Genomic DNA, 115,343 nt, shown 5'->3' with positions numbered 1-115,343 from the left:
TCTGATTTTAAAATTGCCTGGCGGGCAATATACTGAATCGTTGCTCCATGCATATTTGACACTTGGCCACTCATCAACTTCTGAGTCCTTTGGTTATAAAAAGGAATGGTACTAAACCATGAGCGTATATTATGACAGTCCATCGGGCAATAGGAAAGTATCAGCCTTGCCGTTGCGAAATACAATATTAATGAACTAAGCTGTTAATTATGAAATATCTTTACCTGTTCATTCTGCTATTGGTTTTCCCCAACACTGGCAGCGCCAAAACTGAGGTCCACTTAAAATATAGCCTAAGTGGTTCCGGCAGTTATTACCCTTATTTTACCCATACTCCCGACGCACCAGGGATCTTGCCAGAGTCTGTGAGCGCCATTTTAGAGCACGCCGAGTTTTCCGGTGAAAACCTTCTATTACCTGCGAAAAGGACCAACTATTACCTTGAAAATCAGCTTATAGACTTTGATCTCATAAGCCCGCAGTGGCTTAACCAAAAACAAAGACAAGACCCTCGATTTATCTACTCCGACCCCATTATGGTGATCAAAGAATTTATTGTCGGGCGCGCTATTGCCGAACCTTTAGGTTCTGTTCACGGCCTTCAAGTGGGTACTGTCAGAGGCTACTATTATCATGATGACGAACACTTTGAGCGTATCGATTTTGCTTCAGAAAAAGAGCTACTGCAGGCATTAAAAATGCGACGTGTGGATTGGATTATTATTGGTGATTTGCCAGCCCTGTATTGGTCTGAACAATTGGGTATTTCATTTCACTTTAACCAACTTCACTCTGAAGGTGCACTACACTTTCGGTTACTTGCCAAACACAAACCTCTACTACCGCAAATTAACTCCGCCATAAAAGCACTACGAGCTGATAACCATTTTAAGCAAATTGAACAACGTTATATAGAGCAGCTGCCCAGCCTTTCCAAAGGTTCCGACTAAACTCAAAAGCACTGCAATTTAATACTTAGCCAAGCTGGTACAGTAAAACTGCCACTCACTATGTTAAATGTTTACACTGTTATCGACGAGATTATCACGTGTTAAGACTAGACACTTACTTCACAGCCGCTAGGGATTAATAACCTTACAACTTGTAAGTATATTTTAACTGAAATCGGTTATAATGCCGTTTTTAATGTTTGAGAACAGATTATGACTATCGCAGCGGCGCTTGCTGAGCGCAGTAACGAACAATGTGAATTATGTGGCAGTAATGCTGGATTAGAAGTTTACGAAGTACCACCTGTCGCAGAAGCACATTCTGATAAATGTGTTTACCTTTGCGAGACTTGCAAACCGCAGGTGGAAGGACAGCAAGACCTTGAAGCAAATCATTGGCATTGCCTGAATGACAGTATGTGGTCTCAGGTCCCTGCTGTTCAAGTAGTTGCTTATCGAATGCTGAAAAAGCTAGCTCCTGACAACGGATGGGCGCAAGACGCTTTAGATATGCTTTATCTTGAAGACGATACACGCAACTGGGCAGATCAAGCACTGGCTGAAGATGATGACTTGGTCCATCTCGATAGTAACGGAGTAAAACTCTCAGCTGGCGACACTGTAACCTTGATTAAAGATTTGGATGTTAAAGGAAGCAGCCTCGTCGCCAAACGTGGCACAGCAGTTAGAAATATTCGTCTTTCACCTTCTAACCCAGAACATATTGAAGGCCGAGTGGAAGGTCAGAACATTGTGATATTGACCAAGTTTGTCAAAAAATAACTAGAGCGGTCACCCGCTCTACTTTACTCAGCTACCAATTGTACGCTTCTAAAAAAAGCGCCTTCGTCTTCACCTAGCAAAGTCGTCAGTTCAGGTAATACCTCATCCATAGTTGGTTTTAGTGTCCACGGTGGGTTAATCACTATCATGCCTGATGCTGTCATCCCTAGCTCATCACTGTCCGCACGAGTTGCCAACTCGAACAACTGAATATTACGCACACCTGAGTCGATTAATTTTGCTTCCATAGCGTCAATTCTCTCTCGATTGACCACCGGATACCAAATCATATATACCCCGCTTGCGAACTTCTTATACGCTTTAATCATGGTATCTGCCGCTTTTTCATAGTCCGTTTTTATTTCATACGGCGGATCCATTAATACACATGCTCGGCGTGATGCAGGTGGTATCTTACCAAGTAACCCTTTAAAACCGTCAGTTCCTGAAACTCGCAGTGAGCGTTTATGCGATGTATTTTCTTGTAGTAGCGCAAGATCTCTAGGGTGTAACTCAAAGAACCAGCCATTATCTTGCTTACGTAAGAACTGCTCAGCCACTTTGGGCGAACCTGGATAATGCGATAACTGCTGCGTTTGGTTTACCTGTTTGATTACATCACAGTAACGCTGAATCGCATCATTTTTCCCTTGGTAAGGCCATAGTTTAGCTATCCCTTGCTGATATTCCTGAGTTTTTTGCGAATCTGCACTGCTCAGTTCAAACAAACCCGCTCCAGAATGCGTATCAATATAGTCAAACGGCTTGTCTTTTTTCGTCATATAGCCCAAGACCTCCGAAAGAACCAAATGTTTAATTACATCTGCGGGGTTTCCAGCATGGAAGGAATGACGGTAACTAAGCATAAATTCGCCTTTAAAATAAAAAATTATCAATAACCCATTTTGTTCACGCACGCTAACAAATACATCGCGTTTGATTTTCACGCTTCGTTTAAATTTTCGCCTATTTTTGTAACTTGCTCTATCGCGTATTTTTTAGGCAGATTTGGCGTTTAGCATGAACCGCTTCTGAACAAAATTTCCAGTAACCGTAATTATGACTTAAAAACGTATAAATATCAGCTTAAAGTAGTGTAAACACTGGTATCTAGCGCCACTTTGTTTTACATTTGCATGACAAATCACAGTCCCAATGAGCGCATTTATGAATAACCAAGATCTCCAAACACTCGACCAGTTGATTGACCAACTTATCAGCCAGAATAACCAGCTAAAAGAGCAAGTTTTAGCTCTTAAAGAACAAAATCAGAAATTAATAGATGAAAATGAAACTTTACAATTAGAAGTGCTTGAAAGCGAAGAAAAACAGAAGGAATTCAGCAGCTCATTATCCGGCCTGCTAGATAAGTTACAAGCGCAGCAGGTTGGCTAACATTTATGTCTGAGCAGCATAATCAAGTAACGGTAACGTTGCTTGGCAAATCGCATCAATTTGCTTGTGCTCCCGAGCAGGAGCAAGCGCTAAGAGAAGCCGTTGCTCTACTAGAGCAACGTGTTGAAGAAATGCGAGCTCGCTCCTCTGTACGTAATGAGCATAACGCTTTATTATTGGCTGCACTACACTTATGTCATGACCTACAAGCGCTAGAGAAACAGCATAATGACTGCTCAAGCGAAGTATCTAGATTACTTAGTAAAGTCGCAACATCTTTACATAAGGCCTAACCTATGTGGGCCTTTATTAATACCTGCAAAGCCACAGCCTTGTATCTCATTTTTTCTATTTCGTTTGCTGCTCAAGCGAACTCCCTCAACCACTTTCATGCTGTTTCTGATAAAACGTGGTTTATCACAGCTGCTAATAAGGTAAAAACACTACAACCGAATCAAACACTGGTTACTGGTGAGAGATGTGCGATGCTTGTTGGCACTCATGCGGATTTAGTCGCAACCACGCAGTTAATTGCAGAAATCAAACAGCGCATTAACACTCCATTATGTTACCTAGTTTCGTTGCATCATGATGCCACACAAGACGTGTCTGTTGCGTTATTTCAGAGAGCATTTCCAAGGCTTAAGTGGATTGCACCAAGCAGTGACACAAGCTATCTTGAGGACATTCAACACGCTTTAACACGGCAGTTGGACCTGTTTGAGCAAAGCTTAACGCTCAGCACTGCACGTATCGAAAAACTAGATGAGACTCAAAAGCTTCACTGGCAAAAGAGATTAAACATCGCAAATGCTCGGCTACAAGACTGGCGTTCATTGCCTAAAGTCGAACTATCAACACTGACTTTGAGCAGTCAAATGCTTCAACTTGGTAATTTACAAATAAAGTTGCAACCTGTTAAAGGCTATTCAGGGCAAGATTTCTTAGTATTCGTTGGCAATGTTGGTTTGATCGGTGGCCACACGCTTGATCCTATCCCATTAATAACCACACAGGAAAATCAAGCGTGGAGAAATACCCTGGCTGCACAGTCTTCGTTTGCTGGTAAATGGATATACCCAGGTTATGGAAAGCCTTACCAACCCGAGCAATTACGAATACCAAAAACTTTTTTATGGGCGTTAACTCATGGCTCTGCTGAGCAAGCCATTGAAATAACAAATAAGCTTTATACGGACCCCACTCAGCAAAAAACTGCGCGCTGGCATGTAGAGCGATTATTCAAAAAAATGTCTTTGAATAAAAATTAAACAAAAGGTATAGTGTTGCCGATGAGCAGCATGACCTTAAAAATTTTACTACTTTGGGTACTTTTGGCCATATCAGGCTGTAACAGTACTGCACCAAAGCAGGCCGAGCAAACCGATATTTTATCCGCTTTGGCGCAACAGCCTAGCATTAAAGAAATACCGAAACTCACCAAACAAGCCAAAGCCGTTACAAACACACCCAAGCAAGTGGAAAAAACGGCTGAAAAGCCTATTACTGATCTCTGGCAGTACATAAAAAGTAAACTGACGTTTAATACTGAGCCGCATCCACGCCTGCAAAAGCGCATCGACTGGTATCTTCAACAACCCCATTACCTAGAAGTCGTCAACAAACGAGCTGCGCCTTACCTGTATCATATCGTTAGAAAAGTGGAACATGAAGGGCTCCCCATGGAGCTCGCTTTGCTGCCATTTGTTGAAAGTGATTTCCGCCTAACCGCTCGCTCGACAAAGGATGCGGTTGGAGTCTGGCAGCTGATGGATGATACAGCCTATTATTTCGGTGCCAAACGAGATCAGTGGTACGATGGTCGACAAGATGTACTTGCATCCACCGATGCTGCGCTGCGTTATTTAAGCTACTTGTACAAGCGTTTCAACGGTGATTGGTTACATGCTATCGCCGCTTATAACAGTGGTGAGGGCCGAGTTAAAAAAGCCATTAAACATAACCAACGACGCGGTAAGTCAACACACTTCTGGCACCTAAGTTTACCGAAAGAAACGGCTGATTACGTGCCTAAGCTACTTGCATTAAGTGCGTTAATAAAGTCCGAAAACGACACTAATTTCAAAATACCCAAATTGGCCCGACAACCAAAAACAGCGGTGTTGGATGTTGGCCAACAATTTGATTTTGCCGTACTAGCAAAAATGATTTCGGTTAATGAAAAAGATCTATATCAGTTAAATAAAGGTTTTTTGCTGCATCAAAGCTCGCCTAAGGGCCCACACAAGCTATTGCTGCCACTAAGCGAAAAAACATTATTAAGCAGTGACTTCTACCGTCGTTTCTTTAGTCAAAAATACACCGTGAAAGCCAACGATACTTTGTACGCAATCGCGCGAAAGTTCAATAGTAAAGTAACTACAATCAAACAACTTAACGATAAAACTTCTGATTTGATACGAGTCGGTGAAACCTTGTTAGTTACTCAGAATAAAGCGTCTTTGCAGTTACTAGATGAATATCAAATTAGTCCATATTTGGCTCGCCCGGAGCTCCCTGTAGAAGCAACTATCGAGAAGCGTCATACCATCCAACTCGGAGATTCACTGTGGACTATCAGTAAACAATATAACGTTAAAGTCAAAGATCTCCTCGACTGGAACAACCTAACGGCGCAGGCCATTTTAAAGCCCGGTAAACAATTGGTGATGCACTTAACGCCAGCGCCCGAACCAACTGAAACGTCTTCCACAACACATACGGCAGATAGTTACGACTTAAGAAACATAATCAATGCCGCAGGTGCTCAACAAGGCGGGCCATAATAGAGCAAGCTTGCTCAACTCTCTGTCCGCACGTAAACTAGCGCTGAAAAGTAAAAAGCTTAGTAGCTAGGGATTGCCCTCGTACTTAGCTTAAAGTTATCCTCGATTTTAAAAGGTTTACACCATGCAAATTGCAAAAGACACTGTCGTCGAATTCCACTACACCCTTAATGAAGGGGAGCAGCTAATTGAATCCAGCAAAGATGGCGACGCATTAGCTTATCTACACGGCAGTGAAGGTATGTTACCTGGGCTTGAAAGTGCGCTAGAAGGTAAATCTGCAGGTGACAACTTTAGTATCACACTAGAGCCAAAAGATGCTTACGGTGAATATCAAGAAGGCATGGTACAGCGCATTCCAATCAAACACTTACAGGGGCTAGGTAACAGCAAAGTCTGGAAGCCTGGTATGACAGCGATAGTAGAATCAAATCAAGGTCGCCATCAGGTTAAAGTTATCAAAGTTGGACGTTTTAATGCCGATTGTGACCTGAATCACCCATTTGCTGGAAAAACACTGACATTTGACGTTGAAGTTATCTCAGTGCGTGCCGCAACGAATGAAGAGCTAGCTCATGGTCACGTGCACGGTTCTGGCGGCTGCGGACATTAATAATGAATAAAGTTGCCATTGTTACCGGTGGCAGCTTTGGCATTGGTTTAGCTATTGTCGAAAAGCTGCTGTCGCTTCATTACCGTGTTTTCAACCTAGATATTGCTCACAGCAATGTGGGTGAATTTAAACATTGTGATGTCAGCCAGGTTCAAGAAGTAAAAAACGCCATAGCCACGATCGTAAACGATGTAGGTCGAGTTGATGCACTGATCTCTAATGCGGGAAAACACCTAAGTGCTGACATAGAGCATACTGATGAAGCGACGCTAGATCAGCTCTTTGCTCTCAACGTTAAAGGCGCTTATGCTGCGATTCAAGCGGTGCTTCCGAGTATGAAGGCACAGCGCTCTGGAAGTGTGGTATTAATGTCTTCGGACCAAGCTCTGATCGCAAAAAAGAATTCGTTTGCCTACAACCTGACCAAAAATGCGTTAGCTTCGATGGCAAAAACAACCGCTTTAGATTATGCAGAATATGGGATCCGAGCCAATGCCGTTTGCCCTGGCACCATTGAAACCCCATTGTTCCATAATGCAATCGATGCCTATTGCGCACGTAGTGGCGCAAATAAAGCGGACATCGTCGCTGAAGAAGCTGCCATGCAGCCGCTAGGACGGTTGGGAAAAGCGGAAGAAGTTGCCGCATTGGTTGCGTTTTTAGTCAGTGATGAAGCCGCATTTATCACTGGTAGTTTACAAAGCATTGATGGTGGTTACACCGCACAATAACTCAAGGAATGTATTCGTATGTTAGAGATAGTCGACCCTCACCTGCACTTTTTTGATTTAGACAAAGGCGACTATTTCTGGCTGAAGCACACTCCTCCAAACTGGCCTAACTTAAACGAAATCCGTGATAATCATGGCCTTGAAGATCTGCAGCAGAGTTCGCAATTTCGACTTACTTCGCTGGTCCACGTCGAAGCCGGGTTTGACAATCAAAACCCAGAACGGGAGATACACTGGCTCAATGAAACGCTGGCACAGTTTCCATTCAAAGCAGTAAGCTACTGCACCATAGACGCTGCCCCTGAGGTATTTCAAACTGCATTGGAAAAGCTACGTCACCCTAGACTTATTGCCGTCCGAGACATTACAGAAGGACACGATGCGCGCCGATTACTCAATGCCAAGGTATTAGAAAATCTACTCTATTTATCGTCTCTTGGCCTACACTTTGAGGCCCAACTGGAGTTCGTTCACGTAGATATCATCACACAGTTGGCGACTTGGCTGGCTCAGCACCCTACCCTAAACATTGTTTTTAACCATGCTGGTTTTATCTCAGAGCTTGAACGCAGTAAATGGCAATATAGTCTGCAACAGCTTAAAGACTTGGATAATGCCTTTATAAAGCTTTCTGGATTAGAAATGCTGAGTGCACGCTTATCTACCAGTGAAACAGTAGACACCTTACTGTCACACTTTGGTGAGAATCGAGTGATGTTAGCCAGTAACTATCCGGTGTGTTTAATGCAACAAAGTCACGAACAATGCTGGCAAGACTATCTGTGTGTAATTGGTAACAACCCGACTTGGTCAAATCTGAGCTGCGAGAATGCGAAACGTATTTACCAGTTTTAAGAGCGAAATTGGACTAAATCGTAAGCAGCCAGCTCGGGCACAATTTGTTGTAACTTCTGCTCTGTTTTATCCAAAGAGTTCAAACACTCACAGTATTCTTCTGCTTTTTCTTCTAATTGATGTGCTTTCTTCTTTAATGACTTATCAATCTCTTTTGAGATGATTTCCATTCTTTGTCCCATGTCGTTGATACGATCTTCAATATTGCCTTCTCGTGATTTAAACGCATCGCCAAGTGAAACCAAAATAGCACCGAGTGAGCCATGTACCGCCGAATGGATTTTTTGACTGATCTCTTTAGTAAAAAAATCATCTATTTTTGATAGTGACTGAGGAGCAATAAAGAAGAAGTCATCGCCGCGTTTAAACTTGTCCATTAAAGCGCGTTCTACATATTGCAATTGGGTTTTCAATACCTCTGGCTCTTTGTCTGACATACCTTCAACGATTTGTTCGATAGCACTGAGCCCAAGATTAACACCATCTGTGGCAAGATTGACTAGTTCAGGAACAGTATCCCTAAGGCCTTTGGAGTATTCGCGAATAACGGCTGTTCCTTGATCATCTAATTCAACCCAATGTCCTAAAATAAATAACTGCTCATCTTGGTTTATCTGTACGCGAGTTTGTCCTTTATCGACAATTCGAATTTCATTGTCTGTGATGATTAGGCCGTGTGCCAGTTCGACATCACATTTATTTTTCGCAAAAGCTGGGGCCACGCATAACATGACCAAAGGCAATAGCTTGTTCAATCGACTCACACAACCCCCATTTAAAATTAGCTTCTAGCCCAGTTAATCACAATGAAATAATACCGCAGCAACCGTTCTAACATCTATAGCACTTAGTTAACCGAAACTGCATGGCTGCTAGTATTCTTAGGAGGAAGAGATTAGCAAATTAGTAAGCGGGACCAAAACAGTTTCGATGGGTAAAGGAAACTTTGCTAGCACGACTTACTGTGCGTACCTTACAAATCGCAAAAACGCATCGGCACTTTTTTCAGTGAGGTTATTCTTACCGTCAGCGAATTGATAAACCCAAGCAAATTGTTGAGCACTTCTATCTGTCGAGGAGCTCCAATAGTTATTACTTTTAGTGTCGATAAAAACGGTTTCGTTAATAGCTGGGGTTACGCAATTATGGTTTACTATACTGGCAAGTTCTTTAATATTTGGCACTTGCCAATCGGAATGACCAGCGGTTTTATCATCAACTGCGGCCTGCAGAGCTTGTTGCCAGGTAATTTGCTGCGCCGCCCCCTCACAAGATTCACTGTCTTGATTATACGTCTGACCATAACTACAACGCTGCCACATTAAACCGCTTAAAGTATCAGTAATGGTGCCATCAATATGAGTAATAAATCTGTCTGACGTATCGGGCGCTGTCACATTCACACAAGTCTGAGCAACGCTGGTTAAACTAATGACACATAACAGACTGAATAATATCATTTTCATGTCAGCATACCTTAAGGAGTTCTAACCAAACGTACATACGCAGGAATCGACTTTTCCAACGCCACATCGTTACCATTTTGCATGTCAATAACATAGGCTCTAGGCAAACCAGCATCACTCCCATCGGCGCTTGATTGTAAGGTCCAATAGTATAAATGACCTAACCGGTTTACATCAGGTAAGTTAGGAAAATAGTTTTCATCCAAACTATTAACCGTGCCGTAGTTTAACAACCCCAAAAGCTCCATATAGGTTGGCAAACGCCAGTTATTTCCACCGCAGTAGCTTTCTTGTCCGACTGGTGGTGAATTAACATCCTCAATCAGTGCTTGAATACCACAACTCGATTGCGGACATGTTGTTCCACCAGCACTATTGTATCCTTCACCATCAACGTACCAGGTATAGCTATTTTGCGCGTTTCGCTCACTTGTATTAGGAAGTGTACCAGCCGTCGCTTCTTTCACTTCCCAAATAAGGCCCGTCACATTGTCACGAATACACGCAAAATCAGCAGCATCATTTGGTAATTCATCTGCGAACTGATTTAACTTGGTAAAATCAAACCCAGCTTGGCCTAAGCCCTCTTTAGCGATAAGACTCGCGACGCTATCACGACCTCGTTCTGCATCTTGGCGAGGATATTCATCGTTAGAGCACGATACCTCAGTGACATTGTTAAAACAGCGTTGAATACCAGTGTCATTTAACTTGCCTAGTTTTTTAGGAGCAATGTTCACATCAACCTCATCGCTGGCTGAACGGTTCTGGCTGTCAGTGACAGTTAACTTAAATTTAAGTTGCTCGTGAAGTTTTCGATCTGGCGCGATAAACGAAGTTGTGCAGTTTGAAGCATTCGCAAGCGCGACTTGAGTCCCAGCCGTCAACTGTTGCCAAAAGCACTGAAAAGTGCCAGACACCGTTGCGCTATTACTGGCGTTGAGCTCAACCGAGTCAAATTCTTGCGCTTGGATGTCAGTGCCTGCGTTGGCAATAACAACTGGGTCATTGGCACTTAACAACAAATTGAATTGTGTTGATGCACTTCCGCCCTCATCATCTGTCACGGTTAACTGCCAAGAGCTTACTTGGTTCGCGTCGAGCAGTGGATGGCTAAAACTCAATGTCGACTGAGTCAAAGAAGAGGCTGTTATCGAGCTTGGTCCCGAAAGCAACAACCAACGATAGCTAGCGATAAAACCATTTTCATCGGGATCTGAGGAACTAGCACCACTGAGCGTAATGGTATCTTGGTATTTAGGTGGTAGCGTACTTGGGGCTGTGACTGCTATCACGGGAACTGGAATTTGGTTGTTCGAGGTAATATCAACCGTTACATTGTCACTCACGACCGAACTTCCTGGCGCCACATAACTGACTTTAAGCACCATCTGCGAATTTGCTTTTACATCTGGAACGGTAAAAGTAATTTCCGCGCCAGTCATAGGAAACCCATCTGCGATTGGCCCCGATACATGCTGCCAAGTAAACTCGCCACCAGCAGGAGACCCCTGAGCAGTAAATGTGACTTCTGTTTTCTCGACCACTTGCCGGTCAGAACCGGCATTGACCGAGGCGCTTATCGCAGTATCCTCTTTACTGTCTCCGCCACCGCCTCCACAAGCGGTCAGCAGCACAGTCAGTGCTAGGGGCTCTATGATGCGTAAGCGCATACGATCACTCCTGTTTACAAGTAGCTATCTTGATGAATGCGAACAAACAGCTTAGTGCCAATCTTACTATAATCTACTTTGTATTCCCGACCATCCAACGCCTGTATAAAAAGCAGACGTTTCACTTCACCAAATACATCCACGCTAGAAATGTGAACCACTTCGAGATAACGTTCTTTTGCTTCTCGACGATTACGGGGTAATTCATCTTTGAAGGGAACAAGGCCCATAGACGTGACTTTAATTTTGGGGTGTGATTCCCCATTAATAATGACCAAGTCCAATTTCTTGTCTTTATGGATTATGGTGTTACGACCACTTTTAATATAAGCTCTTTCGAAGGTCATATTCGTGTATCCTGTTACTTCAAATATCATGTGGTTTACTTCTCAAGCATATCTCGAACCACTTTACTCGGGTCTAGTTTCCAACGATTCAACATTGTCGAAAATTGCCATATATCCCTATCTAATTCACTACTTGGCACGATTAGGTGATAACCAGTCAGTGTTTTAAAGTTATTCATCCTATTGGCAAACATGGCCAGCAAACCTGTGTACTTAATCCCACTTGGGGATTTAAACTGTGTATCTTCCACAAGCCATTCTGTTGGGCAATTGCCTGTTTTGCAATTCATTTTAACAGCTTGTAAAAAAATATGCCGCTGTTCTATCAGTAATTTACCAGCCAATCGCGGTGTCAGGCCAGATAAAAAATCATCAATATCATTAAGTTTAATACCAACTGCATTTAACTCAAGTGTTTCAATGCCTTGTTGTACTTTTGGAATACCACTCGAATGAAAATTATGATGAGTAACTGACCAACTGCCATATTTATGGATGTAACTGAAATTACGGGGCGACAAAGTTAAACTAAAATAAGGCTGTTGGCTTTTCAAGAAGCCTACTAGCAACAATACTAACATCGCACTGGCAATGATAATTTCCAAAATGCTAATAGGCGTTGGACGCAGTTTTACAAAAACCATGAGTACAATAAGGACTATCCCGCCAATTAGCATAAACTCTAGACCATGCTTTCTGGTCAAGGCTCTTAGTTTGACTTCATCCATGGGTGTACCAAATATAAAAAACGTACATGATGATCGCCCACACTGCGAGTTTTCGTATAGTTAAGCATTGTTTACAGGGCTGCTGTTTTTTCATGATGACTCTTCAAGGACGCCTAGATTCAACGGATTCTTTTTCGGCTAACACACAATTATACAGGATGTGTGAACAACCGATCAGCGGGTAATTCTGTACACTAGAGAACAAATGACAACGAAGGTCAAAGCGTATGAATCAGCAATCCGGAAAAGCACTATTCCCGTTTATCATTATAGTGTTGGTAGTCGTGTGTAGCTATCTCTATCTTCCTCATTCTCAAGGCCAAAGTGGGCCACGTCAAGCTGGCGCGAGTACAGTCTCTGCGCACACCGTTACCAGACAAGAAAGAGTCATTTCCGTTAATTCGATAGGAACCGCTCGCGCAAATCATGCAATCAATGTCAGAAGTGCCCAATCCGATTACATTAGCGAAATTTATTTCGAAGACGGTGATACTGTTAAGTTGGGTGCCCCTCTAGTGCAACTAAAAAACACTGAGGAAAAACTGGATATTCAAGCGCTTAAGGTCACATTAAAAGAAGAAAAAAGACAGCTACAACGACTCAAAGAACTCGCCAGAACACAGGCTACTGCTCGCTCGCAATTAGATGCGCAAGCAGCAAAAGTCGACACACTAACGGCGCAGTTAGAAGCAACGAAAACCAAGCTGCAAGAACTAACCATCTATGCGCCATTTTCAGGCGTTCTGGGTCAACGACAGGTTTCGGTCGGCAGCTTTGTTAATAGCAATTCAGTGATCACGACATTAGACGACATCAGCGTGATTAAGGTCGACTTTCAGATCCCTGAAAAATACTTAGCGACGATCCGTCTGGGCCTTGTTGTAAACGCACAAAGTGATGCTTACCCTGATCTGACTTTCTTTGGCAAAGTGACCCATATCGATCCTAGAATTGACGAAGCGACTCGCTCAGTTAAAGTGACCGCCAGTTTTGATAACCAACAAAACAAACTTCGTCCAGGGATGCTTTTACATGTCGCAATTGAACTTGAGAAACTACAAGCATTAATGGTGCCTGAAAAAAGCATTATTCCCAGACAAGACAAACATTTTGTCTTCCTTATTGACCCGCAAAGCACAGTTAAATTGCAGCAAATCACCGTAAAAGAACGCTTTGGCGAGTGGGTCGCAATCACAGATGGTTTGGCTCAAGGCGATCAAGTGGTCACAGAAGGGACTTTAAAAATCCGTTCAGGTTCAAAAGTTGCAATTAAGGGGTAACTGGTGAGAATTACCGATACTGCCGTTAAACGGCCTGTTTTTGCAGTTGTTATCAACTTACTCCTGTTGACTTTCGGCTTGGTGGCTTTTTCTATGCTACCGCTGCGTGAATACCCAGATATTGAAAGCCCAATCGTAAGTGTGAGCACTAACTACACTGGTGCCTCTGCAGAGGTTGTAGAAACCAAAATCACCCAAGTTTTGGAAAACCGAATTTCTGGTATCGAAGGCATTAAAAGCATTAATTCATCAAGTCGAAATGGTCGGTCAAATATCACCATTGAGTTTAATATCGAACGTGATATTGATGCTGCCGCCAATGATGTGCGAGAACGCGTTTCAAGAGCATTAGACAGCCTACCTGAACAAGTTCGCCCTCCTGAGGTTTCCAAATCAAATAGTGATGAAAGTCCCATCGCTTGGTTTGTACTAAACAGTGAAACCATGGATACACTGCAGCTTTCAGACTATGCACAACGTTACATTGTAGACCGCCTAGCCGTGGTCGATGGGGTATCGAACGTGCGAATTGGTGGCGAACGTCAATATGCGATGAAAATTTGGCTGGACCGACAAGCCATGGCAGCTCGCGGCATCACCAGCGGTGATATTGAACAAGTCTTGCGACGTGAAAACGTCGAACTCCCGGCTGGTGAAATTGAATCCATAGACCGAGATTTTTCAGTACGTATCGCCAGAAGCTACAAAACACAAGAAGATTTCAATAACTTAGTAATTAAACGCGGTAGTCAAGGCTACTTGGTTAGACTTGGCGAAGTCGCCGAAGTACGGTTAGAAGCTGCAGATACGGAAAGTACCTTTCGAGGTAACGGCAATAATATGATTGGCTTAGGCATTGTAAAACAGGCCAAGGCCAACACACTCGATGTTGTTGACAACGCGCGAGCTGAAATAAATAAAATCAAACGCAACTTACCACAAGGCACCACCATTGAAGACAGTTACGATTCTTCGGTATTTATTCGTGAGTCAATCACCGAAGTTTATCGTACACTTGCCATCGCCATGGCGCTGGTGGTGTTGGTCATTTTTGTATTTCTTGGCAATATTCGTGCAACCCTAATCCCTGCGGTTACCGTTCCAGTTGCCTTAATCGCGACCTTTATGTTTTTGTGGGCGATGGGCTATTCGATTAATCTTTTAACATTACTAGCGCTAGTGTTAGCAATAGGACTGGTTGTCGATGATGCTATCGTGATGCTCGAAAATATCTTCCGTCGCATTGAAATGGGCGAACCTAGACTATTGGCTGCCTATCGAGGAGCACGTGAAGTTGGCTTTGCCATCATCGCCACCACGTTAGTGCTTATTGCGGTGTTTGTACCTTTGGTGTTTATGGACGGCCGAATTGGCGCGTTGTTTACAGAATTTGCATTAGCCGTCAGTGCCGCGGTGCTGTTCTCTAGTGTCACGGCACTCACGTTGTCACCAGCGTTATGCTCTAAGCTGCTAAAGCCCAGTAATAAAGAAGGTAGATTCAGCCAATGGATGGAGCGTCAGTTCATTAAATTAGAAACTGCATATCGCAAAGTACTCGCCGATAATTTGCAGCGAAAATATAGTCTGATTGTGATGTTAGCACTGGCAGGCTTTACCAGTTTCAGTTTGTTTCAGCAAATTCCCTCGGAGCTAACGCCAAGAGAAGACCGCGGCACCTTTTTTGTCATGATGAATGGACCAGAAGGGGCTAGCTACGAAAATAATGCTGCTAACATGGCACAAATCGAACAAAAGCTGATGCCTTACGTGGATTCGGGCGAAATAAGCCGTGTATTAGCAAGAGTTCCAGGCTGGGGGGGGCAAGGTGGTGTTGCGATTGTTGGCATGCCAGATTGGGATGAACGCAAGCGCTCCACTTGGGAAGTCATGGCAGAAATCAGCGGTAAAATGCAAGATATCACTGATATCAGGGCGTTTGCCATCATGCGTCGTGGTATTGGCGGCGGCGGTAACTCTCGTCCTATAGAGTTTGTGTTACAAGGCAACGATTATGACGAGCTCGCTTCGTGGCGTGACCGTATCATTGAGCGTGCTCGAACTAACCCTGGGCTCGTGCGTATCGATCATGATTACAAAGAAACCTTCCCACAATTTCTGATCAGTATCGATAAAAATAAAGCTGCAGATTTGGGAGTCAACATTAGTGCCATTGGGCAAACTCTAGAAACTATGCTGGGTCAACGTCGCGTCACCACTTTCATAGATCGTGGTGAAGAATATGATGTGATCTTAAAAGGCCACAAAGCCGATTTCGCTTCACCTAAAAACATTGCTGACATTTACGTCAAATCCAGAACTGAAGAACTTGTTCCGTTAGATAGTTTGATCACGATAAAAGAAGAAGCTACAGCTTCTCGCCTTAATCGTTACAACCGAATGCGCGCAATTACCATCACCGCCAACCTCGCGGATAGTTATACGCTCGCTGAAGCACTGGCCTTTTTAAATCAAGTTGCCGATGAAGAGAATGAAATTGACGGTGCTGTCGATTATAAAGGTGAGTCCCAGCTGTACTATGAAGGCGCTTCAGCAATGACCTATGTGTTTATCTTGGCATTAACGGTGACTTTCCTTGTATTAGCTGCGCAATTTGAAAGCTTTGTGCATCCTTTGGTGATTATGTTAACTGTACCTTTGGGATTAGTCGGGGCCATGTATGGACTATATCTGACTGATAGTTCGTTAAATATCTACAGCCAAATTGGCATTGTTATGCTGATTGGTTTAAGTGCAAAAAATGGCATACTGATTGTGGAATTTGCCAATCAGCTGCGAGATAAGGGACTAGAATTTGAACAGGCTCTGTTAGACGCCTCTGTGCAGCGATTAAGGCCGATTATTATGACCTCATTGACGACGGTGATGAGTTCAATTCCTCTGGTCTTTGCCTCTGGTCCAGGGTCAGAAAGTCGTATGGTCATTGGTGTGGTGATCTTTGCGGGAGTTAGCATGGCAACAATACTGACATTGTTCGTTATCCCTTGTGCCTATCATTTACTGGCAAAGCGAACCAAATCGCCAGAAGTCACGGCGAAACAAATAGACAAACAAGCTGAACAGTTTCCAGTGCAGGAGAAATAAATGCAACAGTTAGCAACAGCAACCTTTGGTGGTGGATGTTTTTGGTGTATCGACGCGGCGTTTCGTCGTGTGCGAGGCATTGAATCTGTGAGTTCAGGATATACCGGTGGCCACACTGACAACCCCACTTACCAAACCATTTGCCAAGGTGACACGGGTCATGCTGAAGTGGTACAGCTGACCTTCAACCCAGAACGAATCAGTTTCGAACTGTTGCTGGAGATGTTTTTTACGCTACATGACCCAACTCAGTTAAATAAACAGGGCAATGATATTGGTACTCAGTATCGCAGTGTGGTGTTTTATCACGACCAATCACAACAACAGCAAACCATGTCTTTTATTGAAAGACTACAAGCCAGCTTGGACAATAAAATTGTTACCGAAGTGAGCCCAATATCAACATTTTATCCTGCTGAACAATACCATCAGGACTATTACGAGCAAAATCCTAACCAAGGCTATTGCAGCGTTTTAATTGCCCCTAAATTAGCAAAGTTTGCACAACGATTTGAGTCCATGCTAAAGGCTTAATCCACAGCGCGGGCATAGTCACTAAAAAGGCGAGACGTTTTAAATGTGTCTCGCCTTTTTTTGCCGGTTCAGATAAGCATTAAAACTGATAGTTCACACCAACATAAGCCTGTCTGCCTAATGGCTTATAGCCAAGTAATGAACCATCTTGTGCTTTACCAGCAATGGCATTGGTGTACTGTTTATCAGTCAGGTTTTCCACTCTTGCTGTTAGCTTCAAACCATCAAACAACTGATAATTAGCCGCCAAATTAAAAACAGTGTAAGACGGAAGCCTAGCCTGCGCCCAAGCCTCTTCTCGTTCTCCACGATATTGCACATGCAGTGTCACATCCAAGTTTTCCCACTGTTTATAAGCACGATAACTTAATGTGCGCTTTGCTCTACGTGAAAATTGAGTGCCGGTTTTTGCATCCTCTGCTTTGGTGTAACTGGCTTCCAAACTATGCTCGATATCAAAAGCATCCACGCCTACTGACAAATCTATGCCTTCAAAATTTGCTCTATCAACGTTGCCTGGAATATATTTTCTTCGCTCTGGTAAATACTGGTTGACGATTTTATCAGTGACGCGGTTGTCATACAGTGCAGTCTGTACGCGCCAATTCGACTCTGAGTAAGTCAATATCACTTCGTTATTAGTGGCTTCTTCAGGCTTAATCGCTGGGTTAGGTAGATAATACGGGTTATCCACAGTAAACGCATTGGTCAGTGACGGGGCTCTAAATGCCGTTCCATGATTCACTTTTACGCTAAGCTGTTCTGTTAATTGTTTACCAACGGCCAGCGTGTAGGTGTTAGCACGGCCATGAAAATCATAATCGTCACTTCTCAACACGACTTCAGCTAACCAGTTCTGATCATTGAAAAATGCGCCAAGCGACAACGATTGATTATCACGTTCTGTTTGACTAAAAGTCGCACTAGAGGCACTGACATCTTCATTAAGTAAAGTTAAGTTACCAGAGAACAATAAAGCATCGTTAAAATGAAATTGCGATAGATACTCAAACTGACTGCGTTTAGTCACATATGCATTGTTGTCGTTTGGACTTCCCTGCTGTTTGTTTTGCTCTTTACCTAAGCTATAGGATGCTTTTTGACTAAATTTATCCGTTCTTCTTTGCCATGTGAGGTTATGGGTATAGTTTTCAAAACGATACTCATCGCTACCCCAAGCATTGTCGTATTCACCTTCGCCTTCGCTATATTGAGAACGTAGATTAAACAACCCTGACTCAACATCTCCATACTTGATGTTAACTCCGGCGTTGGCATTGTAGTAACCGTCGGTATCATGATCTTTGCCAATGGGCTTAGCGGGATCCTTTTCAATGACGTCATAACCATCAGTATGCTCATAACCGACATTGGTCGAGATAGTCAGCGCGTTATGCTTAAGTGTAGCAACGCCTTCAACATTAGAATAATTGTGGCTACCTGTTGTTGCTGCCAATACGTTGTAGTTACCTTCACGACTGACAATATTAATTACCCCAGCAATGGCATCTGAACCATACATCGCCGCTTTAGCCCCACGGATAACTTCTATTCTTTCTATGCTATTAAGCGGAATATTGGTTAAGGACGCACTACCTGAATTAGCATCCGTGATTCTCACCCCATCCATCAAGACTAGGGTGTGTTTTGCATCATTACCTCTGAGATACAGGCTGACAGTCTGACCAAAACCACCATTTCTCACCACCTGAACGCCCGCCACGCTATCTAATAAAGATACAACGTCACGTACATTACTTTGTTCGATGGTTGTACGATTAATAACCGTAATTGCCGACAATGCATCATCTAATGGTTGCTCGAATTTATTGGCAGTAACCGTGATATGTTCAATGTTGTCAGATGCGAAAACAGAAAAAGACAGCGCAGCCGTAATTGCTACACTTAGCGCAGATTTATTTAACATGGTTTCCCCTACCTTGTGCCCACCGCACAAGTAATACAGTGTGTTACTTCAAGGCCGGTCTCCGGACTCAGCGTTCAATACCCAGTTGCAGTAAGTATTTACTCAGTTGGTATTCGCTCTACCGTTGCGGGGGCAGTGTTGGACTTGAACTGGCATGTCACTCGTGTCTTGTGACATGCTGAAATTACTCACACCCTGTGTTCGCACCAACTTCCCGATTATCTATTCACTTAGCGGCCAAACTAGGCCGTGAACAGCACCTTGAAAATCAGCGTGTATTGTCTGGAGTTTACTAAGCTTTGTCAATGGACGTCTAGAAATCCAAATGAAATAATTTATTGGGAACGTAAGGAAGATGCCAATTACATCACTGTATAATGCAATTGGCTTGCGGATTAATCTCGGAAGTTTTTGAACTGGAATGGCTGACCTAGCTCTGCACCACGGATCAATTGCATGGTTTCTTGTAGATCATCTCGCTTTTTACCCGTGACACGAACCGTATCACCCTGAATCGCAGCCTGAACTTTGATTTTTGAATCTTTGATGGTTTTTACTAGCTTCTTCGCCATCTCTTTGTCGATCCCTTGCTTTAATGCAACCTTACGAGAGACGTTTTTACCTGAACGCTCAATATCTTTTAATTCAAAACTAGCAACATCCAAACCACGTTTTGCCGCTTTACCAACAACGATGTCAAACAGTTGCATCACCTGTGCTTCCGCTTCAGCTTTTAATACAATTACTTCATCGTTTAATTCGATTGATGCGTCTACACCTCTAAAGTCAAAACGCGTCTCTAATTCACGCTTTGCATTATCTACAGTGTTTCTCGCTTCCGTCATTTCTATTTCAGATACTATGTCAAATGAAGGCATGCCCTTCTCCTTTATGCTTTCGTTTGGAAAGATTATATCAATGCCATCGAAATTTGTGAGAAAAAATTTACATTCACCCACAAGACAGGTTTCGGTGATATACTGGCGGCTCAGGTCATACAGATGTAGGAAAGGATATGACAAGGCGCATTTATAAGGCCCTATTACTTGTCTCATTAATACTATTTACTGTCTTATTCGCTCGTGAAATAAACCTTTCGGCGAGTAAGCTATTCCCGCATGTGGATAAAGTCGGACACTTTGCTGTATTCGCAATTTTGGCGTTTATCTCACATCATGCATTCAAAGCCCCTGTTTGGTTACATCTGATCTTGCTCTCGGGTTATGGCATTGCCATAGAATTGATGCAGCATACATTGCCCTACAGACAAGCTTCATTTGCAGATTTTATTGCCGATGTCGCTGGTGCATTAGGCTACTTTGTTAGCTTCTATTTTTATTCTTTGTGGCGCCAACGCAGCCATGGCTAACATTCACATTGTTGGTGATGGCGCCATCGGTCTATTATTGGCAAAGCACTTGCAGTCCAACCACCAAGTAACATTACTAACTCGCAAAGGACAGCCAAAGTCTTATCAATATGCGGGACTGGACGGCAACAAAACGATTACCACAAACATCACTACAATTGATAAGGTGCTTAAGAACAGCATCAACACCTGCATAATTCCCGTTAAGTCTTATCAAATCAAAGCCGCATTCAAAGCTATTCAGCCCAAGCTTGCTGTTAACGCGACGGTTATTTTTAGCCACAATGGGATGATCGATTGGTCACCAATGCTAGCGAGACTTTTACCAACTCAACAAGCTTGTTTTCTTAGTACCTCAATGGCTGGCTACAAAGAGTTCGACAAAGTTATCCATACTGGTCAAGGAGCTTCTTGGTTTGGTGCTCTTAGCGCTCCTGCAACGCCGTTTGCGGCCCAGTCATTCAGTGAATTATTTGGTGATTTAGAAAACGCGCAGTTTAGCACTGATATGCAACCTGTACTTTGGAAAAAACTGGCGATTAATATCGCAATTAATCCATTAACCGCCATAGAGCAATGCCAAAACGGCCAACTTCGCCAGCCCAAATATGCCAACATCGTACTCAACCTTCTTAATGAAGTTCACCATGTAGCTCTGCTTTCAGGTGTGCATTTGGCATTAGAGACACTGATAACTTTGGCCTATCAGGTAATGGCACAAACAGCGACAAATTACTCATCTATGGCGCAAGATATAAAATACCAAAAGCGTACCGAAATAGACGCAATGTGTGGGTTTGTGCAGTCAATGGGGGAGAAAGTGGGCGTGGATACTCCATACAACAGTGCAATGTTTGAAAAGGTGCTTCAGTTACAAAGAAGTAACTGAAGCCAAAACACTGAAATGACTTAACTGGTCAAGGGCGATACACTTTTACGTTCATAAAGCCATTCTCATGTAAGATCAGAGCTTGTAGCTGGCTCATCACCCCTTTAGCACAGTATAAATAGTATTCTCTGTCTTGAGGTAAATCACCAAACTTAGTAGCGAGTCGGAAAAACGGCAGGTGGATAACTTCCACAGTGTCCAAGTCGAGCGGGTTTAGATCTTCTTCTTCCGGTGAACGAATATCTAGCACCACGGCATTATCAGGTAGCTCACTGACAGACTCTGCTTCTTTTACTTCTTGCTTTGCTTCGACTTCAATATCACGAATGTCTTTTACTACCGCATTTTCAATCACTGTATTGAGTACATCAAAATCAAATTTGCCTTCTTCTGCAATGATGCGCTCTAATTTAGCTTTTACCGTCGGTTTTTGCGAAATAACACCACAATACTCCGGCATAGCCTCTGCCATTTCACAAGTACCGATTTGACGAGCAATGCGAATGATCTCTTCTTTGTCATTTTGAATTAACGGGCGCAAGATCAGCATTTCTGTTACACGATCAATGACATTCAAGTTCGCTAAGGTTTGGCTAGACACTTGCCCGATGCTTTCTCCAGTAACCAAAGCTTGAATACCAAAACGTTCCGCAACCGCAGCACCAGCTCGCATCATCATACGTTTAAGCACTACACCCATTTGACCACTTTCGATGTTTTCTAAGATCTCAGCAACCACCGGCTCAAAATCCACCGTAATAAAACGGACTTTGTGCGTCGAACTGTATTGTTTCCATAAGTAATGACTTACCTGCTTAACACCGATTTCGTGTGCTGCACCACCTAGGTTGAAAAACAAAAAGTGCGTACGTGCGCCTTTGCGCATCATTTGATAGGTCGCCACTCCTGAGTCAAAACCACCAGAAACCAAAGACAATACGTCTTCTTGAGTAGGCAGTGGGAAGCCACCAATGCCAAAATGCTGGTGACGTACGATATATGCTTTATCGTCTTTTACTTCAATTTTTACGGTCACATCGGGATTCTTAAGCTTAACGCTCGCCCCTTCAACATTTTGATTAAGGCCACCACCAACATAACGCTCAACATCGCTTGAAGTAAAATCATGTTTTCCTTGACGCTTTACACGTACACAAAATGTTTTTCCGCGTAACTGCTCAGATACCATCGCTATGGTTTGCTGGTAAATATCGTCAAGAGTGGTAAAGGCGGTTTCTTGTACCTCGATAAACTGCACGATACCCGGCACACGCTGTAAATTATCGATAAGTGCTAAACGCGTTTTTTCATCACTGTGCTGACTTACTACGCTCAAATTATCCCAGTTATTTTTAACCTTAACTTGCTCGTCAACTTTAACCAGCACCATCTTGATGTTTCTTTCCAGCACTTTAGTAAAGCGCTTACGCACTGATTTGCTTTTAATAGCAATTTCAGGATGCAGTTTGACGATAAATTTAAGCATACAAGTCACTCTTTTTCTGATCGATAGTCGGTTAGTACCCGTATTTCGTATCTGAGTAAGTCAGACTTGTTCGCTGTACGCACTAACCAAAGGCATTTTGGGCGCGCGATTATAACAGATTTCTATGTGATGATAAAATATTGGTCAAGGACTCAGCTGTCGTTGCTAAATCCCGAGATCAGAACTACGTGACCTCAACCGCAGATAAGCAAATTGCCCAATAATGCGATTTTGTCCACTCTCTTCATTGTTTTCACTTGTAATAACCAGCTATTAGCACGTAAAAACGCCCTGATATTGAACAAAACCTCATCATTGGAACTAGAAAAATCATGGGTTCTTAAGTAATTACACTTTAAAAACTCTAATCCGCCGCTGAGCTTACTCAGAATTTAAGCAATACTTGGTAGGGTTGAATCAGCCAAAGCTTGATAATGAGACTGCAGCTGGTCAACCTTAGGCAAGCTTAAATCAGTTGCATATGGCTTAAACAACATAAGCACTTTAACCACTCCGTTATAGATGTCTTGCTGCTCCAACATACCAGTCATTCTCCTAGCCTTGACGTAAGGCGTCCAAAAACTCACTGTCATTTTGAGCATATGTGATAGCTCTTTTGCATCGCCATCAGAAATAGCGATGACACCGGCATTTCTAAGGCCAATAACGACGGCGTAGACTTGCTCAAATAGCTGACTCTGAAAGTCGATATATTTACGTTTTAGCTCCTGATCTCGAGCCAGAATATCGGTCAGATTGTCGTAAAAAAAGTGGTAACGCCACATTAGCTCAAACAATGAGTCGAGATATTGGGTCAGTTGCTGTAGTGGTTCCTCTTCCTCACTAAGCGGTTTAAAATGGGTATTTAGATGCTCACTATAGAGCGCGAAAATTTGTCTAATAATGTCTTCTTTATTTTTGAAGTGATAATACAAATTACCTGGACTTATTCCGAGGCTAGAAGCGATATGGTTTGTCGTGATTGCTCGCTCTCCGTGCAAATTAAACAAAGCGATGCTGGTACGAATGATTTTTTCCTTGGTATTCATTTGCGGTTCTCTACCATCTTGTTGGAAGCTGAGATTACATCTACTTATTATAGCCATCTAGCCGACTATAATCTGTATTTGTGTAAAGTATCACCATTCTAAGTATTTCATAAGACCTCGTATTACAAAGCTGACCAGTGTATTTTCTCAATATCCTTGCTACCATATCGCAAACTCATACTGAGAAAGAACTTACATGAACGTTGTTGCACTTTATCCAGGCACTTTTGATCCATTAACCAATGGGCACGAAGACCTTATTAAGCGTGCCGCTAAAATGTTTGATACCGTATTACTTGCTATTGCACACAACCCAAGTAAAAAGCCGTGTTTCACCTTAGAAGAACGAGTAACACTGTCTGAAACGGTATTAAAACCACTAGCAAATGTGAAAGTGATAGGTTTTTCAGGACTGTTGGTAGACTTAGCGAAACAACACAAAGCTAATGTGTTGATCCGGGGGATTCGAGCAGTGTCTGATTTTGACTATGAATTTCAACTCGCCAATATGAATCGACGTCTGAATCCGGATTTGGAAAGCGTATTTCTAACCCCTTCAGAGAAAAACTCTTTTATCTCATCGACCTTAGTTAAGGAAGTCGCCTTGCATAATGGAGACGTGAGTCAATTTGTACACCCAATTGTCGCCAAAGCATTACAGGAAAAACTACACGGATGAAAAAAACGCTGTTAACGGTAAGCATACTGTTTGCTTGCCAAAGTTTTGCATCTCCTTGGATTGAGGCAAATCAGTCTGATTTAAAACACAGCATCGATATGCTGGTAGCACAGGGAGTCATCGCACGCCCCGTCAATCAATATCCACTGTTATGGAGCGGGATCATCAGTGATCTTAGCCAGATCGATGAAGCTAACTTATCTGAACAAGCCATATTTGCATTGGCTCATGTCAGACATGCACTATCGCAATCTAAGCGAGACAAGCATTCTAGTATCAAGGCACTATACAATGGTGCTGAAGAACTTCCGTCTGGATTTGGTGAACGTCAGGCGCAAGAGTCTGGGATAAACACCTACGGTGAAATCACAACCAGCCGTGTCAGTGCTAAAGTCGCCGTAAACTACGCTGATAAGGCTCAAGATGGCAAGCAAATCAATCACTATGGAAGTCATCTTGCGGTCTTATTTGGCAACTGGTCGTTAAGTGCGGAGCGTTTAAGCTACTGGTGGGGTCCAGGTAATGAAAGTGCATTAATGCTTTCCAATCATGCCGCACCTATGACCGCAGTACGATTAAGCCGGGCAAACAATAACTATTCAGGTCCAAGCTTTTTATCCTTTATTGGACCTTGGCAAGTCACGGCCATCGCAGCGAGACAAAGCGCATCGTTAAGTAATAAAACGGAACAAGATTTATGGGGATTTCGCGCCGCTATTTTCCCTGTCAGTGGCTTAGAAGTCGGTTTTAGCACCACGTATAGTGACTTTGTTTACCGTCAAGAAACCTCTGAACATGCAAGAGATAAACAACGCTTAACCAGTCTCGATCTGAAATACTCAAGCACCTTTTTTGATACCCTGCTAGGCGCAGCATACTTTGAAATTGCTGGTTTAAACGACAGTGGTGCTTTGCCACACGAGCCGCAACTTACAGTTGGTATTGAAAGCTACTGGGGAGATTTAACCAGTCGTGTAAAAGGGTTCGTTGAGTACACTGATACCAGCATCAATTGTGATCAAGATGATCTAAAAGTGCTGTGTTTAAGAGCCGGAAAATTAGATTCTCTAAGCTATACCCAACGTGATCGATGGCTAGGTGCAAACATTGGGCTAAATGCTGAGAGTATTACGCTCGGCGCTAACTACTATCAACAAGATGGTGTTGGCGGATATGCAAAACTAAAATACACAGATTTTAAAACGTTAGATATTCAACGCCATCAAATCGAGTTGGGTTACCAGCAAGGTCTGTTTAATACCTTAATCAAAGTGGGTGCCAAAGCTTGGCGTGATGAAACTCAAGCGAAAAGTAAAAACTACTCTGCTGTCACACTCAGCTGGGAAATGCAGTTTTAACACTTTTTCCCATCAATAAAAAATGCGCCACTCGGCGCATTTTTAAACTATTCATATTACGAGTTAAGCCACAAACTGGCATGGAATAACTTGGCTATTTACTTGATTAATGTGAAACTCCATCGCCACTTCATCACAGTTATCTTTGCGTAGGCATAGTTCACAGTCTTTCATCACTTTTTCCGGCAAGCTGTCTTTACTACAAGTCATGAATCCTTGCTTGGTGAAAAAGCCAGGTACTCTAGTTAGCACAATCACTCGGTTTAAGGCCAGCTTAGTTGCTTTGGTCAATAAATGTTCCACCAACAATTGCCCTTGACCTTTCACATTGCACTCTGGATTTACCCCAAGTGAGCGGATCTCTGCAAGACCTGTGTCGTAGATATAAAGAGATGCACAGCCTGTAACTTTGCCATCCACTTCTGTCACTGCAAACTCATTGATACTATGGATCATATCACTCTTTGCACGCGGCAAGTTTTCACCCACTTTAGCCCAATATTGAATTAAGCCATTGATCGCTTCAACATCATCTAAATTGGCATCACGAACCGTTATTTGCAGTTTTTTTTTCGCCGTTTTAATGGCATAAGAAACTTGTGGTAAAGAAGTGCCACCTAACGCTTGTCGCGCCGCGATACACGCATCCAATTCAAGTACTGGGTAAACGTCCTGATCAATTTCAGGGCAAACCTGCTTAAATGTTTCTAAGCTCAGCTGCTCGAGATTTTTCCCTTCGGCTATCGCCAGTTGCACTAATTCGCCAACAATATGGTGACCTTCTCTAAAGGGAATACCCTTGGCAACTAAATAGTCAGCGAGCTCTGTGGCATTTGCATGGCCGCCCTTGGCCGCAGCTTTGGTTTTTTCACTGTTGACCTTAATGCCCTTTACGCACGCTTCAGCCATGTGAATACACGCAAGCCAAGTCGGCATAGCATCAAACAAGCCTTCCTTATCCTCTTGCATGTCTTTATTGTAAGCCAGAGGTAATGCTTTTAAGGTCATCATCATCGCGCTAAACGCACCGAATACACGGCCAGTTTTACCACGGATAAGCTCTAGTGCATCAGGATTTTTCTTTTGTGGCATTAACGAAGAACCAGAAGTCACGCTGTCTGCTAGTTCAATAAAACCTGATTCACCTGAATTATAAAAAATCAAGTCTTCAGCAAAACGTGAAAGGTGCATCATGGAGATAGACGCGCAGCTGAGTAGCTCTACGACAAAGTCTCTATCAGAAACCGCATCTAAGCTATTTTTTGATGCTGAATCAAAGCCAAGGTCCGCAGCGAGTTTTTCTCTGTCTATCGGATACGCGGTGCCAGCAAGCGCGCCTGAACCTAACGGACAAACGTTCATACGTGTTAAAGCGTCTTGCAGTCGAGATTCATCACGTTCGATCATTTCAACATAGGCCATACACCAGTGACTGAATAGCACGGGCTGTGCACGCTGAAGATGGGTGTATCCAGGAATAATGGTTCCCAATTCACGCTCTGCCAGCGCAATTAACGCTTGTTTCAATGACAGCAAAGCTAACAACAGTTGTTGTGCTGTATTACGACTCCACAAACGGAAGTCAGTCGCAACTTGATCGTTACGGCTACGTCCTGTGTGTAGCTTTTTGCCTAAATCACCAACACGTTCAATTAGCTTTGTTTCGACGTAAGAATGAATATCTTCGTAGCCAGCAGTCGCTACGGACGCAGGGTTAGCCACGACTTCGGTTAACAGTGCTTCTAATGCTTCCACCAACAATTGATGCTCATGTTCGGTCAACACGTCAACCTGTTGCAACGCGCCAGCCCACGCAATCGAGCCGACAATATCTTGCTCCGCTAACTGATAGTCAAATGGTAATGAATCATTAAATTGTTTAAATGCTTCATCTGGTCCAGATGAAAAGCGGCCGCCCCATAATGCCATTGCTACTCTCCTACCCTTAAGATTGTTTTTGCTTGTTGAGCGCTGCTATGCGGCTCGATAACGAAAACAGACGAATAAACCCTTCTGCATGTGATTGGTCATATACATCATCTTCGCCAAATGTGGCGAAATCTTCACTGTATAAACTATTGATTGATTGTTTTTGTACCGCGCTTACATGACCTTTATAAAGCTTTAATACCACCTCGCCCGTTGCCACTTTCGATAATGATTCTGCGGCTGCCAAGATAGAGTCTTTTAGCGGTGTAAACCAACGTCCGTCATACACCAAATGAGCAAACTCTTCACTGAGCGCGGCCTTCCACTTACGGCATGATTTATCTAATACCAGTTCATCAATGGCTTGTAATGCCGCCATCATCACCGTGCCTCCTGGGGTTTCATAACACCCTCTGGACTTCATACCAACCAAACGGTTTTCAACGATATCAATACGGCCAACTCCATGCGGTGCGGCAATTTCGTTCAGTTTAACCAAACAGTGGTATGGACTGTAACGCTCGCCATTCACTGCTGTGATCACACCTTCTTCAATCAATACTGAAACAAACTCCGGCTTGTCCGGAGCTTGCTCTGGAGATGCCGTTAATGTCCATACCTGATCGCTTGGTTGATTCCAAGGGTTTTCAAGCTCACCACCTTCGTGAGAGATATGCCAGGCGTTAGCATCACGGCTATATATTTTAGTCGCTGAGGCTGAGCAAGGAATATTGCGCTCAGCAAGGTAATCAAGCAGTGATTCACGGCTTGATAATGACCATTCGCGCCATGGTGCGATCACTTTAAGATCCGGTGCCAATGCAGCAAAACAGGATTCAAAACGTACCTGATCATTACCTTTACCAGTACAGCCATGCGCTAGTGCATCGGCTCCGACTTTACGAGCAATCTCGACCTGCGCTTTTGCGATGATGGGGCGTGCCATTGAAGTACCTAATAGGTAAGTTCCTTCATAAATAGCACCAGTTTTTAGCGTTGGATAAATATACTCGCTGACCATTTCTTCTTTAAGGTCAACCACATAACATTCAGAAGCTCCGGAAGCAATGGCTTTTTCTTCCACGCCTTGTAGCTCCTCTTCACCCTGTCCTACATCCGCCACAAAGGCGACTACTTCACAGTCGTAGTTTTCTTTCAACCAAGGCACGATTGCCGATGTATCCAGTCCACCAGAATAAGCCAATACTACTTTTTTAATCTCGCTCATTTGTTATTAACCTCAAACATAATCTTTGTTTAACAGTGATACCAGCAATGCATTTTGTGCATGCATACGGTTTTCAGCCTGTTGAATAATTTTTGACTTTGCCCCATCCATGACTTCTGATGTGATCTCGAACTCGCGGTGCGCTGGCTGACAATGCAAAATGGTTTGCGCGCCTGTATTTTCGACAAGTTGTTGATTTATCTGGTAAGGCATAAAGGTGGCTTTCACCTGCTCAAGCGGCGTGGTATTCCCCATCGACACCCACGTATCAGCGTAGAGCACATTTGCACCCACTGCCGCTTCGACGCGATCACTGATAAGAACAGAAGCCCCATTTACCGCCGCAATTTGTTCAGCTTGCTTTACAATTTGTGCATCCGGTGAGTGGCCTTTGGGACACACAGCCACAAAATCCGCACCTAAGGTCGCCGCAAGCAGCATCAGTGAATGGGTTACGTTATTTCCTTCGCCTAAGTAAGCGATTTTTAATCCGGCGAGATCACCATACACTTCATAAAGTGTTAGAAAGTCAGCCAGCGCTTGGCAAGGGTGATATAAATCGCAAAGACTATTCACCACAGGAACATTAGAATACGTTGCCAATGTTTCTAGTGTTTGATGATGATTAACACGTGCAACAAGACCATCGGCCCAAGTCGCAATGTTTAATGCAAAGTCTTTTACCGATTCACGGCTGCCCATGGCTCCGTTTTGTTGATCCAAATAAACGGCATGACCACCTAATTTATTGATCCCGATATCGAACGAGACACGAGTTCTTAAACTGGGTTTTTCAAATAGCGTAACGATGGATTTGCCCGCTAAAGCCTGATTGTACTCTTGCGGTTGCTGCTTAATATTTTTCGCTAAATTTAATAATGAAAGAACACTGGCTTGATCAAGTTCCAAGCCGGTTAAAAAATGTTTTGTCATGATAGTTCCTAAGGCGTAATAAGGGTTCCAACGTGCTCGCCCGCAAGCAGAGCAATCAGGTTTTCTGGCTTTTGCCAACTTGAGATGTATACGCCTCGTCGTAAGTGCTGGGCAGCGTGAAGACTGGTCTTAACTTTGACCTCCATCCCGCCCAAAATCACCTTCTGTGCTATCAAAGTTGAGATTTGTTCGCCGTTAAGTTGGTTTAACGGTTGTTTGTTTGCATCTAATACTGCTTCTACGTCGGTCATAAAAATGAGTTCAGCGTTGAGTTTGCTGGCTATTGCTGCTGCCGCTTCATCCGCGTTAACGTTATATAAGTTGCCGTCGTTACCGATACCTACCGAACTTATTACTGGTAATTTATCGAACTCTAACAACTGCGAAAGCACACCGTGTTCAGCATCGTGGCAAGTGCCAACTTGCCCTAATGCTTTGAGTTTTTGTTGGGTATCAAAGCCTGCATCATATAAACACAGGCCTACCGGGGTTAACCCAGCAATGATTGCTTGCGCCATTAATTGCTTATTTGCACAACCCGCCAATGCACCGACAATGTATGGCATTTGCTCTTTTGGACTGATCCGCAACCCTTGGTGCTTCGCTGTTGCAAATCCAGCATCTGCCAACCAGGCATCGACCAATGCTCCACCACCGTGCACAATAACAAATTGCTGTTCGCTATTTTGTTGTTGGATTTCCTTCATAGCGGCAAATAGAGACTGTGCTGCCCCTTCTTGGTTTAACACCGCACCACCTAACTTAATGACCCAAGTTTGCTTGCTCATTTTGTTACTCCCAAACCTTCGTAATGGGCTAGGCCACTGGCCAGATTCATGCACTGTAAAGCTTGGCCAGCAGCGCCTTTTAACAAGTTATCAATAGCCGCCACCACTATTAACTGCTCACCTTGTTGTTGCCAACCGATGTCTACGAATGGCTGTCCAGCAACACTTTTAATAGATGGCATTACTGCGCCTTTTAATCTGATCAAAGGCTCATCTGCTAACACTTGATAAGCTTGTGCTACCTGCTGTGATGTAACCCCAGGCTTTAACTGCACGTAGATGGTTTCCAAAATACCGCGTTTGAAATTGCCAAGGTGTGGCGTAAACAACACTGGATGGCCTAGATATTTTTCTATTTCAGGAGCGTGTCTGTGGGTGAACAGACCATAAGGCGCTAGAGAAACTTCACAAAAATGCGTGCTAATATTCGCTTTGCGGCCAGCACCAGTGACACCGGATACCGCATTGATAATAACTTGTTGTTCACTCAGTAACTGCGCATGCTTAAGCGGCTTAAGGGCATTCAAAGCCGCAGTTGGGTAACAACCTGCCACCGCAACAAGCTGTGCTGATGCAATTGCTTGTGCATTCCACTCAGCCAGACCGTATTGTGCTTGCTCTAACCAATCTTGATGAGGATGGGAAAAACCATAGTAAGTTTCATAATCTTGGCTTGAAGAAAGCCTAAAACCACCAGAGAGATCAAATACTTTCTTATTCATGGCTAAAAACTTGGGAGCTAGCTCGACACTGACTTTATGATCGGTGCATAAACACACGTAATCACTTTGCCCTTCAATTAATGAAAAAGCTTGTTCATCAAGTGGTTTAAGCTCAATATCAAGTCGTCCTGAATGTTCAGGATAAAGCTCGCTGAGTAGTTTGTGCTTGTCTATGCTTTGCTCAGATACGAAACAATATTGCAAATTCAGTTGTGGGTGTTTAGCAATTAAACTGGCTAGCTCTGCGCCGCTATAACCGCTGGCGCCAACAATCGATACATTCAACATAACAATCTCAATTTAAAATAGGTTCTACATTAGGTTAGTTCAGGAGTTGAATTTGTATCGTCGCATTGCATCGCCTTTATATATTTATGCTAAAAAAGTGAATTGATATTCATGCTAAACATCTTTATATTTTTATGCAAGGACTTTAAACCAATATTTTAGGATTTTTTATGACAGTGCCTTCTTTTATGGAAATGTATCAGCAATTGATCGCTTCTCCTTCTATTAGTGCGTTAGAAAGCTCACTCAATTTGAGTAATAAAGGCGTGATTGAATTGCTAGCCAAATGGTGTGAGTCTCTAGGCTTTCAAGTAGAGGTAAGCGAACTTCAAAATAACCCAGGTAAGTACAACTTGATTGCCAAGCGTGGCGAAGGAGATGGTGGCCTCATGCTAGCCGGACACACGGATACCGTGCCGTTTGATGATAGCCGCTGGAACTACGATCCGTTCAAACTATCCCAACAAGATAACAAGCTGTTTGGCTTGGGTAGTATCGACATGAAAGGTTTTTTTGCTTTTGTGTTAAATGCCATTAGTGAATTAGAAACCAGTAAACAAACCGCGCCGATTATTATTCTGGCTACCGCTGATGAAGAAACGACCATGGCGGGAGCACAAGAAATCGCCAAGCACCCAACGCTTAGGCCTGCGCGCTGCATTATCGGTGAGCCTACCGACATGGTACCGGTTTTTACACACAAGGGGCACATGACTTCAGCCATCAGGATCACGGGAAGATCGGGCCATAGCTCCGATCCTGAGCGAGGTCTAAATGCCATCGAAATCATGCATGAAGTGATTGCAAAACTGTTACAGTTACGAGAAGAATTAAAGAATAAATATTCAGTTCCGCATTTTGCTATTCCTTACCCAACCTTAAACCTTGGACACATTCATGGCGGTGACAGTGCCAACCGTATTTGTGGTTGCTGCGAATTACATATTGATATGCGTCCCTTACCGGGACTAAGTGTTAACGTGCTGCAAGCGATGCTAAGCGATGCAGTCGCGCCCATTAATGCTCGCTTTCCTAACAGTGTCTCTGTTGTTGACATGCATGAACCAATACCGGCGTTTACCGGCTCCACCGATGCTGCGCTAGTTCAACTCGCTGAAAAGCTTTCTGGTGAGACCGCTATCTCCGTAAACTACTGTACTGAAGCACCGTTTATTCAACAACTTGGCTGTGAAACCATCGTCATGGGTCCCGGTTCAATAAACCAAGCACATCAACCCGATGAGTATTTAAGTATGGAAAAAATCACACCAAGTCAAACAGTGATAAAGCAACTTATTGCCCACAGTTGTTTTGAGGTGAATGAATAGAAAGTGAGCTGAAGTATTAAAGCCCCAAAATGGGGCTTTAAATTATATATGGCTGTTATCGAAATAAACTAGATTGGCGACCCCGGTGGCATTGCCAATGCTTCAAATCGCTCAGGCCACTTACCCGATTTCAAGAACTCTGCGACTTGCTTAGATAAGTCATGCGCAAACGCATGCTCAAAGCTCACATCACTAAATACCGAGCTCTGATTAAAGTCACGACTTAATCGAGTTAAATAGTATCTAAGCTGAGATTGCACTTCTGGCGCAACTTGTTTATCAGCACTCAATTTAGCCAGCTTCATTGCACTCAAATACTGCACACGCTGGGCAAGTTTTTGCGCCATACCTTGCCCATTTACCGGTTTAAACACCGACTGATATAAAGACTCAAGTAGCGCTTCAGTACCGTAATTGTCAGCGTTTCTGGCATGCTGCTGAGCTAGACGATTCAAGCGCTGGGGATGAAGCAGTAAATCTAGACTATGCATCGCTGATGCTTCTGGTAATGCCATTGCATCCAGTGTTAGACCTGTGCGCCCTGTTACACTCTCACGAGTTTTGTATTCACCATAAGCCTTAGGTGGAATAAGAGATAATACAGACTCAGGGATGGTCAGTGCCTGTGGTTTTAACGTCGACAGCAACGCTTTTGTCGCCGCTTGCTGTTTTTCTCTCGCGACTACCTTAGCACCTTTCAACGCATCGCTGGTTCTGACTTCATAGTCATAATCAACGCCGGCGATTAGCTTCACCGCCGCTTCAACTTGATAGCGATGGAACAGGTAAAGTGGTACTAGCTTTTCTTCTAACTGAGACAAAGCGACACCTTGCTTGATGCTGTTTACGCCAAAAGACTCAAGTGCTTGCTTACGTACTTTTAATACCCGCAGTAACTCTGCAGCTGGGTCCTCTCCATTGTCCCACAGGTGCGCCGTTGGGTGTGCTCCCCCTTTTGCTCTGGCATCTGCATCAGAAATAAACTCAAGTCCTTTGTTTTGGTTTTCAGCCAGTATGTTTGCAAGTCCAGCAGCTTCATCTTGCCCCGTGAAGTCACTGTAGCCATATTTTACGACCTGCGTATCCCACTCCCCCATATCTTTGGCATAACCTTTGGTGATATTCAGCTCACCATTTTCATCAAAGCCAACCAATGGATGCGGATAATCCATCACCGACGCGCGATCTTTTACTGACGCCGAGAAGTTATGCGCAATACCCAAAGTATGACCAATTTCATGGGCACTTAGCTGACGAATACGATCTAACGCCATCGCATGTAAGCGCTCAGTCAATTCATCACCTTTAACAAACGGTGAAGATAGCGCTTCTGCTATTAAGATATCTTGTCTGACACGCAGTGAACCGAGTGTCACATGTCCTTTTAATATTTCGCCCGTTCTTGGATCGACTACTGATGCTCCATAAGACCAGCCACGAGTAGCACGATGTACCCACTGGATCACGTTGTAACGAATATCCATCGGATCAGCGTTTTCTGGCAAAATCTTAACTTGAAAAGCGCCCTTGTAACCTGCGGCTTCAAAGGCCTGATCCCACCAGCGCGCGCCATCTAATAAGGCGGTTTTTACTGGCTCAGGAACCCCAGGATCTAGATAATAAACAATCGGCTCCACCGGCTCTGAAACCGCAGCAGTTGGATCTTTTTTCGCTAAACGATGGCGAGGAATATAGCGAACAAACATCGACTGACCCAGCGGCGCTGAATAGTCTTTGTGTTCAATACTCCAATAACCAGACTGTGGATGGAATACACGTGGCTGGTAATTATCGTCAGGTAGTTCAATGAGCGAATGATGTTGATGCACTGTAAGCGCATAGGGATCGGCGCTAACTTGACGCACATATTCGCCCGGTTGACTGCCTTGGAAAGTCAGTACGGCTTCCAGCTCCGTGTTTTTTACAAACGCTTTGGAACGTGGCATAAATACCGCACTGCGACTGCCGTCTAAGTTGAAGTTACCCTGCTTTGTCTGTGCTAAGGTTCTAGACACCCCATGCACATCGCTTAATAGGTAAGGTGTGTAGTCGATCAATACGCTATCTTGATCTTCGGCCACAACTTTAAAACCATGCAAAATGCTCGACGCAAACGCCTCTTTTACACTTTGTTTTTCCGCAGCATTTTCAGCACTGGCTCGGTAGTACGTATTGATCGCGCGTAACATCACTTTATCGCCAAAACGTTCAAACTGTACGAGATGCGTGCCACCAAGTTGACCTCGGTCTAAGCCGATGTCATTAGAGCCAACACCATATGGCAAGCTGTGTTGTAATAGGAAAGGAGCATCTAGCTTATCAACGTCTAGGTATAAATTACCGGTAGTCGGATCGCTAAAAAAGGAATAAAAGCCCGGATGATGATTAAAACTGCTAGTAAATTCATCAATAGACTTAATTGCTGCGTGCGCTTGAGTTATCATACACAGCAACAAAGATGAGGCAACGTGAGTGAAAAGAGTTATTTTTCGCATAAACTTGTCTTTGTTGTTTTAGGTTTGAAGACTAACTGTAGTTGTATCTCAAATCGTATACAATTTACAGTCTTTCAGACGAACTACAGCGCAGTTTGTAGCACTCTCTCACAGTTAATTAGCTACAACAGACAAACGTTATCAGGACTTAAAAATGCGTAGACTTCCACCGGTGTTAATTGAAGATGGTTGCTCAAGAGAGCTGGTATCTCTGATCAGAACTATACTCGCAGCGTGTAAAGAAATTTCTTTTCGTGTTGGACAAGGCGCGCTTTCAGGCGTATTGGGTTCGACACTCGATGAGAATATCCAAGGCGAGACTCAGAAAAAACTTGATGTGCTTTCAAACCAGCTGTTGAAAGACATTTTGTTGGAATCTGGCTATGTAAAAGCGATTGCATCTGAAGAAGAAGACTTTACCGTTGCTGGTAACCCTGATGCTAAGTTTATTGTCGCATTTGACCCGTTAGATGGCTCATCCAATACCGATATCAACTCACTAGTTGGTACTATTTTCTCGATTATGGAAGCGCCAGAAGGCTCAGATCCAGCCGATCACAGCATCTTTATGCAGCCAGGTCACCAACAAGTTGCTGCGGGGTACGTACTTTACGGCCCGTGTACTACGTTGGCATTGACGACGGGTAAAGGGACTCGCATCTTCACACTGGACAAAACTCACGGCAGCTTCTTATTAACAGAAAACTTTGCCCAGATCCCTGAAGAGACCAAAGAATTTGCCATCAACGCTTCTAACCAACGCCATTGGACACCACCAATGCAGCAATATATCGCCGATTTACTGGCTGGTGAAACAGGCCCAAGAGGTAGAAATTTCAACATGAGATGGATTGCGGCGATGGTTGGTGATGTACATCGCGTATTATGTCGTGGTGGCTTATTCACTTACCCTGAAGATACCAAAGATCCTGAAAAACCGTTTAAACTGCGCTTACTTTATGAAGCAAACCCGATGGCAATGTTAGTTGAGCAAGCTGGTGGTTTAGCCCATACAGGAAGCGAACGTATATTGCAGATCCAACCTAAAGAAATCCACCAACGTGTTTCGGTGATTTTAGGCTCTAAAAATGAAGTAGAGGCTTGCCTTTCTTATCATAAATAACAAAATCGATTAGGTTCGTTAATATATTCTCAGCTGAGGTTAATAATACCAATTCACTTAATGAAGTGATCTTTTTTAATAATTACTATAAAAGGTGCCAGTTGGCACCTTTTTTCATGTCTATTGTTCTATCGGTAAGGAGCTATCTGCCCCCCACTCACTCCAAGAACCATCATAAACCGTCAGGTTTTTATAACCTAATTCGTCAGCAACTAACGCCAAAATACAAGCTGTGACGCCAGAGCCACAGGAAAACTGCAGTTGCATCTTTTGGTTTGCGCCGACCTGTTCAAACAAGACGGCTAACTCATGCAGTGGTTTAAAACAGCCGGTGACCTCCAACAAAGTGGTATAAGGAAGAGATTTAGCCTTAGGCACATGGCCGCTTCTCATATCAGCTCGCGGTTCTTTTTCTACACCAGAAAAGCGTTTCGCCCCCCGGGCATCAAGTAATAGCGTTTGTAAGTCGTCGATACTACTCAACACCTGCTCTTTGCCGATAAAATAGCGTTCGTCATATTCTGCATCAAAATCACCAACACCGTGTGCAGTTTGATACTGTTGTACTACTTCTCCTTGACTGGCTTGCCAAGCAGGTAATCCACCATCAAGCACAAACACTTGTTGATGCCCCATAGATTTCAGCATCCACCATGCTCTGGCCGCGCTAAACATCCCCTTATCGTCATAAACAACCAGCGTATCGGTATTGTTAATTCCTAACTGTCGCATTTCTGCCTGAAACTGCATTGCCGAACACATGGTGTTGGGTAAACCAGAATGAGGATCGGCCAGCGCATGATTAATATCAAAACGCAACGCGTTTTTGATAATAGCTTCGGCCTTATATTCTCCCTGCTCGGATGGTTTTAAAATTCCAGCATCGAGCACCTTTACCTTATCAATATTTGCCTTTAACCAAGCTACGCTGACCACATTTTTCATTGCTAATCCTTATCTGATGGCTGCCGGACGACCTCAATAATTTCTGTAGTGGAAATGGAGGGAGTACGAGTTAAATACGCTACTTCACACAGTGATTTGTACTGGTCGAATTTACCTTCCCAATCATCCCCCATCACTAATATATCAGCATCAAAATCTTTGATGTATTGTTCTTTTAATTCTAGTGACTCTTCAATAAAAACTTCATCCACAAACTTTAGCGCGCTGATAATTCGCATTCTTTCTTGAATCGAATAAACCGGCATTCTGCCTTTTTTTGAAAAGTTTAAAATATCGGAGGAGATCCCCACAACCAAATAATCACCCAGCGCTTTTGCTCTCTCTAATATGTTGACATGGCCAACATGGAAGATATCAAAGGTGCCGAATGTAATGACTTTTTTCAAACGCTTTCTCTCATATAATTCACGATACGTTGACTCGCTTTTCCATCGAGAGCCCCCGTCAGTTTTTCTATGTGCTCAGCTCTCCTTTCTACTTCACTGGAAGATTCTGCTAGTGCTTGTGCTAACAATTCAGGCAATTGTTCCGCACTGTTTGCTCGGTAGCATAGATCATTAAAATACTTGATATCTTCATCCACTCTACGCTTAAAGCGGAAAGAGAATATGCCGCGATAACTCCACCGTAATTTATAAAAATCGCACCAGATAACGGGCTTATTAAGCGCCAAGAATTCAAAAATTGCGGAAGAGGCGTCAGATAACATGACATCTGAGATGGCTAAAAATGGAGTTAAGTTAAATTCAGCTTTGGTCGTAAGATACACATTATCAAAGTCAGCAAAGTGGGCTAACTTACGACGCTGTTTAGCATATTTGGCTTTTTCCATCGAAAACTGGTGCGGCTTGATGATGATATTGTATTGCGAAAGCCGTTGTGGCAGGTCATCTGGCAACATTTCAATTGAACTAGGATAAAAGGTCGGCGCATACAAGATGGTCTTTTTACTCGTATCTAAGCCCAATGAAGCAACCGATAAACCCACATCTTCACCATTTAACACCGGGTCGAGTTTGGCAAATCCTGAATCATAGAACTCACCATTAGGAAACATCTGCTGCAATTTATTTAAACGATGTTGTCCTTCAACAAATCGCACCGTTGTCGGTGTTCTAGACACATCATAATAACAACTTTTTGGTCCAATCCCATGCTGCATTAGCGCCAGTTTATGAGTTTTTAATAGCGATTCTGATTGAGGATATGCATTGCCAAAAACAATCCAATCATATTGACTCTTTGAGTAGTACTCATAGGCAGCTTGCGGATCATCAACCCAATGACAACTTAGCTGCTGCTCACTGACAACTTTACTCAATAATGCTTTAGTTTCTTTATTCTCGTAGCAAAGTAACGCAACCTCTATCCCCTGTTTGCGACACTGGGCTATCACAGGTAAATACTGCGGCAAATAATAAAGATGAAGTACATCAAAACACACATTCATATATTGAGCTCGGTTAATTAGATAACAGCAACCCCGCTAGGCCAATACTCCACATATCACCAAAGATACTAATGGCGAGTCGGTTTCTTCAGCCACAAAAAAATGACCAACTTTTGACATCAAGGTTAAATTTTTATGATTATGTCATGATGACTATCGAGTGTTCAATTAGTCCAGCCCAACAATTGCAAGTTTCAACCCACAAATTAACAACATAATTATCACTGCTCAGTGATTCAGATCTGGAATATGGTCACTAGGTACACATTGTTTGACGGTATTCAATTACATAAGCGACTACGAATTTATACAATTAACCCGTACCAATTGGAGAGACTTTAATATAGTATAAGTTTGCCACTTCTCTATTTAAAAATCATTGCAAAGGATGCAAAGAATGATAAACAAACAGCAGCTTACCCCTGTAAAAAGCACCAACCTAATTCGCTTAGGAAACCAGTTCGATGGCGGTTATGTTGTACCAGAATTACAGGTCAAATCAGCCAATTTGTTACTTTCTCTTGGTATCAATGATGATTGGCGTTTTGATAAAATGTTCCAATCTCTAAACCCTGAATGCAAAATAATTGGTGTTGATTATACTGTCACTCCAAGCTTCATCTTCAAAAAGACACTACAAAATACCTTTAAATCACTAATAAATACACTTATCAACAATAAGATAAAAAAACAGAAGTACACAACTCGACTCAAAAACTGTGTGCAGTTTTACGCATTTTTCAGAGGCAAAAACCAGTTTTTTACCAAGAAAATAAGTGACCGTAATGCTGGTCAAGAAATCACTCTACACCAACTAATCAAAAATACAGCCCATGAAAATGACAAGATTTTCCTAAAAATGGACATCGAAGGGGCAGAATACTTAGTAATTGATGATCTTTGTAAACATGCGGATAAAATACAGACCATAGCAGCCGAGTTTCACCACTTAGATACACAAACTGAGAACTTCAATGCCGCAATAGAAAAGTTAAAAGCGCATTTCCAAATCGTTCATATACACGGTAACAATTATGGAAAACTGTGCCCTAGAAACAATTTTCCAGAAACGATAGAGCTAACCTTAGTAAACAAGTCACAACTCAGTGAAGCACTCCCTTCTAGTATGCAGTATCCGATCGAGGGCTTAGATTATCCAAACAACCCGCTAAAACCAGATTACTCCCTTAATTTTGTAAATTAGCGCTGGTGAATTAATATGACTTAAGACTGCAACTGCCCTTGCAATTGTGGGGGCGAAAAACATAAAACTGTCATTCATATTTGTAACAATGAAGTGTAAAGTGTTAAAAAAAAACAATCTTTGAGTCATGAATACCAACCCAATACTAGTCGTGCTTCCCAAGTTTTTGGGTGATGCTATCAATGCTTTACCTGCAATTAAGATGTTAAAGCAGCTCTATCCAGATGAAAAAATATACTTATTTGCTACACCTGCGGTAGCAAAGCTGCTTGAGAGAGAGCAAACTGAGCAGTTGCTTATTCTCATCGCTGCTAGAAGTAATAATAAGCTACAACAAACATATCAACGAATAAAACAAATCAAACCGCTGGGTATCAAAGTGGCGATACTGCTTAGAGGCTCATTGAGTGAAGCGCTTGTGTGTAAACTTGCTAATATTCCAACACGCATAGGTTACCCACAAAATGGTAGAAAACCATTACTGACGCATGCGCCGAAACTTAACAAGAACCATCACTATATTCATCGTTACTGCAGATTAGTTAGTTTGCTAGCCGCAGACCGCTTCAGCGAATATGAGTTACCGACTCTAAGCAGTTGTAAATCTGCACTACTATCGCTACCTAGCTCACTACCAATCATTGGCGTTTATTTTGGAGGTTTAAACAAAGAGCATCGCCATTACCCACTGCCACTAGCTTCAGAAACGCTCAATTTACTGATGTCAAAAACACCTTGTCAATTAGTGCTATTGGGAGATAAAAGTGAGCAGCAAGAAAATAATGCGCTAAAACAATCAGCTAATGTCTCTACTGAAAACCTTGTAGATTTAACTGGACGCACTAGCATTCCTGAATTAATCGATGTGATTGCCAGCTGTGACGTACTAATTAGTATTGACTCTGGCCCCATGCATATTGCCGCAGCAGTAAACACACCGTGTGTTGCGGTCGTCGGGCTGGGCACCTCCCCTTGGTCCTTAGTCGCACCAAAGCAAAGCTGGGTGTACCCTTTGACAGCTGCAGCAAGCACTCAATTAAATGACGATAAAATAATCGAGGCCATTGCTCCACAAAGCATTGTCGAAACAACATTCAAAGCAATTGGAGATAATACGTGACGCTCTACGGTCTCATCAGCAACTCATGATGTAGAGTAGCCACATATTAAATAGTCAAAAGGAAAGACGACCTTGAATACTGGACGCATATTAATACTCGGCAACATGCCGATAGCAAGAAACCTCAGCGACCAAATAGATGGCTTCGATAGAGTGGTTCGATTTAATTTTTGTCAGGGACTGCCAGCTCATCTAGGACAAAAATGTACCGATCTTTGGCTTAGTAGCAGAGGGAAACAAGCATTAAAGTTAGCGAATCAGTTTCCCAACATAAAGGTATTGGAACAGCTAAACGTGATGTTCACCGACCCAAAACCATCCCCATTCTCTCAGTGGGCTTTACGCTTAATACGGCGTAGAAGCGGTGTCGATTATGCGCAAATGATTGCAGCTAATTTACCCTCGAGTGCCAATATTAACAGGATATGTAGCACACAACATGCTTCATTTATGAAGCACCTGCTCACATTTTCAGAACCCGGTGGAAATTACTATGGCCCTAGTTCTGGGACACTAGCTATCCATCATTTTTTGCAGCATTACCAAAATGTTACTATTGCCGGGTTTGGCTTTGAAGGATGGAAGCGACATCCATGGCAGCAAGAAAAAAATTATGTTTTACAGTTAATCAGTCAACACCGGATCAGGTTATTAGCAAGTGATGTGAATTCAATATAACTGCGTTAAATCTTGATAATTTCGCCACGCATGGGAGCTAAACGAGCAAGGATTTTGTTTTGTACGGGGTGCTCAATATCCGCCTCATTCATTGCCTTAATTAAAAGATCGACAACATGATTAAAGTCATGTTCGTTAATATTCATCCCTGTGTGGATCTGAACCATATTATCGCCTTGATACTCGCAAGGCCCATCAAGTACATCACACATGTGACTGATAAACCCATTGCGAAAGTGCGTTATATTAGTGTGTTTAAAGTAATGAAACACCTTATCATCGTTACCAATTTGATTGATGAACGCATCGACCAGCCTCTCCAATCCCGCTTGCTCGCCAATTTGTTGATACAGTGTTTGATCTTTGGATGGAAGTGCACAGCCAGTTATCAGCAAAGTCATAAAACCTAGCAAATATAAACGCATTAAAAGTTCCCCATAATGGATAAGTACCACCCCATTTGATCTGGTTTACCAGCAATACTACCTAAATCCAGTCTGGCCAATGTGACATTCACTGATTTATTTGGGAACCACGCCACAAAAGCATCTTGCCAATCAGATTCACCCAGCCCCAAATTATTCGATTTTTCTCGATATTCAACACCAATAGCCCAGTGCCTAGACAAAAATACCGCCGTACTTACTTCAACATGCCAAGCAGAATCATAATGTTGACCACCGTAACCAAGTAACCCAAGTTGATTTGCTTTTGAGTGTCTTGCCGTTACATTCCAAAACCAGTTATACCCAGCAATAGCGCCCAAGTGTAATTTACTGGCGGCAAGATAATAATCCCAACCTCGGTCTTTTTCTGCGCCTAGCAAGGCAGCGACGGTATCGTCATCTAGACGTTTATGCTGTACACCCAAGCTAATTTGCGGCCAAGCACTATACACAATATCTCCATATAAGCGTACTTTTGCACCCAGTACCTCTTGCTTTATATCAATGTTTAGCGCTTCCACATCAAACGTTTGCTGCGCATAGCTCAGTTCGAGTCTATTAAATATATTTCCCTGAACACCACATACATCGAGTTGATAATCACTGACGTTGGCACGACTACAAAACCCAGATAGTGACCATTCATCTTCACTTGCATAGCCTGCAAGTTGCGCCCACGGGACTATGCCGCCGCCACCACTGCCTTCAACTTGAGCTACGCCGGGTGTTGCCAGCAACTTTCCTTCAGCCGCAATCACTTGGTAATGGGAGCTGAAACCTAACACCAACATAATAAAACTAACTAACTGTCTCATGATACTCCCTATACCAATTGTCAAAATCTGCCGCTTTTAACGGCTTACTTAAGTAGTATCCTTGAGCATAGTCACATTGCATTTTTTCAAGCAGCTGTAGCGAAGCAAGATCTTCTACTCCCTCTGCGACCACATTGAAACCAAGTTGATGTCCCAGTGTTATAGTAGAATTAACGATATGCTGGTCTTTTTCCGACTGCGAAAGCTTCATGATAAACACCTTATCCAATTTCAACTCATCAATAGGGAGCGTTTTTAGTCGACCCAACGAGGTTTGCCCTACACCATAGTCATCAAGTGAAATTTGTGCACCAAGTGCCTTTATAGCTAGTAATGAAGCGATTCCCTTTTCTTCATTTTCAATCATATCTCTTTCTGTTAATTCGATAGTGATCAGTTGCGGCGTGACGTTATGGTCACTCAAAACTTGTTTTAAGTGCGGTAAAAATGCGTCATCAGCAATGTCTTGCGCTGACACGTTGATCGCGGCCTTTATCGCACTGCCTTGTTGTTGCCATAGAGCCACTTGCTTAACAACCGTGTTGACCACCCATTGAGTTAACTCGACAATCAACCCTGATTGCTCTGCCAAATCAATGAAAAGCTCTGGTGATACCCATTCGCCATTAAGCCTGCACCAACGGATCAGAGCCTCTGCTTTGTCTATCTTACCGGTTTTCATATTTAGTTTGGGTTGATAGGTCATAAACAGCTGACCATCATCTTTTTGCAATGCGACGCGTAGCTCATCAATAATTTGTAGCCGCTCTAAGTGCGCTTCATCTTCTCCTGATTGGTAATAATGGATTTCATGATGACCTTGTGCAGCTGCATCCACTGCGATCAATGCCCGACGGATTAAATCTTCTGGAGTATGCGCTTGGGTAGGATAATGCACAACGCCAATACTAAAACGTAGATTAATATCCAACCCTTGAACCAAATAAGAACGACTCAATTGCTGATGAAGCTGATTAACACAGCTAGACATTTCTTGATTATCTGACGGCTGATCGGGTTCATTACTCCGATACACGACTAAAAATTCATCGCCTCCGACTCTTGCAAACAAGGTATTGTTGTCACGACCTATCGTTTGTAACCGCTCAGCCACAGCTTTAATACAGTTATCTCCAATACGTGGGCCTAACTTATCATTTATATGCCTCAATCCTTTTATATCTAGCGCTATCAAGAAATGTGGTCGTCCACTACTGAGCGTTTTATGTAGCTCTTCTAGTGCCGCGTTGCGATTATAAAACCCAGTGAGATGATCGTGCCTGGCCTGAAAGCGGATCTGTTTCTCACGTGCCTGAATGTCTTCACCCATTTCAGAAAACGCATCAACCAATGCACAGACTTCTGCAGAGGCACTTGGATGCGTCAACTTGGCGCTGTAATCACCTTTTGCAAACCGTTTAGCAAGTAAAGTTAATTGATACAAAGGCCTAGATAGGTTGCGAGCTAAAACCCCACTGGTCAACATACCCAGCATCACCGTCAACACCGACAGCAACAAAATGGTCAGTACCATACGGTCAAACTCGTCATACTGCTTGGATAGATCGGCACTGAGGACCAGAGTAATGGGCGTTGATGGTAGTGAAGGTAAAGAAACTTGAGTACTTTGATACAGCGGATAGTCATTAAACCAGCGGTGGATTTTTTGCTCTTGAATGTACGTAGAAAGATCTCTGCCAGCCGGCAGATTTTCAAGCGTGGTGGTTTTTAGTTTGTGTTGCTGACCGATAAAACTCACTTCCATGCCCGTTAAGCTTTTTAGCTGAACAGCTACGGCTTTGTTCACTTCAAAACCAATAATGGTAAACGCAATAGTTCGGGGGGCTCGAACGGGTAAAATCATAACCTGGAACAAGGTTTGATCTAATACCACAAAGGTTGAGTGATCTTCGTGTTGTAACAGCTCTCGCATCCAATTACGCATATCAGAAGCCAGTTTAATATTTTCATCATTACTTGAGATCAACTGCCCTTTGGTATCGAGTAATAACATCAGATCAGCATCAATTCTTCTGGCATGATTGAACAATACGCTGCTAATTGTTGGTGCGTCTCGGGTTGCTACAGCTTGCTTAAAGCCAAAGTCTGAGGTCAAAACGGTCGCAGCAGTCACCAACAAACTTTCTCTGGAAGCAAGGTATTGCTGGTAAACATTTTTTGCTACTTCAATATTCTGCTGAACTTGGATCTCATTAAAACGACTCGTTGACCACCAAAAACTGGCTAAACTAAGCGTGGCGGTAAGTAAAATTAGTCCGACACATAAACCGATAATACGGTTTTTCAAGCTTCCTTTCATCGTGTTTCTCCAAAACGTTCACCAAAGGTATTTCTTGGTGCCGGTTTGGCAATTTCAACCGTAATACGTTGCTGCTTAGCTGACTGGTCAATTGCAATTGCTTTGCGTTTGGTTATTTCTGAGGTTTGATTTGGATGCCAAATCGTCGCTTTACGGTGATTATCTGGAATTTCTGCTCTGCCATTTTTATCTGTGATATAAAAATAGCTGCTGTCTGCAACATAAATGTAGCCAACCATGGAGTCATGAATGTTACAACCGAGAACAACAATACCTGAGTTTTCGAAGGTGATGGGAGCTTTTGGCATGCCAGCATACAATTTCAGTTCAAACGGTTTGGCCTGTGAAAACGAATAAACGTGATGTCGAATATCATCACTATTTGGGAAACTCACTTGTTGACCACGGTGAATGGCTAAAACATGGGGAACAAATTGTTTGTTCATTTGATCCATGATAGCGGGGCTTGGCTGTACTTGAATAGCTCCTGTTAATTCAATAACCGCATGTTGTAATGGCGCACCATCGCTATCAAGTACTTGAATTGTGCGCGCATCAGCGCTGCTAAGCGATAAAACAATACCAAGAAAAACCAGTAGAAAATAACTTTTTGCTTGAGCAAAGTATGTCATTACAGACTCAGATTATTGCTGTTAATACCCCTAAGTAAAATGGACCTAGAGGTGATTTGCAAGTGATTAGGTTGAAAAGCCCTAATAATGAAAGTATTAGGGCTTTTAATTGGAGATTGAGTCTATGTTGTGCTCTGATTACGCAATAAGGCCGTAGTTTTTATCCAATATTTCAATAACCTCAGCTCGAGGATCTGCTGGGATAACTAGCGCTTTACCGACAATCTTGCTGGCAATTCCTACGTAAGTTTCAGACACTGACATCATTACCGACTCCGGTAATTTGTATTCATTAGCTAAAGCTTCTCGTTCAGGCATGCGGTCTTTGTTAAGCAACACGTCGCTATCTGGCACATTATTTATGAGCAGTTGGCGAAAGCCTTCTTTTGAGTTTTCGATGATTTTACCATCACGATAGGCAGGACCATCCCAAATACGAGAAGAATCAGGCGTACCCACTTCGTCAATATAAATTAATCGCTCAGTGCCGTCTTTGTCTTCTACATAACCAAACTCAAACTTAGTATCTACAAAGATTTGGTCCAGTTTAGCTAATTCTGCGCTGATCAGGCTGAAACCTTCTGTCAGTAGTTGCTCGTATTTAGCAACATCTGCTTCGCTTTTGAAGTTAAAGGCGTCTAAGTTATCTGTGATGTTTTTACGCGTAATGTTCACGTCATCAACCGCTGGCACATCGTCAAGGCCAGTAATGATACCTTTAGTTGAGGGCGTGATTAATACTTCATCCAACTTTTGATTTGCTTGCAGCCCTTCCGGTAATGCCAAGCCACAAAATTCGCGCACGCCTTTGGCATAATCACGCCACATGCTGCCAGTAATATATTGACGCGCAATTGCTTCAACACGAACGGTGCTGGCTTTGCGCACGATCCAAACATAAGGATGTGGAATATCAACAATGTGATTGCCAGCAAGACCGGCTTCGTCGAATAACTTAAACCAATGTGCTGCAACACTATTAAGCGCAATACCCTTACCTGGCACACCATTTAAACCATTTTCACCTTGCCAGATACAATCAAAAGCTGAAATACGGTCTGAAATCACCATAATTGCCAACTCAGTACCAGCTGGTACATCGTAGCCTTTTTCCTCGATTAACCGAGCACTGTCTGCATCCGTTAACCAGTATACTGAACGTACTTTACCACTGTGAACCGCACCTTTGGTGCGAATTGGTAGGTCGTCATTGACGTCTAAAACTTTGTAGCTACTCATTGTTACTCCGATGACAGGGGGTGCCTTGCTAAAGGGCACAAAGTAATGAGGGGGTTAGGAGCGCTATGATAGTCGAGCTGGGGAAAAATCACAATTTATCCAATTAACTTGTTTTACTGAAAACTCGGCGATTGCTGGTTTTTCAACAGCGCTAATTGCGTTACCATCATTTGCATCGTCATCGAGAAACCGATATCAACATGCTATTGATTGAAAACCTTAGCTTTTCTTGGCCAGATGCCAATATGCCCACGTTGTCACTTGCAGCACTTGAGATTGCTAAAGGTGAACATGTATTTTTGCACGGCCCGAGCGGTAGCGGAAAGTCTACTTTATTAGGCTTGATTGCAGGTACTTTGCAAGCACAATCCGGCATAATCCAAATTGCTGGTACTTGCGTTTCATCGTTGTCAGCAAGTCAGCGCGACAAGTTTAGAGCCGATCATATCGGAACCATTTTTCAAAATTTCAATTTGCTTCCTTATTTGTCGCCGATTGAAAATGTCACATTAGGGTGTGAATTTTCACTCAAGCGCAGCCAAACTGTCTTGCAGCAAGCTGGTTCGTTAGCAGCCGAAGCCGAGCGATTACTTTCTGAACTAGGATTAGATACCGCAGCACAGCATCGCAGTGCAGCAGAGCTCAGCATTGGACAACAACAGCGCGTTGCAGCCGCCCGTGCTTTTATTGGTCAACCCGAGCTCATTATTGCTGACGAACCCACCTCAGCACTAGATGCTGATAGTCGTAATGGCTTCATTAAATTGCTATTTGAGCAAGCCAACGCCTACCAAGCCAGCGTGTTATTTGTGAGTCACGACCAAAGCCTTGCTAGCTTATTCGATAAAAAAATAAGTCTGAACGAAATAAACCGGGAGGCGAGCTCATGCTAATCAAGCTTGCTTTAAAAAGCGTAATGAATCGCAAAACCAGTGTGATGTTAACGCTACTAACTATCGCCATTAGCGTCATGTTACTACTGAGCATTGAAAAAGTAAGGCACGATGCAAAATCTAGTTTTAGTAATACTATTTCTGGCACAGATTTAATTGTTGGTGCACGTACTGGTGATATCCAGCTTTTATTATCCAGCGTTTTTCGTATTGGTCATGCCAATAACTCAGTCAGTTGGCAAAGTTATGAGTATATAAAGAAACAAAGAGGCGTAGCTTGGAGCATTCCCATCAGTCTTGGCGACAGCCATAAGGGCTATGCGGTACTTGGCACGGATGACAATTATTTTAAACACTATCGGTTTGCCAAAAAACAGCATCTACAATTCGCTGAAGGACGCGCTTTTCATAATGCACAAGAAGTTGTGCTTGGTGCACAAGTGGCTAACAAGCTACATTACCAACTCGGGCAAAAAATTGTGATTTCTCATGGCATGGGTAATACCAGTTTTCACCATCATGATGATAATCCTCTTGTTATTTCTGGGATCTTAGCGCCAACAGGCACACCCGTTGATAAAACCCTTCATGTGCCATTAGCTGCAATTGAAACAATGCACTCCAGTGGTCATTCGGCACCGCGTCAAATTGTTAATAAACCGACAGCTCCAAATCATGACCACGACCACGACCACGACCACGACCACGACCACGACCACGACCACGACCACGAAAAGCAAAACGACATTTCCAGCAATTTGCAATCTAAGCCGGGGGATTTAATCGGCACGACCAGTAAACTCACTGCATTTATGCTCGGTTTTGACTCTCCTCTTTATACCTTGCAGGTGCGTCGCAATATTAATCAGTATAAGGAAGAGCCGCTACTTGCCATTATGCCCACCGTCACCCTGCGTGAGTTATGGGAGATGCTCGATATCATCGAACGTATTCTGCTGTTATTTTCTGTTATTGTGGTGTTAATTAGTTTACTTGGCATGCTCACCTCACTACTTGCAACATTGAGTCAACGCCGCAGAGAGCTGGCTATTTTACGCTCGGTTGGCGCCAGACCGCGGCATATCTTTTCATTGTTAATCACTGAAGCTGTGCTGATCACAGCCTTGGGCTGCTTAGCCGGCGTGTTACTGTTTTATGTAATACAATCGATTACCCAAGCATGGTTACAAAGTCACTTTGGCATCGTGATAGACATCGTTTTATTGTCTGGCTATGAACTCTCGTTGCTTGGCGTTATTATAGTGGCTGGTACGTTTATTGGTGCAATTCCAGCTGCTCGCGCCTATTTTTATTCACTCGCCGATGGCATGCAAATTAAAACTTAAGAGGTAACCGAATGCAGTCTCATATAGTCACTTATGGCAAAACTTTGCTCGCGACATTATTCTTGTGGCTTACAATCAGCCAAGTGCAAGCCGCTGCGCCTAAAGACATCTTTTGGGAAGATTTAATTCCCAAAGGACATGTACAAATAAGCAATCAAGATGCGGCTAGTCACGACGGTAGTGAACAAAATTGGGTACAACCAGATTTAGATGCGCCAGTGGTTAAAGCACTAGATGGAAAGCTAGTGAGCTTACCTGGCTTCGTTGTCCCATTAGAAGGCGACAGTGAAGTTATCACTGAATTCTTGTTAGTGCCTTATTTTGGCGCCTGCATTCATGTACCGCCGCCGCCGCCAAACCAAATTGTCCACGTAAAAATCAAAAATGGCGTGCCAATAGAAAGTCTTTATGATGCCATTACAGTCACTGGTGTAATAAATGTAGCGACTTGGAAAGGTGAGATTGCGCAAACAGGTTATATGATGCAAGCCAATGGGGTTGCGCCATTTGAACTATAAAACAAGATAAAAAAACAGGAAAAGGAGTACCGAGCAAGTGGTACTCCCTGATTTGCGGAATAAGCCTCGCGACTTATGGTTGGAATAAAATCTAATCTAATCTAGGCTTGGAGCGCTTGCATAAACCAAGTCGACTAGGTTTTTCATTGAGCGTGACTTTTGCATATACGTTTTTTCCATGTGAGCTAATTCTTGTAACTCAAACAACGTATTTTCCACCAATGAAAACCAATGCGATGTCGCAGAGAGTGATCCTTGCCCTTCTAAATTCGCTTTTTTTAATGCTTCATAAAGAATATTTAGGTCGTTATATTGACGTAGATAATCCATATTGCCCTCAACTATTCAAACCTTAAACTTATTTCACACTAAAGTAACAAATACTTTGCTATAAAATCTTTGCGAAGATAAAAAAATGTAAAAAAAGCTCTTTTCTTATATATAACAGTACATTACAAGCTCAACATTTGTACTCATAATAAATACAAAAAACGCCCTTGCGAATTTATTAAACTTCGTTACAATTCTGCATTAACATTTTAAACACATATAGATAACCTTATTCATTTAACCATCAAAACAACTTAGATAACCAAACTAAAAGGATTGAGTTGGTGAGCAAGCCCAATTTTAAATGCACCGGTAATGACATCAGAAGAATGCGCCTTGCTGCAAAAAAAACCACGCAAGAAATGGCCGACTTAGTTGGTATCAGCCGCCAAACCTATGAAAATTACGAAAATGACATTGGTCGTTTTTCACATGAGTACTTTCAGGTGTGGTGCATGCACTGTGGCATTGATCTCAGCCCTATCATTGAACAGTTTATGGTGTTAAGACAACTTATAGACGACTCACAATTGCGACGGAAAAGCCCCAGCAAAACGAAAAAAGTAAGGTAAAAGAGCAGCTTTGAAAGTCAGCGCTTAGTTTCATTATTTTTAATATGGATAGTTTCAGAAAAATAACATGGCTCGTGTCTACCTTACTTATACCGATGAACCACCTTGCAATGCAGTGGCATGCTGAGCCAAGTGATAAATAGCACGTTAATAATTTATCGCTGGCACTGAGGACAATACACGGTGCTGCGCTGACCTAAACGGATCTCTTTTAATGGGCTTTGACACTCAACGCAAAGCTCACCTTTACGTCCGTATACGAGTAACTGCTGAGCAAAATAACCCGGTTTACCATCTGTTTGCGCAAAATCTTTTAAAGTGGTACCACCTTGTACAATTGCCGCAGCTAGAGTGTCTTTGATAATCGGCGTTAACGACTGGTAACGCTTAAGTGATACTTTTCCAGCTTCTCTTTTGGGATGAATACCGGCCTTAAATAAGGATTCATTGGCGTAAATATTACCGACCCCCACCACAATATGGTTATCCATAATAAACTGCTTTATCGGGACTTTTTTGCCTCGACTTAGTTCAAATAAGTGCTCTGCAGTAAATGCATCGGTCAAAGGCTCTGGACCTAATTTAGCGAATAAGGTATGAGATTCACCGGGCTGCTGCCATAAAAATGCACCAAAACGGCGAGGATCATTGAGCCTTAACACTTTACCAGTGGCAAATTGTATTTCTACATGGTCGTGTTTTTTAAGTTCGGTACTTGCCTCGACTACGCGCAAATTGCCTGACATGCCTAAATGTAAGATTGCGGTTCCTACTGTGGTCTCAATCAATAAATATTTTGCACGGCGCTTTACTGCGTCCACTTGTTGACCAGTCAATTGCTGTACTTCGCTCGGTACAGGCCAACGTAACTGAGCATTATGAACGCGTACTTCCGTCACCGTTTGGTTTAAAATGTGTGGTTCAATGCCTAATCGGCTAACTTCTACTTCTGGTAATTCAGGCATACAGATCTTCTAACTTTGGTTACTGGTTTGGTCGGCTAATATCGGATTAAACAACTGTTGAGCATGCATTTTTGGCAAATTAAACCAACGCTGTGTCTGCTTGTCGTACAACCAAAATTGCTGCTGTTGCTGATAAAGTTGATAACTCAGCGGCAATTCTTGTGTGGCAAGCCAAAACTGCGCCACACTCAATGCCTCTGTGTCTAGCGTTGGCTTTGCGACCACTTCTAATTGCAGCCGCTGCCATTGAGACACCAAACTGCGCAGCTGCTGTTCAGAAAAATCGGCCGTGTTATGTGGCTTTTCTATACGCCAACTGGTACCAATTCGTTCAATTTTATATCCAGGAAAAGCGAGCGTTAGTATAAAACTCTGCTCAGGTAACACAGCTTGTATCCCTAGCTCTGGTTCACTCGGGTTTAACTTATGATGCAATCCATTAAGGAAAAATATCATTAATAACATGGAGATAATTACCACATTATTCCACCCTTTACGGCTCAAATTTATCATTATTTTCCCCCTGCATGTTGCGCTTCAGTGTAATAAAAAACCGCGTTAATAAAAAGGCTCTAACACTTAGGTCGAAAAGCCGCTGTTATCTATTTCAAAGCGGCCGATATTTGTTAAAATATCGGCAAATTTTTAAGGAGTTCCGTCAATGGCAATGTATGTAGTGGGTCACAAAATCCCAGATTCAGATTCAATCTGTGGTGCAATCGCACTGGCTTATTTAAAAAACCAAATTGGTGAAGAAGCGATTCCAACGCGCTTGGGCGACGTATCACCAGAAACTCAATTTATTCTTGACCGTTTTGGCTTTGAAGCACCTGAACTGAAAATGAGCTACGCGGGTGAAGATGTATACATTGTTGATCACACAGAGAAAACTCAAGCACCAGACGACATTGACCAAGCGACGGTTGTCGGTGTTGTTGATCATCACAAACTCGGTGACTTAACGACTTCCACACCACTTGAGTGCTGGATCCGCCCGGTTGGATGTAGTAACACGATCATCAAGATGATGTACGACTTCTACAACGTAGAAATTCCAAAAAATATCGCTGGTATCATGATGTGCGCAATTCTAAGCGACACGGTTATCTTCAAATCACCCACTTGCACCACTGCCGATATCAAGTGTGTTGAAGCACTAGCTGAAATTGCAGGCGTTACAGAGCCTAAAGAACTTGGCATGGAAATGTTTAAAGTTAAATCAGCAGTAGAAGGCACCCCTGTACGCGATCTTGTAATGCGTGATTTTAAAGACTTCAACATGAACGGCCAGCTTGTTGGTATTGGTCAGTTGGAAGTCGTCGATCTAGCTGTTTTTGATAAAATCAAAGATGATCTACATGCTGACATCGCTAAGTTAAAAGAAGAAGGTAACCGCCACAGTGTCATGCTGCTACTGACTGATATCATGAAAGAAGGTTCACAAATGCTGATCGCTTCTGACGATGAAGCATTGATTGCTAAAGCATACAATGCACAAGCTGAAAACAGCCAATTCTGGTTGGATGGCGTACTAAGTCGTAAAAAGCAAGTTGTACCGCCGCTACAAGATGCATTTGCTGGCTAACTCTTGAGATACCGAGCAGTTAGCTGCTCGGTAATACTTATGCTATACATCATTCCCGGACTATTTGCTTGTTATGTACAAAACCTGAGTGCTTTGCCTCACCAACATCATCTACTCCAAGCAAACTTAACCCATGCACCTTGCACAACGATTATCGATAACAAACAATACCTTGGCTCTTGCTTGATCAACTCTAATATCAAACATCAGTTAGACATGCAGGCAGGTTGGATTGTATTGATAGAACCTTCCAGCCAACTTGGCGAATCTCTACAAACTAAGCTCGGCTCAAGCCCTGTACACCCGCTGCAACTGACATCTGAGTTAGGTGTTAATGCCACTATCACAGAACTGCAAGCGCAATTTGACGCTCAACAGACCATTACACATCAAATCGACGCTCGAATAAACACCGTTGTCAAACAGCTGGATACCTGTTTGGATGGCAATACTTGTCTAAAACCTGCGCGATTTAGTGCTAAGCAAGTTGCAGAATCCTTACACCTTTCCGAAAGCCGCTTTTTACACTTATTTAAAGCACAAATGCACATCGCATGGAGACCTTATGTGTTATGGCGTAGATTGATTTGCGCCGTGAAAATGTTGCAACAGGGACATAACTTAACCCATGCAGCCATCGCTGCTGGATTTGCAGATAGCGCCCATTTAAGCCGCACCTTTAAACGTCAATTTGGGCTGACTCCTACGGATTCAATAAAGTCTCAAGTTAGCTAGTTTATTCAAGTATTTATTTCCTTGCTGTTGGATACTGTGGGAAATCAACACAGTTACAGAGCAAAAAGCAATGCAGAGTCAACTTATCGCCACACCTATGGTCGACTATCAAACGCCAACGATTCAGGCGTTAATAAATGAGCGCCAATGGAAATCATTACCCACACTAAAAGCCGCAGAACAAATTTATTTATTTGTCAGAGATGAAATTCAATTTGGCTACAGTGAAAATGATACGCTCAAAGCCAGTGAAGTCCTCAAACAAAAATATGGTCAGTGCAATACCAAAGGTACACTGTTAATTGCTTTGTTTAGAGGGTGTGGTATTCCCGCGCGATTGCACGGTTTTAAGATCAGTAATGCATTGAAACGTGGGATTATCCCGCCTTGGCTTACATGGCTGGCCCCTAACAGTATTATTCACAGTTGGGTTGAAGTGTATTTACAAAATCAATGGGTAGAATTGGAAGGTTACATTATTGATAAACCCTATCTAGAACAGGTGCAAATGAAGTTTGCAGGTCAAACACGCTTTACCGGACTAGGCATTTCAACACCTTGTTTAAAAAATCCGGATGTCGAATTTGCTTTAACTGGAACCTACATTCAAAGAGAGAGCATTACTGAAGACTTAGGCACATTTACTCAACCAGACGATTTTTATAAAAAGTATGCAAACCTCAACGTCATACAACGTTTTTTTTATCGAAGTTTTGTGCGTAAGTTGATTAACACAAGAGTTAAAAAAATGCGTAACGGTTGAAAAAGTCGGCAACATATCACGGGCATGGTTACCGACTTTGATCTGGGGCTTCTTCTAACAAACTACTTTAGTTAAGGAAGTTACTAGGGCCTGGTTAATTCAATCAAGGCCTGTTTGATTACATCAGGATGTGACAGTGGAATAATATGCTCCGTAGAATCCAATGGAATATACTGACCACCAGAGGACTCCGCGATTTCCATGGACCAGTGACGGCTTTCTTGCTCCCACTGCGTCAAATGTTGCTTAGACTCTTCGTCTTGGGCCTGAGCAATATCTAGCTTTTCAAACGCACTATCTATTACGGTGATTGGAATACTGGCGTCTGGTTTCCAGCCTGCCGCATAGTTAAGATCATCGTGATAGCTATAAACATCTTTAGCCCGCTGTACTTGCGCTTGGAGTGTTCGGCGTTTTTCAAGCAGTAAATTAAAGTAATCCCAATCCATATACGCTTTAAATTCACTATTTTCCAGCAACTGCTCAACATGTTCACGTTCTTCGACTAATTTACCCTCCATTGCTTCGTGCCACCCACCCGCAGCAATATGGTCAAACAGAACCTGACCATGTTTACGATAAATTGTCACAGGGAAGCCCTGATAGTGGGAAATTGAAAATGGTAATAACGTATCTGGGTCCAACCACAGCATACTGGCTATTTTATCTTTAAAATCAGGTGACTGTTTAAACGCAATAACTGGCACCGAGTTACCACTTGCAAAACTCACTAAATGCACATTTTCCAGCTCAAGTGATGAAAAAATCGCGGGCAAGTGCTCCGCAAACTGCGTCATTGAAGGCATCTCTGCCTCCCCACTCAATCCTCGTCCTAATCGGTCGATCGATATCACATTAAAGTCTTCTGATAGGTAAGGCTGTAGTAGTGAAAACCACCCCGTATCGGCATGGTAATGTTTAGTTAACCCGGATATTAATACCACGGTTGGTTTTTCTGGCTGCACACTCAACTGCCTAACATGATAATAATGCCCTTTTATATCAATCAAATCAGAGTGTTCCGGTAACTCGTATTGGCTTGCAGAGTTGAAAAACTGTAACACGGCTTTGCTGGTATCCAACGGTGGCAACTGCCAGCTATGCCCTGCTTGCTCAATTGCAAGCAATTCAGTCTTCACAGCTTGATCTGGGTAATGGGTTAATGTCACACCTTCAGTCAGCGTTGTTGTTGCTTGGGTCGCCTCTTGATAATTTAACCCAGCAATAACTTTAATAGCTTGTGGTGAAGAGATAAGTCCAAAGTTAGAGTGATTCGAACCATTAAATGGCAACACCGAGTCTTTTTTACCGTGCAGCAACCTAAAATGGGTCGGTTGTGAAAAATTACAGCTGTGTGATAGCTGCATCGACATCGGGGCTGCAACCGTTGAGATCCCCTTGAACACTTCTGAACGATTACACAGTAAGTTTTGTACAAATAGGCCTCCTTGCGAGAAACCCGTTGCATAGATTTCGCCTTCTAAAATACGATAGTCCTGTTTGACTTGGTCCACTATTTTATCAACAAAACCCAAATCATTAATTCCTAATCGATGTGCTTTGTTACAATCACAACCTTCATTCCACTCTTCATTTTTTGATTTAGGATAGACCACTAGAAAATCGTCATTTAGGTTATGCAAGTTGCTCATAAATGCCATCTCTTCTGCGCTTCCCCCTGAGCCATGAAATGCAAGGAGTAACTTATAAGCTTTGTCTTTACTGATTTGTTGATCAGGCGTAGCAAGGTAATAAACACGGTTATCCAACGCTTTTTTAGTTAGTGCGGATTCGGATGATGGAGTTTCAATGTCGGGATTATGTGTACCGTTATCACTTAAACAAGCAGTCAATATTGGCAGCATGGTCAGCGTACAAAAAACACCTAGTAATTTTTGATATTGCATACGGGGATTCCTATTTGCGGTTTTTTCTGTACTCTAATAAGGAGCTCAGGAAGCCCCAACAACTTGCTAGGAAATCTTTGTGGTGAATTCCTTACTAAAAAAGTTAAGCATAATAATCAATAGGATGACTTAAGGATGAACTATCAGATCGCAACCATTTTATTTGATATCCGCAACCGAAATCTGTCTCGGGGTAGCGTGATTGTTCGTTTGGAGCCCAAACCCTTTCTGCTGTTACAAGCATTGGTTGAAGCTGACGGCAATACCTTAAGCCGAGATCAGCTTATTGAACAAATATGGGATGGCAGAATCATCTCAGAAAGTGCGATCAATAAAACGGTGTCAATGCTGAGGCAACATTTAGCTAGCTTGGATGAAGACCTTGAATTTATTGAAACTATTCCAAAGTTGGGTTATCGATTAGTCGTCACGGCTGAAACACTCACCATTCAACCGAACGTCAAGCAAACACCACACAACTGGGTTATTATCGCTGCAGGTATGGTATTGCTGGTAAGTATATTAGTTGCTGTGACTTATTATGTAAGTAACCCTTCACACACAACTTCAATTGTAAAACCAGAACGAGTCGTTGCACAGCAAGGGTTAGAGGTTTCTGTTAGTACAGCACCACAAGCAAAACAGTTTTCTTATCTACATGTCTTGCCCGATGGCATCGCGGAACTATGGCTCGCAAACCGTCATTCACAACAAAAAGTCTGGAAAGCTCATATCAAAACCCAAGCACTGAGCCAAAATGCAAAACGGTTGGCGTATGTTGAGTCCAAACCAACGTGCCAAATTAAGGTATTAAACCTCGATAGTGCCAAACATCACACACTGTTTCCCTGCCAGGATGTCGAAAATATCAAGCTACAATGGGCCGATAATGATAGCACGCTAGTTTATAGAAAACGGGCTAATATTCATTCTGGCTACGCGATTTATTCATACAACCTCAATACCAAGCAACATAAACAGCTGACGCTTCCTCCAACTCAAGGAAACCTTAGAGGTGACCATCTATTTTCACTGTCACCAGATAATAAACAGCTTGCAGTCGCAAAATACCAAGGCGAAAATCAGCATCAAGTCACGCTCTACCACTATCCCCGCATAGAGGTAATAAAGCACCTCAGCATCCCATTAGATATCTCTGCAATAACTTGGTCTCATGATGCTGAAAAGATATTTTTTACAGACGACAGAACGCTTTATCAGCTTCCAATAGATCAAGGTACGGTTACGGCAATGCATGAGTTTACCGCACCGATTGAGAGTCTTGCCAACCTTGGGAGCACAAATAACGCATTACTGGTAAATCAATATCGTATTCCGACAGTGATTCAACACTTCAATCACGAAACTAAAGACATAAGTACTTTAGTTGAAAATGGCGCCCAAAATAGGCTACCTCGCGCAAATTCACTAGAGCAACTTTGGTATATCTCAGATCGAGCAAATCAATCTTCGCTATGGTATGGCCAAGCACACCATGCAGAGCAACACCAAGCATCCAACTTACCCAACGGTTTTTCCTTTCAACGTTATCAATTGAACAAAGCAGGTGATGCCATTTTATATGAGCTCGACGATGCGATTTATCAAACCAGTATAAAGTTGAACCAAACTGACCTATTGGTTGGCAAAGACCGAAAGCCTTATGTTGCAAACTATAACGAAGAAGACGATGCCATTATCTACAGCAGTGAGCAATCTGGAAGCTGGCAACTCTGGGAGTTCAATCTCACGACACAAACTCATCAAATGCTTACAAAACAAGGCGGCTACAGTGGATATAGCGACAATGATGTTTTGTATTTTACCAAGTTTACACAACCGGGGATCTGGCAACTTAAAGATGGTAAAGAAAGTGAATTAATTGCCGACGTGCCAATTGTAAACTGGCTAAATTGGAAACTCGTTGATGAGTATTTATATTATTTCAAAGATAATGCGATTTGGCGCTATCACTTAAATACAGAGCAAACCACCCGTTACTTCCCTGCACCGGCTAACTTTCTCCATCAATATGATGTGTTGAAAAATGGTGACATCATTTTTGCAGCGACCAAAGACCTGCAGGGCGAACTTTGGAAAATCGAAATCCCATAACCTTTCTTAACCAGCTGACGCAAAAAACCCAGCCTAAGCTGGGTTTTTAAATTCAGTAAGCGAATCGAATTACTTGATTTTCGCTTCTTTGAAGATCACGTGTTTACGAACCTTAGGGTCGAACTTTTTGATCTCCATTTTTTCAGGCATGTTACGCTTGTTCTTGTCGGTAGTGTAGAAATAACCAGTACCAGCAGTAGAAACTAAACGGATCTTATCACGCATGATTTAAGCTCCTTATACTTTTTCGCCGCGAGCACGGATATCTGCTAGAACCGCGTCGATGCCTTTTTTATCGATAATACGCATACCTTTAGTAGTAGTGCGTAGAGAAACGAAACGCTTTTCGCTTTCAACCCAAAAACGGTGTGTTTGTAGGTTAGGTAGGAAGCGACGCTTAGTTGCGTTGCGCGCGTGCGAACGGTGGTTACCAACCACTGGGCGCTTACCTGTAACTTGACAGACTTTAGACATGTCTATGTATCTCCAATAACTTCGCTCGAGCTTAATTTTCCCTTAAAGGCCTTTTCACTGTGTGCCCCAGGTAAAATCAAAGGGCGCTCTTTATACAGTATATACAGGCAGAGATCAAGGTTCTGATCCTACTGAAATCAGCTCATGGGTAAATTTGATAGCGGCCAATTATAATGATCCCAAGCCCCCGAGGAAAGTAAAAACTGCACTTAAATTGAACTAATTTGCAAAAAACATGCTATCGCTGTGATTTTGCGTATAAAAAACGCCCACTTTTAATAACCACTAGCAACGATGTATACGTCAACGCTCGGCGAATTACATTAAATTAACCCACGCTGGGCAAAAGAAACGCATTGTCCTCCTGCAACTATGATGTGGTCTAACACCAAGATATCGAACAGTCCTAACCCTTGTTGCAGTTTACGAGTAATGAGCTTGTCTGCTTCACTAGGCTCAGCAACGCCGGAAGGATGATTATGGGCGAAAATGATGGCTGCTGCGTGGTGTTTTAGCGCCGACTTAATGACTTCTCGGGGGTACACCGAAGCTGCGTTAATTGTACCACGAAACAACACTTCATCTCTGATCAGTCGATTTTGATTATCTAAATAAAGCGCCATAAACACTTCATGGCTTAGTCCCCGAAGAGTAGCGGTTAAGTAGTCCGTGACAGCATTTGGATTATTAAAAACCGTGTCACGTTTGCACTCTTCTCTAAGGTAACGTTTGCTCAGTTCTAATACTGCTTGCAACTGAGTATATTTTGCCACACCAAGTCCTTTTAATTTGGCGATTTCTTCTAGTGGCGCATTAAATAGGTTTTGTAACGATTGGCATTCAAACAAAAGGCTTTCAGCCAACTCGATGGCATTCACCCCCTTTATGCCCGTACGCAAAAATATGGCCAGTAGTTCCGCATCAGATAGAGTATGAGGGCCTTGCTCAACAAGCTTTTCACGAGGGCGAAGGGTTTTGGGTAACGCAGAAATTTGCATGGTTTCTCCTTGAGTTATGCTTGTCACCAACCTTGGTAACAATCATAAAAGTCTAGTTGTTACTCGGAATAATTCAAAAGCCAAAGCTGAGTGTGATATCTTTATCTCAATTAAGTTTTGAAGACAGACTCATGAAGCAAAGAAACAAACGTGTATTGCTAGGGATCACAGGCGGTATTGCAGCCTATAAATGTGCGGAGTTAGTCCGTCGACTAAAAGACCACCATGTTGATGTAAAAGTGGTGATGACTGACTCTGCAAAACACTTTATTACGCCATTAACCATGCAAGCGGTATCTGGTGAATTAGTGTCTGATTCATTATTAGACCCGCAAGCTGAAGCTGCGATGGGTCATATTGAATTTGCTAAGTGGGCCGACTTAGTACTGGTCGCACCGGCAACCAGTAATATTATCGCTAAAATGGCTGTCGGTATTGCCGACGATTTATTAACGACCCTGCTACTGGCGACCCCAGCACAAGTTGCAATCGCCCCCGCCATGAATCAACAAATGTACGCGCATGTAGCTACCCAAGATAACCTTGCCACACTGGCGAAGCGCAACATCGCTATCTGGGGACCGGGTCAAGGTGAGCAAGCCTGTGGTGATGTCGGTGCTGGTCGCATGCTTGAACCGCATGAGTTGGTACAGCTGGTGTTACAAGCACTTTCACCCGAAGCGAAAGTCTTACAGGGAAAAGTGGTTACCATTACCGCTGGACCGACCCGTGAGGCGCTGGACCCAGTGCGATTTATTAGCAACCATAGTTCTGGAAAAATGGGTTATGGCCTTGCCGAAGCGGCGCTCGCTTTGGGGGCTGAGGTTAATTTAATCTCTGGACCTGTGAGTATTTCAGCGCCCTGTGGTGTTAACCTTATTGCTGTAGAAAGCGCCGCAGATATGCACGTCGCGGCACTTACACATGCGCCAAAATCCGATATTTTCATCGGCTGTGCCGCCGTTGCTGACTACCGTGCGGCAACCGTTGCCGAGCAAAAAATCAAAAAACAAGGCGATGAATTAACCTTAACCTTAGTCAAGAATCCAGACATTATCGCAGACGTTGCGGCTTTGGCTGTTTCTCGCCCCTACACTGTGGGTTTTGCTGCAGAAACGCAAGATATCACCACTTATGCCAAGGGGAAACTAACGAACAAAAAGCTCGATATGATTTGTGCAAATGACGTGTCGAAACCGGATGCAGGGTTCAACTCAGAACACAATGCACTCACGCTTTTTTGGCATGATCAGCAACAAGATTTACCTTTGACTAGTAAAAAAGAGTTAGCACTTACTGTCATGAAAGCCATCGCTGAAAAGATAAAATAACCTTCATGTAAAAAGCTGGAAAGAAGCTGAATAAAACATTAACATGATACCCCGACAGGGTGTGAGCTGTTCGGGGTTTGCACTGACAACCATTGTATTGATTATGTTGTTAATACAATCGGTATAACCAGAATAATGATAATAAAATAAGTTGAAGGAAAGTTCATGCCAGCGACCAAACGTAGTAATCGCAAAGAGCAAATTCTCCAATCTCTCGCACAAATGCTCGAAACCAGTCCGGGCCAAAGGATCACCACCGCCAAACTGGCCGCTGAAGTGGGTGTTTCTGAGGCAGCTCTGTATCGCCACTTCCCTAGCAAAGCCAGAATGTTTGAGGGACTCATTGAGTTTATCGAAGACACGCTGTTATCGCGTATCAATCTGATCCTAGAAAATGAAAAAGAAACCCAAAGTCGTATCTATAATATTTTGATGCTACTACTGGCCTTCGCAGAAAGAAACCCAGGGATCACCCGCATTTTAACTGGTGATGCGTTACAAGGTGAACAAGAGAGATTAAGAGAGCGAGTGCAGGGTTTGTTTGAAAAGCTAGAAACACAATTTAAACAAGTGCTACGTGAACGTAAGCTGCGTGAAGGCAGAGCGTTTAGTTCAGAAGAAGCGGTACTAGCGAATCTATTTTTAGCTTTTGTTGAAGGTAAGATAAACCAGTTTGTCCGCAGTGACTTTAAAGCCAAGCCCACTGCACAATTTGACAAGCAATGGGTAGAACTGCAAAAAATCTGGCAATAGCCACGACAATAAGGGCAGTTATTCACAGCAAATAACTGCCAGCCACCGCACCTTATTTTAGTTTTTTTTCTAGAAGTGTTAGCTTTTAGTGAATTTACTTAGTTTGTTTTTATAACTACCAAAAGTAACTTCGTCGGCAGCGTTAAGCTATGTCGCATTTAAAAACAAACAGCCCTATACAAACCTGCCTAACTAAGTGATCTATTTTGAGGCGAAGAAACTTTACCGATAGCAACGCTCTCGCGTCCTGCTAACGCTAAGGTACCTATATCCGTGTAGGCAAGGCAAAACTTTCGCCCCTTAAAATGATCAAGTGTTATTGCAGATTGATATTAAAACCATAATAAATAAAGTGCCTTAATTATGAAATTCAACCTCTCATTACTCGGCCTCGCCTTGTTGTGTGCTAATGCACATGCAGCTAAGCCAAACCTGGAATTTTCTGACGTCTTTCAATTTAAATCCGCTGAAGGAACCGTACTGTCAGAGCATGGTCAGTTTTTAGGACTTTCCGCGCAGCCCTATCGTGGCGATGGCGAAGGACAACTCTATGATCTTGAAACGCAGAAGCTAATTGCTTCTGTTGAACGCGGTACTAAGCCTACCTTTAGTAAAAATGGCGCTTGGGTGGCTTACACGCAAGTACCGAGTTTGCTTGCAAAAGAAACCAATAACAAAGAAGAAAAAGCTAAGTTAAAAAACACCTTAATACTTATTAATACAGAAACTCTCAGTCAACTGACGTTTGACGCAGCAAAAGACTTTCAACTCTCCGACAACGGCAAGTGGCTCGCCTATCGTCACGATATGGAAGAGAACAAATCGCAAGATGCCGATAAAGACACACCAGAGACTAAAGAGAAAGTCGAAGATGCAATCAAAGCGGATAAAGGGGATAAAACCTATACGCTGAGCCTAGTTAACCTCTATACACAACAACGCATTGAGCTTGAAAACATTGCACAATACCAATTGGCACCCAATGGTACCGGCGTGTTAATCAATCAACAAAGTACTGATGGCAAAGACAATCAAGTCGGTTTTTACGATTTAACCTCGCAAAAACAGAGCAGTCTGATCAATGAACCTGGCGTCACATTAGGTGCGATTGCGTGGCAACCAAACGGTAAGCAAGTAGCCTTTTATCAAGGTAACTACGTCAATGATGATATTCGCCGCCGTCAATATCAGCTACAACTTTGGTCTATTGAGCAAAATGGACTAAAAACAATTGCAACAACGGACAACTGGTTCAGCGGTAAAACGGCTACCTTAACGTGGTCCGATGATAATCAACGACTGTATTTTGATACACGCCCACAACTTGAAGCAAAAATAAAAGAAAAAAAGTACAGTGACGAAAGCTCGTTATATGATTTTGACACCATTCGCGCACAAAAAGGCTTAAAGGTTTGGCACAACCAAGACCCTGAAATAAAGCCTAGAGAGCAAATAACATGGAAAGAATCACGACGCGATAAGCACTTTAAAGCCGTCTTTCATATCGAAGGTGAACGCGTTGTTCAGCTTGAAACGCCGGAAGTTGCTTCTGTGAGTTTGAACACCAACGCAGCATTTTTACTTGCCAGCGACGACAAGCCATACCTAAAACAAACGTTGTATGAAGGATTCTATCGCGACTACTACGCGGTTAACATCAGCAATGGTGAAACCAAATCAATCGTAAAGAAAATCCAAGCTGTGCCAACTCTCTCACCTACTGGTGAACACGCGGCGTACTTTAAACACGATCACGTTTGGCTGAAATCCCTCAGCTCGGGTAAAGAAACAGCCATTAGCAAAGCAGTAAAACAAGCCATATTTGCCGATGATCGCCATGACTATCCAATGCCAAATGAAGGCTATGGATTTGCAGGCTGGCAAAGCGATGGCAGCACGCTATACGTTTACAGTAAATACGATATTTGGGCATTTGATACCCAAACCTTAGCAGCTAAACGACTCACTAATGGTTACCAAAGCCAAACTCAGTATCGCGTTGAATACAAAGATGCAGATAAACTTGGCTTTAGCGACACTGAGCGATTAATTTTACGCGCGCATAACTTACAAAATAAGCAAACTCACATCGCCTTACTGTCTCTTGATACGGGTAAGCTAGAAACGGTGCTTAATGGCGAAGCACGTTTTGATGTGATTACCAAAGCAAAAAATGCAGACCGTTTTATTATCACCAAACAGGACTACCATACTTTCCCTGATTTTTGGGTCACTAATGCCAACATGGTCAGTCCTAAACGCGTCACGAACCTAAACCCACAACAAGGTACATTTGCTTGGGGTCAAAAACCAGAGCTGGTGCAATACAAAGGCTTTGACGGCGAAGACCTCCAAGGGGTTCTGATCAAGCCAGCTGATTACAAGCAGGGCGACAAAGTGCCGGTTGTTATCTATTTCTACCGCTATATGAGCCAAAGAATGTATGACTTCCCGAAAATGGAGTTGAATCACAGACCCAATTTCCCGATGTTTACTTCAAATGGCTATGCGATCTTTCTACCTGATATTCGCTTTGAAATCGGTCGTCCCGGACCATCTTCAACGCAAACCATGATCAATGCAGCGCAAGCATTAATTGATATGGGCGTTGCCCATCCAGATAAAATTGGTTTACAAGGTCACTCATGGGCAGGCTATCAAAGTGCCTTTATGGTGACACAAACCAACATGTTTAAAGCGGTTGTTTCTGGTGCGCCGGTATCAAATATGACTTCAGCCTATAGCGGGATCCGTTTAAAATCAGGGTTAGCACGCCAATTCCAATATGAAGCAATGCAAAGTCGAATTGGTAAAACGCTCACAGAGGCACCAGAGTTGTATATCGAAAACTCCCCCGTGTTCTTTGCCGATAAGGTCAACACTCCAATCTTGATTATGTTTGGTGATAACGATGGAGCGGTACCTTGGCAAGAAGGCATTCAGTATTATTTGGCTTTACGAAGACATGATAAAGATGCCATCTTGTTACAATATGAAGGTGAGCCACACCACCTTAAAAAGTTCCCTAATCAGGTCGACTTCTCAATTCGCATGATGGAATATTTTGACCACCATCTAAAAGGTAAACCAGCCGCGGATTGGATTATTCAGGGAGAAAAATACCAACCTGAAAGTTAAGGGTACTAAAAAGCCCAGTCGCTATATTGGCTACTGGGCTTGGTATTATCCAAATTGGTTTGAGCTACTTCACATCTTCAAACTTGGTGGTTTGCATGACGCCATTGCTGAGCAACTCGTAGTTAGCATCGACTCCTGCCACTAAAAAGGCTTGCTTACTCTCATCAATCGCTTGCTCACGAGCCATGATTTGCGTCAATTCCAACACCCCATCCAAACACACTTCTGCCAAATCATGACGCAGAAAAAACCGATGTAATGCCTCAAGTTGCGACGCTGCACTGTTGGTAAGGTAACTGGTGTGTTGTACTTCACCACGTTTATCTAACAGATATAAATAGTCACCCCGACAACACTCATACATAAACCTATCGTACTGTACTGATTTTGACTGCTCTTTCCATTGCCACGGTAACACGCAGCAATCAAAACGCTTTGCATAATGTCGAAAGTACCCAGATTGATCAGCGATAGTCAGCGGCAGTATCTCACCGTGTGGCGCAACACCTTGACTGCAGTGATACCAAGGACGCTGATATTTAAGCTGATTCACTCGACCTAGATTAAACTGCCGACATTGCGACATCGGGAAACAGTCATAACTGATCCCCAATGCTTGCGCCCATTGAAGTGATGCGACAAAACGCTCAGGTTCTGGCCAGTCACTTAGTGCCACAATTCTAGCTACACCACAAGATTTAAGCTCAACCAAGTCGGCTTCACTGAATGGGAAGGCGATAAGCATCCACAGCTCACTGCCCTTGACCTCAGCCGCTAACTGCTCAAGTAGATTAGGTATAAGGTTTGGCTGCCATCCTGACTCAAGTCCAAGTGTCTGTGCTCCATGTTGCAGGCTCACTACCTGCCGCCATCCAGGGCGCTGTAATAAGGTTTGCGCTCGTGCTAATAGGCGCTGACAAATTAAAATTTGTACCTCTGAAAAGGTATGTTCACTCATAAATAATTCTACTTTTTGCTCGCACAAGACAAGCTTAGTCTTGTTTTCAATTTCTACAGAACAAGTTTAAAAAAGAGTGAAACAACTTAACCTGTCAGATCTGACAGGTACCTCATCCAGAAAAAGCCCATGTGTTAAATTGCGCAAACAGGATTAAATAGAAACCGTAACATTATTAACATTGCGGAAATAAAAAACATGTCTACTACAATTAGAGCCTTAGCAAAACCTTCAAAAGTTCTCGTGGTACACCACGACCAAATGGAGTCTGCCAGAATAATAGATACGCTAGATGAGTTGGGATCGATTACCGATTACGCCAGTAATTATCTAACAGCATTGCATTTATTATCTGAGCAGGCATTTGACTTTATTATTATTTCAGATTCACTGTCTGGTGGCTCTGGCGAAAAGCTGGTTGCACAAATACGCCAGCATGTATCCAAAACCATCACTATTTTCTTTTGTTCTAAGCAAGAGCTTGAGCCTGAAAAACGTGTTGAACTTTACTATTTAGGTGTCGACGATATTTGGCACAGCCAAATGCCAATTGAAGAAAAGCTGGCTAAACTGAACGCTGCCGCCAGAAGAATGCACACTGAAGACAACACCGTATTGAAGTTTGGTCCGTTAATGGTTGATGTGAAAAACCGCCAAGTGACTCGTGAGGGTAAAGAAGTAAAACTCACCCAAACGGGTTTCCAAATTTTAACGCGGTTATTGAAAAACTCGCCAAATGTCGTTGCCAAGCAAGAGCTAGAATGGGATCTATGGCAGGATCAACCACCCAATACGGATGTATTACGCTCACACATGTATCACTTGAGAAGACAATTGGATAAGCCATTTGAATTCCCTCTGATTCATACCATTCATGGTCATGGATTTAGATTACAAGCACAAGCTCAAACACAAGCGCACTAAGTGAGCTTGTGTTTTGCTATGTTTGGAAAAGTCCACGATTCCCCAATCCTTATCACTGCCCAGTGCAAGGAAAGAAAAAAAGCGGGGTTTCCCCCGCTTTGTTTGATAGGAGCGTCACTGCTCCTTTTGCTGAATACAGAGTTAAAATTTAACGCTGAAAAGTTGCCGGTAAGCAATTTATCTACAGATATCATCAACAAGTAAATTCAGTCATCACTTGTGTAATGTCTTGTAAACGCTGATCAATAACCTCAGCACCTAATCCGTTCGCCTTATTTAATAACTCTGCGGGTATTTCCCCATTAACTGAAAACATCACACTCGGTTCGGTAATATCTTCAGCAAGTAAATACGTACCAAAGGCACCTTCATAAAACCGACACTGAGGGATTAATGTCGATAGCGTATAACCTGCACAGGTCAATATCGCCGTTTCGCCCACCTGTGCCCCCAATTGGCAATCAATGCCATGATGTTTAGCAAGCAGCGCAATATCCATGCAGGCTTTAATGCCTCCTAACTTAGAGACTCTTAAATTAAAGACACTGGCACCTTGGTGCTTTGCAAACCACACTGCATCATCGTAATGGCACAGTGATTCATCGATACAAATATCGATGTGTGCGCCAACGGCCGCCATCAACTTAGGATACTCGTCCCGCAGTTCGACTGGCATCGGCTGTTCACAGCACACGACTCCTCGTTCAGCAAATTGACTTAAGGCGTCTATCGCTTCGGTCAGATTCCACGCTCCATTCGCGTCAATACGTACCTCTACTGCCGTCTCGCTCACTGCGCGAATTTTATCTATCAGCAGCAATTCTTCCGCTAAGTTTTCGCCAACCTTAACCTTAAACTGCTGTAAGTTAAGCTTTTGATATACCTGATGGTACTGTCGGAATGATTCCTCAGTTCCTAACGAGTAGGTACCACTGTAGCGAATGTTGGCCGCTTGTTTTGCAACTGAGAATGGCGTTAATAGCTGCTGCACCGAACAGTCATTTGACTTAGCAAAACCATCTAACAGTGCTAGCTCCACCACGGCTTTGACACAAGTTTGCCGAGGATTTAACTGATGCGCAGCGGAAAATTCAGATAACCAATGCAACACGCTATCAAGGCTGTCAAATGTTTGCCCGACTAAGTGTGGTAAAACCACCTTTTGCAATGCAGTCACCACACTATTGTGGGTCTCCCCCGTGACATAGTCACGAGGAAGACATTCGCCGTAGCCGATTTGACCATCGCTTAGCTGCAACTCCAAGATAATCCCTTGAACTTCTTTGCGGCTATGCAACGCGTGTTTAAAACTCACCTTAAAAGGAATGAGGGTTTCACGTAGTCTACAGGCTACAATTTTCATTCACTAGCACTCCCAAGCGGCTCTTTCCCAACGACTTCTTCGCCTTGGATAAAGTAGTGAATATCCATCACCGCTTCTTGCATGTCACTACTGAAACTAAGGAAATGGCGATTATCATCTGCGCTATAAAACTTAGCAGTAGCATTCGCTGGAGCCTTGTTAATATAGGTTAGCGTTTTCACGTTATCCATCATGGTATCGTTAGTTGCGAGCAAGTAAAAACGTGGATACTGTACAAGCGGATCACTGTTCATATCTGAACGGTCACGGTTGTAACCGCCAATACCGACGATAGCAAAATAGAAGCTTTGCGTTACCTCGCGTAATGAGCGCAGATCGTGTCTTATTGCCCACTGATAGAATGGATCAGCGGTAAAATAGGCCGCTCCTTGATCGCCATCCGTGTCCGGAATAGTGGATGCAAAGTAGTCATAAGGCTTTGCCGCGATAAACTCATCCAAGGTAAATGGCAACGGAAGATTTGCGAATAGTCCAGGAGTGGTAAACACCACTTTGTCTACACTTTGCGGTGCGTACTGGTTCATAAACGCGGTCACTACTTGTGCACCAAAACTATTGCCCCATACAGTTAGGGTATTATTTGGATGCTCAGACTCTGCCAATTTAACCATTTCATCCAACGTCCAAGTCCAGGTTTGCCAGTCGTATACGTGACCTTCAAGCACATAACGGTCGAGCTCACCTTGGTCATTTTCGACAAATGAAATACCGCCACTTGATTCACCTGAACCTACGCGGTCAAATGCATACACCGTGTAGCCAAGGATCGCCAAATACTGTGCCGTACCACTGAACCAGTCTTTATGACTTTGAAAGCCATGGTTGTACACAATGGTTTGACCGTTACTAAAGTACGGCTGCCATTTGGTATAGGCAATATCATAACTTTGTTCTGTACCACTTAGTTCAGTAAGACGTGGATCAATTAGCTTAATACGGCTTTCTTCACCGGTGAAGTTCAATATATCAAACGGCGAGTATTGCTTGGTATAGGCATTATTCGCATTATCGTTGCGAATGGTTAGACTGCTGTCTTGTGCTAGTGCGCTGGTATTTATTAACACAACACTCGCTAAGGCGACAGCTTTGGCTACTGACTTCATATTGATCATGCGATTGACTCCTGTAACTGCACACTGTCAAACACCGCATCGACTTCAAAAGACTTGAGTAGGTCTTTATTCATCGCCAGTGGAACCGTTTTAAACTGAGCTTCACGTACTCCGCTTGCAACGCGTTCACGCTTAAAGCGCTCTAGCGCTCCCGATTTTAGGCGGTGAACTTCTGAGGGTAACAAACGCTGAGAAGCACGTTTGGTTTTGTACTCTAGATTTAGTTTTTGTAAGTGGAACTCAAACGCTTCTGCGAAAGCGACTTGTGCTCCTTCACTGCTATGTTCTTCAAACTCAGTAAATAGTTTGTATTGGTTGGCGTGTAAATCCGCATGACAGTGATAAAAATTTACGGCTAATTTGGCATCAGCTTCAGCCGCTTTTACTGCCGTGATCACTTGCTTTTCAAAGATCTTCTCGCCAGTAATATTGGTGATCCCTTTGCCTTTTTGTACGAAGACAATCGTTGGGGTATTGCCAACAAAACCCGTGACTTGAATGATATCGTTGATGTTATAGCGATATAACCCTGCTTTATTGGTAAAGAACAGGTAATACTGTTCACCCAACTCAAGTTCATCAGCTAAATAGGTTTTGGCTTCTGGGTCATCGATGTCATTGACGCGGATAAATTCAAAGAAGTTATCCTGAATCGTCAGTACGCCATCACCACGATTTAATTCAAGGGGAATAGAGCCACGGATCTCAGAGGCAAGGTAACCTAAGTCCTTAATTGCAACATCGCCATACCATGCACGCATCCGTTCAATAAAGATATTGGAGTTACCACCAGTCCAAGTCGCAACCACTTTCAACTCCGGCCAGTAGTGTGTAGGTCTGAGTTTGTTCTCCGGATCGTTCGCGATGCACGCTCTTAGGTATTCTACTCGGGCCGGATTTGGCGCAAGTCGCGCTTCCACCAGCATTCTGATCTCGTCAGGAATATCAAGATCGGTATCGAGTGTACCCATCCGTAAGTCTGACAGTAACTTGTCCTTCATTTCATCGGTTTTGTTACACAACAAACTCAGTGTCGAAGGATTCGTAGAAGAAGCGAGTGTTACGCCTTGATCTGCCAAACTAAGTAACATGATGCAGTAGTATCGTGCGTCATAATCGGCAATTTCATACACCTCGTAAGGAATGGTGTATTTTTCTTTTATGGCTGGATCTAAGTCTTTTACATATTGACCAGAGGTTGAACCATACGGCGTGCCATCTGGAGCATGTCCTTCGACAGCGGGTGATACAATCACCACCCATTTCCCTTGCATCGCTTCAGGTGAATTTAACGCCAATGAATAAGACCACAACATCGTTGCACCTTGATGTGCACCGGCACGCTGCGCCTCTGTTACTGGAATGTATTTTGGTTCACCGGTTGAACCGCTGGTGGTCGCATAGTAACAAGGCTGACCAGCAACTAGCTGATCAGTCTCGCCATACAGGTGACGTTCGATATACGGATATAGCGAGTCATAGTCTTGTACTGCAACTTGGCTACGATAATCTTGATACGTCACCATCTCATCAAAACGATGCTTTTGACCAAATTGCGTATGTTTATTTTCATTTACTATCTGCTGTAAAAGATCCAGCTGAGTTTGTCGGCAGTTTTGTACTTGCGACATAAAACCCGACATGATCTTTTGTCCGTTCTGCATAAATTTTTCAGCAGCACTTAATGTTTTATCAGTCATTGTCTTACTCCTTGCTGTTTAACTCGCATGAGCCAACAGGCTAAGCGCCTGCAACTCAAGATCCAGCGTGTTGTTAAGAAAATCGAATAGCGTTTCCGGATACTCATTAAGATAAAAATGCCCGCCATCGATATCAAAGCGATTAATTTTTGGTAGTGGTAGCTTCTGCCACGCTTCAACCTGAGCTTCTGAAATCAGCTTGTCGTGCCGAGCAGCAATCAGATCGATGGGCTGCGTGATTAGCGCAGCCTCATTTTGATACTGATAGTTCTCCAGTAAGTGATAATCAGCGCGCACTGCGGGCAGTGCGGCGTCCATCATGCCTTCGTCTTGCAACACTTCCTCAGGTGTACCACCCAAAATCCGCAACTCTTCAATCAGTGCTGGCTTAGGTAAGTGAGCACGGCGCTTAAGTACCGCGAGCTGCGGTGCAGGACGCGCTGAAATAAAGCTGCCAAGTGTTTGTATGCCAAGACGGTTTAACTCTGCCGTGACCAAAAACACCAATAACCCACCCATACTGTGGCCAAATAACGCAAATGGACGAGGATATTTCGCCAATTGCGCTACGATTGGTTCTACTAGCTCTGAAATGTGATCTGGAAAAGCTTCCCTAGAACGACAAGGGCGACCTGGTAACTTAAGTCCAGCCACATCGAACTGCGTATCAATGTGCTCAGGCCAGTTCAGATAATTGCGCTCATTTCCGCCGACAAAAGGGAAGCAAAATAACGTTGCCTGTGCTTCTGGGCGATCAGTAAAGTACTCAAACCAACGTTTGTGCTGCCTTGGCAGACTGTCGATATGTGATGTCATGATCAACTCCCCCTTATTAGCACGCAGCAAGCGCTCGCCGTGGCCAAAACTTCACCTTCGTCGTCAATCAGTTCACCTTCTGCAAAACCGTGTGTTTTAGTCATTGCAGAAACGCGACCAATCGCTTTTAGCGAGGTATTTGGCATAATTGCGCGGATGTAGTTAAGGGTTAAGTTGACGGTACCTACCGTCGCATTTGGACCTTGTAGTGTTTGGATCGCCAACGCAGTAACTGAGTCCAACATCGTTGCTGCGTAGCCGCCATGCACTGTTCCATTGGTGTTGAGGTGGTTTTCAGTCGGTGTCACATTGACTGACACTTCCCCCGGCGTCGCACTGCCTTTGTGCGTCGGGAAAAAATCAATCATTGGTGGCTTTTTGGTTTCATCATTAATAATGCTGTTTACGATATTCAAACCTGTCATCGTCATGTCCTTTCATTTTTAAAGTGTGTTAGGAATGAGGTAGCCCGAAGGCTACCCAAACTTGGAGTTAAGCGACGTCGGCAAATTGTTCGTCTAACTGCTGCTTAGCAAGCTGTTCGATGCTAGGTCCTGAAAGCAGAACCATGCCCGATACAGAAAGACCTAAGTTGACGAATATGCGTTTACTCAGTTCATGAGTCGTCAAGGAATCTACACCCAAAGAGGTGATGCTGACCTTTGAGTCCATCTGATCGATTGGATACTTCAATAGCTCAGCGATTTGCTCTTTTAATCGCTCGACCAATAAGGCCTTGCGCTCTGGTTGTGGAAGTTGAATTAAGGAGTTTTGGAACAGCTGTGCTGGCGAATCATCATCAGCTTGTGCAAATTGCTCAAGTAATAATGAGAAGCGAGCCGAACCTTTTGATGGTGGATTCACGTTGAACCATAAAGGCCATTCAACATCCATAATACCGCACATCACTTTGCGTGCTTCTAGCGCGGCATCAAATTGAGTGAAAGCATAGGCGTTAGAAATACCGTATACCCCTTGCTCAGCAAGGATCTGTTTAACGGTTTGATCTCGTGCCACCATGCCCGACTCAGCCAATGCGCCCCAATTTATAGTGGTAGCTGCCAAGCCTTTCGCTTGGCGATATTGTGCGAGCGAATTTAAGAACGCATTGGCAGCAATATAGTTAGCTTGTCCAGGGTTACCAATTATTGAAGACAGTGACGAGAACATCACGAACGTTTCAATTTGAGCGCTATCTAACTGCAAAGATGCATTGTGTAGATACATCGCACCTAGCGCTTTTGGTGCTAACACGCGATTAAAGCGCGCAACGTTTAAGCCAGATAAATTATCATCATCTAGCACCGCAGCACTGTGGATGATGCCTTTTAGCGGTAAATCAACATCGTTGATTTCACTAACTAGCGCATTAATCGCCGCTTCATCTGTAATGTCGACGCTACGGGTAACCACATCGCAACCGAGTGATTGCATGTGTTCCAGAACAGCTAAGTCAGTATCAGCGATACGTCCGCTACGACTAATCAGTACTAGGCGCTTCACACCCCAAGTTGCAAATTGCTCTGCAAGCCTTAATCCAAAGCCAGCGGTACCACCTGAAATCAGATAGGTACTTTGCGCCGTTAACCAATGGCGTTCTTGAGGTTTAATCACAGAGAGCTCTTGCGACGAGTAATCAATAACCACTTTACCAACTTGCTCTGCTTGCTCTGCAAACTCCAATGCTTGTTGTGTTTGTGAAGCTGGGAACGACTTACTAGGTGCAGTGAAGTCCGTGTTGTTGTTCAAGAAGTTACTGACTTCTTCCATCAGCGCTTGGAAATAATCTGGTTTTTGTACCATCAAGCGCTCAATATCCAACGAGTTAAACTGTAAGTTTTCGTTGAAGCTACGCATCGCCAGTGCTGAGTTGTCAGAAATATCTTTCTTTCCAATCTCAACAAAGCGACCAAACGGAGCCAGTAGTTCAACTGATTTATGTAACGCGTCACCATCTCTGGCGTTAAGTACCACGTCTACACCATATCCGTTAGTCGCAGTGCGAATTGCTTGATAGAAAGCTAACGAGCGTGAGTCAAACACTTGCTCGACACCCTGCGATTTAAGGAACTCCCGCTTTTCTTGGCTATCAGCGGTTGCGAATATGTTTGCGCCAACACTCTTAGCAATATGAATAGCAGCCAAACCGACATCATCCGCCGCATTGTGGATAAGTACGTTTTCATTGCTAGCCAGTTGAGCTAAGCGGATTAAACCCTGATAAGCCGTCACGTAACCCATGTAATTTGTGCTGTCAGCAAAGCTTAGATGTGCAGGTTTTTTAACGATGAATTGATCTTTGGTCGTAATATAGCTGCGATAAGCACCTTGGTTATAGAAAGCCACCACTTCGTCGCCTTCTTGCCATTGTGTATTAGCTCCAGCGTGTGTGACTACACCACTCACTTCAATACCAAATGCTTCACCAGAGAAGGTATTTTCAGTCACAGACTCAGCAATGCGACCTGTTAGCTTTAATACATCCTTGCCGTTCACTGCACTGGCGTGAACACGAATTTCTACTTCATCTTCAGCGGGTGAAGTGCGCTCCAGTAGCTCATAGGCCAATGAATCTAAACGACCATTTTCAGCTTGCACAAGGCCCACTAAGTTATCCGTTGATACCACGATAGTTTCGTCGTTATCTAGCTCACTTGAGGTAGCAACAATACGGCGTACATATCGGCTATCACCGTTAACCCGGATCTCGGTTTCGTTACGGCCATCTTCACATTCAGCAAATAATGCTTCAAGAAGCTGCTCTTGAGTCACTTGACCGAAGTCTAAGCTCTTACAAAGAATATATGGATATTCGTTCACTACGCTTGGTGCCAGGCCTGCCAATGCCGAAGCAGAGAAATTAAAGTTTGCACCGCTTTCTACTTCCAGTTCGTTCACTTGGCCGTTTCTAGTAACCTTGATCAGTTCCATTTGACGCTCTGGGTATTGCGTCTTTAGAGACTCAACAAGGTTACGTAATGCATAAGCATGCTCACTGACTTGCTGAGCATCAAATACCGTTGCTGTATCTAGATTACTTGACCATAAGTCGATCACCAGACTGGGTTCTACGAATGGACAGTTTTCCAATGCTTTTTTGATACTGCTTTCATCTTGCGAATTAACAACGAAGTGACTAAAGCCATGTTTTTTATAGCTCTCGCCCGCTTCAAGCACCAAGGCTTGTACGCCTAGATCTGCAGCTTTTTCTTTGACTGCCTGTGACAATACTGAGCCATCACATAAAATCGCCATGGGTAGTGTCACGACATTTCGATCTTTTTGCGCTGCTAGTGCTTGCCACTCATAGTGATAGTTATGCGGGTTAACCACCTCATCACTTTGTGAACCGCTATCAACTGCCATACAGAGTAACCCTTCAACGTACACAATTGGCTGTCTGTTTTCGTCGAATAGATAAATATCACAGTGAATGCTGCGCTCACTTTGTTTACGTTTAACCGCATACACATAACCCGCGTTGGCACTTTCTTTAAGTAACGTTAACTGTTTAATTTCAACTGGGATATACGCTTTTTCCAACCCCGTTACTGTAAGTAAGGACTGGAATGCAGCATCAAGCAGTGTGGGGTGAACACGATATTGGTCAACTTCGTTCAAAACTTCCTCAACACACGTTACCTTCGCAAGTACCGCATCATCAGACACTTTAATATCACGGATTGTCTGGAAGTAATGACCATAATCTAGACCCGCATCGCGACACTGAGTATAGAAGGTTTCGACATCGTAAGGCTTAGTACACTGTGCTTCAATCGCATCAACATCTAACGCTGGCGCATCAAGTGACTGTGACAATAACTTAGCGGATGCAATAGGCTTCCAGTTATCGTTGTCGTCAGCAATGTTTCGCACTGCAACGCTCAAACGCTGAGTTGCAAGGTCAAAACTTGTCTCCATTCTTGTTACTTGATCGTCATCTACGGTCAGCATATTTTCAATTTTGATGCCTTCCAGTGTCATATTGCTCTGGCCTGTCGCTTCAGTTGCGGCACAAACCATGCTGTCGATAAGACCGGCACCTGGATACACAACCGTGTTATGTACTTTGTGATCGTTCAGGTAAGGAACCAAGTAAGGGTTGAGTTCTAGCTGCCAAGTTGGATTAATACGATCTACGCGCTCGTTCAGATACAAGAAGCCAGCCAAACCAAGGCGCTTTTCAATCGACATACGAGACTCGCGCCAGTATGTGTCACGCTGCCATGGGTAGTGTGGTAATCTGACAAAACGAGCTTGTGCGTCGAATTGCGCTTGCCAATTTAACTCACCGCCTTGACACACATAGCTTGCTAGCTGCTTGAAGAAGTGAACATTGTCGTCTTCTTTGCGATTCAATGAAGCAAGCTGAGGACGGCTGTCTTCTGCGATTGTAAGCCCTTCTTGGATAGAACTTTTCAGAACTGGGTGAGGACCAATCTCCATCACTGGCGCATCATTTTGTTTCAGCAATGACTGGAAGCCATCGGCAAATAACACGGCTTGACGAACGTTTTGCCACCAGTATTGCGCATCAAGTTTTTCACCTTCAATCAGCTCACCTGTTACCGTAGAAACTAGTGGCAACTCAGTAGTATGAGGTTTGATATCCGCTAATGCAGCGAAGATATCATCTTTGATTGGGTCCATGTATTGGCTATGATAGGCGATTTCCACTGCCAACAAACGTGCGAAAGTCCCCGTTTCGGTGATTTTCTTCTCAAGTTCTTCTAACTGTCCTTTGTCACCAGCAACAGTAATTGTGGTTTCACCATTGATTGCCGCAATTTCAATTTCAGGGTATTGCTCTTGCCATGCCGCAAAGTCTTCTACTGAACAACCAATCGCTAACATACCACCATTTGCCGTTGAGCATGTTTGCTGTAAGCGACTGCGGTGATAACTGACTTTACATGCATCTTCTAGTGATAACGCTCCAGAAATATATGCGGCACTTACTTCACCCACACTGTGACCAACTACGCTTAGTGGTTTAACACCGTAAGAACGTAGCACCTCGTATACAGCAACTTGAATAACAAAGTTTGCAGGCTGTGCAACTTGGGTTTCATGCATGCGAGAGTCTGCTTCATCTTTAAGCAACTCTTCTTTGATGGACCAACCTGCGATTTCAGTAAACACTTCATCACAACGTTCAACTGTTTCACGGAAAATGCGATTGCTTTGGTATAAACCTCGCCCCATGCCCCACCACTGTGGGCCCATACCAGTACAAACAAGGTTTACACCTTGGTGTTTCTGGTGTGCTACGCCGTCGGCGTCTGCATCATTCGGCTGCTCATCTAAGTAATTTGCTAGCTTGTCGATTAAGTCATCTAGACTAGAAACAACAAAACCGTGGCGGATATTTAGTACATCGCGCTTTTGCGATAAGGTATAAATCACATCAGACAAAGACACAGGATCGTCATCACGCGCAGGTGACTCTAAGAAATCTAACAAGCGCTCTACCACCTGATACAGTGCTTTTTCTGATTTAGCTGAAACAGGCACGATATAAGGACCATCCACAAGGTCCGTGGTTCTCTCATGTTGCTTATTGCAACGAACCTTTTCGTCCGCATCTAGTGATCGTAATAATGCGTGAGCGTTGCTACCACCGTAACCAAATGAGTTAATGCCAACGAAGTGCGTTCTGCTTTGATCTAATTCGTGAATCTCTGTTGGGATTTTTACCGGCAGTGAATCAAACGGAATCTCTGGGTTTGGATTATTAAAGTGTAGATTTGGCGCAACCACTTTATCGCGCGCTGTCATTGCGGCTTTAATCAGACCTGCAACACCAGACGCTGCTTCTGAGTGACCAATGTTCGTTTTGATTGAACCGACTAAGCATGGGTCGTCTTTGCTACGGTCACTTAATACCGCGCTAATTGCTTTGATTTCTAGTGGATCACCAGCTTTTGTGCCAGTGCCGTGTGCTTCGATGTAGCTTAGCTCTGACGCATCTACGCCAGCTTTACCATAAACCTGTCTAAGTAAGGCTTCTTGCGCCTCAGGATTTGGTAAAGAAATACCTGTGGTTTGGCCATCTTGATTGGCACCGGTTTCACAGATCACAGCATGAATATCATCACCATCTGCTAATGCCTTTTCTAGCGGCTTAAGTAGTAAGATAGCAGCGCCTTCAGCACGCACATAACCTGCTGCATCGGCATCAAACGCTTTACAGCGGCTGTGATGAGACAAGAACTGACCTTTACTCATAGTGATCGGATAATGCGGTGTCATCATGGTGTTCGCACCACCCACCATCGCCATATCACAATCACCTTGACGTAAACTTTGTACTGCGAAGTGCAGTGCTGTCATCGACGCTGAACAAGCAGTGTCAACTGACATACTTGGACCTGTAAGATCATACACATAAGACAGGCGGTTTGATAATAACGCATGTGTTACACCGAACGGTGTCGTTGAATCAATGTTGTAGATATTCTGACTATCTAAGTGGATAGCCTTGTTGTCTATTGCGAAGCCACCGACAAATACACCGGTTTTAACGGCTTTGACTTCTTCGGTAGTGATACCTGCGTCTTCTAACGCTTCCCAACTGACTTCCAGCAGAAGGCGCTGCATGGGATCGACCACTTCCGCTTCTTTTGGAGAAATATTGAAAAATAGTGGATCAAAAGTATCAAGGCGTTGGTTTACAAACCCACCTTGCCTTGCATGTGCCTTACCAGGCTTTTTGCGATTTTCGCTGTAATACTTACGAACATCCCATCTATTTTGTGGGACGTCACAAATCCCATCTATTCCTTTTTTTGCATTTTCCCATAACTGCTGGGCAGAATCTGCCCCACCGGGAAAGCGACAACCCATTCCTATTATTGCAATTTGATTTGATTTATTCATGATAATTCCAACTCATTATTTATTCAGCAAAATAAAACAAATTTAGCAAACCTGTTTTACCCGCGAAAATAATAAAATTAGAACTGTCAAAAATATGTTTTTACAAAATCAAAATAACGTCTATAAGAAAAATTATAATTATTAATATTTAATGACAACTAAATAACTGGCTTTAAAACCCCAGATATTAGTATTTTAGCAACTGCATGCTGCCGATTAGATGCACCTACTTTATCAATAACATTATTAACGTGAAAATTCACCGTTCGTTCTGATATATTAAGGATTTGCGCCGTTTCCCAAGCGGTCTTACCTTCAGAGATCCACTCCATACACTCTTTTTCTCGCTCGGTTAATTCAATCTTTTGAACTGAAGATGTTTGGTTTAGTTTAATTCTTGTCGAGGCTTCGTATAAATAAGGTGATAACGTTAGTAAAATCTGATTCATTTGAATCAATTTGTCATAATCGATAAGGTGCTTGGACGCCAAACTTATTAAACCAAATTCTCCAAACATACCCCTAATTGGAATGGTGATACCATCTATCAACCCTGCATCTTCGGCACGATGCATGATCGACGGATCGGCCTTTGGGTTAGTTGTCGCGACAATGTTAGCGTTTTGCCAAAACAAAGGGGTGATTGCGTTTTCTGTATACAGTACCACTGGGTCATTAAACTTAAGATTTTTCTCAAAGTAATACTTCATCCAATCTGATGGATAGTTTTCAACAATAAACAGTTCAGATGACCTCAGTTGTTGAGGCGAGACGACACACATCAAGTAATAATCCATTTCCATGCTCTTGGAAATAGACTGTAAGATCTGTACCAGCTGGTATTTAGTAGTAGTGCGTTGGCACTGTGACAGCCAACGCTCCAATTTCAGCGTGATTTCTGGGTTCATGTAGCTTCCGTATCATAGTTAATCGCTTATAAAACGCGTTCTATATTGCGAAAAGACAGCACGCACTGAACGACGATACGGAGCGGAATTTAGTGTGTTTTAGTGAATTTCAAAGACCGAATCTCTGAACTCTGCATTCATACTCATACGTAATGCCACTGATTGAACACCTCCTATATCCATTGTTTTACCTTCACCTAAGCGGCTAGTCGGGATCCCAAGCTTACTTAGATAGCGTTCCATTGCTCTGGTGGTCACCATTACATACTCCTCCACTCCTTGTTGTATTGCATATAGATAAGCCTGCTGCAACACTGAGTATAATACGTACCGATTATCGCGAAGATCAATCAGATTTGTACTTTTTTTGGTTGCAAAACGGCTTATCTCCAAAACCTTTTTAGATTCTGGGGCTGGCACTCCCTGTAGCAATTCTGGAAATGTATCTTTCAACATATAGTTATTCGTTGTTTGTAGTATTCTTAAACAACCAATTAAATCTCCTCCGGAGTCTTTAACTGAAACGAATATTGGACTTAAATCATCATATTCATCAATTTCCATATTACCTTTTACAGGTACCTGCCATTGCAGTCTTTTATAAAATACGTCATATCTTAACTCATGAATACTCTTTTTTGTTTCTAAATCTATTTTATTGTACTCTTTTGTATCTACGATTAATGAATTTAGCATCTTATTTTCCCGTTTGAATTTGATGCTGAAATTAAAAATCATCTGGAAAATTAGTAAGATTGTAGTTCTGCCACCTCCCACCTGTTATTTCGATTCCCCCCTCCCTGTCATTTTTTACAGGTTGTATAAAAGCGCTCTCAATTAAGATTAATTAAAACGAAAAAAACACTTTTAATTTATTTTTTATATACGAACCCAATCGATAATTGAGCACAGTTATTTATAGAAACTTAACCAAAGGAGAGGCCAATGAAATTTACTACTGTTAATCTGATTAAAAGCTCACTAACTGTAGTCGCTTTCACAATTAGTGCCTTGTCTGTTTCTAATGTAGGGGCTTTTACAACTGGAGGATCTTCAAGGGACAGTGAGTTTGACAAAACAACCGTAGTTAACCTGCATACAGCTCTAAGACATCAATCGTCAGCCACTAACACACAGCATGTTAGATTCGGGGGAGTAATCCATTTAATTGGGAACAACAAGCGTGTGTACGCTATTTTTACGGACAGATGTGGTAAAGAAAGTCGAGATTGTCAAAACCAAAAAAAGTACAAGGAAACGAAAAAATTTTACGATGCTATGACACTAATCAGTCGTACTCAGTCTTGGCACCACTATATTGGTTTAGAGCCGCTGAATTTGGGCATGACCAATAGTCGCTTTGAGCTTAATCGCCATGAAATAAATACACGTGACAAGTTGCAACTGGCTGGACGTGCTGAACTGATGAGAAACAACCAACATGGGTTTTATTATCAAGAAAAAGGCATTTCTCTGAAGAGAGAAATGCCTTTTTCGTCAACGTATTTCACAATGCGTTTTTGAATACGGCAGGTAATATAAAAATCGTACGACTGCCGCGCTATAAACAATATGACTACTTTGTTTTATCTAAAAATGACAGCAACTGTTGTTCAGGCATTGGCTTAGCTAACAAAAACCCTTGTACTTCGTCACAGCCTAATTTCTCCAGAACACCCATTTGTTCTTCTGTTTCCACACCCTCTGCAATTGTTTTCAATCCCAAATGACGGCCCAGTGAAATAACTAGTTCAGCAATCGCGCCACTATCTTGCTCTGGTATATCTTTGATAAAGGCCCGGTCTATTTTCAGTCTTGAGATTGGTAACTTTTGCAAATAACTAAGAGAGGAGAATCCGGTGCCAAAGTCATCAATCGCAACCTCAACGCCAAACTCCTGCAATTCTTGAAGCGTTCGTACCACCGTGTTTACTTCATCCATTAGCACGCTTTCGGTTACCTCAAGCTCAATACTTGAAGGGACCACATCAAACGCGAGAATCGTATCTCGGACCTGTTGTGCATAGTTTGGCACTTTGAATTGGGGAACAGAAACGTTGACAGCCACACTCATATCGCGCCCTGAGTCTGCAAGCTTTTTCTGTAGCTGACAGGCTTGCTCTAACACCCATTGCCCTATTTCAACAATTAACCCTGCATTTTCAGCCAGTGGTACAAAAATAGCAGGTGAAATGTAACTGCCATTGCCAGAAGGCCAACGCAGTAACGCTTCGCAACCAATCACACGACGCTGATCTATTGCAAACTGCGGTTGATACCACACTTCCAGTTTGCGCTGTTCAAAGTCTTGTCTAAGCTGCCTTATCAAACCGAGTTTCCAGGCCATTCGCTCTTCTAGCTCTGCAGTGTACCAATCGAGTGCAATACTGGACTGCTTAGCTTGGTTTAGTGCGATATAAGCCAGTTTTAGTGTTTCGAGACCTTGTGGCTGGAAGTCACCTTGCTTGCATATTCCAATATGAAAATGGATGGTAAGTACATGTTCGCCAACTTGATACGGCACCGTTAAGCTATCTTGGAACAAGGTTTCATCAAAGCTATGCTCTGGCAGTAACAGCCCAAACACATCAGCACCAATTCTTGAAACAAGTTTAGCTTTGGGAAATTCCAGCTCAATACGCTCTGCAACACTTAACAATAACAGGTTACCGACCTCTTGACCGAGACCATTGTTAATATCAGAAAATTGAGCAATATCAATGAGCACAAATAGCAGCCCTTCATTACCCTTATAATATTCTGCTATTTTTTCCACAAAATTTGCACGGTTAGGCAACTTAGTTAGCGCATCTTTGTAAGCGACATTTCTTAATTCATTGAATAGTTTTACATTATCGAGTCCAACACAAACGTTGGTTAAAAAGATCTCGACAAACTTTAATTGAGACGCCGATGGTTCCGCCTCTAATTCCAAATAAATCGCGGCTTTTCTTCCCTTACTCTCTAGTAACAAGGTTACATCATGAGGAGTAAACTGATGACTTTCACTTTCTAGACAATTTTTGACCTGCATAATGGTCCGGCCATTGTCCAGTTGCTCAATACCTTTGCCAAAAAACGACTGGTACTGTTCGCTGCCACCAAACACGGTTAGCTGCTTATCTTCTAGATAACCACATACCAAACCATCTTCCGGGGCATGTAATAAATACGCAAGCTGTCTTATTACCGCTAAGGAAAAGGTTTGCATATCGCTGTAGCCTAAAATCGCCCGTGATGCACTGACGATTTCCTCTAAAGCTTCGCGTTGCGCCTCAAGCTCGCAGATTTGTTGGTAAGAGCGGATAGCGGTGAGTAACGAGGTGACAAGCTTACTGCGGGTAAGCTCTGTTTTCATTTTATAGTCATTGATATCGTATTCGCGGATGACTTTTTCTTCGGGGGCGTAGCCGGGTTGCCCTGTTCTTAAGATGATCCGCACGGCATCGTTTTTCAGTTCGTCCCGAACCCTTTGAACGACTTTAAGGCCCGCATCATCCGTTTCCATCACAACATCTAAAAGTAAGATACTAATGCTTGGATTTTCTCTTAATACATCTATCGCTTCATGACCCGAGTAGGCGTGAAAGAAACGGATGTTTCTGCCCCAAAATTCAACGTTAGATAGCGCCAGCTTAGTCACAGAGTGAATTTCAGGGTCATCATCTACCACGAGCACATCCCAAAAAGTACTGATCGCCTCTTCTTGAGCTTGATCATCGTGCTCTGCAAACAAAAAATCATCTTGCTCAGATGCCATGCTATACCCTTATGTTCGAACTGCTTATTCGTTTGTACGTACACTCATGTGTAAAAAGTCACCCAATTTCCAAAGGTGAAAAAATTTTCTCACAACAGTTTTATTCCATTAACAGTCATGAAATATTATAGTTGAAGATAGAACAAAATAGATGATTTATCATGCTTTTTAATCGTGAGGTGGTCCTATTAAGCTTATATTTGAACCTCTTAAGGTGACACTTTTTTTGTCTCTTCTCATTGTGATCCTTGGTTTGTCGCTACCTCATCAATATCACTTAAGCAGGACAGTCCTCCTAAATTACCCACAAAGTGACACAAGACTCACTCCATTACGTATCGACCATTGGCCGCAATTATTTAACTGGAACGAAGGACAAGCGATTGCTTTGCAGGAAATTTCAAGCGAGCGTTATGTTGGCGCTTCGACAATTATTAAGCACCAATGGGGTGAGGCTGAGCTAACCATAACCAGTATTTTGGACAATGAATTGCAGCTAGTGATCCATATTTCACCTGAGCACTTCATTAATGTGTCGATAAAAGTGGACAACGAGAACGAGTTACGTCACCTTATAATTTCATTGGATGGCACGGTTAACACACCAATTATCGGCGGGTATCTAGCGCTTTTCGTAAAGCAATACCTATTACAACAACTCGATTCAGCGTTGAATCACATGAACACGTTATATAAGTTGCAGGCAAGGAATGGCAGTTAAAAATGCGCAGGTGAAGTCAGCTCTGGCGCTTCTAATCGAAGAGAAGCTTGGCTACCCTATGGTGAAAGGCGTACAACCTTTGCTTTCACAAAATGCTAAGTACAACGCTCAACGCAATACTGAAAATCAATATATCGTTAGAACGCAGCACCATGTTCTAAAACGCGCACTCAAACGACAACAACAAGATAAAATTCAGCGCCAACAAAACATTGAATCGGTCATGGGAATGGCATTGTCGTTGTGCCCTGAGGTAACTGCACGAGGCCGACCCGATCCAGACTGGCTCGATCATTTTGTTTCTCTGGCCGAAGATATTGCGAATCTAGCGATGCAAAAGCTCTGGGCTAAAATTTTAGTCGGCGAGAGCATATCTCCCGGTACCTTTTCTATAAAGAGTCTGCAAACGCTTAAGTTGATGACACAAAAAGAAGCCAATGCATTCCAAAGGTGTGCCCCCTTATGTGGTTACCTAGAAAAAGAAGACAGTTTTTTAATTCTGCACGGTTACTATAAGAGGCCTTCAATCCTTGATTTGATAAGAAAAGGCAGTACTGAATCTATCAATTTAAGTCAAGCGGGGCTGAGCTTCCCTAATATTTTGACGCTCATGGATATTGGCCTGTTATATAGACAAGAAATTGAATCTGCCACCATGCAAAAAGGTCAATCACTAAAGCTCGTCTATCAAAAACAAAAATTGCAGCTGAGCGCCAAAAGTAATGATCTGGTACTCAGTTACTACAAGTTAACGCAAACGGGTGATGAGCTTAAGCGACTGATCCAGGCGCCAATCAGTAAACAATACAAAGGTCTATTACATAGTGCGCTAGACAGCGAATTTAATTTAGAGTGGATTAAAAAGACAGAAAGTACTTAAGAGGCTAATGCTAATAGCCTCTTTACAAAAAGTGGCGTCTTAGAAATGGATTTGAATACCCGCAAATGGGCCTGATACATCTAAATCCGTATTGATATCATCAACATCGTCTAGTTCTAACACCATTGAACGATAGCCCGCTCGGATCGCCACATCAATTGCCATATTATCAACGAATTCGTAAGCAACACCGACTTGGTAATCTTGAATTTTACTGTCATCAATGGCCAACACACTACCTTCGGCAAACAGGCTTAACCCTGTTAATGGTAGGCCAACTTCACCACGTAAATAGCCAAGTGGTACAAATCCAGAGAACTCAACTTCTTCACTGCGAGAAAATCCATTGGCGGTACCCGCAACCTTGATTGAACCGTCAAATTGTTTGAAGTTCACACCAAAATCGATACTGATTAAGTCATTATCTAGCACTTCATAATATAATACATAATCGATATGAGTAAGATCTGCATCCGTTGTAGCAGTAGTACCAACGGTAAATACTTCATCACCAAAATCAAAAGACTCAGTTAGCTGTGTTTGACCTGTCAGTTCTAGCTCCGTGTACTTAAGTTTAAGATTTGGTACTAGCGGCACAGGGTGCTCTAGCGCGGCGTAGAAGCTGGTAAATGTTTCATCTTCAAAATTGAAGTTTTGCATTTGGCCTTTTTCTGAAAAGCTTCCTTCGGTTTCTGTATCCCACCCTTCGGCACCGATATAGAGCCCTAAGATGGTGTCAGCATGAGCGACGGGAGCAAGACAAGCCAGCGATAAAGCCGCTGCTACAATTTGTTTTTTCATCATATTATCCTTGCGCTAATAATTCACTTAATTCAATCAAGGCGGCATTTGCTCTGGAAATATAGTTTGCCATTACCAGCGAATGATTTGCCACCATCCCAAAACCACTGCCATTTAAAATCATCGGGCTCCATACGGTGTCTTGTGTCGCCTCTAACTCACGAATGATTTGCTGTAAGCTCACTTTGGCGTTTTTCTTCTCAAGCACAGGAGCGAAGTCATGCTCAACCGCTTTTAAGAAGTGCAATAGCGCCCAAGTGGCACCTCGCGATTCGTAAAAAACGTCGTCGATTTTCCACCACGACGTTTTAATTTCACTGTGGCTCGGTGCTTTTGTCGCTTGATCTGCGGCACTATCACCTGCCAGATCGGTATTCAATCTATCTTGACCAACACTGGCGCTGAGTCGTTGACTTAAGCTGCCCATACGCTTTTCAGCTTCTTTTAGCCACGCTCTCAAATTATCTGCGCGAGCATAAAATTGACTTTCGCGATTTTGATTATCCGCGATTTGAGCAAGATATTTGTCTAAATATTCAATACCTTTACGATACTCACCTTCAGCACTAGGCCACATCCAAGCTGTAGAACTGATGTTAAACTGAGGCTGTGCCATTTTTAAGCTTTGGTGTTCAGTAGACTGCGACTGAGAACGGCTAAAATCCTTGCGCATAGAAAGAGCAAGATCGCGCGTCATTTCTAAAGCTCCGAACTCCCATGCTGGCATGTTGTCCATCATTACACTTGGTGGCAACACATCGTTAGATAAATATCCTCCCGGTTTATCCAATAATGTATTGGCGACTCGGATCAGGGTATATGTTGTTGTGTAGCCAGTGACCAAGGAACGGCCTTTGTCGTTGGCATCTGCTTGAGCTTCTGCAACGACATTGAACTGCTCTGGTTCGCTACTCCAATACACCGCCAAAATATAGCCCAATAAAATCACGGCACCAAAGCCTGAGAGGATCTTTCCTATATGATTTCCCATGTTATTTCCTCACTGTTACAGTTATACCAATCCACATCGCTCGTTAACTCATTTCGCATATCAAATCTCATCACCGAGTTGTTTTCCTATCGCAAAATCAGCAACCACCGAAAGTGAGATGAGCATTAATGATGCGAATGTTGATGTTGTTTTTTACGTTGTTTGCTATCACCAAACATGTCTTCCAAGGCGACTATTTCAGCCTTAGTTTGTACTTTTTTGCCATTTTCAAAATACAAAGTAAGCCTGTGCTGCTGCCCAGCCTCAAACGCTTTGTTTGGCTCAAAAATCATTAAGTGATAGCCACCAGGTTGAAAGCTGACTTGCTGACCTGGCGCCAACTTCAACTTGTCTACCTTTTGCATTTTCATCATGTCTTCTTTATGAATATGTTCGTGGATCTCAACGCGACCAGCGCCTTCAAGTTCTGCACTGACTAGCACATGTTGCTTATCTGTATGATTAACTAACGTAAAATAACCCGCCGTCGAAGGTGCACCGGGTAAAAACACTCTTACTTTCGCATCGTGGATCATCACTTGTTCAGCATGCTGATGCGTGGAATGTTGGTGAGCAGAGTTAGCCATTGATACTGTGGCAAAAGAAGCGCAGGTAACGAGCAATAAGGTTTTGATTACACTTGATTTCACTTTGACTTCCTTGGGAATAGATGGTGAATTTACTATACCACATATAACGTGGAGTCGCGTGGTTTATCAAGTCTTGAATATCCCCAAATACAATATGCAAAAAACCACATGAATAGCCCCTTGTCATTCATGTGGCTAATTTTAATATCTTGCCTTGGCGCGTTTTGATTTGTCCGTGACCAACCATACAATGCCGATCACACATAGAATGGGAAACAAAAGCATTAAAGAGTTAAATAACAGGGTTAGCGCTACTCCAACAAGTACCACGGCAACAAATCCAATAACACCGATGCTAACTAAAGCGATCACGGCAATAAAAGCAAGGATCCCTGCGATCAGTCCCAATAATTCTAGACCCACCCAATCCAATCCCATCATGCTTTCCAGCTCTAAGTGGTGGAAATCAAAACTGATCACAGGTAATGACAACCACGACATCGCTAGTAACACCAACAAAACCACTAACAAACCTGAGGCAATTTTCATAGTACTACCCTCTATTTACAATATTCGTCGTCGGGCATCGCAAACCATGCAACCGCGTAGGCAAACACCACAAACATCGGAAACTTAAAAAACATTAATACGGTAATTAAGCGAGTAAGCCAAACGGGTATATCAAATCGATGTGCTAATTTAGTACACACTCCGCCGATCTTTTTGCCTTTTGTGCACTTTGAAAATTGAGTTTTATAACGGCTATTCATAAACACCTCCAATGCAACGCATTAGTATTTAAAGCATTGCGTGGTTATCAACTTATACACGCAATGCGTTATCAGTCACAACAATTAACTTGCTAGTTTTTGTTTTAGCTCAGCGAGTTCTTGTTCAACTTGCTGCTGCTTTTGTTGTTGCTCAAACGTTTGCCAGACATCAGGGTTGCCTAATTCATAGCTTTCCACTTCAGACTCTAGACGTTCAACTTTCATTTCAAGCTGTTCAAATTTGCGTGTCGCTTCAGCGATATCTGGACCATTTAGCACTTTTTTAATCGACATTCTGGCCGTTTGCGTTTCTACTCTGCGCAGTAATGCTTTTTCTTTGGCTTTTAGCTGTTGAATTTTCGCTTGCAGCTTGTCTGCATCTTCACTTAGCTTGGCAACCACCTCGCTAAGTTCGTCAAGCTGAGCTTGTGCCTGTTGTGCGTCTTCGATGTACTTATGCTTTTGCTCTAGTGCTGCTTTGGCCAAATCGTCACGGCCTTTTTCGATAGCATGTTCAGCTTTGACTTGCCACTGCTCGGCAGACTTGTTGGCATTATCCACAAGTCGCTGCTGGACTTTTTGCTGACAAATTACTTCAGTGGCTGTACTTCTGCATTCTGCTAGTGCTTCTTCTAACTCAAGGACCAGCTGCTTTGCCATTTTTTGAGGGTCTTCCGCTTTATCTAAAAACGCGTTTAATTCGGATTTAATAAGATCTTCGATTCTGTTGATGATTGGCATGATTCGCTCCTTTTATTTTGTATAAACACTATTCCAAGAGCTGTGCCAAAATTAAAAACAGAGTTATATCATTAAGTTAGGTATAAACAGAGGAGGGAGTGAAAAACTGAATAGTTACTTAATAGTGAAAAAGACGAACAAATCGTCTTTTTCACACATGACTTTAAATTTCAGGCACAAAGCCCAAGGCGGTTTCCATCACTTCAATACCTGAGCCTTTTTTATGGCCGTTTTCAGACAAGTGACGACGGAAGCCTCTTGCTCCAGGCTGATTTTGGAAAATACCCAACATATGACGAGCAATATGCCAAAAATTAGCGCCCTCGGTCATTTGTTGTTCGAAGTAATCGTACATACTTCTCACCACTTGATGACGAGTTAGCGTAAATGGTGCATCGCCATACAGTAATTCATCTACCTGCGATAACATAAACGGATTACTGTAAGCTTCACGACCGATCATCACGCCATCAATGTGCTGTAAGTGGTGCTGACATTCCTCGATGGTTTTAACGCCACCGTTAATGCTGACATGTAAATGTGGGTAGTCTTTTTTAAGCTGATAAACACGCGGGTAATCAAGCGGCGGGATCTCACGATTTTCTTTTGGACTTAACCCTTGTAGCCAAGCTTTACGAGCATGAATAATAAAGTCATCACACCCAACTTGATGCGACGCTTCAATGAGTGCAGTTAAAAACTCATAAGAATCTTGTTCATCGATACCAATACGGGTTTTTACCGTCACCGGAATAGAGACTTCCGCCTTCATTGCGGCGACACAATCCGCCACCAGCTGTGGCTCAGCCATTAAACAGGCACCAAAGCGGCCGTTTTGCACGCGATCTGATGGGCAACCCACATTCAGGTTTACTTCACTGTAACCATATTCTTGCGCGCGCTTCGCACACTCTGCCAACGCTTTAGGATCAGAGCCTCCTAACTGCAATGCAACCGGTAACTCATGCTCACCAAATGCCAAGTAATCACCCTTACCAAAAATGATGGCGCCGGTGGTGATCATCTCGGTATACAGCACAGCATGTTTGCTCAGCTTACGATGAAACGTACGGCAATGACGATCCGTCCAATCCAGCATGGGCGCAACGGAAAAGCGACGAAACGCTGAATCGCTTGTATTTACTGGCTCAACGCCTGATTTAACTGGATTTTGCATAGTACCTCAATGGCAAAAATTAGCCTAAGACTGCGCCAAATTGACCACTTTTGGGAACCCTCAGTCACCCACATTGAATAGGACTGTAGAAAAATTTGGGTTTTAAGCGGGCGGTTAGCAGCGAATATTTAAAACTTGGTTCAAGCAAACAACCTAGTAAGTGCATCGTTCGCGAGAAAAATTAGGGCGATATTATACACAATGAAAACAAAACATTCAGCACAAAACAATTAAGGGCCTAAAGAGCAAAGAGCGCCTTAAAAAAGGCAATCACATGATAGGGGCTTTGCTCTGCGGCGCATTCGATATTGTAGCGTGCGAACCGAAAATAGACGAACGTATCTTCCCTCATAATTCGCGCTGGGCTACAGTGCGCTAGAAAAATTTAACATGGAGGTTTATACCGTCACAAATTATGGCCCGAAGGGGCAAGCAATCTATTTTAAATGGGCTATTATCAAGAGGAAGAAGTTGCTCAAGTTACTGAGCAAATCGTTTAAACATGCTCAGGCAAGTAAACTCTGCTATTCCCGTACAAGTTCAAAAAAAATTTAAGGACGGCACGTGAACCATTTTATGACCATTGTTTTTTTGGTTCTTATTTTTTCTAATTCACAGGCATATGCAACAAGCGGAAGAACAAACTCAGAAGGTTGCCATAATAGTAAAAAGGTTGGTTATCATTGCCATGGTTCACCTAAGCTCGTAACTAGATATAAATCGCCCAACAAACCAAAACAGGCAGAATTTAAGAGTGAATCTGTGGATTATGATGTAAAAGGTTCTATCCCACAAAACTTCGGCCTCGTTTTCATGATACAACATTACCTAAAAGAGCGAGGTCATTACGACGGAGAACTTAATGGTGATTTTGATTCGAAAACAAAAGATGCAATTGAAAGTTTCCAACGAAAGAAAGGCTTAGACATAGATGGTCAGCCAACTATTGAGTTGATGCAATACCTAAGTAAGTTATAGAACGTCGACCCTCCAACTTGGTTAGCCTCGCTTTAATGGATCTTAGCTCTTCTTTGAAGGTATCTTTCATCCACTTTACGTCTGTTTTGATGGTGGCAATGGTGACTATACTCACTTCCGCCTGATTAGAATACCTATAATTACGATGTCGCTCATGGTTACCTCGCTTGGACGGTTGCTATGGTTTGTGGTGATGCCTCTTAGTTTAGCAATTCTTGATAGTCGCTATTTTTTATCCCTTAAATGACCTAGTGTGTATTTGCTTCAGTGAGCTTCTGCTTGTGCTTTTTCTGCCAAGCGGAAGGTGACATGCCGGTGCAACGTTTAAATTCTCGATAAAAGGTATTTTTATTATTAAAACCACTCGAAAATAACACTTCGGTTATCGACAAGCTGCGATCACCGCTATTTAGGAGCTGACAAGCATGTTCGATGCGGTAGCGATTGAGTAGCTGATAAAAACTGTTGTCCATGTGCACATTTAATAACTCTGACGTTTGGTGCACATTGATACCTAATAGTTCAGAGAGCTTGGCAAGCGACAAGGTATTGTCTAGATAGACTTTTTGGACGGTTAATAACTCGGTTAATTTTTCTGCCAACTGCGCTGCAACTGATTTATTCAGCAGCTTTTCTTTACGTTCAGGTGTTTCTGGGCTCAACGGTGTCGTAATCAGTAAATTAGATGGCCGATATAGATTTTTAAACGTCCAACTGATGACATAAATACAAATTAACACATTCAATACATGCCAGCAGTAACCTAACCAAGCAGCTTTACTTAAGTAACCTGCGACAACAGCACCGCTTAGCACTATGATCAATGTCGCCACGATAATATTTAACCATTCTTGGCGACTGTGATTGAGTGAATTTGCTCTGAAAGCCAACCAACTTGCAGTCGAATAACTAAAAATAATACCAAAGAATACGATGATAAAAGGTAGCCGGTTGGTGTCTATGTCGAGTAAATCTACCGTATAAAAGCACAAATAGGGGCAGCAATGCAGTGCAATTTTGAGAGCAGACTGCATACGTTGCTGGTAATGAAGGTAAACAAAGGCACAAAACAATAAAACGCCACTGTATGAGAGCTTGATAATAAAGTCAGGCATCGTCGAGTAACGTATCCCTAAATAGCCGGTCAGTGGTGTTAGTAATAAGACGATATTTCCTATTTGCATATAAATGAGGCGATAGCTGAGGTGCCTTGTTTGTTGATAAACGAGACCTGTACAAAACAACACAATTGCACAGCTGACTAAATATAAATCCTCAAGATACATGCTAACTCTTTCTCCTTGACATTAATCTACGTCAAAACGTAAATGACACACGTCACTCTAGCTAAACTAAACACACCTAACCTAATAATAAATAATAATATAAAACTAAATTAGTCCTCTTTTATCAATACAGACGCCCAACCTAGATTAGGTTGAAATACTCGCTCCATCTTTATTACATTGAGGAGCAACCATGAATAAGATAACACTGTTTAGTTTGGCTTTGGGTCTATTTTTACCAATGCTTACAAATGCACAAACAAACCCAAACGCCAGCTTAGAAAAAAACATCAAAAATTATATGCGAGCCTGGTCTATTGAATCAAACGAACAAAGACTTGCGGTGTTGCAGCATGTTGCAACCCCGGACTTTACCTATAAAGACCCAACTTCAGCAGAGATGGATGTAAACACCGTTGAGAAAACCAGTGAGTGGATAGCCGGTTTTCATGAACAAATGCGCCAGTTTGGCTTAATGCCAATAAGAGGCGAGCTAATTTCTAATATCGAGATGCACGGCAAACCCGGCGCTCAGGTGTTTCGCTTTAATTGGCGGATCACTGCTAATGATGGCGCCGTTGTACTAGCTGAAGGAGTGGATTTTGGCACCAGTAGACAAGGACAACTTTCTAGTATTACCGGTTTTTTTGGCAAGCTAACACCTAAATGTGAAGCTCCACTATGGCAGACAGGAGCGGTCTACCTCGGTGGTCAACAAGTGACTTTCCAAAATGCGATTTATCAAGCGAACTGGTGGGTGGATAATGCGCCAGATGTTGCTGAAGATGCATGGAAAAAGCTCAATGACTGCGTCATGATAGAAGCCATCGTGAAGTAAAAAAGTGACGGCTACTCGCCGTCACTTTTTCATCATTACAATTTCAACTGCGCTTTTAACGCGGCCACTCGTTGCTTTGTGAATTGCGCATTAGGGTTCAATTTTAATACGTTTTGATAACTAGTTAACGCTTCTGCATATTGCTCTTGAGCTTCGTATGCTCTTGCTAACCAAAAATGAAAAAATGAGTTTTTATCGTTCATTGAAAGCGTAAACTGTAAGACTTTCATCGCGTCGTCATAACGTTTCTCGCCTGCCAACGCGTTGCCCCACTCACCAATCATATCAATATCATAAGTCACGCCAAGATCTGACTCGGCTTGTGCTAAGGTGCTAGCAAAATCATCAAAACCCCGTTCCTGAGTTAGCTTCTCTAAGTAACCTTGAGGGTCATAAGACGCCAACTTATGTGGTTGATTAAAGCCTTCGATGTAGTAAGCAGCGATATCATCCACAAAGGTAATGGGTAATCCACCAAGCAGGTTCGTCAATACCACGATAGCAACATCATCTTTAGGGTAAGTAATCATCGTGGTCGCATTACCGCCGCTAGCACTAATGCTTGGGTGATATTTACGTTGCCCCACTTGCCAACCTACTGCATAACCATTTTCTTTATGATTAAAACCTTCAGTACGGCCATTGTTAAGTTTAGCTGGCTGCCATAATACGCTGACGTCTTTAACCAATTGTTCGTTTTGTAGCGCAATCATATAATTGGCCAGCTCAGACGCCGTCGAGCTCATGCTCGCAGCCGTTCTTAGCATGTATGGAAACTGACCATAAAAGTTTCCATATACGCCATTACCCACATAATAATACTGTCTTGTTTGGTTTGGGATCACCACATCTAGGTAGTCAAACCCAGCTTGTGCCGTTTGTTTCATTCCCACAGGTTTAAACTGTTTGTCGATGATAAAATTAGTGAACCCATTCGGCGTGTACTTGTCGAGTAGTTTACCAATCAAGATGTAGCCAGTTTGGTTATATTCAAAGCGACTGTTTGGCTCGAATAAAAATGGTCTGCGCTGAACTTCCTGCCATGACGCTTCAATATCACCAGGAACAATTAAATCTAAGGTGCTTTTTGACGCCAAAATCTCAGGTAACCCTGTGGTATGTGCCATTAGCTGTCTGATGGTTAGACTCTGCCACGACTTTGGTAAGTCTGTTAAGTGCTTGCCGATTTGGTCATCTAGGGATATAACACCTTGATCAACCAACTGAACCAGAGCCACACCAGTAAAGGCTTTGGTCATGGAGTTAATAGGAAATAAAGTCTTGTCAGTCACTGGGACGTTGTGTTGTAAATCAGCAACTCCATAGCTTCCCAGTTTTACTATTTTGTCATCCTTTACTACCGCAAGCTGTAAGCCTGGAATATTTCGTTCTTTCATCACTGAATGAATAAACTTGTCCAATGGTTGCTCAGCTCTTGCCGCAAAAGAATATAAAGCTGACCATACTGTCGTTGCCATCCATATTAATGTTGAGAGCAATACTTTGTTATTCTTAATCATGTTTAATCCCTGTTTTGTACTACTTATTCAGTCTGTGATTATACCTATAACAATATGCATGCCAAAATGAAAACCAAGTCTATTCAGAGACTTATCTATAACAAAAACAGCTAACCATACTGATTTCATCACCAATTTAGTCAACTAAACTAATTAATCGTGGTTTTCACACACCAAAGACAAGAGTAATACTGATTCCCTTAAAAAAGGCCAATGCAAAACGATAAGCCGTGAGGCATGCCAGCCATGATTATTGTTGTACTAAAACAGAGCCGCTGACAGACAGTGTGCTTGATTCAAACAATCGTATAAAAAGAACAGCCAAAAGATGATCTCGTTTTCTCCTTTGGCTTTCCGTTGGGTTAACTTCCATTTTTATTACATAACCGCTTAGATCTGCTCCCATAAAAATCGAAACCAAGCTGTAAATAAGCATAAACTGCTGAATGCAAAAGCCAATGTGCGCAACCTTAAGTTAGTACCAAGCACATGTTCATAGCAATGCCAATATCTAGCGGCGACAAACGCCGTACTCATCACAAACCAAAACTGACCTGATGCTTGCTCCGTATGTAGGAAAAGTAACAGGACAATAAACATCATGGGTTGCTGGAATTGGCTTTCATAGCTGTTTCCGATTAGGCGAACCCGCTCAGGAAAAACACTTTTTTCTACAAAGCGGATATCTTTTAATGCAATTTCACCTTTCTTAACCGCTCTTATTCTTCCGCCCGCGGTTAATAGCAATAGAAATAAGATCAGTGCCAGTAGAAAAAATATCGGGATATGGATCCACATAGTTCACCTCCTTTAATTAATGAGGTTTTACCTTACCGACTTCAGCTGCTATGCTGAACTGTCAATATTGACTTATTTAGGTTCAAAATTGCCATGAAAGTGATATTACTTTGCCCAGATAATGTCTTTGCAAGCGCTTTGACTGGCGTCATTGATATTCTGAATGTTGCCAATAGAGTTTGCGGTAAAACCGTATTTAGCTGGCAAACCATTTCTGTGTTTGGTAGAGAACAAGTGATCAGTAGTCAGGGGCTACCATTTATGTGCTCTGGACATTTTCAGGAGCTAGAAAATGCCGATGTACTTATCTGGGTAGGCTGTCAGTTCACCTCAGAGGCTGACTTGTGGAAACAATGCAGGCAGGTGTCTAACATGCTAAAAATACACAACACTGTATTTAGCTCTGCGACTTATCAACTCGCCGGATGTTGTGGTACGGCTTTATTTGCAGCGACAGGAAGATTAGACGGCCAAGCATTTACGTGTAGCTGGTGGCTTACACCTTTTTTTAAGCGATATTTTCCAGCCCTAACACCCAACGCTCAGAAAATAACAGAGCAAAGCGGAATTATTTATACCGCAGGCGCAGCACACAGTTACCTTCACCTAATGCTACGATTTATTACCGATGTACTTGGTAGTGATATAGCAGAAACGATAGCCGCTTGGTTGGCCATACCGAATGAGCAAGCCAGTCAAAATGAATTTGTATTGCTTAGCAATTACTTGCAACACAGCGACAAACATTTATTAAACATACAACATCACATCAATGAACACCTTGGCAAGAATCACACTCTGCATAGCCTAGCTACGCTTGCCTGTATGTCAGAACGAACCTTGATTCGCCGCTTCAAACATTTTACCAACATGACACCATTTGAATATATTCGACTTGCTCGACTGACGCGTGCGAAACAACTCTTAAACACGACGCATCTAAACATCGAACAGATAGCCACCCAAGTTGGCTATCAAGACACACAAGCTTTAGCAAAGCAGTATAAAAAGCATTTCAACGAATCGATTAATAAAGTACGTTTATCAATGCGATGCTAAACAACGCACTTTTGGCGTTTCACCCGGCTCAATGACATTAATATTGATCCCTTTTAAGTCTCCCAACACCGATACTAAAGACTCATCAAAACGATCTGCTGCAGCACTTACTTTATCGGCATAATCATCAATCGCCTCAAATTTGGAGGCGTGAGCTTCTATTACCGCCTCAATTTGCTTGGCTTTTTCCTGCTGTTTCGTCAACAGCTTTTTATTGATGACTAGTTTTTCTCCATCTTCGATAATCGCATCGGCGCTAACCAATTCTATTTCCTTGCTCAGTACCAACAATTGTTGCTCGATATCTTCCATTGGCAGCTCCACTGCTGCCATCTCGACCTCTGCTGCTTTTAAGTCTTTATAGGCTGCGATTTGCTCTTGATCCATTACATGCTTAACCACTGGATTGCAGTTTTGGTATGCAATAAGTTGATAGCTGCTTTCACTTTGCAAATCGACGGGCTTGGCGTTGGAGTACCCAACACAAGCACTTAATACTAATGTTGCTGAAAGAATAAACGTTTTTTTTCCTGTGTTCATTACGCACCTCTATTATATGATATTCGCTGTGAACGCAGCACTGGGGCCTGTTGATCTTTCAAGTTTGTTTTGCAGCAGTTTGATTGGCATTTATGCAAGGCAGAGCCTGCGTAACATAGTTATTCTATGTGAGTCAGGCGATTATGAAGTAGAAATACCAATCAAGCGCTGCCCTGCGGGTTCATCTCAGTGTGTTTTAAGCATTGTTGCTCAAAGCCCACAGAGGGGAACAAAAATCAAATAGCAAAGATCAACAAGCCCTAAGCCGCGATTACTAAATTAGTCGTGGTGCATTGAAAAACAGTTATCTTTAGCCACTGCATTAACAGTAACAAAATATGTTTACCTAACGCTTATTAATTAAATCAGTGAGCGCTGTGCCAACATCCTATTTAACCTCAGCTGCACATAAGCAAATTTGCCCAATAATGCTATTTAGTTCGCCTTAATTTGACGCTCATATTTGTATTTAATTTTGATACAGTATAACATCACAAGCCAAATTTGTTACGGTATAACATTTCAGTAAAGTGAGGGCACGCTATGCGTCAAAAGTGGCTGTCAGCATATTGAAAGTGACTCGTTGTTTTTGTCCAAAGCATACTTTTTGATACTTTGGTAGCAGTACTGCCACCAAGATCTGGCGCAGAAATCGACCTTGTTTTGTTATACCTAACTGTTTTTCATATAAAAAATTTAATAATACAAGGAGAATAATATGCTCAAATCTTGTCAATTCAATTTGCTAGCAGCGGCAATAGCTGCGCTGTTTTTATCAGGCTGTGGTGATACAAAATCAACTTTTATCGAAAAAGGCACCGCAGAAAAAACTGACGACAAGCATGGTCATGGGGATGACGGCTATACCATTGAATCCAAAGGGAGACTTGCTGTACTTACCGCTGATAAAGCCAATATCAGTATCTTCAACCTTGATGATGGAGATCTGCTAGACAGTTTTGCTTTGACTCATAGCTCAAATGCATTGAAAGCTTCGGCAGGCTACCGCTATGCCGTTATCACTAGTCGTAACCAAGACTACGTTGGCTTCATCGATGGTGGGTTATGGCGAGAAGATCATGTTGAACACATCCATGATTATAGTGAAGCACCTGTTATGAGTGGCTATGAGCTTGCTGGCAGTGCGCCGACCCACGTTATTAAACACGACGGTCAAATGGCTATTTTTTATGATGGTAATGCTAGTACAGGTACATCTGCATCGGTGCAAGTCATAACTGATCTTGATATTACCAATGCAGCTGCGGAGCTTCCGAGGCTCGACTACGACATCAATATGCATGGTGCTGCTGAGCCTCGTGGTGAGCACTTACTTGCGACAATCCGACGTGATGATAATGACAGCACATCGGCCAACAAAATTTTGCCAGATCAAGTCGGCGTATACCATCGACACGATAATGAATATGAACTAGAGCAAGTGTTTGAGGTGACTTGCCCTAACTTGCATGGCGCCACGCAAAATCATGAATATGTCGCTTTTGGCTGTAGTGATGGTGTGTTAATTGCCCACCAGCATGACGATATTTATGAAGCAGAAAAAGTTGCAAATATTGAAGCACTTAATAACCTCCGCATCGGCACATTATATGGTCATGAAGAACAGCAAGCCTTTATTGGTATTGCCTCTGGACATGGTAGTGGACAAGCCGTTTTAGTCACGGTTAACCCTCATGAAAAGCAAATGGAAGCGCTTGATTGGCAACCGCTCGCCAGCCCAGTCGCATATAGCTTTTCATATAGCGGCGAACACTTTTTAGTTTTGGATACACAAGGTTTCTTGAACATCCTCAGCGCACATGAACATGATGGACATCAACATTGGGAACTAGAGGGCCAAATCGATATTTCTGAAAAAGAAGTGACAGAAATGCCTGAAGGCATGAGGTTCAGCATGACGGTTGCGCAAAATGGCCATTACGTTTATGTCGCCGATCCAATTACGCAGCAGGTACATCAAGTCGATCTAGAGAGTAAGACTATCTCTTCAAGCATCGAGTTAAACGCAGCGCCCTCGGCAATAACTTGGCTTGGTATTGCTGAACAAGAGCACGAACATAGCCACCACTAAAATCTTCACGAGACTATTCAACTTATAAAGTTGGATAGTCACTCTACGCTGAATAGCCAACCAAAAATCTAAGTTTAGTAAACACTTCAGAACTCGATAAGACTACCAAAAACCGGAATCTCAGCCTTAATATTTTGCTGCTGTTCGAGTTTGTCGGCAAGTGCTGTGAGGGCGTCGGGTTCTCCATGCACCAACACTACGGTTGGATCAGTTTTAAAGTGGCTTACCCAGTCAATTAAGGCGGCTTGTCCCGCATGAGCAGAAAAACCATTTAACGTTTCAATCGTCGCTTTAACGATAATATCATCACCAAATAATTTAACGTGTTGTGCACCATCAACCAGCATTCGACCTAAGGTGCCGTTGGCCTGATAACCAACAAAAATGATGGTATTGCGACTATCCCAAATGCGATGTTTAAAGTGGTGGGTAATCCGCCCACCTGTACACATGCCGCTGCCAGCAATGATAAGCGCACCACCGCTGATCTTATTGATAGCCATTGATTCTTCTGCATCTACCATCAAGTGTAACGTTGAAAGAAAGTTTTTAAGCAGTGTTTGCTCGCCGGTGCAAAACTTTTTTACCCCTTCACAATCAAGGGTCGGTAGCCATTGGTCATAAACAGAAGTGACCTCAATCGCCATTGGACTATCGAGAAAAATCTGCCAGTTATCGAGCTCTCCAGCCTGTTGCAGCTTGCCGAGATAAAGCAATAACTCTTGCGTGCGCCCTACTGCAAATGCGGGGATCATTACATTGCCACCTTTAACAAAAGCAGTATGCAGGATCTCTTTGAGCTGAGTTTGGGTATCACCTAACGTTCTGTGTTCTCGATCGCCATAGGTGCCCTCCATCATTACAACATCTGCTTGTTCTAAAAACACCGGATCCTTCATAAGTAAGGTATCCGCATTACCTAAATCACCAGAAAAAACCAACTTTTTGGCTTTACCATGCTCGATGAACGTAAGCTCTGTAATTGCTGAGCCTAAAATATGCCCAGCATCATAAAAACAAACAGATGCTTCTTGGGCGATTTCTACTTTCTGTTGATAGGCAAGTGGTTTAAGGCAATCTAACACCTTGAGTACATCATCTTTGCTGTAATGAGGCTCAATATCATCTAACCCTTTGCGTGCGCGCTTACGGTTTTCTCGACGTAAGTCATTTTCATACAAACTCAAGGCGTCAAATAGCATAATGGGTAATAACTGTGCCGTAGCTTCGGTGCAATAAATTGGGCCTCTGAATCCCTCATGCAGTAAAGACGGCAATCGACCCGAGTGATCCAAGTGAACATGAGACAAAATGACCATATCTATAGTGCAAGGATTAAAAGCGAACTGCTCTCTAGAAATGAAATGTTTGGCTCTCATTCCTTGATGCATACCGCAATCCAGTAACACCTCACCAAACGTACCTGAATGAACTAGATGACAAGACCCTGTGACTTCCTGCACCGCACCATAAAAAGTAACTGTTGCCATAAGCTAGTCTCACTTTTACCCATGGTAATTCCAAATCATAAAAGTAAGTTTAGTCAGAAAATAACGAGTCGTTGCTATCCACGGTGATTATCATTAAAGATAGGAGATAACGTTGAGCAATGTAGTGTAAGCAGGTTTATCCAAGTGAGCGGAATAGCGCATCGTGTTGTAGCTTGGTGAATAAAAGTGATGAAGATCCGCTTGATTTACATTATAAAATCAAGCTGTTACTCAAATAAACTGAGTTAACCTGTAAGTTAACTGAATCGTCCAATGACAATCTGGATAGACTAAAAACAATGTGGTTTCAGATGGTTGGGAATTTTTTGGTGTGTACCAAACCATGCACCTTTGGTACACGGATTTATATGAAGATGTTTGGAATTTTAGAAAACCGCTTGATCTACACAAGTAAATCAAGCGGTTACTTAAAGAGGTTGAGTCAGCCTATAAGCCGGGTTCTGTACTCTTACGAGTGATAATCATTCGTCTAGGCCTAGTATCGCTCCTAGGCTCAAGCAACCTACCCGGTTCCGATGCGGGCCACACCATAAGGAACCCTATTTGGTCTTGCTCCGGGTGGAGTTTACCCTGCAACCAACTGTTACCAGCGGTCCGGTGCGCTCTTACCGCACCCTTTCACCCTTACCGGTCCCGAAGGACTTAGGCGGTCTTCTCTCTGCTGCACTTGTCGTAGGCTCGCGCCCCCCAGCCGTTAGCTGGCACCCTGCCCAATGGAGCCCGGACTTTCCTCCCCCTGATCATTTTCGTCACAGGCAGCGATTATCCGGCTGACTCAGGCGGGCGATTATACGCACTTCCTACACAAAACGCAGTAATTTTATTTCGTTCGTTGTTATTCTTCTCGCTCAGCAATGATAGCTTTATACAAAGCATTTTTCTTCAGGCCCAAATAATCAGCAGCCACGCCACAGGCTTTTTTCAACGGCATTTCGCTTTCAAGCAGATTAATCAGTTTTTTTGCCTCAGGCGTAAGTGCTTGTTCATCTCTTTGCTCGGCTGGCAACATGAGAACCAACTCGCCTTTTTGCTTGTCTGTGTCTGCAGTTAAAAAAGTGATTAATTCTGCCACTGAGCCGCTAAAAAAAGTCTCATAGGTTTTGGTTAACTCTTTCGCAAATACCACTTGCTGAGTACTTCCCAACTCGGCTTGCAGATCTTCTAGACTTGCCATGATGCGGTGTGTACTTTCGTACATAATGCTTGTCATACCCGATTCAACCGCTTGGCGGAAAAATTGACGTCGTGCTTGGCTTTTGGCTGGAGTAAAGCCAATAAACTGAAAACGGTCTGTCGGTAAGCCTGAGCAACTTACCGCGGCAATGGCAGCACACGCTCCTGGCACAGGCGTCACATTAGCGCCCGCTTCTCGACATAAATTCACAACAGCATAACCGGGATCACTGATCAGCGGTGTACCAGCATCTGACACCAATGCGATATCCAGCCCCTCATTAAGCCAGTCCAATAACTGCTGGGCTTTTTGTTTTTCATTGTGGTCATGTAGCGCAAATGTTCTGGCTTTGATATTAAAGTGACTAAGAAGCTTTCCCGTATGACGAGTATCTTCCGCAGCAATCATATCCACACTGGCTAATACTTTAAGGGCACGTTCACTGATATCCTCTAAATTACCTATTGGGGTTGCAACTACGTGCAAAGTGCCAATTTTCGTCTCGTTGTGATGATTAGCCATTGAGCTCTCCAATATCAGTCAGTAAGATATCCACTTGTTGGTGAATTAAGAAGGTTTGCTTGTGCAATTTAAAAAGATCGCGCTATTTATTGCTATATTGTCCGGGTTATCTGCTTGTAGCACAAGCCCGAATAACGAGTCTATAAAGCAAAAAAAGCAGGTTCAGGTAGATACTGATCCTAAAGCAACCGATGCCGCCAGCCTTTATCAACGTGCGTTAGCTAAAGAAGGCATAACACGGATACAGCTACTATACGCAGCTCGTGATGCTGCAATCTTAGAGCAAAACTGGCAGACGCTTGAGTTGGTTGGAGGGGCATTGGAAGCTAAAGCAAGCGTGGATCACGTGCAAAACAAGCTCTATATTGCTTATGCACGCAAAGAAATGCAGCAATACCCACAAGCCCTAACCTTACTGCAATCTATTGCTGAGCGCCTTACACTACCAGAGCACCGAGCTTGGCACCAATACTTAGTAGGTAGTATTTATGCTTCTCAGTCTTTACCCAAAGTCGCTCTCGACTACTTTTTTAAATCAGCCGACATCGCTAGCCAGCACCAATTGACTGTGGTTGGGTTAGATGAGGAAATTTGGAAAAACCTACAACAACTTTCTGCTTATGAACTAGAACGCTATGACAACGGCTCAGTATTACAGCGCGGCTGGGTGACCCTTGCAAAATATCAACAAATTTATTTAGGTTCGAGTGCGCAACTTGATCAAGCCATGAATAATTGGAAACGACGTTTCTCCAGCCACCCAGCAGTTGCACTGTTACCCAAAGAATTGCAAAAGTCTGTATCTCTTGAGCCGTACCAAGTTAAACGCTTAGCCATACTGCTACCTCAAACAGGATCTAGTGAACGGTTAGGTAATGCACTAAAAAATGGTTTCTTGGCGGCCACGGATAACAGCGATATCGAAGAAGTATTTTTCATTGATGAAATGGCAAACCTCGATGCGATCCACTCCGAGTTACTCAGAAACAATGTGGACTTTGTTATTGGCCCATTATTGAAATCCAATGTTGAGCGATTTAACGCTGATAGTCGCTTATCTCAGTATCCAACACTCTATCTCAATGTACATGATAACCCGACCATGCAACGCGATGAGCAATACTTTTTCGCGTTAAATCCAGAGCATGAAGTCGAACAGGCGATGGTACACTTTCTTGCCAAAGGTTATAAAAAACCTATGCTACTTGCCCCTGCCAATACCTCTGGCAATCGTTTGATTGAGCACTTCCAGACACAATGGAAAAAATACAGCATTACCGAACCCGAAGTCGGTTTTTATACAAACAGTGAAAATATGGCCGACGTAATAACCGATTTACTAGAGGTAGATAACTCGAAGGCGCGAACCAATGTCGTGAAAAGCTTGTTCCGAGAAAAGATAAAGAGCGAAACTCGCTCTCGTCGTGACATTGATGCGGTGTATATTCTTGGAGACGCGATGGAAACGCGGCTATTAAAACCTTATCTTGATGTCAACGTGAGCACATTTGCCGAGAAAATCCCTTTGTATGCCAGCTCTCGCAGTTACAGTAAACAAATAGACAAAACCGATAAAGGCGATTTAGAAGGACTCTATTTCACCGAACAACCTTGGATGCTTCCTAACGCTATAGACAATACGTCGTTGCGAAATAGCTATCAAGGTTTATGGCCAGAACAAGCTGATATAGAGCAACGGCTATTTGCCATGGCATTTGATGCCCTGAAAGTCCTCCCAGAACTACGTCAGATGGCTCATTTACCGGGTAAACGCTTTGAGGGGTTAACAGGCCAACTTAGTATGGATGAGAAAAACATTATCAAGCGTAAGTTAAGTTGGGCTCAATACCATAATAAACAAATTCGTTTGGTGAGTTTAAATGAACAAGAACCGTTACCACTGTTTATGCAGGGTTCAGAGGAAGAAAAGGTAACGAGTATAAATTAAGGAAAATCATGTTTAAGGGATTATTTAACAACACTAGGAGCAAGGGCCTGCATTTTGAGAAGATGGCAGAGCAGCACCTAAAAGCACAAGGACTTGTGGCAATATCGAGAAATTATCACTGTAAGTTCGGTGAAATAGATCTGATAATGCAAGACAGCGAAACATGGGTATTCGTGGAAGTAAAATATAGAAAAAGCGCGGTGTATGGAGGGGCTATTTGCTCACTTTCTAGCACCAAGTTACAGCGACTCAAACGCAGCGCTCAAGCTTATGCTAAACAGTATAATTTGCAGCAATCTGCACTAAGAATAGACTTTGTCGCGATTCAAGGCGTTGATCCGCCAACGATAAACTGGATTAGAAACATCGGATAATATGCAAGAATCAATTAGAGCCATTTTTACTGAGAACATTCAAGCGCAAATTGCTGCGGGAGAGGTGCTGCCAGAGGCACTGGAACGAGCTGCTATTACCATGGCACAAGGCTTGATCAACGGTAACAAAATAATTTGTTGTGGTGCTGCTAGCAGCCATATGCTGGCCCATCACTTTGCCGTGATCCTAAGTAACTACTATGAGACAGAGCGTCCTTGTTTGCCTGCTGTTGCATTAAGTGATGAGCAGTATAATCTCGCCTCTATCGATAACGGAAAAGTTAAAGACAAGTATGCCAAGCAAGTTCGAGCTTTTGCACAACCCGGTGACTTATTGCTGGTATTCGCAGCAACCGGGCAAGAAAAATCTATTATTTCCGCGGTCGAAGCGGCGCTTACGCGTGATATGAAAGTCATTGCGCTGGTCGGCGATGATGGCGGCGAGATCACAGGCTTATTGGGAGAACACGATGTGGAAATCCGCATTCCAAGCAAGCGACTAAGCCGCATATTGGAAACTCAGTTGTTTACCATTCACTGCCTAAGCCAGTTAATCGATTCAATTCTTTTTCCACAGGATGAAGCATGATTAGAAATATAACGCTACTTTGTGGCATTTTATTACTTCAAGGCTGCGCTGCTGCAGTCGTAGCTGGCACCGCAGGCGCAGTGACCGCAGCCAGTGACAGGCGAACTATCGGTGCACAAATTGATGACAACAATATTGAAATAAAAACCACCCTTGCTATCAAAGGGATCGATAGACTGGCCGAACACGCGAATATTTCGATTGTTAGCGTCAACGGTATCGTACTGATGATTGGTCAAGTTGCCAATCAAGAGATGAAAGCCGAAGCTGAACAGGCGATCAAGTCCATCGCTGGCATCAGACAAATACACAACCAGCTACGGATCAGCTCTAACATTGGCATAACCACACAGACCCACGATACTTGGCTAACTTCAAAAGTAAAAACCAAATTACTTGCTGACGACGATGTTTATGGCGCCAATATCAAGGTTGTCACAGAAAATGCCGAAGTATTTTTAATGGGTTTGGTTTCTGAGGAAGAAGCCAATAAAGCGGTTGAAATAGCGCGACATGTTAGCGGAGTCAAACGCGTGATCAAGGCTTTTGAGTACATCTAAGCTCTACAAACACGATTTTAGCAATAGTAAAAAACCTGCTCTCGGCAGGTTTTTTTATTTGATCACTCGAAGGTGTGCGCCTTTCTTTTTACCAGGCTTAGCTGGTTCAGGTGGCTCAGGTTCGGTAGGCGGTGGAGTTTCTGACATAATTTCATCATCATGCACTTCCATTTCTTCCGGTGTAAATACCGTACCTTCCCCGTTTTCTCTTGCATAAATAGCCAAAATAGCCCCAACAGGAACATATACTTGCATTGGCTGCCCACCAAATCGGGCATTGAAGCTTAACGCTTGATTATCCATAGAGAACTGAGTCACCGCAGACGGGCTGACATTCAACACAATTTGTCCTTCCTGAACAAATTGTGTTGGTACTTGAACAGCGGGATAATCGGCATCAACCACAAGGTGTGGCGTACAATCGTTATCCACTATCCATTCATAAAACGCACGAAGCAAATAGGGACGATTAGACGTCATTATGCTCTGATCTCACGCTCTGCATCCGTTAGAGATGCTTGGAATGAGTCACGCTCAAATAAACGCAACATATACTCTTTAAGCTCTTTGCTTCCAGCACCAGTTAGCTCAATACCCAGCTCAGGCAAGCGCCACAATAATGGAGCTAGATAGCAATCAACTAGGCTAAATTCTTCACTCATGAAGTACGGCGCTTCATTGAAAATAGGTGCAATCGCCAGCAACGCTTCGGTTAGCTCTTTACGTGCTTGGGCTGCGTCATCTCCACCAGCATTGATCTTTTCAGCAAGGGAGTACCAATCAGTTTCAATACGGTGCATCATCAAACGACTACGGCCACGCATAACTGGGTACACTGGCATTAGAGGAGGATGTGGGAAACGCTCATCAAGATATTCCATGATGATATTTGCTTGATATAAACCGAGTTCACGGTCAATCAAAGTTGGCACTGTACCGTATGGGTTAATCTCATGCAGTGCTTCTGGTAAGTTATCCTTCTCAGCCAGGTGAATATCTACACTCACACCTTTTTCCGCTAAAACAATACGTACTTGGTGACTGTACATACAGTTTGCACCAGAAAAAAGTGTCATTACAGGGCGCTTATTGGCAGCAACGGCCATGCCTACCTCCATTAAAAAAACAAAAAGTAATCAAATCACTTTAAACAGCAAAAGGGGCAAAAGCCCCTATTGCAAAACTTACTATCGAATATTCAACTTAATGAACATCTCTCCAGTATTCTTTCTTCAGCAAAAATGCCAAAATAAAGAAGATAACCAAGAAGCCTAATACTTTGATACCTATTGCTTCTGACTCTAGACGAGAAGGCTCGCCTACATATGCCAAGAAGTTAGTAATATCTCTTGCTGCTTGATCGTATTCATCAACGCTTAATTCACCAGAACCATCCGTTTCAGTGCCAATAACTTTGGTCACTGTTTTACCATGTGACTCTACTTCTTCAGTGATCGGCGTTGGTAAGCCTTGTAGCTCTTGCAATACATGAGGCATACCAACCGATGGGAAGATGATGTTATTTACACCAAATGGACGAGACTCATCTTTGTAAAATGACTTCAGATAAGTGTAAATCCAGTCTGTACCACGAACACGAGCTACCAACGTTAGATCCGGTGGCGCAGCACCAAACCATTTTGCAGCGTCGTCTTTCGACATTGAATTAGTAATATGGCTACCTACTTTTGAATCATCAAAAATCAGTGTCTCTTTACCAATTTCAGTCGGAATCCCGATGTCGCGGAACGTACGCTCGTAACGTTGATATTGCATCTGGTGACAGCCAAGGCAATAGTTCATAAATAACTTTGCGCCACGCTGTAGCGATGCGTTGTCTTTTAAATCATTGTTCGCTTCCATCAGAGGTACTGATGGTCCCGCTGCCATTGACAGAGTAGGCAACAATGCGAATAAACCGATAAGTAGCTTTTTCATCATTTCGTCAACCTCGTTGGCAATGGCTTCGTTTTCTCATTCTTGCTGTAAACAAACAGTAGAACGAAGAACATGAAATACGTCACTGTGGTGATTTGCGACAACAACGTCTTAAAGTCTGTCTGTGGAGTAGCTCCAACCCAGCCCAAGATAACAAATGTCACAACAAATTGCGCAATGTTCAACTTGTGCAAGCCACAACGATAACGAATTGAGCGAACAGAACCACGGTCAATCCACGGAAGTAGAGCTAGCGCAACAATCGACGCCCCCATTGCAACTACACCAAGTAGCTTGTTTGGAATTGCACGAAGAATCGCATAGAAAGGTGTAAAGTACCAAACTGGGAAGATATGCTCTGGCGTTTTCAGCGGGTTAGCAGCTTCAAAGTTAGGCGCTTCTAAGAAGAAACCATTCATTTCTGGTACGAAAAATACAATCGCGCAGAAAATAATTAAGAAACCAGCAACACCTAAAATATCTTTAACGGTGTAATATGGGTGGAATGGAATTGCATCAACAATGTCTTTCTTGTCGGTGTAATACTCATGGAATTTAAATTTAGGCTTGTCTTCTTCTGCTACAGTGCCCTTCTTACGTTTGATTTCTACACCATCTGGGTTGTTTGAACCCACTTCGTGAAGTGCAACAATGTGAAGGAATACCAAGATAACCAATACTAGTGGCAGTGCAATAACGTGAAGAGCAAAGAATCGGTTTAGCGTAGCGCCTGAAATTACGTAGTCACCGCGGATCCAAAGCGTTAGATCATCACCAATTACTGGTATCGCACCGAATAGCGAGATGATTACCTGCGCACCCCAGAAAGACATTTGTCCCCACGGTAACAAGTAACCCATAAAGGCTTCTGCCATTAATGCCAAGAAGATGAACATACCAAATAACCATAGTAGTTCTCTTGGCTTTTGATAAGAGCCATAGATCATGCCACGGAACATATGCAGATATACCACCACAAAGAACGCGGAGGCACCTGTTGAATGCAGATAGCGCAGTAGCCAGCCGTACTCAACATCACGCATGATGTATTCTACAGAAGCGAAAGCACCTTCAGCTGAAGGCACAAAGTTCATGGTTAACCAGATGCCAGTTACGATTTGGTTTACCAATACTAAAATGGCGAGAGAACCGAACAGGTACCAAAAGTTAAAATTCTTTGGTGCTGGATATTGTGCAATATGCATATTCCAAACGCGAGTCATTGGAATACGAGCATCAATCCAGTTGATTAAATTTGCAAACATTACGCAACCCCTTCTTCTTCACCTACCAAGATGGTAGTGTCGTCAATAAAGGTATACGGAGGGATTTCAAGGTTTAAAGGTGCAGGTACGTTTTGGAATACGCGACCAGCCATATCAAACTTTGAACCGTGGCATGGACAGAAGAAACCGCTGTCTGTACCTTCAACTTTTTCACCAAAGCCGCCATTAAGGAACGATGGCGAGCAACCCAAGTGAGTACAGATACCTACGGCAACAAAAATCTCAGGACGCTTTGAACGATGACCGTTCTGCGCAGACTCTAATTGCTGAGGCTCTTCAGAGTTTGGATCACGAAGTTGATTCTCGTGTTGTTTCATTTGTTCTAGCATTTCTGGTGTACGAGAAACAATCCATACTGGTTTACCTCGCCACTCAACACGAATTAATTGTCCAGATTCAAGTTTGCTGATATCTACTTCTACAGGCGCACCCGCAGATTTAGCTCGCTCACTTGGATTCCAGGACGCAATAAAAGGAACAGCAGCTCCAACCGCACCAACGCCACCTACAACAGAGGTAGCGATAGTTAAAAAGCGACGTCGGCTGTTGTCTACAGGCGCATTGCTCATCCACTTATCTCCACTATGATTCCCAACACTTGCTATATTGAGAACATCAGTTACAGCAGGTTAATTTAAGAAACTACAAAATAGACGCGATCATAAATAAATCCCTTGATTAAAACAAGGTTATTACAGTCTCATGCACGAACAAACCTGCTGAAATACCGGTGATGGTTACTTCGCGCATGAAGCCGATTATTATGATAACGATTTTAACGACAGAATGTACTGACAGAGATCAATCCACATCAAGGCAAATGCCCGATGGCTCCATCCAAATCTGTAGTCACATTACTAGCTTGCCAATTGTAGCAAAAAAAACCGTCGAGATATCATCCGATTTGAACTAATTATTATATTTATTGAAGTTTTTTAAGCTAACCAACTGTTCTGGCATGTTTGGTCGTTTTTCGAAAGGTAATTTGGATATTTTACAAACAACGTGTCTGTGGTAAATCAACCCGTTAGAGAAAAACAAAAAACCCAGCATAGAGCCGGGTTTTTGAATTCTTGAAACGTAAAAATTAACGTTTTGAGAACTGTGTCTTCTTACGTGCTTTCTTAAGACCCACTTTCTTACGCTCAACTTTACGAGCATCGCGAGTAACAAAGCCAGCTTTACGAAGTGTAGGACGAAGAGACTCGTCAAACTCCATAAGTGCACGAGTGATACCGTGGCGGATTGCGCCAGCTTGACCAGTAGTACCACCACCAGCAACGGTGATGTATAGGTCAAACTTCTCTGTCATTTCAACTAACTCAAGTGGTTGACGAACAACCATACGAGCAGTTTCACGACCGAAGTATTCTTCGATAGAACGCTGATTAATTACGATGCTGCCAGTGCCTGGGCGTAAGAATACGCGAGCACTTGAACTTTTACGACGACCTGTACCGTAGTATTGATTTGCCATGAGTGTGCTCCTTAAATGTCTAGAACCTGAGGCTGCTGTGCAGCGTGGTTGTGCTCGTTACCAGCGTAAACTTTAAGCTTACGGAACATTTCACGACCTAGAGGACCGCGAGGTAACATGCCTTTAACCGCTTTTTCAATGATCATTTCAGGCTTTTTAGCTTGAAGTTTCTCAAAGTTGATAGACTTAAGGCCACCTGGGTAACCAGTGTGAGCATGGTACATTTTGTCCTGAGTTTTGTTACCAGTTACAGTAACTTTCTCAGCATTGATTACGATGATGTAGTCACCAGTGTCAACGTGTGGTGTGTACTCAGCTTTATGCTTACCGCGCAGGCGACGAGCGATTTCAGTAGCGATGCGACCTAAAGTTTTACCTTCAGCGTCAACTACGTACCAGTCACGTTTTACAGTTTCTGGTTTAGCAACAAACGTTTTCATTATAAAAAAATCCAATGTCTTCAATTAAAACCACAGGCAGTCCTTGGACTACCGCTCTACTTTGTGTTTGCTTCAACCCCTTCGAGTTTAAGACTTTATGCCGCTCAAGCCGGTGGCTAAGCCGACGAGGGCAATAGAACGCAACGTGGCAGGCCGCGGATTATAGCAAGGGAAAACCATGAAGACCAGTACTTGGTGCTTTTTTCTACAAGAAAATTTATCCCTGCTAGCAACGAGATAACAAGACTCGATATTCTCTCTGAAACAAGTCTAAAGTTACGCTATGCAAGGTGCTCTAGAGACAAATACTCCGTCGATTGCATTTCTTGTAAACGACTAATGCACCGTTTGAATTCGAAGTTTAATGTGCCCTGTGTATACAATTCCGTAATTGGCGCTTCAGCTGAAATTATCAAGGTAACATTACGCTCGTAAAACTCATCAACCAAAGCAATAAACCGTCTTGCTGCATCATCATTATGCTGGCCCATTTGCTTCACATTCGACAAGATCACGGTATTATAAAGTCGGCTGATCTCCATATAGTCGACTTGCGAACGCGCGGTTTCGCAAAGGGCTGGAAAATCAAACATCACGACACAATCTGACACCATCCGAGTCGCGATCATTCGACCTTCTATTTCAATACTGGTGTCTTTTTTGCCAGGTTCGGGAGAAAGCTTGTCAAAATAATCAAATAAATTTGAGTCTGCTTGAGCATCAAGTGGGCTATGAAAAATTTCGGCCTGTTCGAGAGTGCGTAAACGGTAATCTATACCCGAATCCACATTCACTATTTCTGTGTTTTGTTTCACTAATTCAATCGCAGGTAGAAACCGTGCTCTTTGTAAGCCATTTTTGTACAGTTCGTCTGGAACAATATTGGACGTCGCAACCAACACAATTCCTCGCTCAAAGAGAGCTTCCATTAGCCCACCCAACAACATTGCGTCAGTAATGTCCTGAACAAAAAACTCATCAAAACAAATAATATCTGTTTCCGATTTGAATGTATCAGCGATATGTTCTAAAGGGTTTTTGACCTCTTTTAGTTTTTTTAATTCTTGATGGACACGGTGCATAAAGCGATGAAAATGCACACGCATTTTACGGTCAGTTGGCAACGCTTCGTAAAAGGTATCAACCAAATAGGTTTTACCCCGCCCCACTCCGCCCCAAAAGTACAGCCCTTTAATTTGTTTTGGCTGCGACCTGTTAAACAAGCGAGCAAAAAAGCTTTGCTTTGGCACTGGCTGAGTCACAAAATCTTCATACAAACGCTGTAAATGCTTTACCGCATTCTCCTGAGCACTGTCGTACTGAAAATCTTCTCTCGTTAAGTCTTGCTGATACTTTTCCCAAGGCGTCATGAATTTATATTTTTTTACGATTTGTTTGTTACTTATATTAACACGCCTGCATTCTCAGCGTATATTTAGTACAGATAAGTTTTTATATTAATTTCGCCCACATTTAGGGTGAATCAGGAGACAGCTATGACCACCATTACTTGGTTTGGACTCATTATCTTAGTAGCCAGTGCTGCATTTTATTTGGGAACTCTCTTTACACGCAAGCAGCTAAAACAGGATGAACTAGAACAGCAAGTAAAAAAAGCAGAAAGTGAACTTGAACAGTATCGCCAAGATGTAACTGATCACTTAGCTAATACCAAAAAACTGGTTGGTAAGATGCATGACAACTATCAACAGCTAGTTAGCCATGTTGAAGAGACCAACCAGCTACTGTTACAAGAAAAGTCATCTCGCCCTACTGACCCATTCTTTTCTAAAGAAACTACGGAGCAGCTACAAGCCTCACTAAAAGCCAGACCCGAAAAGCGTCGCAAAGTTGAATCTAACGCTACCGACCAACCGACCGATTACGCAGCAGGTGAAACTGGGCTATTTTCTGGTAGCCGTCGAGAAAGTGAGCAATCGAAAGCCTCTTGATGAACTTTTTTTTGACCCCATAGTCTGTAGAAATAATTAAAGATGATTGATAAGGGACCGAGTTTCAGTCTCTTATCACTTTTGGATTAACGCTATTAGCGGAGTACTACTAGACTATGAAACTGAAATTATCTTTGTTATCTGCCGCAATTTTATCCTCTAGCTTGTTATTATTTCCACATTCAAGTGTGGCGAAGTTGCCTGTCGCGGTAGATGGTCAACAACTGCCAACCCTTGCTCCTATGCTCGAAAAAGTGACACCGGGCGTTGTTAGTATCCAAGTTCGCGGTGCAAAAGAAGTTAGACGTCGAGTCGATCCGTTCGACTTCTTCTTTGGACAACCTCAACCTCGAAGCCAAAAACGTCCATTCAGTGGTTTAGGATCGGGCGTCATTATTGATGCCGATGAAGGCTATGTTGTTACCAACAATCATGTTATTGACGATGCTGATGAAATCGTCGTTACACTCAAAGATGGCAGAGAGTTTCAAGCCAAACTTGTTGGTGCTGATAGTGAATCAGACATTGCTCTATTACAAATCGAGTCGGAGGATCTCACCGAAGTAAAACTGGCCAATTCAGATAAATTAAGAGTGGGTGACTTCTCGGTTGCCATCGGTAACCCTTTTGGTCTGAGTCACACGGTAACATCAGGCATTATCAGTGCACTTGGTCGTAGCGGTCTGAATATCGAAGGCTATGAAGACTTTATTCAAACCGACGCGGCAATTAACCAAGGTAATTCAGGTGGCGCTTTAGTCAACTTGAATGGTGAGCTGATTGGTATCAATACCGCCATATTGGGAGCTTCAGGTGGTAATGTAGGTATTGGCTTTGCCATTCCTTCGAATATGATGAAAAGTCTAGTTGATCAAATAATTGAATTTGGTGAAGTGCGCAGGGGTTCACTCGGGATCCTTGGTCGCACATTGGATGCTGGGCTTGCCAAAGCTCAAGGGTTTGAGGTGAAACGAGGTTCTTATGTGATGCGCGTCATTGCTGACTCGGCGGCAGACAAAGCCGGATTAAAAGCCAACGATGTCATCGTCAGCATAAACGGCGATGAAGTAGAAAGCCATGAGCAGTTAAGAGGTAAAATAGCCACCATGGGCGAAGGCCGTGAGGTGAGATTAGGCGTTTATCGTGATGGTAAAGTAAAATTCATTGATGTCGAACTAGGTGGTAAGCAAGAAGAGCAAACCAATGCCGAAGATATTCATCC

The 115,343-nt window shown here is 42.9% G+C and carries 109 protein-coding genes, 1 other RNA gene and 1 riboswitch (2 of these 111 only partly in view); of the genes, 46 read left to right on the top strand and 64 right to left on the bottom strand.

Annotated features, from left to right (window positions below; genetic code table 11):
- Window positions 1-74 carry the start of an EAL and HDOD domain-containing protein gene (locus tag ACSLBF_RS02320; protein ID WP_440055013.1) on the bottom strand. It extends 1,210 nt beyond the left edge of the window, so the window shows 74 of its 1,284 coding nt (coding positions 1-74); it begins with the start codon at window positions 72-74; its stop codon lies off the left edge, out of view.
- A 135-nt stretch (window positions 75-209) separates the two neighbouring features.
- Between ACSLBF_RS02320 and ACSLBF_RS02315 the strand changes: the two genes are divergently transcribed.
- Together ACSLBF_RS02315 and ACSLBF_RS02310 are read left to right on the top strand one after the other, a co-directional pair.
- Complete coding sequence (locus ACSLBF_RS02315; protein ID WP_440055012.1) at window positions 210-950, top strand: substrate-binding periplasmic protein; 741 nt, start codon at window positions 210-212, stop codon at window positions 948-950.
- 213 nt (window positions 951-1,163) lie between these two features.
- Window positions 1,164-1,733 carry a PhnA domain-containing protein gene (locus ACSLBF_RS02310; protein WP_440055011.1) on the top strand — a complete coding sequence of 190 codons (570 nt, stop codon included), beginning with the start codon at window positions 1,164-1,166 and terminating at the stop codon, window positions 1,731-1,733.
- 23 nt (window positions 1,734-1,756) lie between these two features.
- Here ACSLBF_RS02310 and ACSLBF_RS02305 read toward each other — a convergent pair whose 3' ends face one another.
- Window positions 1,757-2,599, bottom strand: coding sequence for a 23S rRNA (adenine(2030)-N(6))-methyltransferase RlmJ (locus ACSLBF_RS02305; protein ID WP_440055010.1), 843 nt, complete (start codon window positions 2,597-2,599; stop codon window positions 1,757-1,759).
- Between the two features lie 301 nt (window positions 2,600-2,900).
- Here ACSLBF_RS02305 and ACSLBF_RS02300 point away from each other — a divergent pair, with 301 nt between their 5' ends.
- The 7 genes from ACSLBF_RS02300 (at window position 2,901) to ACSLBF_RS02270 (ending at window position 8,113) form a co-directional block, all read left to right on the top strand.
- Entirely contained in the window at window positions 2,901-3,128 is a 228-nt protein-coding gene (locus ACSLBF_RS02300) for a DUF904 domain-containing protein (protein ID WP_440055009.1), read from the top strand.
- Window positions 3,129-3,133: 5 nt separating this feature from the next.
- Window positions 3,134-3,421 (top strand): cell division protein ZapA, encoded by a 288-nt coding sequence (locus tag ACSLBF_RS02295; protein WP_440055008.1) that lies wholly within the window; start codon window positions 3,134-3,136, stop codon window positions 3,419-3,421.
- A gap of 3 nt (window positions 3,422-3,424) precedes the next feature.
- Window positions 3,425-4,399 (top strand): hypothetical protein, encoded by a 975-nt coding sequence (locus ACSLBF_RS02290; RefSeq protein WP_440055007.1) that lies wholly within the window; start codon window positions 3,425-3,427, stop codon window positions 4,397-4,399.
- 30 nt (window positions 4,400-4,429) lie between these two features.
- Complete coding sequence (locus ACSLBF_RS02285; protein ID WP_440055006.1) at window positions 4,430-5,914, top strand: LysM peptidoglycan-binding domain-containing protein; 1,485 nt, start codon at window positions 4,430-4,432, stop codon at window positions 5,912-5,914.
- A gap of 124 nt (window positions 5,915-6,038) precedes the next feature.
- A complete protein-coding gene (locus tag ACSLBF_RS02280) occupies window positions 6,039-6,527 on the top strand; it encodes an FKBP-type peptidyl-prolyl cis-trans isomerase (RefSeq protein WP_440055005.1) in 489 nt (162 codons plus the stop codon).
- A 2-nt stretch (window positions 6,528-6,529) separates the two neighbouring features.
- Window positions 6,530-7,258, top strand: a complete 729-nt coding sequence (locus ACSLBF_RS02275) for an SDR family NAD(P)-dependent oxidoreductase (RefSeq protein ID WP_440055004.1) — start codon at window positions 6,530-6,532, stop codon at window positions 7,256-7,258.
- Window positions 7,259-7,276: 18 nt separating this feature from the next.
- Window positions 7,277-8,113, top strand: a complete 837-nt coding sequence (locus ACSLBF_RS02270) for an amidohydrolase family protein (protein WP_440055003.1) — start codon at window positions 7,277-7,279, stop codon at window positions 8,111-8,113.
- On the opposite strand, the gene ACSLBF_RS02265 is transcribed toward ACSLBF_RS02270, so the two are convergent.
- The 5 genes from ACSLBF_RS02265 to ACSLBF_RS02245 form a co-directional block, all read right to left on the bottom strand.
- The gene (locus ACSLBF_RS02265) at window positions 8,110-8,844 is read right to left on the bottom strand and encodes a YggN family protein (protein ID WP_440056186.1); all 735 of its coding nucleotides are present in this window, start codon (window positions 8,842-8,844) and stop codon (window positions 8,110-8,112) included. The genes ACSLBF_RS02270 and ACSLBF_RS02265 overlap by 4 nt on opposite strands.
- A 228-nt stretch (window positions 8,845-9,072) precedes the next feature.
- Window positions 9,073-9,579 carry a DUF1566 domain-containing protein gene (locus ACSLBF_RS02260; protein ID WP_440055002.1) on the bottom strand — a complete coding sequence of 169 codons (507 nt, stop codon included), beginning with the start codon at window positions 9,577-9,579 and terminating at the stop codon, window positions 9,073-9,075.
- Between the two features lie 11 nt (window positions 9,580-9,590).
- A complete protein-coding gene (locus ACSLBF_RS02255; protein WP_440055001.1) occupies window positions 9,591-11,252 on the bottom strand; it encodes a PKD domain-containing protein in 1,662 nt (553 codons plus the stop codon).
- A gap of 14 nt (window positions 11,253-11,266) precedes the next feature.
- A complete protein-coding gene (locus ACSLBF_RS02250) occupies window positions 11,267-11,599 on the bottom strand; it encodes a hypothetical protein (protein WP_440055000.1) in 333 nt (110 codons plus the stop codon).
- Window positions 11,600-11,634: 35 nt separating this feature from the next.
- On the bottom strand, window positions 11,635-12,327 hold the full coding sequence (locus tag ACSLBF_RS02245; protein WP_440054999.1) for a DUF2982 domain-containing protein: 693 nt from the start codon (window positions 12,325-12,327) through the stop codon (window positions 11,635-11,637).
- Between the two features lie 227 nt (window positions 12,328-12,554).
- Here ACSLBF_RS02245 and ACSLBF_RS02240 point away from each other — a divergent pair, with 227 nt between their 5' ends.
- Genes ACSLBF_RS02240 through msrA form a run of 3 tightly spaced genes read left to right on the top strand, consistent with a single transcriptional unit; the run spans window position 12,555 to window position 17,243 of the window.
- Complete coding sequence (locus ACSLBF_RS02240; RefSeq protein WP_440054998.1) at window positions 12,555-13,607, top strand: efflux RND transporter periplasmic adaptor subunit; 1,053 nt, start codon at window positions 12,555-12,557, stop codon at window positions 13,605-13,607.
- A gap of 3 nt (window positions 13,608-13,610) precedes the next feature.
- Window positions 13,611-16,709: an efflux RND transporter permease subunit gene (locus ACSLBF_RS02235; RefSeq protein ID WP_440054997.1), complete on the top strand. Its 3,099-nt coding sequence runs from the start codon at window positions 13,611-13,613 to the stop codon at window positions 16,707-16,709.
- Window positions 16,710-17,243, top strand: coding sequence for a peptide-methionine (S)-S-oxide reductase MsrA (gene msrA, locus ACSLBF_RS02230; RefSeq protein ID WP_440054996.1), 534 nt, complete (start codon window positions 16,710-16,712; stop codon window positions 17,241-17,243).
- A 79-nt stretch (window positions 17,244-17,322) separates the two neighbouring features.
- Here msrA and ACSLBF_RS02225 read toward each other — a convergent pair whose 3' ends face one another.
- Together ACSLBF_RS02225 and ACSLBF_RS02220 are read right to left on the bottom strand one after the other, a co-directional pair.
- Complete coding sequence (locus tag ACSLBF_RS02225; RefSeq protein ID WP_440054995.1) at window positions 17,323-19,170, bottom strand: TonB-dependent receptor domain-containing protein; 1,848 nt, start codon at window positions 19,168-19,170, stop codon at window positions 17,323-17,325.
- 35 nt (window positions 19,171-19,205) lie between these two features.
- A riboswitch (cobalamin riboswitch) is annotated at window positions 19,206-19,449 on the bottom strand.
- 116 nt (window positions 19,450-19,565) lie between these two features.
- The gene (locus ACSLBF_RS02220; protein ID WP_440054994.1) at window positions 19,566-20,048 is read right to left on the bottom strand and encodes a YajQ family cyclic di-GMP-binding protein; all 483 of its coding nucleotides are present in this window, start codon (window positions 20,046-20,048) and stop codon (window positions 19,566-19,568) included.
- Between the two features lie 137 nt (window positions 20,049-20,185).
- On the opposite strand from ACSLBF_RS02220, the gene ACSLBF_RS02215 reads away from it, so the two are divergent.
- Both ACSLBF_RS02215 and ACSLBF_RS02210 read left to right on the top strand, forming a co-directional pair.
- On the top strand, window positions 20,186-20,539 hold the full coding sequence (locus ACSLBF_RS02215; protein ID WP_440054993.1) for a VanZ family protein: 354 nt from the start codon (window positions 20,186-20,188) through the stop codon (window positions 20,537-20,539).
- Window positions 20,532-21,428, top strand: a complete 897-nt coding sequence (locus ACSLBF_RS02210; protein WP_440054992.1) for a ketopantoate reductase family protein — start codon at window positions 20,532-20,534, stop codon at window positions 21,426-21,428. Before ACSLBF_RS02215 ends, ACSLBF_RS02210 begins: the two co-directional genes overlap by 8 nt.
- A 28-nt stretch (window positions 21,429-21,456) precedes the next feature.
- Here ACSLBF_RS02210 and thiI read toward each other — a convergent pair whose 3' ends face one another.
- Window positions 21,457-22,914 carry a tRNA uracil 4-sulfurtransferase ThiI gene (gene thiI, locus ACSLBF_RS02205; protein WP_440054991.1) on the bottom strand — a complete coding sequence of 486 codons (1,458 nt, stop codon included), beginning with the start codon at window positions 22,912-22,914 and terminating at the stop codon, window positions 21,457-21,459.
- 392 nt (window positions 22,915-23,306) lie between these two features.
- A complete protein-coding gene (locus tag ACSLBF_RS02200) occupies window positions 23,307-23,963 on the bottom strand; it encodes a TetR/AcrR family transcriptional regulator (protein ID WP_440054990.1) in 657 nt (218 codons plus the stop codon).
- A gap of 196 nt (window positions 23,964-24,159) precedes the next feature.
- Between ACSLBF_RS02200 and coaD the strand changes: the two genes are divergently transcribed.
- Both coaD and ACSLBF_RS02190 read left to right on the top strand, forming a co-directional pair.
- A complete protein-coding gene (coaD, locus tag ACSLBF_RS02195) occupies window positions 24,160-24,642 on the top strand; it encodes a pantetheine-phosphate adenylyltransferase (RefSeq protein WP_440054989.1) in 483 nt (160 codons plus the stop codon).
- Window positions 24,639-26,000: a capsule assembly Wzi family protein gene (locus ACSLBF_RS02190; RefSeq protein ID WP_440054988.1), complete on the top strand. Its 1,362-nt coding sequence runs from the start codon at window positions 24,639-24,641 to the stop codon at window positions 25,998-26,000. The genes coaD and ACSLBF_RS02190 overlap by 4 nt, the downstream gene beginning before the upstream one ends.
- Window positions 26,001-26,063: 63 nt before the next feature.
- Here ACSLBF_RS02190 and argH read toward each other — a convergent pair whose 3' ends face one another.
- The 5 genes from argH to argC are packed head-to-tail and all read right to left on the bottom strand — an operon-like array spanning window position 26,064 to window position 31,885.
- Window positions 26,064-27,929 carry an argininosuccinate lyase gene (argH, locus tag ACSLBF_RS02185; protein ID WP_440054987.1) on the bottom strand — a complete coding sequence of 622 codons (1,866 nt, stop codon included), beginning with the start codon at window positions 27,927-27,929 and terminating at the stop codon, window positions 26,064-26,066.
- Window positions 27,930-27,945: 16 nt separating this feature from the next.
- Window positions 27,946-29,157 carry an argininosuccinate synthase gene (locus tag ACSLBF_RS02180; RefSeq protein ID WP_440054986.1) on the bottom strand — a complete coding sequence of 404 codons (1,212 nt, stop codon included), beginning with the start codon at window positions 29,155-29,157 and terminating at the stop codon, window positions 27,946-27,948.
- Between the two features lie 12 nt (window positions 29,158-29,169).
- The gene (locus ACSLBF_RS02175; RefSeq protein WP_440054985.1) at window positions 29,170-30,090 is read right to left on the bottom strand and encodes an ornithine carbamoyltransferase; all 921 of its coding nucleotides are present in this window, start codon (window positions 30,088-30,090) and stop codon (window positions 29,170-29,172) included.
- Between the two features lie 8 nt (window positions 30,091-30,098).
- The gene (argB, locus tag ACSLBF_RS02170) at window positions 30,099-30,878 is read right to left on the bottom strand and encodes an acetylglutamate kinase (RefSeq protein ID WP_440054984.1); all 780 of its coding nucleotides are present in this window, start codon (window positions 30,876-30,878) and stop codon (window positions 30,099-30,101) included.
- Window positions 30,875-31,885 (bottom strand): N-acetyl-gamma-glutamyl-phosphate reductase, encoded by a 1,011-nt coding sequence (argC, locus tag ACSLBF_RS02165; RefSeq protein ID WP_440056185.1) that lies wholly within the window; start codon window positions 31,883-31,885, stop codon window positions 30,875-30,877. The genes argB and argC overlap by 4 nt, the downstream gene beginning before the upstream one ends.
- Before the next feature lie 173 nt (window positions 31,886-32,058).
- On the opposite strand from argC, the gene argE reads away from it, so the two are divergent.
- Window positions 32,059-33,216, top strand: coding sequence for an acetylornithine deacetylase (gene argE, locus ACSLBF_RS02160; protein WP_440054983.1), 1,158 nt, complete (start codon window positions 32,059-32,061; stop codon window positions 33,214-33,216).
- Window positions 33,217-33,284: 68 nt separating this feature from the next.
- Here the strand turns inward: argE and ACSLBF_RS02155 are convergent, their stop codons facing one another.
- The gene (locus tag ACSLBF_RS02155; RefSeq protein ID WP_440054982.1) at window positions 33,285-35,711 is read right to left on the bottom strand and encodes a zinc-dependent metalloprotease; all 2,427 of its coding nucleotides are present in this window, start codon (window positions 35,709-35,711) and stop codon (window positions 33,285-33,287) included.
- A 154-nt stretch (window positions 35,712-35,865) separates the two neighbouring features.
- Here ACSLBF_RS02155 and ACSLBF_RS02150 point away from each other — a divergent pair, with 154 nt between their 5' ends.
- Complete coding sequence (locus ACSLBF_RS02150) at window positions 35,866-36,834, top strand: class 1 fructose-bisphosphatase (RefSeq protein ID WP_440054981.1); 969 nt, start codon at window positions 35,866-35,868, stop codon at window positions 36,832-36,834.
- A 120-nt stretch (window positions 36,835-36,954) separates the two neighbouring features.
- Here the strand turns inward: ACSLBF_RS02150 and ACSLBF_RS02145 are convergent, their stop codons facing one another.
- Genes ACSLBF_RS02145 through ACSLBF_RS02135 form a run of 3 tightly spaced genes read right to left on the bottom strand, consistent with a single transcriptional unit; the run spans window position 36,955 to window position 39,250 of the window.
- The gene (locus ACSLBF_RS02145) at window positions 36,955-37,779 is read right to left on the bottom strand and encodes a sulfurtransferase (RefSeq protein WP_440054980.1); all 825 of its coding nucleotides are present in this window, start codon (window positions 37,777-37,779) and stop codon (window positions 36,955-36,957) included.
- A gap of 2 nt (window positions 37,780-37,781) precedes the next feature.
- Window positions 37,782-38,186, bottom strand: a complete 405-nt coding sequence (locus ACSLBF_RS02140; protein ID WP_440054979.1) for an adenylyltransferase/cytidyltransferase family protein — start codon at window positions 38,184-38,186, stop codon at window positions 37,782-37,784.
- Window positions 38,183-39,250 (bottom strand): CDP-glycerol glycerophosphotransferase family protein, encoded by a 1,068-nt coding sequence (locus tag ACSLBF_RS02135; RefSeq protein WP_440054978.1) that lies wholly within the window; start codon window positions 39,248-39,250, stop codon window positions 38,183-38,185. The genes ACSLBF_RS02140 and ACSLBF_RS02135 overlap by 4 nt, the downstream gene beginning before the upstream one ends.
- Before the next feature lie 397 nt (window positions 39,251-39,647).
- Between ACSLBF_RS02135 and ACSLBF_RS02130 the strand changes: the two genes are divergently transcribed.
- The 3 genes from ACSLBF_RS02130 (at window position 39,648) to ACSLBF_RS02120 (ending at window position 42,252) form a co-directional block, all read left to right on the top strand.
- Window positions 39,648-40,454 (top strand): FkbM family methyltransferase, encoded by an 807-nt coding sequence (locus ACSLBF_RS02130; RefSeq protein ID WP_440054977.1) that lies wholly within the window; start codon window positions 39,648-39,650, stop codon window positions 40,452-40,454.
- 127 nt (window positions 40,455-40,581) lie between these two features.
- Window positions 40,582-41,574 carry a glycosyltransferase family 9 protein gene (locus ACSLBF_RS02125; RefSeq protein WP_440054976.1) on the top strand — a complete coding sequence of 331 codons (993 nt, stop codon included), beginning with the start codon at window positions 40,582-40,584 and terminating at the stop codon, window positions 41,572-41,574.
- A 72-nt stretch (window positions 41,575-41,646) separates the two neighbouring features.
- Window positions 41,647-42,252 (top strand): hypothetical protein, encoded by a 606-nt coding sequence (locus tag ACSLBF_RS02120; RefSeq protein ID WP_440054975.1) that lies wholly within the window; start codon window positions 41,647-41,649, stop codon window positions 42,250-42,252.
- Window positions 42,253-42,257: 5 nt separating this feature from the next.
- Here ACSLBF_RS02120 and ACSLBF_RS02115 read toward each other — a convergent pair whose 3' ends face one another.
- The 5 genes from ACSLBF_RS02115 to ACSLBF_RS02095 form a co-directional block, all read right to left on the bottom strand.
- Window positions 42,258-42,677 carry a group I truncated hemoglobin gene (locus ACSLBF_RS02115; RefSeq protein WP_440054974.1) on the bottom strand — a complete coding sequence of 140 codons (420 nt, stop codon included), beginning with the start codon at window positions 42,675-42,677 and terminating at the stop codon, window positions 42,258-42,260.
- Window positions 42,677-43,489, bottom strand: a complete 813-nt coding sequence (locus tag ACSLBF_RS02110; RefSeq protein ID WP_440056184.1) for a DUF3034 family protein — start codon at window positions 43,487-43,489, stop codon at window positions 42,677-42,679. The genes ACSLBF_RS02115 and ACSLBF_RS02110 overlap by 1 nt, the downstream gene beginning before the upstream one ends.
- A 7-nt stretch (window positions 43,490-43,496) precedes the next feature.
- Window positions 43,497-45,833 carry an EAL domain-containing protein gene (locus ACSLBF_RS02105; RefSeq protein WP_440054973.1) on the bottom strand — a complete coding sequence of 779 codons (2,337 nt, stop codon included), beginning with the start codon at window positions 45,831-45,833 and terminating at the stop codon, window positions 43,497-43,499.
- Complete coding sequence (locus ACSLBF_RS02100; RefSeq protein WP_440054972.1) at window positions 45,830-46,465, bottom strand: methylamine utilization protein; 636 nt, start codon at window positions 46,463-46,465, stop codon at window positions 45,830-45,832. The genes ACSLBF_RS02105 and ACSLBF_RS02100 overlap by 4 nt, the downstream gene beginning before the upstream one ends.
- 138 nt (window positions 46,466-46,603) lie before the next feature.
- Window positions 46,604-47,704 carry a phosphoribosylaminoimidazolesuccinocarboxamide synthase gene (locus ACSLBF_RS02095; protein ID WP_440054971.1) on the bottom strand — a complete coding sequence of 367 codons (1,101 nt, stop codon included), beginning with the start codon at window positions 47,702-47,704 and terminating at the stop codon, window positions 46,604-46,606.
- Window positions 47,705-47,904: 200 nt separating this feature from the next.
- Here ACSLBF_RS02095 and ACSLBF_RS02090 point away from each other — a divergent pair, with 200 nt between their 5' ends.
- Genes ACSLBF_RS02090 through ACSLBF_RS02080 form a run of 3 tightly spaced genes read left to right on the top strand, consistent with a single transcriptional unit; the run spans window position 47,905 to window position 50,461 of the window.
- Entirely contained in the window at window positions 47,905-48,597 is a 693-nt protein-coding gene (locus ACSLBF_RS02090) for an ABC transporter ATP-binding protein (protein ID WP_440056183.1), read from the top strand.
- A complete protein-coding gene (locus ACSLBF_RS02085; RefSeq protein ID WP_440054970.1) occupies window positions 48,591-49,943 on the top strand; it encodes an ABC transporter permease in 1,353 nt (450 codons plus the stop codon). The genes ACSLBF_RS02090 and ACSLBF_RS02085 overlap by 7 nt, the downstream gene beginning before the upstream one ends.
- Before the next feature lie 11 nt (window positions 49,944-49,954).
- Window positions 49,955-50,461, top strand: coding sequence for a DUF3299 domain-containing protein (locus ACSLBF_RS02080; RefSeq protein ID WP_440054969.1), 507 nt, complete (start codon window positions 49,955-49,957; stop codon window positions 50,459-50,461).
- Window positions 50,462-50,557: 96 nt separating this feature from the next.
- Here the strand turns inward: ACSLBF_RS02080 and ACSLBF_RS02075 are convergent, their stop codons facing one another.
- Window positions 50,558-50,791, bottom strand: a complete 234-nt coding sequence (locus tag ACSLBF_RS02075) for a hypothetical protein (protein ID WP_440054968.1) — start codon at window positions 50,789-50,791, stop codon at window positions 50,558-50,560.
- A 284-nt stretch (window positions 50,792-51,075) separates the two neighbouring features.
- Here ACSLBF_RS02075 and ACSLBF_RS02070 point away from each other — a divergent pair, with 284 nt between their 5' ends.
- Window positions 51,076-51,363 (top strand): helix-turn-helix transcriptional regulator, encoded by a 288-nt coding sequence (locus ACSLBF_RS02070; protein ID WP_440054967.1) that lies wholly within the window; start codon window positions 51,076-51,078, stop codon window positions 51,361-51,363.
- 155 nt (window positions 51,364-51,518) lie between these two features.
- Here the strand turns inward: ACSLBF_RS02070 and mutM are convergent, their stop codons facing one another.
- Window positions 51,519-52,328 carry a bifunctional DNA-formamidopyrimidine glycosylase/DNA-(apurinic or apyrimidinic site) lyase gene (gene mutM, locus ACSLBF_RS02065; RefSeq protein WP_440054966.1) on the bottom strand — a complete coding sequence of 270 codons (810 nt, stop codon included), beginning with the start codon at window positions 52,326-52,328 and terminating at the stop codon, window positions 51,519-51,521.
- A gap of 9 nt (window positions 52,329-52,337) precedes the next feature.
- Window positions 52,338-52,841, bottom strand: coding sequence for a hypothetical protein (locus ACSLBF_RS02060; protein ID WP_440054965.1), 504 nt, complete (start codon window positions 52,839-52,841; stop codon window positions 52,338-52,340).
- 148 nt (window positions 52,842-52,989) lie between these two features.
- On the opposite strand from ACSLBF_RS02060, the gene ACSLBF_RS02055 reads away from it, so the two are divergent.
- The 3 genes from ACSLBF_RS02055 to ACSLBF_RS02045 all read left to right on the top strand — a co-directional run bounded on the left by ACSLBF_RS02055 (window position 52,990) and on the right by ACSLBF_RS02045 (window position 55,411).
- Window positions 52,990-53,913: a manganese-dependent inorganic pyrophosphatase gene (locus ACSLBF_RS02055; protein ID WP_440054964.1), complete on the top strand. Its 924-nt coding sequence runs from the start codon at window positions 52,990-52,992 to the stop codon at window positions 53,911-53,913.
- Between the two features lie 39 nt (window positions 53,914-53,952).
- Window positions 53,953-54,648, top strand: a complete 696-nt coding sequence (locus tag ACSLBF_RS02050; protein WP_440054963.1) for a helix-turn-helix domain-containing protein — start codon at window positions 53,953-53,955, stop codon at window positions 54,646-54,648.
- 70 nt (window positions 54,649-54,718) lie between these two features.
- Window positions 54,719-55,411, top strand: coding sequence for a transglutaminase-like domain-containing protein (locus ACSLBF_RS02045; protein WP_440054962.1), 693 nt, complete (start codon window positions 54,719-54,721; stop codon window positions 55,409-55,411).
- Between the two features lie 83 nt (window positions 55,412-55,494).
- On the opposite strand, the gene ACSLBF_RS02040 is transcribed toward ACSLBF_RS02045, so the two are convergent.
- Window positions 55,495-57,318 (bottom strand): alpha/beta hydrolase, encoded by a 1,824-nt coding sequence (locus ACSLBF_RS02040; RefSeq protein WP_440054961.1) that lies wholly within the window; start codon window positions 57,316-57,318, stop codon window positions 55,495-55,497.
- Between the two features lie 135 nt (window positions 57,319-57,453).
- Here ACSLBF_RS02040 and ACSLBF_RS02035 point away from each other — a divergent pair, with 135 nt between their 5' ends.
- On the top strand, window positions 57,454-59,433 hold the full coding sequence (locus ACSLBF_RS02035; protein ID WP_440054960.1) for a winged helix-turn-helix domain-containing protein: 1,980 nt from the start codon (window positions 57,454-57,456) through the stop codon (window positions 59,431-59,433).
- A 69-nt stretch (window positions 59,434-59,502) separates the two neighbouring features.
- Here the strand turns inward: ACSLBF_RS02035 and rpmG are convergent, their stop codons facing one another.
- The 3 genes from rpmG to radC form a co-directional block, all read right to left on the bottom strand.
- Window positions 59,503-59,658 (bottom strand): 50S ribosomal protein L33, encoded by a 156-nt coding sequence (gene rpmG / locus ACSLBF_RS02030; protein WP_010364212.1) that lies wholly within the window; start codon window positions 59,656-59,658, stop codon window positions 59,503-59,505.
- Window positions 59,659-59,670: 12 nt separating this feature from the next.
- The gene (gene rpmB, locus ACSLBF_RS02025) at window positions 59,671-59,907 is read right to left on the bottom strand and encodes a 50S ribosomal protein L28 (RefSeq protein WP_138508549.1); all 237 of its coding nucleotides are present in this window, start codon (window positions 59,905-59,907) and stop codon (window positions 59,671-59,673) included.
- A gap of 323 nt (window positions 59,908-60,230) precedes the next feature.
- Entirely contained in the window at window positions 60,231-60,905 is a 675-nt protein-coding gene (gene radC, locus ACSLBF_RS02020) for a RadC family protein (RefSeq protein ID WP_440054959.1), read from the bottom strand.
- A 131-nt stretch (window positions 60,906-61,036) separates the two neighbouring features.
- Between radC and coaBC the strand changes: the two genes are divergently transcribed.
- From coaBC to ACSLBF_RS02005, 3 genes are all read left to right on the top strand, one after another.
- On the top strand, window positions 61,037-62,236 hold the full coding sequence (gene coaBC / locus ACSLBF_RS02015; protein ID WP_440054958.1) for a bifunctional phosphopantothenoylcysteine decarboxylase/phosphopantothenate--cysteine ligase CoaBC: 1,200 nt from the start codon (window positions 61,037-61,039) through the stop codon (window positions 62,234-62,236).
- Window positions 62,237-62,401: 165 nt separating this feature from the next.
- Window positions 62,402-62,989, top strand: a complete 588-nt coding sequence (gene slmA / locus ACSLBF_RS02010) for a nucleoid occlusion factor SlmA (RefSeq protein ID WP_440054957.1) — start codon at window positions 62,402-62,404, stop codon at window positions 62,987-62,989.
- Window positions 62,990-63,352: 363 nt separating this feature from the next.
- Window positions 63,353-66,127, top strand: coding sequence for a prolyl oligopeptidase family serine peptidase (locus ACSLBF_RS02005; protein WP_440054956.1), 2,775 nt, complete (start codon window positions 63,353-63,355; stop codon window positions 66,125-66,127).
- 64 nt (window positions 66,128-66,191) lie between these two features.
- On the opposite strand, the gene ACSLBF_RS02000 is transcribed toward ACSLBF_RS02005, so the two are convergent.
- On the bottom strand, window positions 66,192-67,085 hold the full coding sequence (locus tag ACSLBF_RS02000; protein ID WP_440054955.1) for a hypothetical protein: 894 nt from the start codon (window positions 67,083-67,085) through the stop codon (window positions 66,192-66,194).
- 198 nt (window positions 67,086-67,283) lie between these two features.
- Here ACSLBF_RS02000 and ACSLBF_RS01995 point away from each other — a divergent pair, with 198 nt between their 5' ends.
- Complete coding sequence (locus ACSLBF_RS01995; protein WP_440054954.1) at window positions 67,284-68,009, top strand: response regulator transcription factor; 726 nt, start codon at window positions 67,284-67,286, stop codon at window positions 68,007-68,009.
- 193 nt (window positions 68,010-68,202) lie between these two features.
- On the opposite strand, the gene ACSLBF_RS01990 is transcribed toward ACSLBF_RS01995, so the two are convergent.
- From ACSLBF_RS01990 to ACSLBF_RS01955, 8 genes are all read right to left on the bottom strand, one after another.
- The gene (locus tag ACSLBF_RS01990) at window positions 68,203-69,372 is read right to left on the bottom strand and encodes a mandelate racemase/muconate lactonizing enzyme family protein (RefSeq protein ID WP_440054953.1); all 1,170 of its coding nucleotides are present in this window, start codon (window positions 69,370-69,372) and stop codon (window positions 68,203-68,205) included.
- The gene (locus ACSLBF_RS01985) at window positions 69,369-70,505 is read right to left on the bottom strand and encodes an alpha/beta hydrolase (protein ID WP_440054952.1); all 1,137 of its coding nucleotides are present in this window, start codon (window positions 70,503-70,505) and stop codon (window positions 69,369-69,371) included. Before ACSLBF_RS01985 ends, ACSLBF_RS01990 begins: the two co-directional genes overlap by 4 nt.
- A complete protein-coding gene (locus ACSLBF_RS01980) occupies window positions 70,502-72,205 on the bottom strand; it encodes a GH3 auxin-responsive promoter family protein (protein ID WP_440054951.1) in 1,704 nt (567 codons plus the stop codon). The genes ACSLBF_RS01985 and ACSLBF_RS01980 overlap by 4 nt, the downstream gene beginning before the upstream one ends.
- Before the next feature lie 18 nt (window positions 72,206-72,223).
- Entirely contained in the window at window positions 72,224-73,021 is a 798-nt protein-coding gene (locus tag ACSLBF_RS01975) for a thioesterase II family protein (protein ID WP_440054950.1), read from the bottom strand.
- Window positions 73,022-73,023: 2 nt separating this feature from the next.
- Window positions 73,024-73,446 (bottom strand): PaaI family thioesterase, encoded by a 423-nt coding sequence (locus ACSLBF_RS01970; protein WP_440054949.1) that lies wholly within the window; start codon window positions 73,444-73,446, stop codon window positions 73,024-73,026.
- A 67-nt stretch (window positions 73,447-73,513) separates the two neighbouring features.
- On the bottom strand, window positions 73,514-79,900 hold the full coding sequence (locus tag ACSLBF_RS01965) for an SDR family NAD(P)-dependent oxidoreductase (RefSeq protein ID WP_440054948.1): 6,387 nt from the start codon (window positions 79,898-79,900) through the stop codon (window positions 73,514-73,516).
- Window positions 79,901-80,058: 158 nt separating this feature from the next.
- On the bottom strand, window positions 80,059-80,808 hold the full coding sequence (locus ACSLBF_RS01960; protein WP_440054947.1) for a helix-turn-helix transcriptional regulator: 750 nt from the start codon (window positions 80,806-80,808) through the stop codon (window positions 80,059-80,061).
- A gap of 99 nt (window positions 80,809-80,907) precedes the next feature.
- The gene (locus ACSLBF_RS01955) at window positions 80,908-81,504 is read right to left on the bottom strand and encodes an acyl-homoserine-lactone synthase (RefSeq protein ID WP_440054946.1); all 597 of its coding nucleotides are present in this window, start codon (window positions 81,502-81,504) and stop codon (window positions 80,908-80,910) included.
- A gap of 249 nt (window positions 81,505-81,753) precedes the next feature.
- Here ACSLBF_RS01955 and ACSLBF_RS01950 point away from each other — a divergent pair, with 249 nt between their 5' ends.
- The gene (locus ACSLBF_RS01950; protein ID WP_440054945.1) at window positions 81,754-82,332 is read left to right on the top strand and encodes a hypothetical protein; all 579 of its coding nucleotides are present in this window, start codon (window positions 81,754-81,756) and stop codon (window positions 82,330-82,332) included.
- Window positions 82,333-82,384: 52 nt separating this feature from the next.
- Here the strand turns inward: ACSLBF_RS01950 and ACSLBF_RS01945 are convergent, their stop codons facing one another.
- Window positions 82,385-84,568 carry a bifunctional diguanylate cyclase/phosphodiesterase gene (locus ACSLBF_RS01945; protein WP_440054944.1) on the bottom strand — a complete coding sequence of 728 codons (2,184 nt, stop codon included), beginning with the start codon at window positions 84,566-84,568 and terminating at the stop codon, window positions 82,385-82,387.
- 226 nt (window positions 84,569-84,794) lie between these two features.
- Between ACSLBF_RS01945 and ACSLBF_RS01940 the strand changes: the two genes are divergently transcribed.
- Both ACSLBF_RS01940 and ACSLBF_RS01935 read left to right on the top strand, forming a co-directional pair.
- Entirely contained in the window at window positions 84,795-85,289 is a 495-nt protein-coding gene (locus ACSLBF_RS01940) for a hypothetical protein (protein ID WP_440054943.1), read from the top strand.
- Window positions 85,279-86,169: a TIGR03899 family protein gene (locus ACSLBF_RS01935; RefSeq protein WP_440054942.1), complete on the top strand. Its 891-nt coding sequence runs from the start codon at window positions 85,279-85,281 to the stop codon at window positions 86,167-86,169. Before ACSLBF_RS01940 ends, ACSLBF_RS01935 begins: the two co-directional genes overlap by 11 nt.
- A gap of 39 nt (window positions 86,170-86,208) precedes the next feature.
- Here ACSLBF_RS01935 and ACSLBF_RS01930 read toward each other — a convergent pair whose 3' ends face one another.
- From ACSLBF_RS01930 to dusA, 7 genes are all read right to left on the bottom strand, one after another.
- Window positions 86,209-86,970: a TIGR04219 family outer membrane beta-barrel protein gene (locus tag ACSLBF_RS01930; protein WP_440056182.1), complete on the bottom strand. Its 762-nt coding sequence runs from the start codon at window positions 86,968-86,970 to the stop codon at window positions 86,209-86,211.
- 4 nt (window positions 86,971-86,974) lie between these two features.
- Window positions 86,975-87,961: a DUF2333 family protein gene (locus ACSLBF_RS01925; RefSeq protein ID WP_440054941.1), complete on the bottom strand. Its 987-nt coding sequence runs from the start codon at window positions 87,959-87,961 to the stop codon at window positions 86,975-86,977.
- 125 nt (window positions 87,962-88,086) lie between these two features.
- Window positions 88,087-88,611: a copper chaperone PCu(A)C gene (locus ACSLBF_RS01920; protein WP_440054940.1), complete on the bottom strand. Its 525-nt coding sequence runs from the start codon at window positions 88,609-88,611 to the stop codon at window positions 88,087-88,089.
- Window positions 88,612-88,752: 141 nt separating this feature from the next.
- Window positions 88,753-89,100, bottom strand: a complete 348-nt coding sequence (locus ACSLBF_RS01915) for a hypothetical protein (RefSeq protein WP_440054939.1) — start codon at window positions 89,098-89,100, stop codon at window positions 88,753-88,755.
- Window positions 89,101-89,111: 11 nt separating this feature from the next.
- Window positions 89,112-89,321, bottom strand: coding sequence for a PspC domain-containing protein (locus tag ACSLBF_RS01910; protein WP_440054938.1), 210 nt, complete (start codon window positions 89,319-89,321; stop codon window positions 89,112-89,114).
- A gap of 84 nt (window positions 89,322-89,405) precedes the next feature.
- Entirely contained in the window at window positions 89,406-90,062 is a 657-nt protein-coding gene (locus ACSLBF_RS01905; protein ID WP_440054937.1) for a PspA/IM30 family protein, read from the bottom strand.
- 163 nt (window positions 90,063-90,225) lie between these two features.
- Window positions 90,226-91,239: a tRNA dihydrouridine(20/20a) synthase DusA gene (dusA, locus tag ACSLBF_RS01900; protein ID WP_440054936.1), complete on the bottom strand. Its 1,014-nt coding sequence runs from the start codon at window positions 91,237-91,239 to the stop codon at window positions 90,226-90,228.
- 564 nt (window positions 91,240-91,803) lie between these two features.
- Between dusA and ACSLBF_RS01895 the strand changes: the two genes are divergently transcribed.
- Complete coding sequence (locus ACSLBF_RS01895) at window positions 91,804-92,217, top strand: peptidoglycan-binding domain-containing protein (protein ID WP_440054935.1); 414 nt, start codon at window positions 91,804-91,806, stop codon at window positions 92,215-92,217.
- Window positions 92,218-92,465: 248 nt separating this feature from the next.
- On the opposite strand, the gene ACSLBF_RS01890 is transcribed toward ACSLBF_RS01895, so the two are convergent.
- Entirely contained in the window at window positions 92,466-93,503 is a 1,038-nt protein-coding gene (locus ACSLBF_RS01890) for a helix-turn-helix domain-containing protein (RefSeq protein ID WP_440054934.1), read from the bottom strand.
- Between the two features lie 193 nt (window positions 93,504-93,696).
- Between ACSLBF_RS01890 and ACSLBF_RS01885 the strand changes: the two genes are divergently transcribed.
- Window positions 93,697-94,341 carry a hypothetical protein gene (locus ACSLBF_RS01885; protein ID WP_440054933.1) on the top strand — a complete coding sequence of 215 codons (645 nt, stop codon included), beginning with the start codon at window positions 93,697-93,699 and terminating at the stop codon, window positions 94,339-94,341.
- Between the two features lie 35 nt (window positions 94,342-94,376).
- Here the strand turns inward: ACSLBF_RS01885 and ACSLBF_RS01880 are convergent, their stop codons facing one another.
- On the bottom strand, window positions 94,377-95,861 hold the full coding sequence (locus ACSLBF_RS01880; protein WP_440054932.1) for a serine hydrolase: 1,485 nt from the start codon (window positions 95,859-95,861) through the stop codon (window positions 94,377-94,379).
- Between the two features lie 390 nt (window positions 95,862-96,251).
- Window positions 96,252-96,659 carry an MAPEG family protein gene (locus ACSLBF_RS01875; RefSeq protein ID WP_440054931.1) on the bottom strand — a complete coding sequence of 136 codons (408 nt, stop codon included), beginning with the start codon at window positions 96,657-96,659 and terminating at the stop codon, window positions 96,252-96,254.
- Between the two features lie 93 nt (window positions 96,660-96,752).
- Here ACSLBF_RS01875 and ACSLBF_RS01870 point away from each other — a divergent pair, with 93 nt between their 5' ends.
- The gene (locus ACSLBF_RS01870) at window positions 96,753-97,718 is read left to right on the top strand and encodes a GlxA family transcriptional regulator (RefSeq protein WP_440054930.1); all 966 of its coding nucleotides are present in this window, start codon (window positions 96,753-96,755) and stop codon (window positions 97,716-97,718) included.
- Here ACSLBF_RS01870 and ACSLBF_RS01865 read toward each other — a convergent pair.
- Window positions 97,704-98,258 (bottom strand): hypothetical protein, encoded by a 555-nt coding sequence (locus ACSLBF_RS01865; protein WP_440054929.1) that lies wholly within the window; start codon window positions 98,256-98,258, stop codon window positions 97,704-97,706. The two genes, ACSLBF_RS01870 and ACSLBF_RS01865, sit on opposite strands and share 15 nt — an antisense overlap.
- A gap of 718 nt (window positions 98,259-98,976) precedes the next feature.
- On the opposite strand from ACSLBF_RS01865, the gene ACSLBF_RS01860 reads away from it, so the two are divergent.
- Entirely contained in the window at window positions 98,977-100,350 is a 1,374-nt protein-coding gene (locus tag ACSLBF_RS01860; RefSeq protein WP_440054928.1) for a 5-methyltetrahydrofolate--homocysteine methyltransferase, read from the top strand.
- An 86-nt stretch (window positions 100,351-100,436) separates the two neighbouring features.
- Here ACSLBF_RS01860 and ACSLBF_RS01855 read toward each other — a convergent pair whose 3' ends face one another.
- The 3 genes from ACSLBF_RS01855 to rsmI form a co-directional block, all read right to left on the bottom strand.
- Entirely contained in the window at window positions 100,437-101,840 is a 1,404-nt protein-coding gene (locus ACSLBF_RS01855; protein WP_440054927.1) for an MBL fold metallo-hydrolase RNA specificity domain-containing protein, read from the bottom strand.
- Between the two features lie 434 nt (window positions 101,841-102,274).
- Window positions 102,275-102,639: RNase P RNA component class A (gene rnpB, locus ACSLBF_RS01850), an RNA gene on the bottom strand.
- A gap of 57 nt (window positions 102,640-102,696) precedes the next feature.
- A complete protein-coding gene (rsmI, locus tag ACSLBF_RS01845; RefSeq protein ID WP_440054926.1) occupies window positions 102,697-103,557 on the bottom strand; it encodes a 16S rRNA (cytidine(1402)-2'-O)-methyltransferase in 861 nt (286 codons plus the stop codon).
- A 61-nt stretch (window positions 103,558-103,618) separates the two neighbouring features.
- Between rsmI and ACSLBF_RS01840 the strand changes: the two genes are divergently transcribed.
- The 4 genes from ACSLBF_RS01840 to dolP are packed head-to-tail and all read left to right on the top strand — an operon-like array spanning window position 103,619 to window position 107,028.
- Window positions 103,619-105,505, top strand: a complete 1,887-nt coding sequence (locus tag ACSLBF_RS01840; protein ID WP_440054925.1) for a penicillin-binding protein activator — start codon at window positions 103,619-103,621, stop codon at window positions 105,503-105,505.
- Window positions 105,506-105,513: 8 nt separating this feature from the next.
- Entirely contained in the window at window positions 105,514-105,879 is a 366-nt protein-coding gene (locus ACSLBF_RS01835) for a YraN family protein (protein ID WP_440054924.1), read from the top strand.
- 1 nt (window position 105,880) lies between these two features.
- Window positions 105,881-106,468, top strand: a complete 588-nt coding sequence (locus ACSLBF_RS01830; RefSeq protein WP_440054923.1) for an SIS domain-containing protein — start codon at window positions 105,881-105,883, stop codon at window positions 106,466-106,468.
- Entirely contained in the window at window positions 106,465-107,028 is a 564-nt protein-coding gene (gene dolP / locus ACSLBF_RS01825) for a division/outer membrane stress-associated lipid-binding lipoprotein (protein ID WP_440054922.1), read from the top strand. The genes ACSLBF_RS01830 and dolP overlap by 4 nt, the downstream gene beginning before the upstream one ends.
- 54 nt (window positions 107,029-107,082) lie before the next feature.
- Here dolP and ACSLBF_RS01820 read toward each other — a convergent pair whose 3' ends face one another.
- From ACSLBF_RS01820 to zapE, 8 genes are all read right to left on the bottom strand, one after another.
- Window positions 107,083-107,508: a ClpXP protease specificity-enhancing factor gene (locus ACSLBF_RS01820; RefSeq protein WP_440054921.1), complete on the bottom strand. Its 426-nt coding sequence runs from the start codon at window positions 107,506-107,508 to the stop codon at window positions 107,083-107,085.
- Window positions 107,508-108,134 carry a stringent starvation protein SspA gene (gene sspA, locus ACSLBF_RS01815; RefSeq protein ID WP_440054920.1) on the bottom strand — a complete coding sequence of 209 codons (627 nt, stop codon included), beginning with the start codon at window positions 108,132-108,134 and terminating at the stop codon, window positions 107,508-107,510. Before sspA ends, ACSLBF_RS01820 begins: the two co-directional genes overlap by 1 nt.
- A 97-nt stretch (window positions 108,135-108,231) precedes the next feature.
- Complete coding sequence (locus ACSLBF_RS01810) at window positions 108,232-108,969, bottom strand: cytochrome c1 (protein ID WP_440054919.1); 738 nt, start codon at window positions 108,967-108,969, stop codon at window positions 108,232-108,234.
- Window positions 108,966-110,231, bottom strand: a complete 1,266-nt coding sequence (locus tag ACSLBF_RS01805) for a cytochrome b (RefSeq protein ID WP_440054918.1) — start codon at window positions 110,229-110,231, stop codon at window positions 108,966-108,968. The genes ACSLBF_RS01810 and ACSLBF_RS01805 overlap by 4 nt, the downstream gene beginning before the upstream one ends.
- The gene (gene petA / locus ACSLBF_RS01800) at window positions 110,231-110,821 is read right to left on the bottom strand and encodes a ubiquinol-cytochrome c reductase iron-sulfur subunit (RefSeq protein ID WP_440054917.1); all 591 of its coding nucleotides are present in this window, start codon (window positions 110,819-110,821) and stop codon (window positions 110,231-110,233) included. Before petA ends, ACSLBF_RS01805 begins: the two co-directional genes overlap by 1 nt.
- Window positions 110,822-111,339: 518 nt before the next feature.
- Complete coding sequence (rpsI, locus tag ACSLBF_RS01795; protein WP_440054916.1) at window positions 111,340-111,729, bottom strand: 30S ribosomal protein S9; 390 nt, start codon at window positions 111,727-111,729, stop codon at window positions 111,340-111,342.
- 11 nt (window positions 111,730-111,740) lie between these two features.
- Window positions 111,741-112,169: a 50S ribosomal protein L13 gene (gene rplM / locus ACSLBF_RS01790; protein ID WP_440054915.1), complete on the bottom strand. Its 429-nt coding sequence runs from the start codon at window positions 112,167-112,169 to the stop codon at window positions 111,741-111,743.
- Window positions 112,170-112,450: 281 nt separating this feature from the next.
- Entirely contained in the window at window positions 112,451-113,539 is a 1,089-nt protein-coding gene (gene zapE / locus ACSLBF_RS01785; RefSeq protein ID WP_440054914.1) for a cell division protein ZapE, read from the bottom strand.
- Window positions 113,540-113,665: 126 nt separating this feature from the next.
- Between zapE and ACSLBF_RS01780 the strand changes: the two genes are divergently transcribed.
- Window positions 113,666-114,121 (top strand): YhcB family protein, encoded by a 456-nt coding sequence (locus tag ACSLBF_RS01780; protein WP_440054913.1) that lies wholly within the window; start codon window positions 113,666-113,668, stop codon window positions 114,119-114,121.
- A gap of 116 nt (window positions 114,122-114,237) precedes the next feature.
- Window positions 114,238-115,343 carry the 5' portion of a DegQ family serine endoprotease gene (locus ACSLBF_RS01775; RefSeq protein ID WP_440054912.1) on the top strand. The gene runs 247 nt beyond the window's last position, so 1,106 of the gene's 1,353 nt are visible here — the first part of the coding sequence; the start codon lies at window positions 114,238-114,240; its stop codon lies beyond the right edge, outside the window.

This window comes from Pseudoalteromonas sp. T1lg65, assembly GCF_051930985.1.
Lineage (GTDB): Bacteria > Pseudomonadota > Gammaproteobacteria > Enterobacterales > Alteromonadaceae > Pseudoalteromonas.
The sequence above is the reverse complement of the archived record's forward strand: the minus strand, read 5'-3'. Positions and strand labels throughout refer to the sequence as shown.

Coding starts and splice junctions, on each gene's coding strand:
- ACSLBF_RS02280 (WP_440055005.1), top strand. CDS start 6,039: ATGCAAATTGCAAAAGACACTGTCGTCGAATTCCACTACACCCTTAAT.
- ACSLBF_RS02300 (WP_440055009.1), top strand. CDS start 2,901: ATGAATAACCAAGATCTCCAAACACTCGACCAGTTGATTGACCAACTT.
- ACSLBF_RS02005 (WP_440054956.1), top strand. CDS start 63,353: ATGAAATTCAACCTCTCATTACTCGGCCTCGCCTTGTTGTGTGCTAAT.
- msrA (WP_440054996.1), top strand. CDS start 16,710: ATGCAACAGTTAGCAACAGCAACCTTTGGTGGTGGATGTTTTTGGTGT.
- ACSLBF_RS01945 (WP_440054944.1), bottom strand. CDS start 84,568: ATGGCATCTGAGCAAGATGATTTTTTGTTTGCAGAGCACGATGATCAA.
- ACSLBF_RS01880 (WP_440054932.1), bottom strand. CDS start 95,861: ATGATTAAGAATAACAAAGTATTGCTCTCAACATTAATATGGATGGCA.
- radC (WP_440054959.1), bottom strand. CDS start 60,905: ATGCAAATTTCTGCGTTACCCAAAACCCTTCGCCCTCGTGAAAAGCTT.
- ACSLBF_RS02050 (WP_440054963.1), top strand. CDS start 53,953: ATGCTATACATCATTCCCGGACTATTTGCTTGTTATGTACAAAACCTG.
- ACSLBF_RS02000 (WP_440054955.1), bottom strand. CDS start 67,085: ATGAGTGAACATACCTTTTCAGAGGTACAAATTTTAATTTGTCAGCGC.
- ACSLBF_RS02060 (WP_440054965.1), bottom strand. CDS start 52,841: ATGATAAATTTGAGCCGTAAAGGGTGGAATAATGTGGTAATTATCTCC.
- ACSLBF_RS01970 (WP_440054949.1), bottom strand. CDS start 73,446: ATGACAGGTTTGAATATCGTAAACAGCATTATTAATGATGAAACCAAA.
- ACSLBF_RS01910 (WP_440054938.1), bottom strand. CDS start 89,321: ATGAATAGCCGTTATAAAACTCAATTTTCAAAGTGCACAAAAGGCAAA.
- mutM (WP_440054966.1), bottom strand. CDS start 52,328: ATGCCTGAATTACCAGAAGTAGAAGTTAGCCGATTAGGCATTGAACCA.
- ACSLBF_RS02255 (WP_440055001.1), bottom strand. CDS start 11,252: ATGCGCTTACGCATCATAGAGCCCCTAGCACTGACTGTGCTGCTGACC.
- rplM (WP_440054915.1), bottom strand. CDS start 112,169: ATGAAAACGTTTGTTGCTAAACCAGAAACTGTAAAACGTGACTGGTAC.
- ACSLBF_RS01990 (WP_440054953.1), bottom strand. CDS start 69,372: ATGAAAATTGTAGCCTGTAGACTACGTGAAACCCTCATTCCTTTTAAG.
- ACSLBF_RS02190 (WP_440054988.1), top strand. CDS start 24,639: ATGAAAAAAACGCTGTTAACGGTAAGCATACTGTTTGCTTGCCAAAGT.
- ACSLBF_RS02110 (WP_440056184.1), bottom strand. CDS start 43,489: ATGTTGGTGTTAGGTTTCAGCTCCCATTACCAAGTGATTGCGGCTGAA.
- ACSLBF_RS01965 (WP_440054948.1), bottom strand. CDS start 79,900: ATGAATAAATCAAATCAAATTGCAATAATAGGAATGGGTTGTCGCTTT.
- ACSLBF_RS02215 (WP_440054993.1), top strand. CDS start 20,186: ATGACAAGGCGCATTTATAAGGCCCTATTACTTGTCTCATTAATACTA.
- ACSLBF_RS02240 (WP_440054998.1), top strand. CDS start 12,555: ATGAATCAGCAATCCGGAAAAGCACTATTCCCGTTTATCATTATAGTG.
- argB (WP_440054984.1), bottom strand. CDS start 30,878: ATGAGCAAGCAAACTTGGGTCATTAAGTTAGGTGGTGCGGTGTTAAAC.
- ACSLBF_RS01975 (WP_440054950.1), bottom strand. CDS start 73,021: ATGACATCACATATCGACAGTCTGCCAAGGCAGCACAAACGTTGGTTT.
- ACSLBF_RS02295 (WP_440055008.1), top strand. CDS start 3,134: ATGTCTGAGCAGCATAATCAAGTAACGGTAACGTTGCTTGGCAAATCG.
- rsmI (WP_440054926.1), bottom strand. CDS start 103,557: ATGGCTAATCATCACAACGAGACGAAAATTGGCACTTTGCACGTAGTT.
- ACSLBF_RS01855 (WP_440054927.1), bottom strand. CDS start 101,840: ATGGCAACAGTTACTTTTTATGGTGCGGTGCAGGAAGTCACAGGGTCT.
- ACSLBF_RS01810 (WP_440054919.1), bottom strand. CDS start 108,969: ATGATGAAAAAGCTACTTATCGGTTTATTCGCATTGTTGCCTACTCTG.
- argE (WP_440054983.1), top strand. CDS start 32,059: ATGACAGTGCCTTCTTTTATGGAAATGTATCAGCAATTGATCGCTTCT.
- ACSLBF_RS02150 (WP_440054981.1), top strand. CDS start 35,866: ATGCGTAGACTTCCACCGGTGTTAATTGAAGATGGTTGCTCAAGAGAG.
- ACSLBF_RS01995 (WP_440054954.1), top strand. CDS start 67,284: ATGTCTACTACAATTAGAGCCTTAGCAAAACCTTCAAAAGTTCTCGTG.
- ACSLBF_RS02290 (WP_440055007.1), top strand. CDS start 3,425: ATGTGGGCCTTTATTAATACCTGCAAAGCCACAGCCTTGTATCTCATT.
- dolP (WP_440054922.1), top strand. CDS start 106,465: ATGATTAGAAATATAACGCTACTTTGTGGCATTTTATTACTTCAAGGC.
- petA (WP_440054917.1), bottom strand. CDS start 110,821: ATGAGCAATGCGCCTGTAGACAACAGCCGACGTCGCTTTTTAACTATC.
- sspA (WP_440054920.1), bottom strand. CDS start 108,134: ATGGCCGTTGCTGCCAATAAGCGCCCTGTAATGACACTTTTTTCTGGT.
- ACSLBF_RS02100 (WP_440054972.1), bottom strand. CDS start 46,465: ATGACATACTTTGCTCAAGCAAAAAGTTATTTTCTACTGGTTTTTCTT.
- ACSLBF_RS02085 (WP_440054970.1), top strand. CDS start 48,591: ATGCTAATCAAGCTTGCTTTAAAAAGCGTAATGAATCGCAAAACCAGT.
- ACSLBF_RS01955 (WP_440054946.1), bottom strand. CDS start 81,504: ATGCTAAATTCATTAATCGTAGATACAAAAGAGTACAATAAAATAGAT.
- ACSLBF_RS01960 (WP_440054947.1), bottom strand. CDS start 80,808: ATGAACCCAGAAATCACGCTGAAATTGGAGCGTTGGCTGTCACAGTGC.
- ACSLBF_RS01820 (WP_440054921.1), bottom strand. CDS start 107,508: ATGACGTCTAATCGTCCCTATTTGCTTCGTGCGTTTTATGAATGGATA.
- ACSLBF_RS02245 (WP_440054999.1), bottom strand. CDS start 12,327: ATGGATGAAGTCAAACTAAGAGCCTTGACCAGAAAGCATGGTCTAGAG.
- ACSLBF_RS02260 (WP_440055002.1), bottom strand. CDS start 9,579: ATGAAAATGATATTATTCAGTCTGTTATGTGTCATTAGTTTAACCAGC.
- ACSLBF_RS02200 (WP_440054990.1), bottom strand. CDS start 23,963: ATGAATACCAAGGAAAAAATCATTCGTACCAGCATCGCTTTGTTTAAT.
- coaD (WP_440054989.1), top strand. CDS start 24,160: ATGAACGTTGTTGCACTTTATCCAGGCACTTTTGATCCATTAACCAAT.
- ACSLBF_RS02310 (WP_440055011.1), top strand. CDS start 1,164: ATGACTATCGCAGCGGCGCTTGCTGAGCGCAGTAACGAACAATGTGAA.
- ACSLBF_RS01985 (WP_440054952.1), bottom strand. CDS start 70,505: ATGATCAATATGAAGTCAGTAGCCAAAGCTGTCGCCTTAGCGAGTGTT.
- ACSLBF_RS02115 (WP_440054974.1), bottom strand. CDS start 42,677: ATGCGTTTATATTTGCTAGGTTTTATGACTTTGCTGATAACTGGCTGT.
- ACSLBF_RS02220 (WP_440054994.1), bottom strand. CDS start 20,048: ATGCCTTCATTTGACATAGTATCTGAAATAGAAATGACGGAAGCGAGA.
- ACSLBF_RS02135 (WP_440054978.1), bottom strand. CDS start 39,250: ATGAATGTGTGTTTTGATGTACTTCATCTTTATTATTTGCCGCAGTAT.
- ACSLBF_RS01925 (WP_440054941.1), bottom strand. CDS start 87,961: ATGGGAAATCATATAGGAAAGATCCTCTCAGGCTTTGGTGCCGTGATT.
- rpsI (WP_440054916.1), bottom strand. CDS start 111,729: ATGGCAAATCAATACTACGGTACAGGTCGTCGTAAAAGTTCAAGTGCT.
- ACSLBF_RS02045 (WP_440054962.1), top strand. CDS start 54,719: ATGCAGAGTCAACTTATCGCCACACCTATGGTCGACTATCAAACGCCA.
- ACSLBF_RS02040 (WP_440054961.1), bottom strand. CDS start 57,318: ATGCAATATCAAAAATTACTAGGTGTTTTTTGTACGCTGACCATGCTG.
- ACSLBF_RS02155 (WP_440054982.1), bottom strand. CDS start 35,711: ATGCGAAAAATAACTCTTTTCACTCACGTTGCCTCATCTTTGTTGCTG.
- ACSLBF_RS01905 (WP_440054937.1), bottom strand. CDS start 90,062: ATGCCAATCATCAACAGAATCGAAGATCTTATTAAATCCGAATTAAAC.
- ACSLBF_RS02250 (WP_440055000.1), bottom strand. CDS start 11,599: ATGACCTTCGAAAGAGCTTATATTAAAAGTGGTCGTAACACCATAATC.
- ACSLBF_RS01860 (WP_440054928.1), top strand. CDS start 98,977: ATGCTCAAATCTTGTCAATTCAATTTGCTAGCAGCGGCAATAGCTGCG.
- ACSLBF_RS02225 (WP_440054995.1), bottom strand. CDS start 19,170: ATGTTAAATAAATCTGCGCTAAGTGTAGCAATTACGGCTGCGCTGTCT.
- ACSLBF_RS02035 (WP_440054960.1), top strand. CDS start 57,454: ATGAACTATCAGATCGCAACCATTTTATTTGATATCCGCAACCGAAAT.
- ACSLBF_RS02145 (WP_440054980.1), bottom strand. CDS start 37,779: ATGAAAAATGTGGTCAGCGTAGCTTGGTTAAAGGCAAATATTGATAAG.
- ACSLBF_RS02130 (WP_440054977.1), top strand. CDS start 39,648: ATGATAAACAAACAGCAGCTTACCCCTGTAAAAAGCACCAACCTAATT.
- ACSLBF_RS01890 (WP_440054934.1), bottom strand. CDS start 93,503: ATGTATCTTGAGGATTTATATTTAGTCAGCTGTGCAATTGTGTTGTTT.
- slmA (WP_440054957.1), top strand. CDS start 62,402: ATGCCAGCGACCAAACGTAGTAATCGCAAAGAGCAAATTCTCCAATCT.
- ACSLBF_RS01915 (WP_440054939.1), bottom strand. CDS start 89,100: ATGAAAATTGCCTCAGGTTTGTTAGTGGTTTTGTTGGTGTTACTAGCG.
- ACSLBF_RS01950 (WP_440054945.1), top strand. CDS start 81,754: ATGAAATTTACTACTGTTAATCTGATTAAAAGCTCACTAACTGTAGTC.
- ACSLBF_RS02275 (WP_440055004.1), top strand. CDS start 6,530: ATGAATAAAGTTGCCATTGTTACCGGTGGCAGCTTTGGCATTGGTTTA.
- ACSLBF_RS02315 (WP_440055012.1), top strand. CDS start 210: ATGAAATATCTTTACCTGTTCATTCTGCTATTGGTTTTCCCCAACACT.
- ACSLBF_RS01885 (WP_440054933.1), top strand. CDS start 93,697: ATGAATAAGATAACACTGTTTAGTTTGGCTTTGGGTCTATTTTTACCA.
- ACSLBF_RS02105 (WP_440054973.1), bottom strand. CDS start 45,833: ATGAAAGGAAGCTTGAAAAACCGTATTATCGGTTTATGTGTCGGACTA.
- ACSLBF_RS02090 (WP_440056183.1), top strand. CDS start 47,905: ATGCTATTGATTGAAAACCTTAGCTTTTCTTGGCCAGATGCCAATATG.
- ACSLBF_RS02055 (WP_440054964.1), top strand. CDS start 52,990: ATGGCAATGTATGTAGTGGGTCACAAAATCCCAGATTCAGATTCAATC.
- ACSLBF_RS01980 (WP_440054951.1), bottom strand. CDS start 72,205: ATGACTGATAAAACATTAAGTGCTGCTGAAAAATTTATGCAGAACGGA.
- ACSLBF_RS02265 (WP_440056186.1), bottom strand. CDS start 8,844: ATGTTATGCGTGGCCCCAGCTTTTGCGAAAAATAAATGTGATGTCGAA.
- argH (WP_440054987.1), bottom strand. CDS start 27,929: ATGGCATTATGGGGCGGCCGCTTTTCATCTGGACCAGATGAAGCATTT.
- ACSLBF_RS01875 (WP_440054931.1), bottom strand. CDS start 96,659: ATGTGGATCCATATCCCGATATTTTTTCTACTGGCACTGATCTTATTT.
- ACSLBF_RS02180 (WP_440054986.1), bottom strand. CDS start 29,157: ATGAGCGAGATTAAAAAAGTAGTATTGGCTTATTCTGGTGGACTGGAT.
- ACSLBF_RS02305 (WP_440055010.1), bottom strand. CDS start 2,599: ATGCTTAGTTACCGTCATTCCTTCCATGCTGGAAACCCCGCAGATGTA.
- ACSLBF_RS02075 (WP_440054968.1), bottom strand. CDS start 50,791: ATGGATTATCTACGTCAATATAACGACCTAAATATTCTTTATGAAGCA.
- zapE (WP_440054914.1), bottom strand. CDS start 113,539: ATGACGCCTTGGGAAAAGTATCAGCAAGACTTAACGAGAGAAGATTTT.
- coaBC (WP_440054958.1), top strand. CDS start 61,037: ATGAAGCAAAGAAACAAACGTGTATTGCTAGGGATCACAGGCGGTATT.
- ACSLBF_RS02080 (WP_440054969.1), top strand. CDS start 49,955: ATGCAGTCTCATATAGTCACTTATGGCAAAACTTTGCTCGCGACATTA.
- ACSLBF_RS01835 (WP_440054924.1), top strand. CDS start 105,514: ATGTTTAAGGGATTATTTAACAACACTAGGAGCAAGGGCCTGCATTTT.
- dusA (WP_440054936.1), bottom strand. CDS start 91,239: ATGCAAAATCCAGTTAAATCAGGCGTTGAGCCAGTAAATACAAGCGAT.
- ACSLBF_RS01930 (WP_440056182.1), bottom strand. CDS start 86,970: ATGAAAAAACAAATTGTAGCAGCGGCTTTATCGCTGGCTTGTCTTGCT.
- ACSLBF_RS02285 (WP_440055006.1), top strand. CDS start 4,430: ATGACCTTAAAAATTTTACTACTTTGGGTACTTTTGGCCATATCAGGC.
- ACSLBF_RS02175 (WP_440054985.1), bottom strand. CDS start 30,090: ATGACAAAACATTTTTTAACCGGCTTGGAACTTGATCAAGCCAGTGTT.
- thiI (WP_440054991.1), bottom strand. CDS start 22,914: ATGCTTAAATTTATCGTCAAACTGCATCCTGAAATTGCTATTAAAAGC.
- ACSLBF_RS01865 (WP_440054929.1), bottom strand. CDS start 98,258: ATGAACACAGGAAAAAAAACGTTTATTCTTTCAGCAACATTAGTATTA.
- rpmG (WP_010364212.1), bottom strand. CDS start 59,658: ATGCGTGATAAGATCCGTTTAGTTTCTACTGCTGGTACTGGTTATTTC.
- ACSLBF_RS01805 (WP_440054918.1), bottom strand. CDS start 110,231: ATGTTTGCAAATTTAATCAACTGGATTGATGCTCGTATTCCAATGACT.
- ACSLBF_RS01870 (WP_440054930.1), top strand. CDS start 96,753: ATGAAAGTGATATTACTTTGCCCAGATAATGTCTTTGCAAGCGCTTTG.
- ACSLBF_RS02095 (WP_440054971.1), bottom strand. CDS start 47,704: ATGAGTAGCTACAAAGTTTTAGACGTCAATGACGACCTACCAATTCGC.
- ACSLBF_RS02270 (WP_440055003.1), top strand. CDS start 7,277: ATGTTAGAGATAGTCGACCCTCACCTGCACTTTTTTGATTTAGACAAA.
- rpmB (WP_138508549.1), bottom strand. CDS start 59,907: ATGTCTAAAGTCTGTCAAGTTACAGGTAAGCGCCCAGTGGTTGGTAAC.
- ACSLBF_RS01935 (WP_440054942.1), top strand. CDS start 85,279: ATGGCAGTTAAAAATGCGCAGGTGAAGTCAGCTCTGGCGCTTCTAATC.
- ACSLBF_RS01780 (WP_440054913.1), top strand. CDS start 113,666: ATGACCACCATTACTTGGTTTGGACTCATTATCTTAGTAGCCAGTGCT.
- ACSLBF_RS02210 (WP_440054992.1), top strand. CDS start 20,532: ATGGCTAACATTCACATTGTTGGTGATGGCGCCATCGGTCTATTATTG.
- ACSLBF_RS01830 (WP_440054923.1), top strand. CDS start 105,881: ATGCAAGAATCAATTAGAGCCATTTTTACTGAGAACATTCAAGCGCAA.
- ACSLBF_RS02125 (WP_440054976.1), top strand. CDS start 40,582: ATGAATACCAACCCAATACTAGTCGTGCTTCCCAAGTTTTTGGGTGAT.